The sequence below is a fragment of the Daejeonella sp. AP26 genome (assembly GCF_056680515.1).
In genome coordinates, this window is record NZ_CM155286.1 from 4,784,754 (window position 1) to 4,900,096 (window position 115,343).

Consider the following 115,343-nt stretch of genomic DNA (forward strand, 5'->3'; position numbering starts at 1 on the left):
TGTATATTTCATCATATCCGGTGCCTTAATGGCTTTTTCAGATCATAAAGGAAAAAGGATTACGAGTTACATATCCGTTGAAAAAGAGTTTGTCAGTTCTATCTCCGGTTTGCATGGGATAAGGCCTTCTAAAGAAAGCATTATCGCGATTGAGCAGACCAGCCTGATAGCGGTTCATAATGAAGTCCTCCAGCAGATGTTTGAAAAATATTTTGAACTGAATTATATTTTCAGGGTATTTATGGAGGAATATTACCGGGATGCGCAGGATCGGGCGCATATCATTCGACTAGGAGACGTTAAGGAACGTTATCTGTATCTCACTCAAACAAAGCCAGGATATATAGGACGAATACCGTTGGAGCATATTGCTTCATTTCTTGATATGAAACCCAATACACTCTCCAGGATTATAAAACAATTTAAGGTGCGATCAACTGAAGATGAGCAAACGGAAAGGGAACTTAACGGACTATGTGCCTATATGACGGAGAAGGAAGCATACAAGAATAAAACCATTAGTCTTGGCAGTCTGGCCGCAGCTATCGGTACTTCCCCTCATAAATTATCCTCACTTATCAATAATTACTACAAGCTGAACTTTGTAGATTTCGTCAATTCTTACCGCGTAAACTTTATTAAAGAACAGATGGCTGTTGAAGGTAATTTGCGAAATTATACTATTGAAGCACTGGCTTATAATGCTGGATTTGCTTCCAGAAGCTCGTTTTATAAGGCGTTTAAAAAAAATGTAGGGATGAGCCCGGCTCTTTATCTCCAGGTAGCGGAATAGTTAGAATTTGTATTGATTTATAAATCGGGACAAACTTGGCTTTGTGGGAAGCTACTAAACGTTAAAATTGCATTAATATTGCAGCTTAATTGTAAAAATAATAAGGACTTAGATAGCGCATCCAAATGCTCTCAAGGATGTGTGAGTTGCTAATGAGTCCGCAGATAACATAATGCTTAATGGCGATATGATTCTTATGAACCTTTTTGGAACATTAAGTACTGTTTGTTACGTATAATGAAATCTGTCAAATAACCGATATAATTTTTCCGAATGAGTTTTAACCGACGGTCCTTCATCAGGAGTAATGCCCTGATAGCGGGAGCCTTATTACTTTCCGATACCGCTGATGCCCTTGCATCAGTCACCAGGCAGATCAATACCGTAGGCGCATCCCTTGACGGTGTCCATATTTTTCACACTAATGATATGAGTGGCCAGGTAGCGCGGGGCTTCAATGGCTTTGGCGGACTGGATCTCTTCCAAAAAAATGTTAAGTCACAGGAGTTTCAGGGAATTTTGCTTGATGGTGGCGGCTTTTTAAATAAAGAACATACCGCCGGGCAACACAGGGAATTCGTGGAACTGATGAATCACACCGGCTATCATGCGGCAACGATCGGTCAGGCTGAATTAGGTTTTGGTCAGCAGCATCTTGCTGAACTGGTGACGAGTATGTCATTCGAACTGGTGAACTGTAACTACGAATTCAGCAATCCTGTTCTCAGGCAAAAAGTAAAACCCTATATCGTACTTAAATACGGCAAACGCAGGATAGGGGTGACTGGCGTGGGGCCTGAGGTCAATGCGGTAGGTATTAATTTCAACGACCCGTCAAAGAGCCTTTCCCGGATCACACGCATATTAAAAGAACAGGAGAACTGCAGCATCATCGTATGCCTGGCTCACCTGGGCTTTGAAGGAGAGGATAAGGACAACCTGGCGCTCGCGACAGACTCGGAAGGCGTGGATTTTATCATCGGCGGAAATACTTCTGCTGCGAAAGGTCACGGTACCAGTGTCCTGAAAAACAAAGCCGGATATGATGTTTTTGTAAGTCATACAGCCAGCCGGGCCAGCGTATTTAACCATACCAGCTTTGCGGCCAATAAAGGTGTTCAAGTCCGATCCGCGATTCCCGGCCTCGCCAGCGGTAACGCCGCCGCAAAAGAACTGGCGAAACTTAATCAACCAACTAAAAACCACCTATTAGCATAACAAAAAAATGGATGAACCATTCCTGGGAGAGATCATGATTGTATCCTTTAACTTTCCCCCGAAATTTTGGGCAATGTGTAACGGCCAGTTCTTGCTTATTAATCAGAACCAGGCCCTGTTTTCGCTTTTGGGAACGACCTATGGAGGTGATGGGCAAACCAATTTTGCCTTGCCCAATCTAAGAGGCAGGGCACCGATCCATATGGGCAACGGGCATACTCTGGGCGAGGCGGCCGGACAGACTTCTCACACGATCATTTCTTCAGAGCTTCCTGCTCATGTTCACGAAATGCAGAAGCCAAGCGGCGGCCTGGTTACTGCTAAGGCTAAAACTGGCGCTACAGCTAACCAGACGGCGCCGGAGGGAAACTACTTTGCCGCTAACGTCTCTGAAACAAAGCGATTTAGTAACCGGTCTGATGCCAGTTTGGGCAATGGGGTGCCAATTATCGGAAATGTAGGCGGAAGCCAGCCGCATAATAATATGCAGCCATATCTGGTTTTGAATTATTTAATAGCCCTTCAGGGTATATTCCCTTCCCGAAATTAACAGCACATGGCATTGGATCCTTTTGTAGCAGAGATCGCTCTCTACCCATATAATTTCGCGCCCACCGGGTGGGCGTCCTGTAACGGCCAGCTGCTGCCCATATCGCAGAACACGGCCCTGTTCGCACTGCTCGGAACCTTCTATGGTGGCGATGGTAAAAGTACCTTTGCGTTGCCGGATCTGCAGGGACGTTGCGCCATACATACTGGCCAGGGGCAGGGCTTATCGCAAAGATTTCTTGGGGAGCAGGGAGGATCCGATTACGTCACACTGTTGGTTTCCGAAATTCCGTTGCATGCACATTCAGTACAGGCTGCTTTGAAAACAGGCGGGGCCGGGGTCACAGCAAATCCCATCAATAATTTTCCAACCGTTGCCTCCGCAAACTTGTACAGCAATACTGCCGGGTCTGAGACAATGACGACCCTGAATGTCGACGTTCAAGTTCAGCCGGCCGGCTCTTCTTTGCCGCATAATAATATGCAACCTTACCTGACAATAAATTTTTGCATTGCCCTTCAGGGTGTGTTTCCACAAAGATATTAATAGAATTATGCAACCTTATGTAGGAGAGATTCGCATTTTTGCGGGAAGTTTCCCACCAGCAGGGTGGGAGTTTTGCAACGGGCAATCAGTGCCGATCTCAGAAAATGAAGTTTTATTCCAGCTGATTGGTACAACCTATGGTGGCGATGGAGAGGAAACATTTAATCTGCCTAATCTGCAGGGCAGGGTGCCGATCCACATGGGCACGGGCCCCGACGGAACAACTTACCAGATCGGCGAAATGGCCGGAACAGAACAGGAAACATTATCCATCCAACAGATACCGTCGCACAATCACGCTGCTGCCGGTAAAATCTCGGTTCCTGTCCGCGGCGACAATCCCGGCCACCTTGCCAGTCCGGCAAACGCGGCTATTGCCGTCAGCCCTGGTAAAAAGTTCTTTTCCAAGACCGAATCAACAAACGGCACAATGGCCCCGCTTGATATGCCCGGTGCGATGACAAATGCCGCCGGCGGTTCGCAACCACACGACAATATGCAACCCTATCTTGCAGTGAATTACATTATCTCGTTTTTCGGGATTTTTCCCTCTCAAACGTAAAAATGGTCGCCGGCGTCCTCCTTCCAACTTCCAGCACCCATCCGCTGATCCCGCATGATTTTATGGCGGGAATTCGCGCCGCGTTAAAGCATTCAGGTTCTCCTGTAACACTCGTACCCGGTTATATCGGCTTTGGCGCGCACGCGGAAGAAGTGAAGATGCAAGCTGAAAAACTGATACTGGAGCATGATCCGGATGTGATCATCGCATTTGTAGATCACCCTGTAGCAGATAGCCTCTTCCCGCTGATGGGGCAGCTCAATAAGCTGCTTATCGTGGTTAGTAACGGGGCTAAATACGCCGTTGACTGGAAAGCGCCGGTCAATGTTTATTTTCATACGCTGGAGAATGCTTATTTGAGTTTCCTTACTTCAAATTATACATCCCGGCAGATCAACAGGGCCATCATGGCGACTTCGTATTATGACGGAGGCTATTCGCTAAGTCATGCCCTCACTCAACCTTTCACAAACAAAGGGGGAGAAATTCTGTACAACTTCGCAGGTAGTTTTAAACTGGCTGAGTTCAACACATCCCCAATGGCGGATTTTATCCGCGGAAACAGCGATCTCCGCTCGGTGCTAACCCTGTTAAGCGGCGAATTGCTGTTGCCCTTTTTCCGGCAGCTGTCTGAAGCGCTGCCCGGTACTGAGCTTCGCTTTTACGGCAGTCCGGTAACGGTTGAAGAAACAATTGCGCTTGCCGGTGACTTCCCCTCCGAGTTTATCGTAGAAGGTTTCAACGGTTGGTACAAGGATTCCCCCCTGCCTGAAAACGTTACTTTCTCCGGCAAGATGAGAGAGTCCTCCAGGGAACCCAATTCATTCAGTGCGCTTGGCTGGGATACTGGCCTGGTCCTGAATCAATTTCTTCAGCTGAAGAATGAAGGGGCATTACTTTATGCCCTCGCGGCGGAATCTTTCAAAGAAATTGACGGAGCGAAAGGAACACTTAGGCTGCATGAGGAAAGTCACCATTTTACGGGTGATGCTTACCGGTTGAAGCACGCCTCCGCTTCAGGTACTGCACTGCTTGAGACTATTAATTCGGCTGAGGGCAGGGGCGTATTTAACGAGATGATGACACAGAAAATAGAAGGAATGACATCGGGATGGCTAAACACCTACCTGTGTTCCTGATAACGATATACTATTTGACAAAACTTTACTAATTCATTTTTGATGAAGATTACGTTCCGTTCCATGCCGGTAAAGGCTATGCTTTTGCTGTTCTCAATCCTGCTTACCGCTGCTAATTCCAACGCCCAGTGTGTTTTATCAAAAGGCGATATTGTCTTCACGGGTTACGACCTGATCGACGACCAGGTAAACGGTACCAATTCAGGGAACGGCAGCAATGACCGCTTTTCCTTCGTTATTCTTCGCGACATTACGGCAGGTACCGAGGTATCCTTTACTGACCTCGGCTGGACCAGCATGGGCCAGTTTCAATCTGCTGACAGGGCCCGCACGGATGGCGTTATCAGGTGGAAAACTGCTGTTGCGCTTTCTGCCGGAACGGAAATTACGATTAACACTAAGTTCAATCCTTCTGCCAGCCAGGGAACCGTTACCGGCGTTCTACAAAACTATGAAACAATCGAATTAGGCCTTACAGCAGAATATCTGAGTCTCGCCGAAATCAGCGGAGATCAAATCTTCGCCTTTACAGGTAATTACCTGTCCGGTCCAACTCTACTCGCCGGGATGTCAATCAACGCTGAGTGGTCAACCAGCCTCGAATATTATGAAACCAGCTCGGGCAGGTCTATACTTCCGCCAGCCTTATCAACAGGAGCCCAAAAACTATCTATCAGCCGCATCGATCCGGATGACTCCGAAATGAGGGATGCTTATACTGCACGACTGAAGTCATTAGGTTCTATTTCCGGCACAGCAGCGAACATAATTAGCACGGTCAATAATACAGCGAACTGGGAGATAAGCCCGGTTGCGACACCCTACCTTGAATTCGCCAATTTAACAAACGGTAACACGTATACACTATCGCCGCCGGTGATCACCACACAACCAGTTAATGCGGTCGGCGTTTGCCCGGCAGGAGCCACATTTTTTGAGGTGATCGCCGATGCGACAGCATGCAACTATCAATGGCAGACCTTTAATACAACTAATTCAACCTGGGAAAATATCCCAACCGGCGGCATTTATGGAACGACAAGTACTGCGGCGAAGCTTGTGATAAACAATGTCAGCGGCCTGGACGGTAAAAAATACCGGGTTCGCGTGTATGGTACCAAACCGGTCATCTCTTCAGAGGTATCAATTAGTATTCTGCCGGCTCTGTCAATCACCACAGCCACATTGCCGGATGCTGCGAAGTTCGTGGCCTACAGCCAGCAGCTGACGCATACCGGCGGTAAAGCTGGTTATATTTATGCAGTGAATACCGGCAGCACCCTGCCGGGCGGGATGAGCTTATCGGCAGTTGGTGTGCTTAGCGGAACGCCAACGGTAAGTGGTACCTTTAATTTTACAGTCAAACTGACCGACGGATGCAGCACAGTCGTCCTTAAACCTTTGACTCTGTTTATCACGCCGGAGCCATTGATGGCGTCGCTCGGTGTGCCGGCTAATGGATTGTATAAGGCAGGAGATATTCTGAATTTTTTTGTGAACTTCGATGCTGCGGTGACAGTAACGAATATACCGCAACTCGGCCTGACTGTCGGCAGCACTGCGGGGAACGCAGTTTATACCAGCGGTTCAGGCTCATCATCATTAACCTTCAGCTACACTGTACAGACAGGAGATCTTGACCAAAATGGTATTGCCATCACCGGCATCCTGTTAAACGGAGGTTCGATCAATTCAGCAGGAGGCACCCCTGTGATTACTACTCTCGCCGGTGTTGCGTCTACTGCAGGTATTTATGTTGATGGTGTTGTTCCAATAGCTACGATCACACTCGCTGACGCCGCTTTGCGCATTGGCGAAACATCCCTTGTCACCATTACCTTCAATGAAGCGGTCACCGGGTTTACCAATGCGGATCTCACTGTTGCTAACGGTTCATTGTCATCGGTAAGTTCCATTGATGGCGGGGTCACCTGGACGGCAACATTTACGCCGACAGCCGCTATTAATAGCGCTAGCAACCTCATCACGCTTGATAATACCGGGGTAGCCGATCTGGCCGGCAATGCCGGCAGCGGATCCACCAATTCTAATAATTACTCAATCGATACTGCACGTCCTGCTGCTGCAATCGTAGTAGCCGATGCAGCGTTGCGTATCGGAGAAACTTCCCTGGTGACCATTACCTTCAGCGAAGCGGTCACCGGATTTACCAATGCTGATCTAACGGTTGCCAACGGAACACTATCAGCAGTTAGTTCCAGTGATGGCGGCGTCACCTGGACAGCAACGCTTACTCCAACTACAGGAATCAGTAATGCGGGCAACCTGGTCACCCTGGCCAATACAGGTGTGGCAGACCTTGCCGGCAATGCAGGAACCGGGACGACCACTTCTAATAATTATGCTATCGATACTGCACGTCCAACTGCTACGATTGCTGTAGCTGATGGAAGCCTGACAGCCGGTGAAACATCGCTGGTAACCATTACCTTTAGTGAAGCGGTGACCGGATTTAGCAATGCGGATCTAACGGTTGCCAACGGAACACTTTCAGCAGTCAGTTCCGGCGATGGCGGCATCACCTGGACTGCCACTTTTACCCCAACGGCAGGTATCAGCGATGCCACCAATATGGTCATCCTGGCAAATACGGGCGTGTCAGATGCCGCCGGCAATGCGGGAACCGGTACCACCGATTCTAATAATTATTCAGTTGATACCCTACGTCCGACTGTTGCAATCATAGTCGCTGATGTAGCGTTGAGGGTGGGAGAAACATCCCTGGTGACCATCACCTTCAGCGAACCGGTCACCGGCTTTACCAATGCGGATCTCACAGTCGCCAACGGTTCATTGTCAGCGGTTAGTTCCGGTGATGGCGGCATCTCCTGGACGGCAACGCTTACCCCGGCAGCGGGTATCAGTGATGCCAGCAACCTCATTGCCATGGATAATACCGGTGTGGCAGATCTTTCGGGAAATGCCGGAAGCGGAACGACCAGTTCAAATAACTACGCGATCGATACCGAGCGCCCAACCGCCACGATCGTAGTAGCCGATGCAGGGTTGAGTATCGGAGAAACATCCCTGGTGACCATTACCTTCAGCGAAGCAGTCAGCGGTTTCACACTGGCGGATCTGACGGCGGCAAACGGTACCTTATCGGGACTTAGTTCCAGTGATGGCGGCGTGACCTGGACAGCAACGCTTACCCCGGCAGCGGGTATCAATGATGCCAGCAACCGGATCACCCTGGCAAATACGGGTGTGGCGGATCTGGCCGGCAATACCGGAACCGGTACGACTGATTCTAATAATTATTCCATTGATAGCCAGCGTCCGACTGCCACGATCGTAGTGGCCGATGTGAACCTGATAGCAGGAGAAACATCGCTGGTGACCATTACCTTTAGTGAGGCGGTCAGCGGATTTACCAATGCCGATCTGAACATCGCCAACGGAACGTTATCAGCCGTCAGTTCGGGCGATGGGGGCGTCACCTGGACTGCAACGTTTACCCCAACAGCCAGCATCACTGATGCCACAAACCTGATTACCCTGGCTAATACCGGCGTAGCAGACCCTGCGGGAAATGCCGGCAGCGGAACAACGACATCAAATAATTATGCTATCGATACGGCACTTCCGTCCGCTACCATCGTAGTAGCAGACGCCGCTTTGAGGATCGGCGAAACCTCGTTGGTAACCGTTACCTTCAGCGAAGCGGTAACCGGGTTCACGATTACGGATCTAACTACTTCCAACGGGACTGTGACCGCCCTGAGCTCCAGTGACGGCGGTATTACCTGGACGGCAACGCTTACCCCGGCAGCGGGTATCAGTGATGCCAGCAACCTCATTGCCATGGATAATACCGGTGTGGCAGATCTTTCGGGAAATGCCGGAAGCGGAACGACCAATTCAAATAACTACGCGATCGATACCGAGCGTCCAACTGCCACGATCGTAGTAGCCGATGCAGCGTTGAGTATCGGGGAAACATCCCTGGTGACCATCACCTTCAATGAAGCGGTCAGCGGTTTCACCCTGGCAGACCTGACGGTCGCAAACGGCACCTTATCGGGACTTAGTTCCGGTGATGGCGGCGTGACCTGGACAGCAACCCTTACTCCAACTGCAGGTATCAGTAATGCCAGCAACGTGGTCACCCTGGCCAATACAGGTGTGGCAGACCTTGCCGGTAATATAGGAACCGGTAGCACCACTTCTAATAGTTATGTTATCAATACTGCACCTCCGACTGCTACGATTGTTGTAGCTGACGCCGCTTTGCGCATAGGCGAAACATCCCTGGTAACCATTACCTTCAGTCAAGCGGTCACCGGGTTTACCAATGCAGATCTAACTGTTGCCAATGGAACCTTATCATCAGTGAGTTCCGGTGATGGCGGGGTCACCTGGACGGCAACATTTACGCCGACAGCCGCTATCAATGACGCTAGCAACCTGATCACGCTTGATAATACCGGGGTAGCCGATCTGGCCGGCAATGCCGGAAGCGGAACGACCAATTCAAATAACTACGCGATCGATACCCAGCGTCCAACCGCCACGATCGTAGTAGCTGATGCAGCCTTGAGAATCGGGGAAACATCTTTGGTCACCATTACCTTCAATGAAGCGGTCAGCGGTTTCACCCTGGCAGACCTGACGGCGGCAAACAGTACCTTATCCGGACTTGGTTCCATGGATGGCGGCGTGATCTGGACAGCAACCCTTACTCCAACTGCAGGTATCAGTAATGCCAGCAACCTGGTTATCCTGGATAATACTGGTGTGGCAGACCTGGCCGGCAATGCGGGAACCGGGACGACCACTTCTAATAATTATGCTATCGATACTGCACGTCCAACTGCTACCATTGCAGTTGCGGATGCCGCATTGACAGCCGGCGAAACGTCTTTGGTGACCATTACCTTTAGCGAAGCGGTTAGTGGCTTCACCACTGCGGATCTTACCGCAGTAAACGGTACCTTATCGGGACTAAGTTCCAGTGACGGCGGCGTGACCTGGACGGCTACCTTTACCCCATCAGCAGGTATCAGTGATGCCAGCAACCTGATCATCCTGGCAAACACCGGCATATCCGATGCAGCGGGTAATACCGGAAGCGGCACGACCAGTTCTAATAATTATGCTATCGATACCGCACGCCCAACTGCTACCATCGTTGTAGCTGATGTGAGCCTCATCGCCGGTGAAACATCGATCGTGACCATTACATTCAGCGAAGCGGTCACCGGTTTCACCACTGCGGATCTTACCGCAGTAAACGGCACTTTATCGGGACTAAGTTCCGGTGATGGCGGCATCACCTGGACGGCAACGCTTACCCCGGCAGCAGGTATCAGTGATGCCAGCAACCTGATCATCCTGGCAAACACCGGCGTATCCGATGCAGCGGGTAATACCGGAAGCGGCACGACCAGTTCTAATAATTATGCTATCGATACCGACCGCCCGACCGCTACCATCGTTGTAGCTGATGCGAGCCTCATTGCCGGTGAAACATCGCTCGTGACCATTACCTTTAGCGAAGCGGTCACCGGTTTCACCACCTTGGATCTTACCGCAGTAAACGGCACTTTATCGGGACTAAGTTCCGGTGATGGGGGCATCACCTGGACGGCAACGTTTACGCCGACAGCCGCTATTAAAAGCGCTACAAACCTGATCACGCTTGATAATACCGGGGTAGCCGATCTGGCCGGCAATGCCGGAAGCGGCACGACCAACTCTAATAATTATGCTATCGATACTGCACGTCCAACTGCGACGATTTTTGTAGCTGATGGAAGCCTGATAACCGGTGAAACATCGCTGGTCACCATAACCTTCAGCGAAGCGGTCAGCGGATTTACAAATGCGGATCTAAGCATTGCCAACGGTATCTTAACGACCGTTACTTCCGGTGACGGCGGTGTCACCTGGACGGCAACCTTTACCCCGACGGCGGGAGTTGCCGATGCAAGTAACCTGATCGTCCTGGCAAACACCGGGCTGTCCGATGCAGCCGGTAACACCGGAAGCGGAACCACCAGTTCTAATAATTATACGATTAATACCGTGCTCCCGACCGCTGCGATCGTCGTTGCTGATGCGGCCCTGGCAGCCGGTGAAACGTCTTTAGTCACCATCACCTTCAGTGAAGCAGTTAGCGGCTTTAGCAATGCGGATCTGACCGTCGCCAACGGTACCTTGTCTGCAGTCAGTTCCACAGACGGTGGTATCACGTGGGTTGCCACTTTTACCCCAACGGCTGGAATCAGCAGTCTAAATAACCTGATCACGCTGGCAAACTCCGGCGTATCCAACGCGGCCGGCAATGCCGGAACGGGCACAACAAATTCCAATAATTATGCAATTGATACTGCACGTCCAACTGCTACGATTGTTGTAGCTGATGCAGCTCTGATAGCCGGCGAAACCTCGTTGGTAACCATTACCTTTAGTGAAGCGGTTACTGGATTTAGCAATGCGGATATAACAGTTGCCAACGGAACACTATCAGCAGTCAGTACAAGCGATGGCGGTATCACCTGGACTGCCACTTTTACCCCGACTGCAGATATCAGCGATGCCACCAATAAGGTCATCCTGGCAAACACGGGTGTATCAGATGCCGCCGGCAATACCGGAACGGGCACCACCGATTCTAATAATTATTCAGTGGATACTGTACGTCCGACTGCCACAATTGTAGTCGCAGATGTGAACCTGATTGCAGGCGAAATATCCCTTGTCACCTTTACTTTTAGCGAAGCGGTCAGCGGTTTCACCATTGCCGATTTGCCAGCAGAAAATGGGACCTTATCCGGACTGAGTTCCAGTGATGGCGGGGTCACCTGGACAGCAACGTTTACCCCCGCAGCAGGTATAAGTGATGCCAGCAATCTAATTATATTGTCAAATACCGGTGTGTCAGATCTTGCCGGCAATGCCGGAAGCGGGACGACGGAATCAAATAATTACTCGGTAGACACCAGCCCTCCGGTGATTAATAACGCAGTTATTATATCAAACAACAGCAACCCGGCATTAGCTAAAACGGGTGACGTGATCACAATCAGCCTGACAGCAAGTGAAGCCATCTCAAGCCCGTTGATCACTATTTCCGGACAGACAGCTACCATTGCCGGTTCAGGAAATACCTATACAGCAACTTACACTATGACTGCTGCCAATGCAGAGGGATTGGTTTCTTTCAATATTTCGTATGCAGACCTCGCCGGTAACAATGGTATAGCTGTTTCTGCTACAAGCGACGGAAGCAATGTTACCTTCGACCGTACTGCTCCAATGAGCCCGGTAGATTTGGCAGCAGCCGGAGGCAATAACGAAGTTCTTTTGAACTGGACTGCCAATGCGGAGGCCGACATTAAAACTTATAACATTTTTGCGGGTAACTCGGCGAACCCAACTACTTTGCTTCAATCTGTTGCTTCGACCAGCAGCACTTTCATCCACACCAGCCTGACGAACGGGACAACTTACCATTACCGTATCACTGCCACAGATAATGCAGGTAATGAAAGTACGTTTTCAGCTAATGTGAGTGCTGTGCCAAGAGCCGGACAAACGATAGCTTTCACAGCTCTGCCATCCAAAACCTACGGCGATGCCAGCTTTACGCTGGGTCCGCTTACGAGTTCTGCAGGCCTCACAGTTATTTATACAGCCAGCGATGCTTCAATAGTATCTATCACCGGAAATACGGCGACTATTTTGAAAGCGGGCAGTACAATTATTACAGCGAGCCAGGCCGGGTCCGCCGCTTTCGAAGCAGCCCCGGATGTCCAGCAAGCTCTGAGCATTGCTAAAAGAAACCTCATCGTAGTCAATGCCGACCGTTCGAAAGTCTATGGCGAAGTGTTGACAAATGCGGACTTTACCGGCAGCATCACGGGAATCCAGAACAGCGACAACATTAATTTGACGCGCAGCAGCACCGGTTCAGCCGCAACGGCTGCTACCGGCAGCACGTACCCGATCATCGCTAACTTAGCCGATCCGGATAACAAGCTGGTCAACTATACCGTAACTAATACCGATGCAACCTTAACGGTTACTCAAAAGCCCCTGACCATTACGGCAGCTGACCGCAGTAAAACCTACGGTGAGGCGGTAACTTTTGCCGGAACGGAGTTCACAGCTACCGGCCTGATCAACGGCGACGCAGTGACAAGCATTTCCCTGAACAGTACGGGAGCAGCCGCCACAGCGAGCGTTGCGGGATCACCGTACAGCATTGTGCCTTCGGCAGCCAAGGGCACCAGCCTGGAAAATTATACAATCAGCTATATCAACGGTACCTTAGCGGCCACGAAGAAAGACCTGCTGGTAGTCAATACGGACCGTTCGAAAACCTACGGTGAATTATTGACTGATGCCAGCTTTACCGGCAGCATCACCGGAATCCAGAACAACGACAACATTACTTTAACGCGCAGCAGCACCGGTTCAGCCACAACGGCTACTACCGGCAACACATACCCGATCACCGCCACCTTAGCCGATCCGGATAACAAGCTTTCCAACTATACGGTAACTAATATCGATGGAACCTTAACGGTTACTCAAAAGGCCCTGACTATTACGGCAGCTGATCGCAGTAAAACCTACGGTGAGGCGGTAACTTTTGCCGGAACGGAGTTTACGGCTACCGGCCTGATCAACGGCGACGCAGTAACAGGCATTTCCCTGAACAGTACGGGAGCAGCCGCCACAGCGAGCGTTGTGGGATCACCGTACAGCATTGTGCCTTCGGGAGCTATCGGCAGCATCCTGGCGAACTACAGCATCAGCTATAGCAACGGGGCTTTAACCGTCACCAGGAGAGATCTGGTTGTGGTCAATGCCGATCGTTCGAAAGCTTACGGCCAAGTATTAACGAGTACGGACTTTACAGGCAGCATTACAGGAATCCAGAACAGCGACCACATTACCTTAACGCGCAGCAGCACCGGTTCCGCCGTAACGGCCAATACCGGCACGTACCCGATCACGGCTACTTTAGCCGATCCGGATAACAAGCTGGCCAACTATAGCGTGACCAATACCAATGGAACCTTATCGGTGACTCAAAAAGTGTTAACGATTACGGCAGCTGACCGCAGTAAAACCTACGGTGAGGCGGTAACCTTTGCCGGCACCGAGTTTACGGCTACCGGCCTGGTTAACGGCGACGCGCTAACAAGCATTTCCCTGAACAGTACGGGAGCAGCCGCGACAGCCAGCGTGGCGGGTTCAACCTACAGCATCGTGCCTTCGGCTGCCACCGGCACCGGACTTGATAATTACACCGTCAGCTATGTTAACGGCTTATTAAACGTAAGTAAAAAGGACCTCCTCATAACGGCTGAGGACAAGATCCGCTTTGTGGGAACCGAAAATCCAGCATTTACACTCATTTACAATGGCTTCGTTAACGGTGAAGATCAAAGTATCCTCAGTCCGCTTCCACTAGCCGCAACTGTCGCGAATATAAATTCAGCGATCGGGGAGTACGAGATCACGATAAGCGCAGTAGTGGCTGCCAATTATAATGTGATATCTGACAACGGTATATTAAAAGTAGTTTCCGGAGCGCCAACTTCGGTTAGTCTGGCATCTGCAGAGCTATTCGAGAACCAGCCATCAGCCACCCTCGCCGGAACTCTAAGCTCCACTTCAGATGATCCCGGCGTTACCTTCACTTATTCGCTGGTAAACGGAAGTGGTGACACCGATAATAACTTGTTCAGCATCAGCGGCAGCGAGCTTAAAACAACCGCCAGTCTGGACTATGAACAGAAGAGTACCTACAGTATCCGTGTCAGCTCGAAAACCCAGCACGGCTTTTCATTGGAAAAAGTGTTGACCGTTAGCCTGAGCGATGTCAACGAAGTACCTACCCTCGAGGCCATTGGCAACCAGGTGATCTGTTATACCACCGCTGCTCAGAATATTTCCCTAACAGGAATTTCTGCCGGACCGGAAGGCAGTAAGCAGTCTGTTAATCTAACAGTAAACAGTTCCAATCCGGACCTGTTTGATCAGCTTTCCATCACCAATGATGGTCGGCTAAGTTACAGGGTAAAAACTGGCATGAATGGTCAGGCAACAATTACGGTAAATGTTAAAGATAATGGGGGTACAGCTAACGGTGGAACCGACACGTTCAGCCGAACCTTTACAATCACTGTGAACCCGCTTCCGGTGATTACCCTAACTTCCGACAAAGGCCTTAGGATCTCCAAAGGCGAAACCGTCCGCTTAACGGCGACCGGCGGCAGCAGCTACAGCTGGAATAATCCGGGTGGGGTTATTGGAGGGCAGTCTTCGGCCAGCCTCACTGTGCGTCCGGCAGCTTCGGCCAACTACCGTGTTACCGTTACCACTGCATCGGGTTGTGTCAGCGAACAGGAAATCCGAATCGAAGTAAAAGACGATTACAGCATGGTAAAGGGAACTAATATTCTTTCACCGAATGGCGACGGTGTGAACGACCGGTTCGTGTTGCGCAATATTGATATGTACCCGAATAATACAGTAAAAATATTTGACCGGGCAGGGCGTCTGCTCTACAGCAAAAATCAGTATGCCGACGAATGGGATGGAACGTTCCAGGGCTCGCCGCTGGCTGAAGATACTTACTATTATATCGTCGACTTTGGTACTGGCAATTTAACACTGAAAGGGTTTATTACGATTGTGAGGGAGTAGGAAGAGGGTGAGGGGTGAAGGTTGAAGGGTTATAGGGTTATGGGGTTATAAATAATTGGGGACCCCTATTACAGCCCGGCACCTTTGACCGTAAATTTTACAAAATATAAATTTCGCTGATAGCTCATAGCTGACAGCTGATAGCTAAGAAAGACATGAATAAAATACAAAAAACGACGGTTTGCCTGATCCTGTTGCTGATCGCAACAAGCAGCAAAGTGATGGCTCAGTTGGATCCCATGGGTTCTCAATATTTTTTAAATCAATACCTGGCGAATCCGGCCATGGCAGGGATAGATGAGGGGCTAACCCTAAACGGGGCTGTTCGCAAGCAGTACAGCACCATTCCCGGTGCTCCGTCTACACAAACGCTGACTGCTGGTTACCAGATGAACAGCCGGGTAGGCTGGGGCTTGAATCTATACAACGATGCGGCCGGACTGATCAAGAAAACGCGCGTCGTCGGCTCGTATGCTTATCACCTTCCGCTAAGTAACGAGAACAATCAGTTGCACTTCGGTATTTCACTGGGCTTCATGAACGAGCGCATTGGCTATGAGGATGTAAATGGCGACCAGGGTGATGTGGTTATCGGTCGCTTTAACGAGCGGGATACCTATATCGACGGTGATTTTGGTGCCGCTTACACCAGCAAACACCTGAGTGTTCAGGCGGCGGTTCCGAATATGAAAAGCTTTTTTGGTACCGATGACAACAATACAATCGATCGTTCAACTTTTTTTACATCGTTAAGTTATAAATGGTTTCTGGGCGGTACTATAACAACAACTACTTTGGAACCTAAAGTTGTCTACAGGGGAGTAAAAGGACACGACAACCTGGTAGATGCGGGCGCTAACCTGATTACGGCAAACAATCAGCTGATCTTTACCGGTATGTATCATTCCTCTCAAAGCGCTACTTTTGGCATGGGAGTAAACATCAATAAAGCCCTGACCATTTTAGGAATGTATACTACAGAGACATCCGCTATGCAAGGCTACGCCAACGGAAATTTTGAAGTCGGTTTAAAGTACCAGGTTTTAAAGAATAGAAAGCTGAATTAAGAATTTTTTCCTGTCATCGCAATAAGGTCAATTGATTCATATTAATTGACCTTTTATTTTAGAAATATGCTTACGATTTCTCTAAACCCGCGGGACTGCGCGTGCTGCAACGGAGTTACACCCTCATGATCAGGGATGTTTAAATTAGCTCCGGCGGCTTTCAGGATTTGGACAATTTGCTGATATTTCTCACTTCCATCTCCCAGGACGATAGCTTCCATCAAGGCCGTCCAGCCTAAACGGTTAACATGATCTACCGGGTAACCTTTGGTATTTGCCAATAGCCTGACCGTCTCTACATGCCCGCGCTCACATGAAGGTATAAGTGCCGTTCCGTTGTAACGGTTGAAAACGTCGAACCGCGCCCCGTTTTGCAGGAACAAGTTCACCAGCTCCGTTTGTCCGCTTGCACCCGCATACAGAAAAGGGCTATCCTGGTTGTCGGCTTGCAGGTTCACGTCAGCACCATGCTCTACCAGTAATTTTGCCATTTCGGTTTGCTGTTTGTTAGTGGCAATTAACAATAGAGAACGCTTATAATTATCCACCGTATTTACATCGGCTCCATTTTTTAATGCCGCAGCCAGCCCTTTAATTTCGTTCTGTTGCACCAGTTCTATGACATCCTTGTCCTTCATTTCTCCTGTTTTAATATGACTTTTTGTTGTCGAATGGCACGAAGTGGCGAACACTATAAGTGCCAGTAAAAGAACTGTAACGTTCATGGCAAGATGTTTAGAAGACGATATTACCTTTATATATCAGGGATTTCACAGACGACACTCGCGAAACGGCTTCCGCTGAACAGCTTGCATCAATTAAAACAACATCTGCGTTGTCACCTGCTTTGGGCCACTGTTGAACACCTTTGTCGTCTAAAGGCAACGGACCAGCTGTTGCCAGCTTCAGCATTCTGGACAGGCCAAATTCCGATGACAAGCCGTATAGCTGCGCGGCGAGATTCGCTTTTTGTAATACACTTCCTGTTCCGAATGTGTTCCAGTGATCAATAATGCTGTCGTTGCCTGTCATCACCTTTACTCCATGTTTCATTAGAGCAGGGATCGGCATGACCAATGAGCCGAAAGGTATAGTCGAAACAATGCCTATTTGGGCAGCGGCAAGCTTTTCGGCCATCTCTTCCTGTTTCGTTTGATCTAACTTGCCCAGTACAAAACAATGGCTGAGATACGTTTTACCCTTCAGAACCGGGTTTTCATTTACCTTATCAATCAAATATTCTACTGTTTTTAATCCGGATTCGCCTGATTCGTGCAGGTGTATGTCAATGCCTTTATGGTTGTCCAGCGCTAATTGCACGGTGAAGTCCATTGTTCTTTCAATGGAGCCGTCAATAGTGTACGGATCTAAACCACCGATGAAATCAATATCCATCTTAGCTGCTTCTTTTAGATAAAGCACAGAATCAGCATAGAATACACCATGCTGCGGAAAAGCTACTAACTCGGCGCCAAAACTTTTCTTTTTATGCGCTAAAGCTTTTTCCAGGTTTTTTAGAGATTCGAGCCTGGAAGTCGGTTCAATATTTACATGGCTGCGTGCGAAAGCCGTTCCTTTCGATTGCAACAGTTCAATTATCTTTTCGGCCTTATAGGTGGAAGTTTTCAGCATGTCCGGCAGTATCTCCCGTTCCAGTGCAATCATTCCTTTCACTCCACCGGTCCTTTTTCTTACTGCCTGCCAGGCGCCGCCATAAAAGGTCTTATCCAAATGAATATGCATATCCCTGAACGATGGAAGCATCAGCAATCCTTTCCCATCAATCGCCTTTGCACCGGGTTGGTTGGGGCTTATCTTTTTTATTTTTCCGTTGTCTATTTCGATAGAAAAAAGCCCGGCTTTTGTGGCAATGACTTCATCACCTTCATATTCAAATCCGGTTTCAAGACGAACGTTTTTCAGCCGATAATTATTCGCTGACTTGATTGCTGCGCTATTATCGTTTTGAGCTTTCTCAGGTGATTCGGCTTGCAGGACGCCCGGAATGAGTGTTAATCCTGCCAGGCTTGCTGCAGAATTTTTAAGAAAATTTTTGCGCGATATATGTGACTGTTTCATATTTGGTTCTATGTAATCAGTACTTGCATTGAATTCAAATAAGCGACTATATTAATTGAAGCTCTTAAAGCAAGACGGTAAAACCAAAATTACATTCTCGAATTACTTAAACCATTGAAGGATTTCTATCATTACTTGTAAAATTTATCTTTTTTCGCGAAACTTCGTTGGCGTCATTCCTGTCTGGTCTTTAAAAAAATTAGAGAAATATGCGTGATCTGAAAAACCAAGTTCAAAGGCAATTTCTTTGACAGAAATGCTGGTGCCCTGTAGCAGTCGCTTAGCTTCTGTACACACCCTTTGTTGTATAAGCTGGGTAGCCGATATTTTTAAATATTTGCGGCATAGAATGTTCAGATAATTAGCTGATATATGCAGTTTCTCAGCATAGAAAGCCACGAACTTCTGGTCTTTGAAAAATTCATCTATCATCATATTGAACTTTGCAAGCCTTGCATCGGATTGATAAACTTTAAATTCCGTAAAAACATTCTCTGCTTCTTTGCTCACAATTGCGGCGATTACAGCTGCACGGGCACTAATCAGGTACATAAGGGAATTGTCTCTTTCCAACTCATTTTTTATCGCATCAAATTCATAATTCAGCAGGTTGAAGGCTGTGTCGCTTAACTGTATTACGGGATGATTTTGATAGTTAGTGAAAGAAAATCTGAAGTAAGGCGCAAACTGTTCAAAAAATGTCCTTTCTACCATGAGCTGATATCCGATTGTACCGGCTTTTATGTTCCATTTATGCATCTGCCCCGGAAAGAGTACATGTATCTGGTGGTTTCCAATGGGATAGTCGACGGAATCGATGTTGTGTGTGCCCTGTGCCTGCTCAAAGAGGTTGATGATAAAAAAATCATGTTTATGGGGTTTTTCAATAATTCTTTCGCCGTGCAGTTCATTAAATAATATTTCTTCACTGCCGGCCAGCTGTCCTGCCCGAAATCCCTGAATACCTATAACGGATATCAAGTTGTTTTCTTTCATATCGATGGGTAATGACGTTTAATGAACATTACAGATAAAATGCAGATTGTTTAAGCCTGGCCCTTCAGTCCAACATTAATAGCTCCAGATACAAACTCGAAATCTGTAAATTCTTGTGAAATTTATAAAAGATAGTCTAATCATGCTACTTGATCTGCCAATTTTTCCTGTGAGAATCACTTATTTGATCACTTACTGAGTAATTACTTAATCACTTACTTGGTCTCTAGCTAAATTGTGATACGCAAGAATGCTACCTAAACCAAAAAAACCGTATTGACCCCAAAGAATCCAGAAAATTATTACTATAAAGTTGATAAGTTTGACAGACTCTTCTGGCAATGGATCTGGTCTCTATTACAAGTGCTCGAAAAAGATTTTTTGGCGCCAGCACACTACAAACCCTTAACCGTTATGATCCTTGTAAATCGAAACCCAAGACCACAATGGAATACAAAGAAATAAAACCCTGCCTTGAATTAGAACCCTTTATTCATTCATATTGGGAACTGAAAGGAGGGGAGCACGACAATCAATGGGAGCGAAATTTTCCAGATGGATGTCCGGGGATAGTTTTTAATCGAGGTGATACCTGCATCACCGACAATGGTTCAATTTCTATCGAATTTGCTAAAACCTATGCCGTTGGTACAATGACTTCATATAAAGATAGTTTCATTCATAGCAATACCCATTTAATGGGCGTATGCTTTAAACCAACAACGTTCTCCAATTTTTACCAGTACGCGCCGCAAGATGAATTGACAAACAATACCATTGAGTTTGAAATATCAAATTCATTTGATATTGACAAAATCCTTAAAGTTCCATTTAATTATCTCAACCAGTTTTTTACAGACAGAATTAGAAGTAAAAACACCCAATTACAGTCCGTCATACAAGATATACATAATTCAAAAGGGCAATTAAGTGTTTACGAGCTTTCAAAAAGAAATTACAAGTGTTTTTATAAAATATTTGTGCAGGGTTAAACATTAGGAGTTTCAAAAAACAGAAAGGCAAAATGAAAGTTACTATAAAAACGCTATTTAGAACACTTATCTCTATAACAGCTGGAGGTTGTAGTGCTCAAAAACAAGACACCTTCAGACCTAAAGAAGTACACAGATCTAAAAATTTAATTGTAACCCAAATCACCCAAAACTCTTTTAAGCATACCTCATTTCTGATTTAGCCATGCAGATTTTCCAAATGAATGTATTTGGTTAGCCAAAAGTTGCAAAAGCGTTGCAGAGCTTGGGAGAAGGATATATGGAAACAGGGAATAAAGAATTAGCATTGCAATTCTTTAAGAAGAGTTTAACCATTAATCCTGACAATCCTTATGCAAATGAGATGATAAAAAAACTTGAAGGATAAAAAAACTACACTAAGAGCACCTACCCAAAATTGGCGGTTCAGTGATTAAGTCAAGCTTTGTGCTTCTATCAAAGTTTCTGCTTGGTTGGCTGAAAACCTACTTCGCAAAGCCGAGAGCCGTTACCGGCAAGACTCCGTTGCAAAACCCCCTTAGTTGGTATAATACTTTAACCAGGAATTTTAAATCATAGCCCATCATTCAACCATTCCAATCACAGTTCAAACAATTTTACCGTTCCCTCAATAATCTACCGTTCACCTTTTTTTACGAATGAATGCCCCATTTAACTATTCTGGGAATTTTCCGCCCTCGCACCTTATGCATAATCGTATGGAAGACGGAAGGGCGAGGTACTCTGCGAGAGACTTGTTGCAATATCAGCACGATATAATTGCAGTGATCAAGAATCCTTGTTGCAAACGAGTGTCTTAATTAAAGAGGGCTTTAAAAAGAACTAAACGTAAGAAATTCTTCTTAGGTTTAGTTTCGTTTATGTTCAATCTAAAGCAGATAGTTAGCGTATAATGTTTAGACTTGTAGTCCTCATTTTATTTATTTCACTTACTTCTTACGGTCAGCCGAAATCACAGAAAGTATTAAAATCGGATAAGCTTGCTTCCGTTAAAGATTGGAAGACACTGAAAGGTGTGGATTATTCAATTATATATCCCCCTGACTGGACATTAGAACAATTTGAGGAAATATTGGAAGAACCTGGACTGGCATATTTAAAGTTTTTTTTATACGCACCCACATCGGGTCATGACATCTTCAGGGAAAATGTAAACCTGATGACGCAGGATATAAAGGGGATAGCCTCAGATTTTAACGACTATATTAGCAAGAATGAAGCGCAAATAAAAGCACAGGGAGCGACGTCTGCTTTTATTGAAAGCAAAAGAATAAAGCATGGTACACTTAGAATTTCATCGGATGATCTACCTGACAGCCGGCATAAGCAGGCCTACCCTCTGGCAGATCGAAAAAGGTGAGCCATCCGTTGCAATGGGCGCATACTTCCACGGCTATGCTTTTTCTTCGCCAAAACAAATTTAAAGGACTAATCACTTAAAAAACCAAGGCAAATGTATTATAGTGCACGTTACTAATTGGTAGATGTGCCCATCAATGCTATAATCATTCCCTCTTTACCTTCTACATTCATCCTTTCACCTAAACGTGTTTGCCGGACTTCGCCTGGTGTTAGCACCTTAAACATTGCAAAAGATGCTCTCATAGAGACTAGTTCTGATTGATTAGCATTACTGGCGCGAGGAACGATAAATGCGAACAGACCGGCACCGGCCGCCAACGTCACTCGAGCTGCGCGTATCGAGGCGGCCAGCGACTCGACAGCTGCAGATGGAGATAATATGGCTCTCGAGGCGGTCACGGATACAAATTCTACCACCAGCCCTGCCCCCACGGAAAACCCTGCGCCTATTCCAATTCCCAGGCCAACAAGCCCTTGGCCGCCTGCCCCCATTGCAGTGACAGCGAGCAGTGCCTTACGATAAAGGTCGACGGTCGGGTCGGTTTTAACTTGAAGCCGGCTAATGGTCTGCGCAACTTTGGCAGCGCCGACAATGAAATCTGCTATATCCGGCTCCATCGCGACCGCGATTGCGCCTCCTTCCGGTATTTCTTGGTACATCGAGCTTATCGCCTTTATGATCGAAGTAGTCAAACGGTCCGCACCAGGTACTGCCAATTGATTGAACAAGCCTTGTGCCCAGACTGGGGGTCTCCAGATGATGGGTGGGAGATCAAAAGGCTCCGGTTTCGCATTAGCGAGACGCTTTATTGGTCTGCCGAAATATTTTTCGATAATATCTTTTCGAAATTTCATTATAAATGAGATTTCAGGTGTTCGAACCCGCTCACCGTTGATTTTCCATTGATAAAGAATCGCGCCGGGAAGACCCTGCCAAGCGTGCAGTTCAGCCGAGATACCAGTCCCCTTGTATTTAAATACAATCCCATCGTTATCTTTGGTTGTATAGCTGTTGCCGGCTTTCCATCCTGGCCCGCACGATAGCCTTGCGTGGGTCACATACCCATAGGCATCCCAATAAGCTTCCTTCTCTTGATTATGAGGCTTTATTTCCCAAATTTCCTGGCTCGCTACCGAAACGATATCTGCAAAACCGGTTCGGCCACCGCCACTTTTGCCCGCACCTGGTATGGAAAACTCAGCGCGAGCAAGGCGAGTCGGCTGGACAAGAAAATCAAACTGAACGACTAAGTGTTCAGCGTTTCCATATCGATACAACAATGCTATATAATCCAGATACTCATCACCTTTCCATCCCCACCATTTTTGTGTTCCACAGCTCATATTCTCTTTAAAATTGTTATTTAGCTTCGCTAGTCATGTTAATTAATAGAAGCTCTTAAGAAACAGATATGGTGTTTTCTTCGGTCGCTGTTTTCGTCTTCTCAGGCTTCACCAGCATCGAATACTCTTATGTCGATTTTCGCGGAGCTCAATGATCTACCTATACGATCGTTGCTAGGTTGGATGTGACCGCAATGTCGATTCCCGATGATGGAGTATATTCGTTCCATTCTCCGATGAGAGTCCCCTTCTCACCGGGCTGTAACATGGGGAAAGGTGATGTTGTCCCATCGTGTGTATGCGTCAATCTTTCAACGACGACATGGGTCGCGTCAGGAACGTCAGTAATAGTAACTGATTCCTGAATGTGTCTCTGGTCCTCTACGTCGACCACCACTTGCAATCCGGTGATAAAGCCCGTGCTATCCGCCACCTCGATACTCACGGAACCACTGCTTAAAACCGCCTTCACCGACGAAGTTGTATAGATCGCATCATGCAAGCGTACTGCCGCTTTCGCTGGATTAGCCGGAGGAATGCCGGGATAATTGCGATCGTCATATGCTGCGATTTCTTGCGCTATCGAAAGATATGGCCCGGTAGAAGGTTTGCCGACCTGGGCGTCAATAGCTCCAGTCTCTGTGAACAGTAGCCACTTCTGCTCCCAGCCCTTTCTTACAGTAAGCACTACTCGCGCACATCCGGCACGCAGAAACGCCTGTCTGGTCGAGTCAGGATGCCTCAGGTTACGGATAAATTCCCAACTCTGAGGTATATCCCAAAAATACGAATACATAAACGTCACAACATTCTCCCATTCAATAGCTTGGTTGATAAAACGAACCATATCTTCGTGCTGTCGAAGGACTGTCCATTGAGTCGCGTTCAAGCCGCTTAGACTCTGGTCATTGAAAGCGATGCCGTGAGCAAGGTCTGTGCCCTCGGCCGCGAAGGTAGCTTGGACATTGGGCGGCATAAGATCGAAACCCGTCCCAAGAACAAATTTTAGAACGCACTTCATAATTTCATCGCTTTCCTCCCGCCTTAATGTGAGCGTGTCAACATTAGTGAGCTGTTGCTCAATCGCACCGATCCGCGCCAGGATATCCTGTTGCTGCGCGAAGTAGCGTATTTGTGCGGCGTTATATAGAGCGTTCCAAGTGTCAACTTGCCATTGATCAAGCACCTGTTGGGTATTTTTGAGTTCAATGGTAAATTGGATGATGATCCTCTCTCCGTCGTTCACCAAGAAGTAAACTTTTTGATGTCCTGAACGTCTTGCAAGAAATGGAGTAGAGCTTCCCGGACCATCGACTAAAGGAAAATGGTGCTTAAGAATTACCTTGGTGCCCTCATCAGTAAGTTGCGCTGGCCAGAACTGCGTACCAAGGATGTGCAGTATCATTCCGCCTCCATTTGGATCCCAGTTAATATTGCAATCCATGAAAATCTGCTTTATTTCCGCGCCTTGCGGAACATCGAATTCTAGTTGAAATGTAACCCACTCCTGGTTTCCATCGTTATAGACGGCGGCGTTTATTGGGCTAGGATCAACCGGATAAGACGGGACAGAGGCCTGGAATTTATCGGCGTACCATTGATACTTTGGAATCGTTTGTTCACCCCCTGCTGGAGGCGCGCCTGTGTCTTTGTTCACGGCATCTGTGGTTAGGTCGCTGTGCTTGACGTTGAACTCGAAGGGACCTATCTGATTTCTTAGCGCCTCGAGCTCCTTATAAGCGAGTCGCATCGATGCACCAGGCTCTGGGACTACCATATCATAGGTTAGGCGCAAACCATACCGGTATAGGCGAACTCTCCATTTTCGCATTAGGCTGAAGTAGTCGATCCGAATTGGGTCGGTTGTGCTAATATTCTTTAGGATACGGGTAGATGTTTCAGAGGTGCCTGTAACTGTTGTAGTCGAGATTGTTGTCTTATGCTCCTGCCTGGACCGTGATGAGGCCTTCTGAGTGACGGAAGTCGCGTGTTTTATGCTGTCCGTAGCAGACTGAGAACCCGAATCCTGAGCTGTCACTCCAGCGGAGCTCGACCCGCTAATCATCGGTATTCCGCCCTGTACTGTTCCGGTGATATTAAACTGAGTCGCATGCTGATTCTGTGAGGTTGTTGAGGTTGAAAGGTCTGTGTTGTCCGTAACGCCGTTTTCGCTGATATTTTCAAGCGAGTCCGTTACGATTGTCGTGAATTCCTTCGATGTAACAGACCACTCCTTATGCGTGACGGCAGTTTCCTCCCCTGGCGCAAGTGGAATTGTAGCCACCAATTCACCACGCTGGAGACCTGCGGGAGCCATTTCTATCCGCTCGAGATTGAGCATTCCAATCGGTTGATAGGAAAAGCCAATTAATATAGTTTGCAAGGCAGACTTTGCTGTATTCAGAGACATTATACTCTTTCCGACATCCTCTTGATAAAGCTTAAATTCTTGAGTCGCTTCCACTCGCTTAGCTCGCACCCGGACTAGCGATTCCGCGAAGGTTACAAGGTCTTCCTCAAGGATCTCTGCAATAGCTTTGATGTTCGGAGCGAGCGCCGGAACAATTGGCGTTTCAAATGAACGCAATAATCGGAATGTGGAGTCAGGTATGTTTGTAGCTCGGGATTTTTCCTGCATGCAATATTGCTCTAAATGTTGCCGCACCGCGTCCGTCTCGCCAGGCGCCAATGCAAGAGCGCGAACGCCCACATATTTAGTGAGTCCACGGGATGGGGCTTTCACTCTTGTACTTTGGATGTTTAAGGGAACAAGTGTTCCCTTGAACACAAACCGTGCTGCTGGATCGAGCACCGCTACCGGAGTTATTGGGTCGGGCATAATTTCCTTTAAATTTTAACCACTGCTTTTCATTATGTTAGCAATAAGCAGCCGAGTAAGCATAAAACTGTTGAAGTAGCAGAAAATGATTGTTGATTGATAAAAGTAAAAAATCAACAATTCATTTGTAACCTGTAGATGAAGACGCTTTCACTTGAGGCTAAAGGAAGATTCGTAAATTTTTTTTTCAGATATACATAAATATACAGCTTAGAATTTAAAAATTTATAAATCAATTTTTTAACTAGAATAAAAAATTTATAGCGTAATTCTGGGACAGCTGGTCATAAGTAGCAACGTTGTTGCAACGTTTATTAAATACGAATGGCGATTACAATGTTATTTACAAAGCATCGGTGCCTGTACGTAGAATTCAAGTCCGTCGGTTCCGGCCAGAACAACAGTAAGGGCATAGCATGTCAAAAGCATTTTGTCCTTACCAATGAAAATATGCTCGTCATTGCTCTGCCCCGGGAAAGTTTCAAGTTACTCGAAAATGTCTCAGCAATGGTCGTTTATGAAAGTGGTGAATGCTTTACCTACTATCGATATGGAAACCCAATCTGATCTTTCTCATGAACTAGTTTTGGCCAAATTCACAGAATTTCTGAATCTTATTCTGTAAAAGTTGGAATGTCAAAATATCTATTTGTTGGTGACAGCAACAGTAGAGGTTTTCTTAATGAATTACTTCTTCTCCAACCTCGCCACCGCCTTCAAAAGCTCGTCTCCGTAATTATAGATCTCATCAACAGACGTAATTTCATACTTAACCTCTTTCTTAGCGTCATCCAGAATAACCAGACATTTTTTAACAGCACCGAAGTAAAAACGGCAAATGGTTTTACGGTTATTATCATCCAGCAGAATAGCGAAGTAAGATTGCGCGTCCCGTGAAGTGATCCGTTTCACATCAATGTTTTGCCTGAGCAGCGACTTAACAATATAGAATTTTTCCAATTCTTCTTCCGTAGTTACCACAGTTGAGGCGGGCTCAGACGCGGCTACTTCAACCTTAACAGTTTCTGCCACTTCCAGTTGTTTCTCCTGGTTAAGTGCTGACTTCAGTCTTTCATTAATAGCATCGCTGATTAGTAAGTTAAATGAACGTTTTACAATAGGGGTGAGCTGCTCTTTAACCTTTGCGGTCATTACACCGGAGTAAACCTGTTTGGTGAAAAAGGTAACGAAGCTTTCTGAAGGCAGGATCATTTCCCTGTTCAACAAGTTTTTTAACTCGTTTAAATACTTAAGTTCACTTGCGGTGTTGGTAATGTTTTCGATATCGAAATAGGACTTATGGAATTTTTTAAGCTCGATAATCTCCGCTTCTTTTATTCTGTGATATTAAATTCAAAGAACGGGATGTTATCCATTTTATTCTTTTCTTCCAGGTCTGTATAAAAGCGATATATCTCTCTAAGCGATGAGAAGAAAAAGTTAGCACTGTCTTTTCTTAGGCTTAACTGAAAAGATGGCAGACATGGAAGCTAATGCAAGCGATTTGGCGAAGAAAGCAGAGCTTGAAAAAATGATCCGGAATTTTAATTTCAGAGGGGTATAGGCTCAGAAATGGACGCCCCTCGTAAAAAATAAATAGGAGGATACAAGTCCCGACAAAAGGGAGAGACACACCTTAATATCCCTTTTGTAATTTTAACTACCAGGTGAATTTCTAAAAAACATACTCCTATATAAAAATAAGATGATTAATAATCAGCGTTTTATAATTTATTTATAACCAAGTTTTGGTAATAACCAAAACTTGGTTATATTTGCAGTGAATCAAACACAATTACTCACTCACAAACCCCCAAAGTCATGAAAAAAAATTTTTAATTAAATAAAGATGCAGGTAAAAATTAAGGACCACTTTCTAGGAGAAGTGGCCAACGGAACGCATGGGAAATTACCTTTCCCATTTGAAGTAGCAAAAGGCTTTATAAAAAGACTAGGCCAGATCCAAAATGCTAAAGACACAAAGGATCTTAGAGAAATAAAAAGCTTGCACTTTGAAAAGTTAAAAGAGAAAAGGTACGCAGGGAAATATTCTATAAGGATAGATAAGTCCTACCGGATCATTTTCAGTATAGATAAAGACATGTCGATAGAGATACTGGTGATAGAAGAAATCACAAATCACTATTCGACCTAATTAACACGGGAAGTGTTATAGATATATGAACCAAATTGTAGATGGAAACGGTAATCCGCTGATTATCGAAGCATTTCACCCAGGAGAATTTCTTCTTGAAGAAATAGAAGAACGTGGGATGCTGAAAAAGGATGTTGCTAAAGAGTTGGAAATTTTACCCCATCACTTAAGCGACATCTTCGCCGGAAAGCGAAACATTTCAGCGAAGCTTGCAATAAAGCTTGAAAAGCTTTTAAATGTGAGTGCCGATTATTGGGCTGGATTACAGGTCTCATACGACCTATACAAAGCACGACAATTGGAACACGCATAAAGACAGATTGTAATTAAGAGGCGCTAATTTTAGCGCCTTTTTTTTGCTCTGAGAAGTTATCTAATTGCTTTTTTAAGAATCTAGTTTAGAGCTTGTCTAGCATCAAGAATAACCCTAAGACCCAAATACATAAACCCGAACATTATCAGAGTTAAAGCGCTAATGGGAAACTAGGGGGAAAAGAAAAAGCTTATAAATTTTACCGTTCCCTCAATAACCCCTGCCGTTCACTCTTTTAATCAAGTATTACCCTCGATAGCTTTATATTGAAGAATTATTCCACCCTCGCATCATAAGATGATATCTGCAAAATCGTTTGGAATAATGAGGCGAGGGCAGGTGGAATTAATTAAAACTACAGCAGGGTCCTATGCGAGAGACTGCTGCGACAAAATGCAATATTGTGTAACGGCTATTATCTTTACTGTACTTTGCCGTTGGTTTCAAAGATCTACGACGCGGTGCTGTGAGTGACGCGAAGAAAGATTTCCTACGCAGTGGCTATCTAAGCCGGATCGATGAAAAAAGTCAAAATTGGAAAAGAATATATGCTCTCGTACGCAGCGTTGTGGCCTGGTAACGAGCCGCCTTCTGATCTGCTATTCGATGTTCCATTGATTCCGGCGGTCGAGCAGGTCGCTTACCTACTATATCGGCTGGTGACGCGAAAGCAGGCAAATGATGCATTCCATGCCCACGAGTATGGTATGTGGGTGGTGAATTTCCCTCAATAATTCCTACCGTTCACCCTTTTAATCAAGTAATTAAGCTGTATAGTTTTATATTGAAGAATTATTTCACCCTCGCATCATTAGATGATATCTGCAAAATTGTTTCGAAAGAGGAGGGAGAGCAAGTGGGAATTAGTGAAAACTGCAACAAGGTCCTCTGCGAGAGACCCTGCTGCAACAAAAATATACTCCTGAAATTTAGGATAGATGGGGTAGCAAAATTAACTTACAGATTCTAGACCTAAGCTTTTGATTGTATCCCAGGGGTTTTTCTTTCTCTTTTAATATTGAGGAATAGTCGTTCAGATTAACGGTCGTTTGTCCTTGTGTTCAGCTTTAAGATAAAATTGTCAGCAGGAAATCGATTAGTCTTATGAGCATTGTGGGTTTTATTTAATTGCCGGTAACGATTCAGCGCTTGGCGAAGTGCGGGTAGCTACTAAGTTTCAAAATTTGCGATGAAAAAATGAAGATGATAAATTTAATTTAGGTTGCCAATTAGACAAATTTCTTTTAGCTTTATGTTATCATTTTGAATGTTGATTCACTTGTAGTTCTATAGTTTTTTAACTTATAAAATTAAAGGATATGAATCACGATTGCAATTTTGGCTGTAGCGACCGCGTCATATATGTTTGTTGTCCTCAGGGTAATCAATTACCGCAGCCGCAGCCGCAGCCACAACCTCAGCCACAACCTCAGCCACAACCTCAGCCACAACCACAACCGCAGCCACAACCACAGCCACAATGTAGTAGAGTTTTGGTGCGTATAGATTCTATTCAAGTTGGTAGAAGTGGAACGGAGGATGATCCCGGTGCATCCGCCGAATGGTTTCTTACTATTGTTGTTAACGGTCAATCCAGAACTTGGATAAACCAAGATGTGCGTGATAATAACACTTATCCTATAGGGTTCGATTTTGCCGTAGATCTGGTTAATCAAAGTGCAACACTTCAAATAGCAACGTCCGGATATGAAGATGATAACTTGAGTGCGAATGATGATCTTCCTTCCGCTCAACAAACGCACGGATCTTCTGACAGTTGGGGAATTGGTGCCACAAGATCATTGGCTGGAGCCAACAACGAATTCACATATAGTATATACTATACAGTTACTTGCCTCCAGCAAGCATTTAGATCTGTTATTTCCAGTAGTGAAGCAATTAATTTCGTACAAAGAAGACTCGAGGCTGGAGGTATTAAAAATGCTCGCGGCGCAGATGAGATGCTTACACTATTCATAAGAAAATTGTCTGCTAAAGGATTAGAACTAAAACAGATAGATTCCGGTCTGATGATTTGGGAAGGGCCCACATCAGTCCAAAAATTGGTCCCTTTAGTTTTTTCCACCTCAAATCGCAAAAATCAGGAGCCTAAGAGAAATGACTAAGATGAAGTTCGTTGTCCCAGGTTAGACAACTGTAAAAAAATTATAGTCTCCCAGTGAATATGGGTGTATATCTGTTTGTCGAAGCACAGCATATATCAAGTCTGCATCAAAAGGCAATGCATTCCCGACTTTCCGGTTTCACCAATTTCCCTCATTTGCACATTACTCATCTGCACATCGTTTTACCGTTCCCTCAATAATTCCTACCGTTCACCCTTTTTATCAGATGATTACCATCTTTTATCAGATGATTACCATCGATAACTTTATGTTGAAGAATTATTATACCGTCGCCGTCAGAAGATTATATCGGTAAAATCCTTTCTAGCCGGACATTCGTGTCGACGAGCAGCCGCAGCGAATGCTCTGTCACTTCAGCTATTTCGCTTCGCCATTGGTCGATGTTCAATATTCCACTCGCGCTTGTTGTTCGGCATCGTAGCGAGCACCTATCACTTCGATATTCTTCCGCGTCTTCCTCCATTAGCACATTTACTCATCTGCATATTTGCACATTTCCCTACCGTTCCACCTACCTTCATCTGCACATTTCCTCATTTGAATATTTGCACATTTGCTTACCGCTCCCACTTCCTTCCATTTGCACATTTACTCATCTGCACATTTGCTCATTTGTTTTACCGTTTCCTCAATAATACCTACCGTTCACCCTTTTTATCAAGTGATTACGCTGGAAAGCTTTATATTCAGGAATTATTCCACCGTGCATTATAAGATGATACCTGCAAAATCGTTTGGAAAGATGAGGGAGGGCAGGTGGGATTAGTGAAAACTTTTGCAGGGTACTCTGTGAGAGACCCTGCTGGGAGAAAGGCTGTACTAAGTGGGAGAGAATCTTGTCTAGCTACAGCATATAGCCACTAGTTGGCAGCATTATTCGTAAAACGTTTCTCCAAAACCCTTGTACCTCGAGTATCAAACATGAAAAACACAATCACGTTAGGTTCTGACACCTTTAAATATCCAACAAGAGAAGAGAGAAAAGAAGTTGGTGAAATCACTCCAAAAATTAATCGCTTAAATATTGAATACAAATCAGCAGCTATTGAAATACTGCAGGATTCCACTTATAGAAATGCTATTAGAAACGAAGATGTATATTGGTGGAACAATTGTTTAGATAATCGGCTTGGAAAGCTGACAGAAACTCGTGTTTATGTACAAACTCATTTTCTACGTATTCAAAGAGATGCATTAAATGAGTCGATAAACGAACAAACTGACAGAATACTACTCGACTACTATATTGAAATCTTTTATTATTATTTCTTCTCCACAAGAGATGTACTGGGACAATTGTTAAATATAGTTTGCGATTTAGAAATTGAAGAACATAAAATATTTCTCAATGAATCTTTTGTTAAAAAGATTAAATCAACAAAAATTGCAGGTGCATTATCTGACTTTTTAAAAAACACCAAAGACTCTTATAATATAAGAAATTCTTTCAACCACCGATTTACCCCAACTCACCAAGACTTTAGAGCAAAAAGGAACACAATTAAAATAGAAAACCAGATTAGTTTTTATTCAGCTGAAGAAGTAAAGATTGAGACATTCATACTCGACATTGAAAACTTGATGAAGCATTTGAGTAAATTAATGGATGAACTTAAGGAAGAAATTAAATAAATACTGTTGTCAAAACTAGGTTTGAATTATGCCGAGGAGACATGGTAATTATTCTGCTGTGCTTGTTAAATACATTAATACGTGGGCGATAGTGAAGTACTGCTATTCGGGCACAATAAACGTCTAACCGTTACCTGCAAATGAAATGATCAAACTTAATATTTCATTATTAATTATATGTTTTATTGCTTGCAAACCATCAAAACCACCAGAAGTTGCCTTTGATATCCCGGAACTTATTGGGAAAAGCATTGATGAAGTTCGTTGGGTTTTAGGGCCGCCAAATCTTAAAGATACTGGACCATTTAGTATACCAGCGAGTTACTATTACACTGATTTCTATAAAAAAGACGGTTTCACTTTAGCAGTAGATTTTAATAAAAATTCGAGGAAAATATCTCAGTTTATGATTGTTTCTGAGGTGGAAGAATTTGGTAGACTTGAAGATATTTTAAAAATAGGTAATCTGAATTCTGTAAGCGATAATTATAGAATCGATGCTCAGTCTTCGTGGGTATCTTCAGATGGATTTGATAATGTAACTGTCTACCCTGATTATTGATTTAGTAATGTGACATTTACATTATTCAACATATAACCGCCAGTCAGGTGCAAATGTAGAAAGCCGCAATTAGCTTTAAACTTGCGGCTACTAACCTGATTGGATTTGCTTTATTGGTGCAGCATTAGTAATAGAATGAGGACTTCACTAAAATTAACCAAATGACCAGAACAGAGGAGAACATGAAAATTACTTCGACTTCTGAAGCTTTGACTTTTTTATACAGCTTGTCTTTGGATCAGTCGAGTTTTCGGTTCCGTGGACAGGCTGATTTTTCATGGACTTTACAGCCGTTCATTTACCGTTTTAATAATTTCAAGCGGTACCAAACTGTTCAATATGAAAGTTTTATTCTTCAGGACAAACCAAAACGATCGCCACCCTTAACGCACACAAATTTTGATCTGGAATGGCTCATGATTTGCCAACATTATGGCATTCCTACCAGGTTGCTTGATTGGACCCACGACATATTGATTGCATTGTTCTTTGCATGCCATGGAGAAAAGGACCTGAAGTCTAATGGGGCACTTTTTATTACCAATTTGGATAATTATAACAGGTTTTCCGCCTACCATGAACACGCCATGAAAACCCAGAAGCTAGCATTTGTTAGCACAAAAGTCGTCAATCCCCGTATGCGTATGCAATCAGGGTGCTTTATGATGTGGGGACACGCACCACTTAATGATCAGGAGTCTAAAGAGAGTTATGATTTGTGGCAGTATCATGAAAAGCAGCATAATTTGCACTACCTTAAAAAGGTATGTATACCACAATACGCAAAAAGTAATATTTTGGAAGAGTTGGATGACATCTATTCAATAAGCAGCAATAGTATTTATTTGAGAAATGGGTATCTAGAACGTACTTATGGTTGTCAGTTCACGAAGCTTAAAGAGAATGCTCGCTTGAAGACACTATACACAACCCATGCTGACAGCTTGAGCGAGACAGAAGAAAAAACAGCCAGATCCATGTTCAGAGTGGATTGCAGAAATATGTTTGGATCTTGCGACAGTCTTAGCGAAATAATATAATTTGGAGCCTTCGATTGTCAGTTTTCACTGACGTAGGCATGTTTGAGCAAAAGACGCAATGCCGTTTGCCTAATGGATTTTCCCATCCTTAACAATTTCAACCCTTCAATCGTGTAGTTTTAGATGCAAAAAAAACATGCATTTGTTTTTACATCTTTGAACATTATGATCGATGATTTAATTGAAAAGCTAATGCTAAATGGGTTTGTGCGTCTTCCCTTCGGCGCTGGCTGGTACTTTAGACGAGGAAGTGTTGATCTAATCGATAATACACATCTCCGAAATGGTGGATATTTAACACCAATAATCCGCTGTAGTAGCTTTCGGGAGGAAAAACAGTTTAAAAATGTTACATCTTGGGATCAGTTGAATAATGAAATCTCTAAAGCTCAGCAAATGTATTAAGGAAGAAGGGTGGAAATCCAGTTATTCAGGTAAACATCTTATCTCTACCGGATTATTCGTCTGCTTTTAATGTTCCTGTTACTAGAGACCTGGTCTAACCATAATTGGCCATTTCGATGGTTAAAAAAGCGGGTATGCTTTAGCCATCAGAGCCATTAAGATTTAAGCGGCAAGTGATCACCGTTTCACTTTAGGGATAAAAAGGATGATGTAAATGGGCTTCAACTTGCAGACCTAATGGCTTATCCTGTTGCCCGGTTCACAATTGACACGGAACGGGCAAACCCTGCATTTGATCTTATAGATGATAAGTTTTATAGAAAAGGAAATAGAAGGTACGGTTTGAAAATATTTCCTTAAGCAAAAAGTCCGGTAAAACTACCAGACTTTTTTGCCGACCGGGGACACCCCAATCCGAAATTCTTTACACAAAGATATAGTTTCATTATTAGAAAAGCTAATAAAAAAAAAGTAGCCCAAAGCTGTTCATCGTGAAAATCAGTCGACGTCGCCGGTTAAAGAAGGCCCCTTCATCTAATCATATCAATCAAAGTCCAGACATTTTTACCGTTCCCTCAATAATTCCTACCGTTCACCCTTTTATACGCCCCTGCAAATTTAATTAGGAATTTAATTGATTAATTTTCGAGGCGATACAACCATGTTATCGTAGATATTAATGTGTAGCCTTCGAAATTCAATAATGTCTATGTTGGGATAAAGCATAATGACCTGCAGATACTTTGAGGACTAATTAAAAAAGTAATAAACACAATAATAAATACAGAACATAAAAGTTTTACACTATTCTGTTCGGATTCAATCCGAACTTTTATATATTTGATACAAGCTAGATGAGAGTAATTGGCAAGAAGAAGTTGATCAAACTAAAATTAAAGAATAAAGGAAACCTCAAGTTATGCAATGAGATAGACTCGTTGATACAAAATCTCGAACAGCCAAACTTAACAGAAGCAGCACTAAGAGAACTAGGAGAAGACCTGGATTGTGTACATAATGATGGCTTCTACTTCTTTAATATAAACATTCATAGAACTCTTATATTACTCGAATTTGATGAAGGAGAGGCGACAATTGTCTGGGTCGGCTCACATCAAGACTATACTTTAACATTTAAAAATAATAAGCCATCAATAGAAAAATGGCTCAGAAGACATAACCATATTGAGTAATGAAAAATTTCGATATAGAGAATCTACTTACTAAAAAGCAATTAGATAACGAGCTGGATCTGGAGAGAGCAATAATTGCCGATAGAAAATTAAGAATTCTATCTAAAGAGGATGTTCATTTTAAGAATCTTAGAAGAAAATTACGGGATCTAATTGAAGAGTACGAAAACCGCAAGTGGTCGAACATCGATCATGTCAGTGAAGAGCAAATTGCAGAAAGTGACGTTTCGGAATTTATTGCTGAACAAGAGAGGCTTTTTATGACCTTCAGGACTGGTGTTATCAAAGCGAAACTTAAAGAGTTCAATCTTACTCAGGAGAATTTAGCGTTACTGTTAGGCCACAGAAGCAAGACACATATGTCCGAGCTAATTAATGGCATAAGACCATTTAAACTAACGGATTTGGTAGTTATTCACAGGCTATTGAAAATTGAAATGCAAAGTCTAATTCCAATATTCTTATCTAATGAAGAGAAGGAACGAATTAATGATGCTGCAAGACAGATACAGAATCCGAATATCAAACTTTCTAAAGAAGACTTAATGGAGTGTGCTAGTCAAATGTAAATGCGGGTAAAGAAGCTTAAATGAAAGATATTACGCTATCTCGCAGGCCTATAATAACACCCCATCATCCAATCATTCCAATCAAAATTCCAGACAAGTTACCGTTCCCCCTTTCCTTCATTTGCACATTTCCTCATTTGCATATTTGCCTACCTTTCCCTCAATAATCCCTACCGTTCACCCTTTTTACAAGTGAGAGGATCCAATGGATCTTAATACATTTATAGATTAATTATGCTTGACGACCTACATGATCAGATGCCCTTTTCCATTGAGGTAGAATGGGAGAGTCGTAACATCGAATTGTTGATCATGCCTGAGTGGTGTCCTTTGAGATCAGAAATGAGGTTTATAGTTTATAACCTGCGAAGCAAGTTAGGCGTTCTTGTTCATGACCAGAGGTTAACCGATGGCTGGATTTGGCTCGAGGGCGATCTCGACCAGTTGAGACCTGATCTGGTGGGGGACCGAATAGATAGTCATTACCAGTGATAAATCAATATTTAACCTGGCAAACCGGGCAGTGGTAAGTTGTTCGTTTGTTGGTTCCCAACTTGGGTTTTTTTATGGGAGTCTTATCCCTTGGGCACGTGTCCTTCCAATGCACCTTAAAGTTCTCGTCCTGTACCTCCGTGCGTTTCCAACCCAGGTATTTGTGACTGAAGGAGGCAGCTTCTTCGGCCAATTCTTTCTTCTTAGCTAAAGGGACGTCTTCAACTTTGCTTTCCGGATGTATTTTGGTGTTGAACAGTATCTCATCTTTGATTTTGTTGCCCACTCCGGCAAAAATGTCCTGGTCAAGCAGGGCGTCGCAGATAATGATCTTATGAAGGTCATTTAATTTTTCCACTGCTGCAGTCGGGTTCCACTTTGGGCTCAGAACATCGACACTCCAGTCATATACATCTTCTAGTTTTCCTTCCACAAATTTAACGTTGGAAGCATAGAAGTTTAATTCCCCGTTATCGAATTCAAGGCCAAGGCGGAGTTTTCCGTTTTCTTTCCTTTCGTCAATTAAACAGTAGCCAAATAGCATCAGGTGAACACTGACATTGATCTTCTCGAACGAGATCAGGAATTGCTTACCGTATGTTTGTATTTTGAGTACTTTCTGTCCCTCAAGTTGAGGCAGGTTCAGGGAGTTGTCGATTGCAGAAGCTTTCAAAACTTTCTTCCCGACAAATTTCTGAGACCGCTCAGTTAGAAATCGAATTACTGGTCCCTCTGGCATAGAGTGGATAACAGGAAACTGCAGTATTGGTTTTTAAGTTACTATGGATTAACCGCTGATTAACGCCCTAATAGAAGCTTCGATCACAACAAAGGATTAAATTCCCAAAATTCTCTCAAGGTTGCATCGACGGAAAAACCAGAGCCGATGTACCCTTTTTTTCCGATAGCAAAAGCAACGCCTCCGCTTGAGCCCGATGGCAGGCTAGTCCTTTGCTTCCATTCATTAGCCGCAGGATTAAACTCAAAGAATTTAGTTCCAGCTCCAGGTCCGGTTCCCAAATATCCTCGTTGAAGTTCTTGTATGCCAAAACCAATTGCATCAGACACTGGTCCTCCGGGATAGTCGGCTTTTCTACTCCAACTATCGGCATTCGGATCGTATTCCCAAAAATCGGCTTTCCTTTCACCAAAAAGCTCACCTGTTCCTAAGTAGCCTTTTTTTCCGACTGAAAATGACACGACGTTGAATCTTGCTCCTCCTTCAAATGGCGCTTTTTCATCCCAGTCATCTGTCGCAGGGTTATATTGCCAAAAGTCGTTTAATATCTTTAAGGAGTCCACCGGACAATTATTGACCATTGCTTTGAAGTAAGTGTAGCCAAGCCCAATGTACCCATGTTCGCCAATACTTAAACCCGCTGGGTGGGAGCGGGGTGGCCCTGGCAGATCAGCTTTCCTTTCCCATGTATTTGATTCAGGATTAAACTCCCATAAATCTTTTAAAACAACATCGGCTCCTCGTTCATTCACCCCTCCAAATACATATCCTCTATCACCGATGCTAAATGCCGCTGCATCTGCTCGTTTTCCACCGCCAAAAGCTGCTTTCTGTTCCCAGGACCCGGTAGCTAAATCGTACTCCCAAAAGTCCGACAGTGGCGTCCAGCTATAGCCTGTACCGATATAGCCTTTACTCCCAATACTGAAACCAACAGCATGTGTTCTGCCTAAGAAATCAGGTAATCTAGTCCAAACACCGTCAGTTGAAATTTCAATAAGCTGTACATCTTTTTGGGAAGGCAAGCTGTCATTAGGTTCTTTTTGACAGCTCGCAAAAAGCACCAGTAGTAACAGGTAAAAGCGAAAATTTTTCATAAGATTATCTTTTGGTCGTACACACGATGTAATAATTATATTAAAACTTTTAGTTTTCGTAATTCTACAGCGGTAATCGAAGGGGGAAATTGCTTCTTGAGGATTTTTGAAATTGCTAATTGGGCCACTTTTTCAGCATCTTTTCTATCTTTAAAACCTTTAATTCCAGGGATGCCAGGTACCGTACTTTGCCGAATTATAACTTTTTCATCAATGAGAATTTCATATCCGAATGATTGATTCAGTGCAGGAATGATTTTATAAGTGACCTTTTCAAAAACATTAGATTTTAATGAATGAGTTGCACCTGTCGAATGAATATGACTTTGTTGATGTGGTGACTGCTGCGCGGGTTGTAAAATAATCCAAATGATAATTAAGATAATTTTACCGTAAATCAGATAGATTCCCATAACCAACTTACCTAGTGTGATTTATGCTCTAATAAAAATACTTAAAAACTACAAGGCAAGATCTTAGATCTAAATTTTTTTTAAAATTGTGTACTGGTAGTGCACACAATGACGTGCTTGGTTCTCTGCCGGATGTTTGTTATTGCCGTTGAACCGGATGTATGCTGGTTTGTTTGGTAGGATCATGTGCAGTGCATCCCGACGCTCGTTCGTTTCACTGATCACAGCCCGATTTGATTCCGTTTGAAAAGATCAGTTAAAGACTCAAGAGCGCCCTTTTCAAATCAGCCGGGAGGTCTAAGCTCTAGGTCTGTGAGGCTGCTGCGACCGAGATGCATCGGATATAATTAGATTATTATATTTGATTATCAAAATCTGAAACAGCACCGCAATTAATTAATAATTATTAAAGAATAAACTATCTATGTGCGGAAGAGTAGCAACACCAGCAACAGATGACATTTTAGGAGCTTTTGATTTGAAGTCAAAAGGGGGCGAATGGACCAGGGATATAAATGTGCCTCCTACGGGTAAAGTCCCTGTGATAGATAGTCGTCATCCAAACGAACTGGATTATAAAAACTGGGCGCTAATTCCCTGGTTTGCTAAGCCTGATCCGAAGACGGGGAAGCCGATTAACAAGCTTTCAACCTTCAACGCCCGGTACGATAAACTTCAGGAGTCTAGTATATGGAAACCGCTGTTAGGTAAAAAGCACTGTGTAGTTATCGTCAATGTTATTACGAATGGGAAGAGCTTGACGAATGGGCAGACGAAAAAAAGGAGAAGAAGAAAAAACAGCCGCACTTCATCAAGCAAAAAGGGGAGGATTTCACTTTGCTTGCCGGGCTTTGGGAAGATTGGACCAACAGGCAAACCGGTGAAGTTTTTACCAGTTGCACCGTAATAACGCATGAAGCCGTGGAAGCTTGGGGAAAGATTCATAACCGGATGCCCGCTTTTTTGACGAAGGAGGGTTCTGATATTTGGTTGGATAACTCGCAACCCTTAGAAAAAAGGTTAGAAGTGATAAAGCCCGTTGGGGAAGATTTTTTAGAATCGGTTAAGATAAACGTGGTGGGAGATGTGGAGGAGTTTGAGCATGTGGTTTTTAAGTAATCATGGCGTTCGATAAAATACAGATACCAGGAGACATACTTGACGAGCACCTGCAAAATACCAACGACTTAGAAAAATACGTGCCGTTTAAAACATTTAAAAAACAATTAGGCTTCTAATGCGACCACTTTATAGCGACCACTTTGACGCGGACAATATAGACTTTTCATTACCGGATGTAGAAAGCGGGCTGCCCGGGGTTCCGGCCAAAACCTTTCGGTTCTATTTGGGAGCTCCACGATTTGGGCATCCGGACTGGTATGGTGCCTTATACCCTGCCCAAACAAAGAAAGACAACCATCTTCATCAATATGCAAAGCATTTTAATTTTATAGAATTAAATGCGACATTTTATAAATCAGCAACAGAACAGCAAGTCTAAAATTGGGTTGAAGCAGTTGATCAATATCCTAACTTTAAATTTTGCCCCAAATTCCCTCCGAAAATTTCACACATAAAACGATTAAAAGGTGCACTAGAGCCAACAAAGCAATTCGTTGAAGTCTGCGACTTGTTCGGCTCGCGTTTAGGCCCATCGTTTTTACAGCTGAGTGCTAATTTCAGTGCAAAGAACATTGGTACTGTCGAAAGCTACCTTGAATTACTGCCCCCTACCTTTTTAACTCACGTTGAGCTTATACATCAAAGCTGGTTTATTGAAGATCAGCTAGAAGCCGTTGTTAACCTTTTCAAAAAGTTTGGCATAGGTACGATATACCACGATTTAACTAACCGACGGGATTTGTTACAGGTACCTCTGACCACAAAAACCGCATTTATACGATTTCTGGGTAATAACAATCATTCTACTGATAAGCTAAGATTAAAAAGCTGGTTAGATAGAATTATTGAATGGAGGGGTGAAGGTCTGGAATAGGCTTATTTGACAATTGATCAGCCCTCCGATAAAGAGTTTCCTAAGCTAGTTGATGACGCTAAAGAGATATTTAAGGACTTAATCGTATAATATCAAATTCCTATCACAGATGGGGTAGGTCTACCGGCTTTCATCATAATTTTGTGCCAAAAAGTATAATGTGGGGGAAGACTTTGCTATGTGAGACGAATGTGAGAAAATCCACTCTTTAGATCAATATTGTGTATTCAATAAAGAATTAACTTTTAGAAAGAATTTATTTTTTTATATTCAAAAGAAAATAAATTCTTTTCGTAACAGTATGGATATAATCACGCTCGGTGCTCGGATTCGCCTTTTGAGGCAGCAAAAAAGCTGGAATCAGGGAGAAGTAGCTGATCGTCTTCACATGTCTATTCCAGCGTATTCAAAAATTGAGACTGGAATAACTGATATTAACCTTTCCCGTTTGGAACAAATCTCTGCAATCTACCAATTGACCGCGATTCAGTTGCTGACCTTTAATGAACCTGAACAACAAACGCTGGGAGAGACCGATCTCCAAATATTAACTAAAAAACTGCGCGACCGCGAGGCTGAAGTACTTGAACTGCAAAAAAAAGTGATCCTGCTTTACGAAAAGGTGCTGGAAGTGAATTGTTAAAGATATGAAGACTTGCTTATCCTTTTTTAAACCAGTGAAGCAGCGATATCTATCTTCCTTCTAATATTTCAAGCTGCTCCGCTATTTGAATCATAAACTTGTCCGGCAATACGGTGCCATGAATTAGATTCCATCCATTTTCATCCCTTCTAACCAATATTCTCTGCCCTTACTGGTCATAATGTACCAACCCTTATAATTCCTTGTTACCTCCCTGGTATGAATTTTCCCTTGATACCTAATGCGGATAACTGTCATGCAAGCAAAGGTAATGCATGCTAAGATTTTTAGCAAATCAGTCTTTGATAATAAATGAATAGTTAATGACGCGACAACAACAAGCCTCCCGGGAATTCGAAGAAGGCGTTAAAACTATCATGTTTATTAAATCGGCTGAGGAGTATATCAAGAGCACTGGAAAAAATATTGAAGGCTTTTACTATTAATTATGAGCGGAAGAATAGGAATATCAGGAACAGGCGAGATCCTTGAGCCTTTGACCTGGCGCCTATAACGGGCCGGCAACAAACGACAATATTAACGTGGCAATTACTAACCAGGTGCCCGTGATTGATAACTAGGTGTTAGCGGTATAATATTTTTCTATTTGGTAGCCGATGATCTGTAGATCCTCAGTATCCCAGGCGGTTTCGTCAATGTATGACCAAATTGAATCTTCACCCTTGAAAATAGTGCCAGCCTCGGCCCCGTCAAGTACAAGTGAAAAAGCAGTCGGTATTCTACCTTTCTGCTGTACAAAAGGCATTATATAAATACTGGTCGTACCGGTGGTTAGATCAGCTTCTATTTCAAAGGCTTCCATGTACTTAAATATATTATTTTTCCGGGATCGTTTGTTAATTGGTTTTCAACACGGCATTGTCGAGACAAGTTACATTCCTCTAATTTCGGCTTAACAAATAAGTGTAGGTTCACTTCGGGGGAGTGTAATATAGAGTGCCAGAATTATCGGCAAGTTTCTTATCGTTAAAAGTTTTCGATTCTAAGTCAAGATTACATTAACATTTCGCCAAAGTATTACCTGAAAACTTAAAGCCACATAACCTGCCACTATTACTGCCCATTTACCACTTAAATGCTCATTTGCCATGATATTAAGTTTACTATTAATTTACGATTTTAACAAGTAATTTTACTCTGCGGTAATCTTAAATTTTAATTCGGGCTGGATGAAAGGGATAAGTTTAATAGTAAGATAACGGCAAGACGTCGGTTTTTAGTAAGATCGCCAAAACTGCAAAAATCTGGAAGTTCACTGGTTTAAATCATAGTCCATCATTCCATCATTTCAATCAACGTTCAGACAATTTAACCGTTCCCTCAATAATTACTACCGTTCACCCTTTTTATCTGCTTAGTAATTTTAATTAAAGGTTTAATTGCTTAGTTTCAAACGCTTTAGATTATTTCGCGTTTGGTGAACCCTTATTTATTTCAAAGATTCAGTCATGACCTGGATTCCCGTTTCAGAGACAAAGCCTCCAGATCTTGAGAAGATATTGATTTTCGACGAGGTAAATGAGTATGTTATCTGTTACTTCTATGAAGCAGGCGGATTCTTCATAGGCTGCGTGGACGGTGCCCGGATTAATAACCCCCGTTTTTGGAAAGTTTTGCCTCCACTGCCAATGAAAAGCGCACAAACTATCATCGAACTACAGAATGCAGGCCAGGTAATCGGCGATATTGTTGAGAAGGTTTAGAGATTACCCGACCTATTACAACCAAATAGTATGAAAACAAAAAATGTTATACCGCTCGTCGTCTTCATCATGTTTTTTGTCTTGCTGGTCACGATTAATAGGGCCACTGCACAGTTTGCGTTAAAGGCCACTGAAATCGGAATCGCAAAAACTAAAAAAACACTAGAATGATCGTTAAAAACTTCTTCTCGTTGCTTTTCTATTTTTCAGCATAAACTCTTTCTCAAACGCGAAGACTTGTTGCTCGGCAACCTGCTCGCCAAGCGGAACCTGCAACGCTTGTTCCAGCTGTAAACATTGTAAGAACTGCACCTCCGGTGGATCATGCAGCGTATGTTCCTCTCCAGGAAAGAAAACGGTTAAAACAACCCCCGCTAAATCAGGTCAATGTGCCGCTAAAACTAAAAAGGGGCCACGATGCTCCAGGAATGCGAGTAATGGAAGCTTTTGCTGGCAGCATGCCAAGTAATTAGCTGCAGAAGCTTCTTGAAGGGATTCAAAAATCAAGAAAATATCAAGCTTCTAACGTTCCGAAGTCTTGCGATTTTCCAGAAGATACTTATCAATAATATACTTAGTCAGTGGTTTCAATTGCCGATCTTCATTTACCGGATGAAATCCGTCTGAGGTAAAAAATTCTAACCTGTTATCTATTTTCGAGTACCAGACATGTCCCAAAGAGTTGGGGGTAATGGTGTCAGTGCGAGCAATCTTTTTGAAACTCTTCACTTTTATAGCGTCCAAGGCAAGAATAGGAGTGGCCTCAATCTGTTCATTACAAGAAATGGGTTTATATTCTTCACCCGTCCAGTACATGCATTCCTGAGGGGCTAAAAAGCTGGTTAGCACCGGGTAGGTCCGGGCTCCTGTGAGGGCCAGAATAATCAATAAAATAAGCGACCCTTTCTTCTTCGATATCAATAGTTTTCTCCCTTGCGAGGATACTCCGGTGGTGCCTCCTTTTCCTGGAGAGATTAAAGTGACTGTTTCTTCCGCCGAAGGTTTCTTTTCCGTTTCCTCAAATAACTTTTCTTTACCAGTCGCTGCCCCGGCAGATATCACCTCTTCCTCCGGTTTTTTAAATATTAAATGGTACGGCCTCGGTTGAAAATCAATCAGCCAGGCCAGTAATTCAATGTTTTTCTCGTCGGTGCGAATCTCATTATTTGACAGCAATTTGTTCAGGGGCCTGAACTTGTCTATATCAATCTTTCGTATAGCCTGCTCATATTCTGCTGCACTTTCCCTGGCGCCAAAAAATAATCGGAGGGTCTTTTCATCTTTTGCCAGGTAGCGAGCACTTAGTACCGCCAGGCATTCATTCCGAAGTTTCGCTGGGGTAGGCAGGGTAAGGTTCAGAGAAAGTTCGTTGCGTTCCTTCTTTTTCCGGTAATCTTCTAAAACCTGAGCTCTATAATCAGCAAACATTTTTCAAATATATTAAGGTAAATCTAAAGGAATTTCCGGAATCACATACCCCTTTCCGGAATTCGACCGGAATCATCGGAAATGCCGGAATCAATTGCTGTAAAGGACTTTATGCGCTTATACATTTGTCTTCGTAATCAGTTACGGCCTTGTTTGCAAGCAGGGTTGACGTACGAACTAATTACAAAAGAGTAAAGAAAGCGGCGGCTCATATCAGGTTTGGGAAGCAGATAAAAGGCTTCCGCAATCAATGCTCACAATCCCAAAAAAAGGTAAGAAGCGCTTCTTACACGCATTGCAGTATGCCCCGGGGGAAATTTCCCCGGGCACCTGCTCAATACTCACCTTTTAAATTTTTTGGAAATGTTAGAACTATTGATTGCCATTCTATTGGGCCTTGCAAACCCTGCCTATACAAATACAACAAGTAGCGACGGTACAGTCGTAACCAGCTCGACTGAAACAGACCCTGTAGATGACACCGGTGGTGACACCGGACACATTCCACCAAAGCCACCTAAACCTTAGGGAGCTCCCCAGTAAGGCAAGAACAACTTGCCTTACTTTTTTCTGCTATATCTCGTATCGCGTGATTAACACTCCGCTGTATAGTGTCAGATAATCTCTTTTTTCTATTTTTAGAAAAAAACAGGATTTGCAAAGGCTACTATTTCTCTTCTCAGGTTTGATTTTCATCTTTTGCTCCTGTCAAAAGAACGATTCTCCAATTGTCGTTGAAGGGAAGGATTATCAAAAAGGTGAATCTTTTCTACACAGCCTAAATGATTCCGCCTTTTACTATTTCAATAAGGTTGTTGCCAATTCGAAAGACAGTCTGGAAGTGGCGATGGCCTACAACAATATGGCCGTTATCCAGTCGGATGCCGGTGACTATTTCGGCAGCCAGGAAAGCTTGCTCACATCTCTGGATTTCTTAAATGAAACTAAGGAAGACCACAGGTGGTGTCTTGCCTCCAACTATAATGTATTGGGAATTACCAGTTTAAACCTGTTGAACTATGATAAGGCAATTACTTATTTCAATCAGGCCATCAAATTTTCTGACGATAAGGGATTTCAGCTTACTATACTCAACAACAAAGCACTCGTTTACCAGAAGAAAAAGAACTACCCGGAAGCATTGAAACTGTACCAGGAAATTCTTGCAGAGGTAGGGAAGGAGCCATTATCGTACGCAAGGGTATTGACCAATACGGCAAAAACAAGGTGGCTTCAGAATCCGTATTACAACGCCGCACCCGAGCTCTTGAAAGCCCTGCAGATCCGGAAAAAAGAAAACGATCTCTGGGGACAAAATTCAAGCTACTTCCATCTCTCTGATTATTATACCCAATCACGCACCGATTCAGCGCTGCTCTATGCCAAAAGCATGTATGAGGTTGCCAAAGAACTCAAAAGCCCTGGAGATCAACTTGAAGCCCTGCAGAAACTGATCAGCCTGAGTCCGCCCCAGTCTGTAAAGCGTTACTTTACTGTGTACCACCACTTGAGCGATAGTGTCCTTAATTCCCGTAATGCCGCCACAAATCAGTTCGCCCTGATCCGCTACGAAGCCGAAAAGCTTGAAGCGAATAACCTCAAACTCCAAAAAGCCAACGCTGAGAAAGAATACCAAGTGATAATTGCCATTGCTTTGCTGGTGGCAGTATGTCTAAGCTTTATCTTCTGGTACCGGAAAAGAAAGCAGCGCCTGCATCTCGAGGCTCAAAATGCAATCAAGGAAAATCAACTCAGAATATCCAAAAAAGTGCACGATGTGGTTGCCAATGGCCTGTATAGAATGATGTCCGAAATTGAGAACGGCGGCGAGGTCAACAAAGATCATCTGTTGGATAAAATTGAGGATATGTATGAGCGGTCGCGTGATCTTTCTTATGAAAAAGCGGAGTTTGCAACCGACGACTTCCAGGAGACCATTGCCCGGCTGGTAAAAACGTTTGCTAATGAAACCACCAAAGTACTGCTGCAGGGAAACAGCAAAGATTTGTGGCAGAACATCGGTGAAAACACCCGGCAGGAAGTTGGCCACATCCTTCAGGAGCTGATGGTCAACATGAAAAAGCATAGCCAGGCAAGCAACGTGCTGGTCAAATTTGGTCAAACTGACAGTCGCATTAACATTAACTACTCAGACGATGGCATTGGCTTCCCCGAAGATATTAAGTATGGCAACGGGCTTACAAATACGGGAAACCGTATTCAAGGTATTGGAGGTACAATTACTTTTGACAGGCACACCGGCCGTGGAATCACAATCACCATTTCCTTTCCGGTGTCCTTAAAGGATCAATCATGTTCAAAAGCGTACTGATAGCAGAAGACCACGAAAGCACCAGCATCTCCCTGCGGAAAACTCTCGATGACCTGGGCATTAAACATACCTATGTCTATTACTGCGATGATGCGTTGAGCCGGGTAAAGAAAGCATTGCGAGATGGAGATCCCTATGACCTATTGATCACTGATCTTTCTTTCGAGGAGGATGATCGCGCACAGAAACTTGACGGCGGTGAGGCGCTCGTGGCCGCAGTCCGCCAGGTTCAGGCCGATCTGAAGATCCTGGTGTTTTCTGCTGAACACCGACCGGCCGTTATTGAAGCATTATTCCGCGACCATAACATTAATGGCTATGTTCGTAAAGCACGACGCGACGCCCTGGAACTTAAAGAGGCTGTAGAAACCTTGTTCATGGGCAACCGCCACTTGCCCGGAAATTTTCGCAAAGCGATCAAGCTTAAGAATACCCATGAGTTCACCGACTTCGATGTCACAATCATTAGCCTCCTATCCCAAGGGAAGCTTCAGAAAGATATTCCGAATTATCTCCAACAAAACCAGATCCGTCCATCTGGCCTGAGCAGCATCGAAAAACGTCTTAGCCTGATGAAAGAAGCACTCGGCTTTTCAAAGAATGAGCAGCTCGTTGCCTATTGTAAGGACATGGGTATAATTTAGTTCGGCTGACTGCTAAAGTAGAAATGGCATTACAACACAGCCATTAGGCAATCCGATAAATTCCTTCCTCAAATTGATCATCTACGGTTTCCCGTAAAGAAAGCATTTTTTCATAGAATACATTTGGATTGCCCCCTGACAGCTGAATGTGCAGGCGGGTTTATTCATTAATTACCTAAACCAATCAAATTTTATTGACATGAAAAAAACATTACTAATCGCTGCTGCGATATTTATGACCGCAAGCACAACATTCGCAAAGGATGTTGTTTACTTGAAAGGTGGTAGTAAAATTAAAGGTAACATCACTCAAATAACAGATGGCCAATTAACCCTGGCTATGAAACGTACTAGCATTGTACTTACTGGCAACCAGGTAGCCTGGATAAAGCCAGATGCTGAAAACGAAATTCTTATAAACGCTTTGAGAGCTTCAGATCCGGCGAAATATGAGCAAGGCAGACTCGATGCCTCTAAATATCATCAAAGAGCATTTGGTAATGCCGCGCTAGGTTTCCTCTTTGGTCCATTCGGATTCCTCGGTGTTGCCGTTGGTGGTGCTAAAGCTCCGGACATAATGAATGTGAAAGACGATGCTCTTATGAAAAACGAAGATTACCGCGAAGGATATAAGAGAAAAGCTAAAGGTAAGAATATTGGTAATGCCGCCCTCGGCTGGGGTTCCTGGGTTGTACTGGCAGTTTTAGCAGCATCATTATAGCCTCCCTATCTAGAAACCTTTTTTAAGCGTATAAATCAAAAGCCCCGGTGAAAAACCGGGGCTTTTTTATCCAAAAAAGTAACCAGGGTTACACAGGGTTTTCATTAAAGGTTTTCGGAAAAAAATTGCCCGTTACGGTTTCCCGTAAAATGGGCTGGTTGTACCTTCTTAGCTTTGATTATCAATTCCAGACAAATGAAGAAGTATTACGTAAACCATCAAGCGCAACCTAATGGGGATCATGAAGTTCACGATGAATCATGTCACTATTTACCAACCGTTCAGAATCGATTTTACATGGGCGAATTTCCCTCCTGTGCCGGGGCAGTTCTAAGGGCGAAAAATCACTTTGATCAGGTTAACGGATGTAAATTCTGTTCGCCAGCCTGTCATACAAGTTAACGAGCAAATGAAAAATTGTTAGAAAAGCTAATATAAGGAGTAGAACTAAGATATAAATCATGGAAAAAATTCAAGCTATTAAACCTGGGCCAAAGCCGAAAAAAGACAACGGAGAAGATGATAAAAGGAGAAGAGTTACGCCTGAAACCAAGCCTAAACATCCTTCTCTAAAACCTCACAAGCATAAGCCGAAAGACTAAAATTGTCAATGGAAAAATCTCATTTATTGCCATTATTGACTTCAGTAGAAAAATCGTTTAATTTCTCATTCGCTTTTTTAACAAATAATTTACCGTTCACACATTAAAACCTACCGTTCACCCTTTTTTTTCCGAAACTAAAATTTGATTATATATCTTAATTCGAAATTTATCCACCCCGTTTATATAAATCTCTATCCTTAAAAATTTTCAAATGGAACAATTCAATGAACTGGAACAAGAAGTTCTTCATAACAACAAGGATATCTTTGCAAGAATAATTAAGGAACTAGAAGGGGCGGACTTTGAGATTGTAATCGCAAGCGCTTGGTTTACGGATGATCAGCTGTTTGACTTGATTTTAAGGCGAGCTCAGCAAAATGTAAATGTTCAACTAATTATAGCTGATAACCAGGAGAACGAAAGACTTGATTTCAAACTATTAGAAGAATCCGGGGCAACGGTTATTAAAGTCAAAAACGTTGGCTACGGGATGATGCATCAGAAATTTTGCGTTATCGATAAACGAATTGCCCTCCATGGTTCATATAACTGGTCGTTGAATGCCCGTAAAAATAATCATGAGAGTATAATCGTTACCAACCATAAACCAACCGTTGATTCATTACTAAAGAACTTCTTCGATATTAAAGATCGAGCGTTGAATGGTGCACCGGTTGGTGATACAACCAATGTTTCCGCACCAGCACTGACTGATTCAGAGTTAGAAAAAGTTCCGGAGTCAGATTATAAGTCAGAATTCACCAAACTTTTAGATTCGATGATTGCGGCTGAAGTCAGCAACTTTGACCGCCCATTTTTGAGGAAGCAGGGATTCGACCGGTCGAAGTCAAACAATGGCGATCATCAGATTCTATATAAAGGACTTGATACTGTCTATTCCGTTTTTATAAATGATATAAATGTCGTAGAAGACAAAAAGAAGCGCTTAATTTCTAAAATTGGCGAAGAAAAAGTGAAGAGTATCGATTCGCTTAAGAATACTAGTGAGCTTCAGGTTACTCGAATAGAAATTGATTCCGCAACTAATCAAAAAAACTTAGAAACAAAGCATACTAATTCAAAAGCGAAGGTTCAAATATTGGAAAATGATATCAAGTCAATTGAAGTAAACTCCGTTCCATTCATAATCGAGCAGAACGAAATTCTTGATCGGGAGATAAAGGATGCACAAGTTCAATTTGTAAAACCGGCATTCAAGTGGTTTGAATTTATTCCAGCATTAATCGGCTCAATCACTTTGCTCTCTTACTTAATACTTTTTTATTCCTCCGCAATTTATATTTCCCTTTATAGTGTCTTGGATGCTACTACTGCTCAGAAGAATGGTGCTGAAGATCACATTACCCCTGAAGTCTTCGATCCAAAGGCTATTGAGAATGCCATTGACAAAGGCGGTGTTGCGATTTTTTTCATCCTCTTATTTGTCTCAGTGCCTATAATTTTCGCAATATTAGGAAAGTTTATAGACAGGAAGTGGCTTGCAAATTTGATGAGTTTTGGGTTCGGGATCATCCTGGTCGATGGATTTATAGCTTACAAGGTAACCAGTTCAATATATGACGCAAAATACGCAATCGGGGATCAGACAAAACCATGGGAGTGGACTATGGTCTTCGAGGAAAGCAACTTTTACCTGGTCTTCATCATGGGCGCATTCGGGTTACTACTATTTAAGTTTGTTTTCGATAAACTGATTTCAATTTTCGAGGAACGCAATCCGGATATCGCGGCGATCAAGAATAAGCTAATTATTAAGCACAAAGTAGACGAAATAGCTCTGAATAGGACTCGCATTGCTGATCTAAAGCTGGAGATCTCTAATATTGAAAGTGAAATAATTCAGACTAAGGCGGATATCTTGCTTCTTGAATCTGAAATTGCTTTAATACCTATCAAGCTACAAAACGATCTAGAGAAGAAAAAAACAGAGTTAATACTAAAGGTTCAAACTTTGGAGCGCATTAGTGAAATTTATATTAGCCACGTTGAAAATGACAATCTCCCAATCTCAATTGATTCGCTAAAAGACAGGATCAATATTTTCCTGGAAGGTTGGATGGACTACCTGCACGACCATTACTCTCGCCCAATTGCAATTGAAATGACACGGTTAGCAAACGAGATTTCAACATTGTGGCAAGAGGAGAAACTCAAACTAGACCGAGTTGATAAACGTGTTAAGCTATAATTTTCTGATGATTCGACCATACCTCTTATTACAACTAGTATTTCTCCTTTACTCAGTTGACCTACAAGCCCAAAGCAAACGTGATATTGTACATTTCAACATAACAATTGCACCAGATCTTTCTAATAGGATCAATTCTAAACTTTATAAAAGACCGTTGAATGATTTTGATATCGTCTCAATAATAGGAGGTGAATTATATCCAAACATTCTACGATACCGGCGGTCTGAAAATCAAAAGGATAAATTCGGAGTCGATTTTATAAATAAAGGTTTGATCAGCGAGTACAAAGTGCGAACGGACTACCTGAAAATTGATTTTGAACGTTTTAAATTTCAGAAGGACCGGATAGGTTATATTCTTGCGAGACCTGGTCATAAAACCACTTTGAAAACAGACCTGGCCCGACTCAACGGTGAACTAATAAAAATTAATGATGTCGCCTCCCGAGCAAATTTCGGTGCAGATATTTGGACCTATTTCAACGAGGGAATTAATAATACTGTCGTCCTGCCTCCGCAACCAGCGAAGAAATTTAATAATATTTCATACACTAATAAATACCGTAACGTGCTTGTCCTCCTGACTGATGGTTATATAGAGGCTGGTATTTATAACAAAGGGTATGACTTGAGCAAGAATACTGTTGATCGGTTTCGGGCTGCGTTCCTTAAATCTGGAGAGAGCGATTTAAAAAAGTTTTTTGATAAGCACAAAGGGTTCAGGATAAAGCCGGTTGACAACCCAAGACTGGCTAATTTGGAGGTTCTTGTGTTGGAAATGTTTGATCGATCAAAGGGGAAGGGTGGTGAGGCAACTGTCCATCCTACAGATATGGAGATATTGAGATTATATTGGACCGAGTGGCTTCGAACATCCAAGGTGAAGAGATTTCAAATCAATCCTTATTTCAATTCTAAGGATGAAGCTTTGAAAGGCTTTAATAGCTTTCTAGGAATTTAATCGCTAATTGTATTTTCAATTGGTTGATGTGATGGTAAAATCTCTTACAGGGAACTGAGAATTTCTTGAAGCTTTATCTACGGCCATCAGAAGGAGTTTTAGTTGTCTGCTAGCTATAGAAATGCCATTTTTTCGGTAACAACGAATAGATAGTAAGCAAAACCAATAAACAACAATCATATGAAAAAGCTATTTACATTAATTATTTTCTTCGCCTTCCTCAGCTCAAGCTGTTCAAAAAGTGATACGGCGGAAGTTGATGGTGGTACTACTCGAACTTGTGGTAAATACAAGTCTGGTCAACAATTGTATACCGGGCCCGAGGGTGGCTGCTACTATCTCAATTCAAACGGCAATAAAACATATGTTGAGCGGTCGGCCTGTAATTGTTAGGTCGTAGGGACGGAAGAAAGCAAAACTGATTTGTGATTACCTTCCGATCTACTATAAGTGCTACTTAATATATATGAATCATCATTACTTTAAATATGATCACTAAACTGAAAAGCATCTTAGGTATCAGTTCAAATTACGATAAGCTTGTTGCTGATATAAAAGAGAGTAACTGTGAAAACTGGAAGGGAAAATTCGACAATTTTATTGAGGCTAACCCCAAACCCATTTCAGATAAGAAACTTTCTAAGATGGGTCTTTACATCTACGATGCAATTTTTACTAAGGTAATTTCTGATCTGAAAATTACGAGTGCAGAAAAACGATCGTTGAATGAAATAGTCGATTATTTTGGACTTTCAAGCAATGACGTTAATGCAATCAAGAGTAATTATTCAAAAGATGCGGTCAAAAAGCTCTCCTTAGAAAAATATATCGACAGCGACTTGAGTGATGACGAGAGGATTGAGATTGAATTATTCGCCAGTGAATTAAATATAACACAGGCGGAGGTTGAGAAGATAAATAATTTAGTAGCAAAGAATATCTATAAAGAGGCTGTCCAAAAAGCAATATCTGATAATGCAGTCACCTTAGATGAACAAAGTACACTAGAGCAACTTGCAGATAAACTTAAATTAAATATTGATGAGTTAGGATTAGATAGAACTACGGAAGAAACATATAATTACCTTGTTCTTTTAAATGCCTTAGATAACGGATATCTGCCAACTAGCTCAACTTCTGCAATTGTTCTTCAAAAAAATGAAGTCACCCATTGGGAGGTGCCTGCTAGTCTACTAACTTCGAAAGTTGTGACTACCGGCTATACAGGTGGAAGTCGAGGGGTTAGTATTAGGGTGATGAAGGGTATGTCATATAGAGTAGGATCAAGCAGAAGTACCCCTATCAAAGAACAAGTGTCCATTAAGCATCCAGGTGTCTTAGTTATTACTAGCAAGAGAGTTGTATTTAGTTCCCGAACTAAATCTTTTTCAATACCTTTTACCCAGCTAATTTCTTTTGAACCTTATTCAGACGGCTTAGGTTTGCAAAAAGGGAATAGTTCCTATTTGCTTAGCCTCGCCAATAACAGAACATCCGAGATTGCCTTTAAAATGCTTACCAATTCTATAAACAATTCATATTGACTGCTATGCTCTAATGCTTGACGCAACGCAAATAGCGGGAATCCTTGATGGTTGCACACCCATATGAAAGAATTAGAACTTAAAGAAGCATTCGGCTCCATTTTATCCCAGGGAAAGTTCAGTGCACACATCTGCGCAATTGCAGACTTGATCCATACCGATGAAATGGATACAACAGGACTGGAACGCATACTCCGAGAATTTAAGATAAACGGAGTGGGATCAATCAAGCTGGAGATCTTGGACCTCCTCCTATTGTATGTTTCCCTGGTTTTGAAGGACTTCAATATTTCCGATGCGGAACAAAAGAATATGGCTTTGCTTAAGAGATTTTTCAAGATCAAAGAAGGAGACTTCATTCAGTACCGGAGAAAAGAGATAAAAGAGATCATCATGCAGCAACTGGAAAGTATGTATGCTGATGGAATTGTAGATCCGGCGGAAGCGCTTAATAAAGCGAATCTTCAAGGCTTATTTGACCTGAGTTATGACCAATTCCTGCAGTTTACAGAAGAGGGTATTAGACAAGCTTTAAAACTGGGTGCTGATATAACCAATCTTGACACGGTGAAATTCCCTAAAGGCTAATGAAAACAGCTTTCTCTGCCCAAATCATAGCCATCATAAAATCATGCCAATCACAGTTCAGACAATTTCCCGTTCCCTAAATAATTGCTACCGTTCACTCGTTTTAAACTAATAGATTTTAATTATAGGTTTAATTGATTAGTTTCAAAGGCTATATAACTTTTCCCGCGTTTTAATCTTTGGAAGGAGACAGAGGCTAAAAATTGGTGATACCATTAAATTAAGCTTTAATGCTAAAACTTTTATGAGATCAGAATTATACTACGAGATACCCCTAAAGAAAAGATTTATTACGTTATCAAAGTTATTACTGCCATTTGCGGTTACTTGTTGATGTGTAGCCTGGTTAAACTCATGTTTACAACTGGAAATATAGCTGGCTTTTTACCTATGCTTTTTTACGTAGTGTTGATCCTGCTTTATCTGTTTTTCCGGTGGGAATACTTACCGGCTATCTAAAAGGAAATGCGTTGTGAGCAAGTTTAACAAACTACTTATCTCATAAAACAACTTACCGAGAATGACATATCAAAAATTAATATTCCTTTTTTAATGACTTTGACCTATACTTCATATGCTCAAAGCGACACTATTCCTGGAGAGAAAGAATATCTTAAACACTACGACTGTCAATACCGACCTGGCAACATTTTGATTGTTCAGAAGAGAGGCAAGGCTATAACTAATTATTTGCCAGGTAAACCAACGAATGCTGGCTTCGTAATCAGAATGGAGGCTATCTACGACCTTGAGTTTGCCGACAATAAGCGTTATAAATCAGGGATTATCAAATCGATAACTAATGACAGTATCACTATTACCTCGACCTTCAACGAAAGGTGTGCAGAATATGAAGGACGAAAATTTGAGCTAATAACATACCCTATTAACGCAATCAAAATCGCTCGTTTCATAAATGACCGTTCGTTAGGGTTATTCCAAAAAAAGAAGATTGAAGGGGAATACGACCTCATTGTAAAAGCTGTAGATAAAGCTAAATTTTGTCCAGCGGTGTTGACATTCCCGAAACGGAATAAGGAAATCAAAGTTTGTCATTACTATTTGACGAGCCAAGGTTATGACATCTTGTTTGAGACAAACGGATATTTAGATTACATGCAATATCCTCTCGAATGGAAATAGAAGAAAACCTGCGTGCAACACCACCTTTGCAAAAATGGCGGGTGACGCGATTCTCGAACTTTTTTTTACATTTAACTAAGTTTTGCGTAGAGCGACAGGATAGCGCTCTCTATCCGCGATCTTCGCAAAGCCCTAACCGTTACCTGCAATTCCTTCATGCTATATACTCCTGATTATTAAACAGAATGAGAGATTAGATAAAGCTATAACTGCCTACTATAAATCATAGCCAATCATCCAATCATTTCAATCAAAGTTCAGACAATTTTACCGTTCCCTTAATAATTCCTACCGTTCACCCTTTTTATAACTTTGATAATACCGATAGTTCTATCTTGGGCAATTACTCTGGATTATTTTCCGGTTCCCATATTTTGTGTGTGTTGGTTTGATATTGTGTTGTTATCGTCAAAAATTTAATTGTTTGTGATAAATTACGCCGTTTAGCTGAAAAAGGAAATTAAACCTATATTATATAATGACTATGAATGAACTTTATACATTGAAGGAAAAGCTCGAAACTAAAGATTTCATTCAAGGTTTTTTAAAAGTCTTAGCCACATTATCTATAGTGATAGGTGTGATTATAACCTACTACTTTATAGTTGATTCTCCTCCGATTGATGATTACACCACAGATAAAATAATCAACTTCACATCAGATAGCACTAATCAAGTCGCTAACGAATATAATAATCCAATAAAGGACTATTATTCGGTCAAAGGAACCTTTGGTGATTATGTTGGAGGAGTTGTAGGGACATTTTTTTCTCTAGCAGGTTTCTTTTTATTATATCTCACTTTTACCAGCCAAAAACATTCATTCGAAAGACAACAAATAGAAAACAGATTTTTTGAGCTTATAAAACTACATCGTGATAATGTTTCTGAAATTTCATATAAAGCACCTTACTTGAATGAAGATGAGGAGAAGGGTAGGCGTGTTTTCAAGACAATCTATTATCAAATACAATTGTCTATCACGTTAGTAGATTTTTTTATTAGAGCAGTTGGCCGAAAGGAAACAATGGTTTATGATGAATCAACATTGTCGGATATATATCTTAATAAAAATATAACCGAACGAGGTGTAGATATTATAGAACTCGCAAAAATTGATATCGCTTATGTATTGGTGTTTATTGGTGTTTCGAGTGAAAGTGAAACGGCGCTTAGGCGGCAGCTATCAAAATTTTATAACGATGGGCTTATAAATTCAATTATATCATTTTATAAAATATTGCCTGCTGTAGGTTCTAATTTCTTTGATGGCTTTAATGATATATTAAAAAGCGAAAAACTCTTATTACCTCTAATAACCGAATTGACAAAAAACCATGAGTTAAGCACAATTTGTAAAAGAATGGAAACTGCATTTCCACAATGTGCAAATTATAAACATTTGGATAAGATAATAGAAAATTTAGGCGACTTTACTAAATATTTTGGAGGGCATCAGTCTAAATTAGGTCACTACTTTCGCCACTATTATCAAACTGTAACTTATATAGATAAGCAGGTATTATCATACGATGATAAATACCAATACATAAAAACTCTAAGAGCTCAATTTTCAACGTATGAGCAATATATATTTTTTTATAACAGCTTATCTTTTATGGGTAGAGTGTGGGAATATAATTACCAAAAAGGAAATAATGATGTTAATAAGCATTTAATTACCAAATATAATTTGATTAAAAATATCGACGATATTTTCTTGTTTGACTCTTTTAATATCACCAGATACTATCCAAACGTATATTTTGAATTTGAAAACGAACCAACGGGAAGAGAGAAACTTAAAGAACAATATTATTAAGCTATAACAATAGCCACACTTCCAATATTTCCGAGCTACGAACTTATACTCTCCTTTGCGGCTTAGCCGGCAGATTGTCAATAATAATGGTAAATGAACACAAGTGTTAATTTTTGGCTATCAGATTACTTCCACCTGCATATTCCGCTCTATAGTTTACCACTGTTCCGCTGCATAGTTTACCACCCATTCCGCTACAAAGTTTACCATTGTTCCGGGGGAAACCTTACCAGGTATTCCGCTTCAAACCTTACCAGGTTTTCCGGGGTAAAGTTTACCAATTAACTTCTTTAGCAATGACTCAATCACCCAGGGACTTAAGATCCGGGAACTTGCTGCTTGGATCTTGCTTCATTTATAGAAATGAGTTATAAAGCAGGTTCGTTCGTTGACCGTCTGTGCAGTGAATTACCCTTTCTCAAACAGTTACATAATGAGGTATCTGAAATGAACGACCTCGATGAGCCGCTTTCACTTCATCTAATTCGCAAAGAGCTGTTACCTAAAAACGAAAAGGCTATCGTAACGCTGACCAAGAGTCGGAACTAGCTGTCGCAGTGAACAATGACAACGATGCATAATTTTGTATAAGAGAAACAATTCCGTTCCTAAAGCAGAAACCGCGGCTTGTTTGAAGAATTACAAAGATAAAGTGCTTAAAACTCAAATCCGAATAAAGTTCCTTTTGGCCCTTGGTCGTCTAACTTCAAGACAATCTCATTTTCAGGAAAGAAAATGAGCTGATCATGTCCATCAATTGGTAGATCTGATTTGATAACAGATAAAATATATTGTAGGTCAAATTTCGCAGTAAGGTCCCTAACAAGCGAGAGCAAACGGTGTTTGACACCGGGATCTTGCTGTGAAAGAACATCATCATGGTAAACAAACCGATAGTAAGACTGATCGCTATAGCTAGTTAGTACGGCAAGGTCGAAGGCAACGCACAAGAGCTTTTTATAAGTGTTACCTTCATCTTTTGCGGTTGCCCGTTGGTCACCCGCCTTTTCGTGAACTTTTGGCGTTGGAAAATCAACGTTGTCATTAGTGTTGATATTCCACGAGATGCGCGCATCCTCATCCATAATCCGCTTATAATAATTGGCGAATTTTGCCCGAATGTCGGAGTATCGCTTGTTATTTTGCGTATTTTGGTACAATACCTTCAACTGATCGACTGTTTCCTGTATTTCTTCCAACAAATCCTGACTTTCTTTTTCTTTTGCAATGATTGTGTCAATATGTTTAATTTTTTCCTTAAGGGTAAAGAGCCTTGTCTCAATTTTGACCAAATCTTTTTGGTATTGCTTGAAACGCCGGAAAGTATCAGTATCCTGAATAAAGCTGAGCAACGACTCTTTCCTCGAATTTTCTTCTTGCAACCTGACGTTAACCGAGTCGAGTTCTGCTTTCTTTTTCTTGATAGTGTCGCTAATTAATTTGTTTCTTTCTATGGTCAATTTTTGGTTGAAATCCATTAATGAATCATAATCATTTTTGAGTTGATCCGGAAAATAGATTACTGCCTCCTTAAATACTTTTTCAACTTTTCCGAGATTAAATGCAAATTTATTGGAGATGGATAGCTCCAGGCGGCTGATCTCGTAATTGAGCGTGTAAGAAATGGTGTTGAATTCACTGATCGCAGTTTCAATTTCTTCGATACCCTTTTCCATCAGCTCTTTATCCTGGAGATAAAAGTTAAATTTGTCAATCCTTCCTTCAATATCGGCAGCGTTCGTCTCGATCAATTGCATCTGAGCGACCAGGTCGTCACGGTCTTCCACCTTAATAGCGTATTCGGCTTTCAGAGTTTCTATGAATTTGGCAATTTCTTCACGCTGTTCATCATTCCCATATTTTTTGGCCAGTAAATGACCCTCGAAACCCAACAGGTCAAAAATAAACGGCTTCCAGTAGGCATGTTTGCCATTAGAAAATTTATTTAGCTGATAAACATCTTTATAATCATCTGGAGGTGTTCGCAGGCTATAATTGAGCGCTTTCCGGTAATCATATTCTTTTTTATAAAAGAACTCGAAGTTTAGGAGGTCAGCAACAATGTTTTTTGCCTTTTCGAACGGCACTTCTTCATAGTCCCATTCATCCAGTTCTAGAAAAGCTACTGATCGCTGTAGATTGACCGCCAGGCTGATCTTTGAATTGTTATTGACTGGCCGCCTGATGGTTAAAAAACGGCCGTCGTTTAATTGGATCTCTAGGTAAAATATAAAGGATTGAAAGATCGAGTTCCCTTGCTCATCCTTAATTTTAAATAAGAAATTTCTTTTCTGGTCAACTGTTTTCAACAACAAAAAATCGATAAGCTCGGCTAGTTTAGTCTTGCCCAGATCATGGGAATTTTTATGATCATCTAGTTCGGTCCGGACGTCAGCATAGATGACACTCAATCCGCTCAGGTTGAATGTGATATTTTTAAAGGATTCATGATTACTATATAATTTACTAAGCTTCATTATATGTAAATGTGTCTGTAGCTTCCTTGTAGTTTATTTTTCCTAGGAGGTATAAAAAATTGAGTGCATAGGGATAATTTTCACGGGCCCTTTCACCCATTCCCTTTACTACTTTTTCTAAAAGTTGATCATAGCTCACGCTATATTGCGCCTTAAACTGTCGCAGTAAGAACGCGCTAATATTAATCACCGAAAAATCTGGATTAGTATGACGATCGGGCTTGATCATGCTTTGATTCCAATTAAACACTCCATGTAAATGTAATGCAAAAATGTCAATACGTGCCTTTTTCCACCTTTCAAATCTACACTCCCGTCGCAAACACGCTGGTAGATAAAGACAAAAATTTCCTCAAAATTTGCGAAATTATCCCGTTGCAGCGTGATAATCTGATTCAATTCGGCAGCGATGTCAAAATAATAGTCCTTAAGTTCATTGTTCTGGTCGGAGTCCAGAAAATGCTGGATTTTATCAAACTCCATGAGTGAACCCGCTAATATGACATTTTCATAATAATCCTGTCCTAACTTATTCTTCTTGTTTTTCTCGTCCTTCTCCAAATGTTCGAAATCGTAACGAACCTGCTCAACCTTTTTTGAAAGGTCGTCCTCGATCTTACTCAGTTGTGATTTAAAGGACAAAATGATTTCTTTTATTTCTTCATCAGAAAAATCAAAGGGGATATGATGTTTGTCAAGCCCAAACTGCTTGATGAGCTCCCGGTTGTTATTGATATAAATATTGTTCAAGACCTCTTTGCCAATAATGGCTACATTCTTTAAACCAGTTTCTTTTTGTATATATTTTAATAACGCTTCCCCAGAAACACCCGAATATTTGCGGTTGGTAAAAAGGATGTAATTGTCCACATCACCTTGCGCCTTCAGTTTCTTGATTTTCGGGACTTCAGTTTTTTCTATCAGCCTTTCAAAATCGCTATCTGCACAGGAAGCAATGGGACTGAGCGCATGTTTCGCCTGGATAATAAACTTGCCATTCCAGGGTGCTGCTGCAGAAGGATAACTGGAGGCAGTTCCGGTAAACTTCCCATCGCGTCCGCCATCTTTGCCCGGTGCAAAAGAAACTGTGCCAACCCCGAGCTGACGTACACAGATCGCGATGGCAAGTTCTTCAAAACTGGCTTCATCAAGAAGCTCTAGTCTATAATCCATGTACTTGATTTTCGCCAAATATATCAAGAAAGTTAATAGTTATCATCGAAACTGTGCCTTCTTCATTCACCTTTAATGAGTCCAAGCGATTGCGCGCACAAATCATTAATTATCAACAATCTAAAAAGAGTGTTGATAAGAATATTAGCAATGAAATACTAATATTCTTAGATTTGATTAAATATATTATATCATGGCAAAAAATGAACAAACGTCGCCTAAGATGGCGAAAGTAGCGTCTAAGGTTTTAGCGAATCCTAATTCTTCCAAAGTTTCAAAATCTTTAGCAGGTGCATTGTTAACTCAGGCACCAAACAAAAAGAAGTAGGTTATCTAAACTTTGAGGTTTTATGAAAAATTTTTGACTGCCCCATTTGAAAAAGTGGGGCTTTTTTTATTTAGTTATTTCGAAAGGGCCTCGTTTCGAAACAGGATTGCCTTTAGAACAAATGACATCTGTCCAATATTGGGTACCTATGTCATCTTCGTAAAAAGCTTTGAACGTAAACAGAATTGCGTGTTCATTGACTTTGCTAGCATCAAAATAGCCACCGATTGGCCAGTTTTTAATAAGATCAAATTTCTCATGATTTGGATCAAACAAAGCAGACTGGAAAACAAGATTTTCAGAAACAAAATCAAGCTTGAATTGAAAGTTTCTGGCATTATTATTAAAGGTTTCAATTCTTAAACAGTTTTCTTCAATTCGAAAATCTATGTTAGGCTTTATCTCGCGTATAAATCTCCGTTGCTCGATTTTGGTAATTTCCTGCTGTTCCTTGAAAGTCCGGTTTTGTAGAGTAAAAGTTCGAACTACTAATATAACAGTTGCAATTGAAAGCAGTAATTGAAGGAGTGAAATTAAGGCTTCAAATGTTGTTGGAGTTAGGAAAGAAAGTATTAGTGCATGCATATCCGAAATTAGATGTTTCCCCGGTTCTTTGAGGTTTACTTTCCGTGACGACAATAAACTCTTTTCATCCTCATTTACTTCTACTAGTCATTACCATTCCTCTTCCGGCCTTAACTTTAAATCTTTACACACAAAGTCAATAATTTCAGAATAATTAACGTCCAGGGCCAAGGCTATCAGATAAACTTCCTCAACGGTGGGCCTAGCTTTAAGGTCTATGTGTAGTTTACTCATCCTGTCTTTAGCTATACCTGTTCGCCTTGCTAGTTTTGCTTGGCTTAAAGGTTTTCTTGATAAATACAGTCCAAGATTTGTTAAGGTCTCTTTCAAACAAGTAGTAGTTATACTTAAAAGTACTCCGGTAGAAAAAAGATTGAGAATTGGCTTGCATATGAATGTTATTTCTCTATATTTGTTGATAAATACACTACAAAATACAAAAATATAATAAAACAGACATATAAAAATATAAGCGCCTAATGGTGTAATTGGATTTTTCAAAGAGTCTTGTCAACGAAAACTAGCACTTTTAACGACGCAAGGCAATAGGAGAAGAACCCAGTTCCGTAATTGTGTATATTTACGCGATTTCGGGGACGGGTTCCTATTGAATACTGCGTCTCGGTTCTAGTGCTAGTACCTCGTTGTCAGTTGAAGATAGGGGCTCGCCCCGTTATTGTTTTCTGCCAAGACTCGTATAACCATACGAGCAATGAATAAGCAAAACTCAGTTGTTTTTAAACCTGCTTTCCTTTCTCCAAATGGAAAGATCAATCTGCAAAGCTGGGATGGATCAATTCTCCTTTCTAGTCAACCTGACTTTTCATTTACGTCAACAGCTTCGTATAAATACAATTGGAGATTTAACCTTTATAAAATACAGTTTTCTTTAATTAAGTGGCCCCCAATATGACCCTTTGGCCGTTGGTGGCAGGGTTCCGGTTTAGTTGATTGATTATTTCCCTGCCTGCCTTCGGCCTTTCTTAACTCTTAGGTGCTTGCCTAAAAGATCTTACTAACCAATTTCTAACCAAACCAACCAAAAAATGAAAGCAAAAAATAGCTTAAGGGGCATGTTATGGCCTTTGATAAGCGCAATATTCAAACTCAAATACCGGCTTTTTAGTAGCAGGAAGCCACAAAAGATTAACAGGAATCCTTTCAATATGGATTTCCAAAAAGTAGCCGCCGATAGTAAACGCATCGCCGAAAAGATGCAGGCCACGCAACTGCTGGCAGAGGAAAGTAAGCTTCAAAATAAATCACCATCAGACAGTGCTCACGGAGTGCAAAACAATAATGATCCGGAAAACGGCCGGGTGCTCGGTGGCTGGCGGGAAGATGAGGATGATCGCTTTGCTGTAGGCGACTATGTATTTACCTCGTACCGGCAGAATCCCTACTGTGATCAGCATCCGGAAGTGATGAAGGCAATTATGAAAGCCCTCTTCCTGGCCGATCATGATGCCGCACAGTTGGAGCAATATGAGCTGGAGAATGGGAGAGTGCAGCAACTTGCTATTCAGAAACCAGGGATGACCTTAAAACAGGCTCTTTACCGCGGTTTAAGAGCTGGGCTGGTGCTGATCCTCATTATGGGCGGACAATCAAGCAGCGTGAAAGCGCAGACGGAGATTAAGGCACTTAAGATAGGGGATAAGGTGCCGGATATTAGCATTGAGAACATCATTAATTATACGTCTACGTCAGCGAAGATCTCTGATTTTAAGGGGAAGCTGCTGATCCTGGATTTTTGGGCAAGCTGGTGCGGGGCATGTTTGAACACCTTTCCTTTGACGGATAGTTTGCAAAAACAGTTTACAGGTAAAGTTCAGTTCTTTCCTGTCACCTACCAAACCGAACAGGAGATACGGCCATTTATGCAAAAAATGGAGCAGAACAGAGGGATAAAGTTCTTCACTTCAGTTGGCAATAAACACCTTAGAAAGTTCTTCCCTCATCATACTTTTCCCCATTACGTGTGGATCGGCTGGGATGGTATTATAAAAGCGATTACAGGCTCTGAAGCCCTAAATGCTTCAAACATTTTAACAGCACTTGGTACGGAAAGTCTTTACTTAAGGGAGAAGAAGGATCTAGTTATTCCATACGACGAGACAGAACCTTTGTTCTCCAATAAAAATGGCGGTGATGGGAGTGGGGTTTTGTACCGTTCATTAATGAGTTCATATGTTGAAGGACTGGGCTCGGGCACCAATTCCAACGTAAATAAGACCGGAGACACCTTCCGGTTTACTGCGCGCAACCAACCGGTTATCAATCTCTTTAAGTTAGCCTATAGCGATAAAGGACTAATTCCATTTAACCGCATCCTGGTTGATGTTGCAGATTCAACCTTAGTCAATTCCAGGAAATCAGGACCGGAATACCTTGACTGGTTAAAAGATAGGGGATACTGCTATGAACTAACCATTCCTGTCAAGTTGCAGGATCAGGCTTATGAGATCATGCAACAGGATCTGAAAAGGATTTTTCCGCAATATTCAGCCGGAATGGAAACGCGGAATACCCGCTGCCTGGTCCTTGTCAGAACCTCGGCAATAGATAAGCTAAAAAGCAAGGGCGCCGAATCCCGGACTGAATTCAGCCCATTTGGCTGTACACTTCAGAATTTTCCTATTCAGCGTCTGATCGATCAGCTGAATATTAATTATATGCAGGGGTCGCCGATGCCTGTGGTCGATCAAACCGGGTACAAGAACTGGGTTGACCTGGTTATTGAGGCACGTCTCGGCTCGGTCACCGATCTTAACAGAGAGCTCCAAAAATATGATCTGCAGCTTGTTGAGAAAATACTGCCGGTGGATAAACTGGTAATCCGGGATCAGCTGCCTGCTAAAGTCACCCAAATCCAAAAGTAAGAGAAAAAATATAGCTGGCTTTACTTCAGCAAACCCATGAAATTTTGAATGACCATTTAATTCATTGTAATGAAAATCAATTTAATCATCCTATTTATGCTATGCGGCAGTATGGCGGCCATGGCTCAAACCCGCCTGAGCGGCAGGGTTGTCTCGCAAGACGGGAACCCGCTGCCTGGTGCTACCATTAAAATTACAGGCCAGCAATCCGGTGTTTCTGCCGATTCAAACGGCCGGTTCTTCTTACCCGTAACGGGCCGGGAGGTAAGCTTAACTATATCTTCTGTCGGTTATAAGTCCAGCCAGATTATATTGAAGCTCCCATATTTTGATGAGCTGCTTGTTAGCTTGATTGAAGAAAACGGCCTGCTGCAGGAAGTAGTTGTGTCGACCGGATTCCAGACTATTGCCCGTGAGCGTGCATCCGGATCATTTGTGCAGGTAGATAATGAATTGCTTAACCGCAGGGTAAGCACCGATATACTAAGCCGGCTGGAGGATATTGTTCCCGGCTTAACAATGAACAGAACAGGGGCCAGCAGGATCAGTATCCGGGGTCAAAGCACATTATATTCAAATGCGGAACCTCTCATAGTGATCGATAATTTCCCTTATGAAGGCGAACTCAGCAATATTAATCCGAATGATGTAGAAAGCATTACCGTATTGAAAGATGCTGCTGCCGCTTCCATTTGGGGTGCCAGGGCTGGTAATGGAGTTATTGTAATCACAACAAAAAAAGGAAGGTACGGTCAGGGCGCTCATATTTCCTGGAATTCCAGTTTAACAACGGGCGATAAACCAAATCTCTTTTATAAACCAAGGATGAGCTCAGCTGATTTTATAGAGGTTGAGCAGATGCTATTCAATAAAGGATATTATGGCGCTGCAGAAACCTCTCAGGAAAAGCTGCCTCTGACACCGGTAGTCGAACTGTTAATTTCCAGAAGGGACGGCCTTATCTCTGCTGCCGAAGCAGATTCCCGGCTTGAAGCGCTAAAGAACGTGGATGTTCGCAACGACTTTAGCCAATACCTATACCGCAACCCTGTTAATCAGCAGCATTTCTTGAATGTTAGTGGAGGATCTGAAAATCAATCCTATTTTCTTTCTGGCGGTTTTGATGATAATCTCCAGGAACTGGTAGAAAACAGCTATAGCAGGGTTTCATTGAATGCATCAAATACCTATCGTTTTCTAGACCAAAAGTTACAGGTTACTACTGCTTTCAATTACATACAAGGCAAACAGAGCCTGAATAACGGAGGTGTGAACGACATAAAGATGGCTTTAACCAGTCCTCTTTACCCTTATGCAAGACTTAAAGACGAACTGGGCAATAATCTGTCGGTAACGAAAGATTATCGTAGTACCTACCTCGAGACTGCGGGCTCGCAGTTTCCCGCGCTTCTGGATTGGACTTACCGTCCCCTGGATGAGATCAGTTTAGCGGATCATCATACCAACAGCACCGACTACCGTCTAAATGGAAGCGTAGCTTACAAGCTTCCGGCGGGATTCTATGCCAATGTGCTTTACCAGTACGGGCGCACAGTCAATAGCATCAGGAAACTGCAGAGTTTAGATACTTACTATACCCGTAACCAGATTAACTCTTTAACAGCCGCAGATCCCGGCGGCAACCTGGTTCGGCCCGTACCGTTGGGAGGAATTTTGGATCTGAGCTCCATGAATGCGGTGAGTCATAATCTCCGCGGGCAGCTCAATTACGACCGAAGCTGGGAGGATCAGCATCGTATAACAGCCCTAGCCGGAGCTGAATTCCAGGAAAGAAGTACATTTTCTAACACCACAAGGCGTTATGGCTATGATGATCTCCATGCAACGTCTCTGCCGGTAGACCAAATTACGTCTTTTAGCACCTTTCACAATCCGTTCAGCACGGCAACCATACTAACCGGAGAGGCAATGGGGGAACTTAATGACCGGTATATTTCCATGTTTTTAAACGGAGCCTACACATTCAGGAGCCGCTATATCATTACAGTAAGTGGCCGCCTTGACCGGTCTAATCTATTTGGAGTAGAAACAAACCAGAAAGGAGTTCCTCTTTGGTCAGCCGGAATCGGTTATACAATCAGTGATGAGCCATTTTACAAACTCTCTTTTTTACCTTTCCTAAAGGCCCGTCTAAGTTATGGACATAGCGGAAATGTTAATAAATCTCTTTCTGCTTATACTACTGCCTGGTACTCTCCGGTAGCTTTCCTCACCAACATTCCCTATGCTTCGGTTGCAAACCCTCCTAATCCTGAGCTGCGCTGGGAACGGATCAGCATTGCCAACGCAGGTATTGATTTTTCTTCCAGCGGGAATACGATTAGCGGCAGTATCGATTTCTTTAATAAAAAAGGCGAAGACCTGATCGGTGAAACGCCTTTTCCATCATCCTCGGGGATTTCCATTTTCAGAGGTAATACGGCCAGTATTTCCGGGCAGGGAATAGACCTGGCTTTAAACAGCAGGAATCTGGACAAAGATTTTAAATGGTTAAGCAATCTGGTTCTCAGCTATGCTACTGATAAGGTAACGGATTATAAGTATACTTCATCTTCGGTTAATTATGCGCAGAGTACCGGTGGACTTCCATTGAGCGGCAACCCGATCTATAGTATTTATAGTTATCCCTGGGCGGGCCTTTCTGCTTCGGGCGATCCTCAGAGCTATCTTGAAGGGGGGATAAGTACAGACTATTCAAGTATCATTTCAACGACGGCTCCTGCTGATCTGGTTTTACATGGTGCCTCCAGACCTCAGGTTTCCGGTGCCTTAAGGAACACGCTGGAGTGGAAAGGTTTTGGTTTATCCGCGAACATCAGCTACCGCCTGGGATACTATTTCAGGAGGCCTTCTGTAAACTATACTACTTTGCTAAGTGGGAATTTCACGCATGGAGATTATGCCGCCAGGTGGCAGCAAGCCGGGGATGAATTGCATTCATCGGTACCATCTGTTCCTGCAGCTCCTAACAGCTACCGGGACCAACTATACCTGTTATCAGAGGCCCTGGTTGAAAAAGGTGACCATATACGGCTTCAGGATATCAATATCAGTTACGATTTCAATAAAGCCCGCATACCTAAACTACCTTTTTCTAACGCCAGATTGTATTTGTATGCCAATAACCTTGGTATGCTGTGGCAGGCAAATAAATCAGGGGTTGATCCGGATTTTATTAACGGCCCGCTTCCAAGGACTATAGCGGCCGGTTTGAAAGTTGATTTTTAAGACAAATTTAAATTACACCTCGATTCTGCCTCTGAGTAAAGGGTAGAGATGAGTTAAAAGCCATTCATTATGAAGATAAAACTCAATAGTTTCACCGGGACATTAATTGTCCTGTTTTGCTGCATGTTACTTTCCTGTGAAAAGGGGTATCTGGATAAGATACCGGATAAATCCTTGCTGGTACCCTCCACTATTGCGGATTTTCAGGCGTTACTGGACGATAATAATAATGTGATGAACCTAAGCCCCTTTATGGGAGAGATCAGCTCGGATAATTACTTCACTACAGACGCCGGCTACCTTGCCTGGAGAACTAATCAGGAACGGGACGCTTTTACCTGGTCAACGGTGCCGAATGCAACCGGATTTGTTACCGACTGGGATAACGCCTACCGGCAGATATTTTATTCGAACATCGTATTAGATGGACTAGAGAATGTCAAGGGACCAGCCACCGAAATCGAGATTAAGAATTTAAGAGGGAGTGCACTATTTTACCGTGCCTATGCTTTATATAACCTGGTCCAGATATTTGCTGCACCTTACGATCCGGCAACGGCCGGAATAAGTCCCGGAATTCCCATTCGGCTGACTGCGGATATTAACCTCCGGCCGGGACGCGGTACCGTAGCAGAGACATATGAACGGATACTTTCTGATGTTAAGGAAGCATCCGGGCTCTTGCCTGAATCAGTCAGCTTTAAGAGCAGGCCGTCGCAGGCAGCTGCTTTGGCCTTGCTGGCAAGGATAAATCTGAACATGGAAAATTATACCGAAGCCCTCAGTTATTCAACTAAATGCCTTCAGACCCATAATACCTTGATAGATTATAATACACTTAACCCGGTCGTGGCAAGGCCTTTTCCGCTTATTCTTCCAAATGGAAACGATGAGGTAATATATTATTCAAGGATGCCGGCATTGTCGTTCTTCTCCTCCGCACTTACTTATATTGATCCGGAACTTTATAAAAGCTATTCACCGGATGATTTGCGAAGAAGCTTGTTTTTCCTGAACAGGGCCGGAGGTAACGTTGGATTCAGAGGCAGTTATTCAGGAAGGCCCGAGCTTTTTTCAGGCCTGGCCACTGATGAAATATTACTGATCAGGGCTGAATGCCTTGCACGGCAGGGCGATATCTCAGGAGCTTTGGCAGACTTGAATTCACTTTTGATAAAAAGATGGAAAACAGGGACTTTTTTTCCGGTAACAGCATCGACAGCAGACGAAGCACTGGCAACAGTTATTACTGAAAGAAGGAAAGAATTGTTAATCAGGGGCCTCAGGTGGGGTGATTTGCGAAGATTGAATAATGAACCACAGTTTGCAAAACAGTTAACTAGAAATATTAATTCAAAGACGTTTACTCTGCCTCCCGGAGATAAGAGGTACGTTCTTCTGATACCCCAGGAAGAAATTGCTGCTACCGGAATAGCACAAAACCCCCGGTAGAAAATCAAAGCAACTCTGCATGTCCGGAGTTGCTTTGATTGTTTAGAAGAACTTATTGAAGTTCGTAAACACCATTGTTGGAAGTGACCTGCATGCCGTTCGTACTCTGGTTAGGGTCCTGGGGAAACCTTGCTTTACAAACCTGGCTTGATGTTTCACAAGCATAGTCTGCTTCTGTTTGCGGTGTGATCAAGATCCAGGATCCATCGCTTAGATGGCCGTATTCCGGGTTCAGATTGTTACTGGCGGCCTCTTGTGTACCAAAGGCAAACACTATTCCTATTATTGCGGCTATTATGCCGGCATTGAACTTTTTCATAATCATTCAAAGTGAAATTTCTGCCTACTCTCAAGGTTTTCGGCTTCTCCTTATGATTTATATCACTATGTAATAGATGATCGCACTATCCATAAAGCAATCATCGCAACTAAGCCACCTTCCCCATAGCCCTCCTTTCTTCTGATGTTTGTATCAATGCAATAAGGGTTAGCACAATAAAGAAGACGTTGAAGAGCAGATGTTCCGTCCAGCTCATATTCTCCAGTATTCCGCCACAGGAGCAGGGAATTCGTCCAAAAAAGTTCAGCAAGACAATGATGATGTAGACGCTAAAACTAAACAGTAGTAGCAGAGAGATATAGAAGCCTATCGTTCTGGTCTTTGCAAAGATCAATAAGGTGGCTGCAACCAATTCAGTCAGGGGCACAGCCCATACCAGGAACTCGGAAAATACAGACGGGAATACTTGCCCGAGCATTTCTGTACGGGATTGATCAAAATCCAGCAACTTACTTGTGGCGGCGTACACCCAAAGTATGACGAGTGCTGCCTGAATCCAGGTTAGGATTGCATTGTTTATTGAACTTAATTTTGCTGTTAACATGATAGGTTGTTTTACAGCATTAAAGTTCGAAGTAGTTCGAAGCTACAGGTGTTACTTTTCTCCCAAAGTGATGTTACATTTCTCCCGCGCGATTGCCTGAAATCTCACATTGCTTGTAAGAAATTTTCTGTATATACAATCAATGTTGGGGAAATTCATTGATTATGGTTTCGACCTGATTACGGTAATGGTCTTCCTGGAGAGGCCCAGATAGGAAGCTGCATCAGTAATTGAGATCCGCCACCAGGGAAAGGTTTTGCAGAATTGCTTGTTGCTTTCCATCGCACTCAGAACAAGGAGTTCGCTGCGCTCGGTATCTTTCCTTTTTGCTGCCGAAAGAATAGAATACGCCAGCGACTGAGCTTCTGGATAAAGGATTTTTAATTCATGCGCCTGCCTGCTATTCAATGTCAGCAGCGTGCAGTCTTCGATTAGTTGTATGTATCTCTCTGAGCGTATCTTGCCAAAAAAGCTTTCGGCATCTACCATTAGTTCATTCTCCTTCCAGAATGCGCTGATCACCAGTTTTCCGGCTTCGTCATAGTAATATTCTTTAGCCAGTCCTGAGGCAAGGTACCAAATCGCGCGGGCTCTGAGTGCGGGGCTGGAGAGGGTATGACCTTTCCGGAAATGTTCCTTAATAACTCTTCGCCGGATATCCGCATCGAAAGAAGAAGATATGGGAGAGAGGGTATTCAAAAAGGCTAACAACCGTTCTATCATCATGGTTACGGAAGTTTGAACTTTTTTGCTTTTTCCCGGTCCACTTCCTCAAATGTGTTTTCAATCATCACAAGCATTGATTGTACCATCTGATCCCGGCGTTCCTTTGTAACCGGATTAAAAGGCCCGTCAGACGTAAACTCTGGTTGTACAAACAGTAAATCAACCCAATGCATCAGCATTCCACCGATAATGCGGAAGTTTAAAGATGAGCCCCTGAAATGTTCGTCGGTTAACTCAAAAGAAGAAGAATCTAATTTCCTTTTTGCCCGAAAGACATTTTTCATTAAAGGAACTTCATCGTTTAATTCTAAGATGATTAACTCCTGCATCTCTATATGCTTGTCAAAAAACCGGTAGTGGAATTCAAAAACTGCTTTTACCGTACTAAGTAGATTCCCACGATTAGCTTCCTTCAATTCCGATATTCCGTTTTCATACCCGATCCAGTAGTCCTGATTTATAAAATACTCCTCAACAAGCTTTTCCGGAGTTTCGAAATATTCGCCGATCAGATGCTGCCCCAGTCCGGCCTGTCGGGCAATCTCAGTCTCACTAAGACTGCTGTAGCCGCTGTTCCGGATGATCTCCCCGACAGCTTCCAGTAGTAGTGATTTGATCTGCTCAGTTGTTTTATTCAAAAGAGGGTTAGTGGGTGTATTTTCGTTTATTTTTGAAGATTGAAATGATAGTAGTTTTGCTATAGTCTTGAAAGTTGGATGGTTTAACATTCCTGCCCCCTTTCTTTCTCCCTGAATATCATGTCAATGCTGTGGCGGATGGTCCGTTTAAGCTCTTCCCTTTGATGACTCATATTCAGATCAATACCGCAAAATTCTTCAACATCTTTATGCAGCGTCATGTAGTAGATTCCCGCCGACAGCAGTGCACTTAACATTCTGAAGTTTATGCCACTTCCCTTGAAATGGTCGTCCGCTGCATTTAAAAGATCTACCGCCTGCGATTCCCGGACCAGCGCTATCTCTTTCATCAGCTCGCTTTTTCCGGCAATCTCCCAGAGGATGAGCTGCTGCATTTCGTCTTCCTGGTAAAAAAAATCAAACTGGTTTTCCAGGATGCCGGTCACAATCTCTTGCAGATCACCCTTTTCTTCAGCCGCGTGGTTTCTGATTTTTTCAGAAAATACAAGCCAGTAATCTTTCTCGCGGACGTAAGTTTCGATCAGGTTTTCTGGTGTCGTGAAGTAACGATAGATCAGGATCTTGTCCACGTCGGCTTTCAAGGCAATGTTATTCACGCCCAGGCCCGTGTATCCCTCTGTCCGGATAATTTCGCCAACAGCATTGATCAGTATGCGTTTAGTGGCCTCTTTGTTTTTGGGCCGTTTACCATAGCGGCGTATTTTTTCGGGAAATTCCATTAGATGACAGGGTTGAAATGGGTTAATTTGGAGATATTAAGTTTCTGGTCTACATACTCAAAGGCTTCCAGCACCTTGTCGAGCTGCCCAAAAGTATGGGTAGCCATCACGCTCATCCGGATGCGGGCGTTCTTTTTGGATACCGCCGGGTAGATGATCGGGTTGGTGTAGATGCCTGCTTTTAACAAGAGTTCTCCTGCTTTGGCGGTGGTGGCCGCGTCGCCGATCTTAACCGGGATAATGGCAGATGCGGTAGTGCCGATATCCAAGTTCAGTGAAAGCAAACCGTTTTTCAGATAATTCACGTTTTCCCAGAGTTTATCTTTCCACTGCGGTTCTTCATCCACTAGGTCGATGGCTTTCAGTATTCCAGCTGCGGCAGGGCTGGCGGTTGAAGAGAACAAATGCTGGCGACTCTGGTATTTTAAAAAGTCGATCAGGTTCGGATCGGCAACCACATAGCCGCCAATGTTAGCGAAGGCTTTGCTGAAAGTCCCGGTAATAATGTCGACCTCCTGCATTACTCCATATTTTTCCATCGCTCCGCGGCCCGTGTCGCCGATCACACCCACGCCATGCGCGTCATCCACGGCCAGGTAAGCCCCATATTGTCTGCACAGGTTCAAAATCTCGCGCAGCGGAGCCATATCGCCGTCCTGGGAATATACCCCGTCAACGATCACCATTTTCGTACGGTATTTATCTTTTGATTCTTTCAACGCTCTTTCCAGAACATCCAGACGGTTATGGAGAAAAACTTTAAGATTGGTTAACTGGCAGCCTTCATATACACTGGCGTGCACGGCCATATCTACAATAGCGATATCTTCCTTCTGCAAAAGGCTCATTAGCGTGGCGCTGTTGGCAGTGTAACCAGTAGTGTATATTATAGCTGCCTCACGTTTGAAGAATGCGGCGATCTTCTTCTCCAGCATTTCATGGTAGCTGAACTGTCCGCCGATGGCAGGGGAGGCTCCAGCGCCCGAGCCGAATTGCATGATACCTTCGATAACCGCCATCTTGACCTTAGGATGCTGGGTAAAACCCAGGTAATCGTTCGATACCAGGCTGACGTAGCGTGCCGGGTTTGCCGGATCGCGGGTGATCAAATCTACTTCCGGTCCGCAACCGCTGGTCGATACCATCCGGTAGTTCAGGCCGCCAGACGCTTGCAGATGATCCAGGTAATCTTTGAAAACGTCTGCCCGCTGCCAGGCATCCAGGCCCGGTACGTTTTCGAAGTCTTTGAAACTGGCGTTGTGGTAATTGATTTTTTCCATGATAAGGTTAGGTTGGTTAGAACTTTAAGTTTGTTTCTCCGCACTATTCCGCTTGCTTCACGTCTTTAAATACCAGCTCGATCACCTTGGTGATTGATTTAATAATCTCCTCTCTTCCTTCGTCCGTTTTGAGATTTAAACCGCAAAAGGTGCTGGTGTTGGTTTTGGAGTGTAATACCAGGTAATAGATCCCGGCCACCATCAGTGCGCTGATACCTCTGAAGTTGATATCTGAATCCTTGAAATGCTTGTCCGTTAATTTCAAAAAATCACTTCCCATTACTTCCCTGGCTTTTGATACACCATCCATCAGGGTGGTACGTTCTGTAATTTCCCAAAGGATAAAGCGTTGCATTTCCCCGGCATCCTGGAAAAAACGGTATTGATTCTGAAGGATAGATTTGACAAGGTTTTGCAGATTCTCACCGCTATCGTCTTCCGATACTTCCCGCAATTGTTGCGAAAACGTAGTCCAGAAGTCCTTTTCAAGGATATATTGTTCGATCAGTTTTTCGGCTGTATCGAAATACCGGTAAATCAGTTGTTTGTCTACACCAGCTTTTCTGGCAATTTTATTTACCCCCAAACCACTATAACCTTCCGCTTCTATAATCGCTCCTACGGCCTGAATCAGACTGCGTTTGGTTAATTCCTTGTTCCTCTGGTGCGGAGGCTTTTCGACTTGTTTTTTCTTAAGTTTTTTCGCCATACTGGTTTAAAATAGACGTTTGATGAAACTGATCATTCAGATTGAAGGTAAGTCTCCGTTTTTGGAAAACTGGTGACATAGCACTATACTCTACTACTTTTTAAAAATTTAAATATAAAGTTAACACTTAACTGCAACGAAACAAAAGTTTCTGCGTATATGTGTATTATTATTAAATACTTTCTATTTGAAAATGCTTTTAGGTGGTGACTCGCGAAATGCTTCATGGTAGTGGTAAGGCACTGCCGGGTTATTTACGTGTTAAGAAACCGGAAACAGCCCATTGCCCTGTTTTTCTATCTTTTTAATATCGTATGTCACCACTTTTTCTATGTTTGAACATCAGTTTTCATGATTTTCTCTGCCTCATGAAAGCGCTACCTTTTTATACATCTGCTTAAAAAAAATTGGAGGCAGGTTCTGTACTATTAAAGGATTGCTATGAATGGAATCTCAGTTCTCGTCCGGATATTTTTGCGGATTGAAAAAAAGCTTAGTCAAATATTTGATGTACTTCAATTAATTGCTTCCTTCCAGTGCGACCGGGAAACCATCGGTCCGGCAATCTGGCTGGACAACCAGGATGTTATGTTGATTTTGAAGATCTCAGAAAGAACATTGCGTCGTCATCGCCTGGAAGGCAGAATTCCTTTCTCACAGATAAAGGGAAAGTTTTACTACAAGCAAACTGATATCGATGTCATGCTTGGAGTTAAAGAGAAACGTATCGAATGACTCGAATTTTAGGATTTGAAAATTTGAAGATGAACAATTCTCACGACGCTACTCCTTACCCTATCTGGTAAAAACATAAATATTCAGCACAAAAAAGGCCTTTTGTTTGGGTCTCGGTAGGCTTTTGTTCGGCTCCACCCGCCTCCAGACCACCGCCAGCCTGATAGTAGCCGAACAAGGCCCTACCAGGAACCCCACAATGTGGGTGTTAGCTTTCAGGCGTCAGTAATCGGCCCTCAGCTTTCATCCTAACAGCCTGTACATGCTAATTGTGTTGTATAAGCTTTATAGCTGAGACCAGATATCTGCTAGCTTAATGTACTACTTCATACCTTCTACCTCCCACTTCTTTCCAACTTCCTGTAGCTAAACACCTCATACTTCGAAACGCAGCCACGGACAAATGCGGCCAAATTCTGGACAACCGCGGCCAAAGCCGGCCACCAGCCTTGTGGATACATCTTATTGAATATTAGTCACATACTTTTGATTCAAGGAAGCGCTTCCGACAGTGAAATCATGTTTAACAATTAGAATTTTAGAAATATGGGAACATATCGAAAAGGAATATTAGGCTCATTTTCCGGCAAGGTTGGAACGGTCGTGGGCAGCAGCTGGAACGGCATCGACTACATGCGTAGTTTACCCCGTCCCTCCAGCAAGGCACCCACCGATCTGCAATTGATTCAGCGAGTCAAATTGACTCTGGCCACAGGATTTCTGCAGCCAATCAGTGCGTTGGTGAATGTGGGCTACAAGAGCCTGGCGGTCAAAAAAACCGGCTTTAATGTCGCTACCGCCCAGCTAATCACTGAAGCTATTATCGGTGTCTATCCGGATCTGCTGATCGATTACTCGAAAGTCCTGATCAGCAAGGGTAACTTAACCAGCCCCTGGAATCCGGTGGCTAGTTCTCTCAACGGCGCCTTGACAGTTAATTGGGAGGATAATTCCAGCTCAGGGACCGCTAAGCCGTCAGATAAGGCGGTGCTGCTGGTTTATAATCCGGTACAGTCACAATATGTATTCGCCCTGGACGGCGATGCCCGCAGTTTAGGCAGTGATACCCTGCAGTTGCCTTCAAACTTTGTGGATGATATGGTACATGTGTGGATGGCCTTTTACGCGGCCGATAAAAAGACGATCTCGACCAGTCTTTATGTGGGCGAGGTTGTAGTAGCCTAATTCGATGGAAGCCGGGAAAATCCCGGCTTCTTATTTAAACCTTAAAACTCAAAAAATGGCAATAATTAAAAAAGGCATTTTCACCGAATTTAGCGGAAAAGTTGGAAACATCGTGGGGTACAAAACCAAATCAGGCTACTGTATCCGAAGGCTGCCGGCGAAATCCTCAAAACCGCCAACCATCAAACAACTGGCTCAACGAATGAAGTTCAAACTTTCGCAGTCGTTCTTAAGCGGCTTACGCGAGCTATATAAAACGTTGCCGCTTACCGGGGAGAAAAAGACCTTCGCGTACTTAGCCGCGATAGGTCAGGTGGCCAAAGAAGCGATTGGCGTGAATTATCCGGATCAGGCTATTAATTATGAACTTGTGAAGCTCACCTCTGGCTCTCTGTACAAGGGCTGCGATCATAAAGTGACAGCAGACAACAGTACCCTTCATTTTTCTTGGTGTGATGAAAAACACGACTGCATTTACCAGGACCTGGCCGTGTTGCTAGCCTACGATCCACCTGCAAATAAATGGATCTACCAGATTGTAACCGTAGGTGCCGGATGCCGCAGTGCCGCACTGACCCTGGCACCGGATTTTACCGGCCGGCAGATCGAAACCTGGATCTACTTCTTTTCATACAACGGCCAGGCCGTTTCAGAGGGAGTTTATACCGGAAGGCACTTTGTTTAATGTGCAAGTAAATGTGCAAATGTGCAGATCTGGAACTGAATATAGCATTATCACATGGCCATATTATCACATTAGCAACTATCACATTCCCATATTATCATATTGCCATATTACTTAATCGACAAATTAACCAATTGACAAATTAATTCAAACATCATGGCAACAATCAATCACGGTATCCTGGGTGGTTTCAGCGGTAGAGTTGGAAACATTGTGGGTTACCGCTATAAAAATCGCTTTTGTGTCCGGCAGCGGCCGGCAAAGTCACTTAAGCCGCCGACTGTTAAGCAATTGTCGCAAAGAACCAGGTTTAGTCTGACTACTTCTTTTCTCTCGCAGCTGCGTCCTGCCTTAAAGCCGTTGCCGGAAAAGGGCAAAAGGCAGATTTCCGCTTTCAACAACTGCTTCAGCAAAGTAATTAAAGGAGCGATTGCCGGGTCTTATCCCGATTTTGGAATCCATTATGCTGCTGTAAGGCTTACATCCGGAAACCTTTACCCGGGCTGTAACAGTTTCGTCAGCGAAGCGGGTTTGACATTGATCTTTAACTGGTGCCCCGGAACGCACAATTGCCTGTTCGACGGCAGGGTCGTGATGCTGGCCTATAATCCCGCAAAGGAACAGTGGATCTACCATACTGCCGATGCCGGTGGTGCCGACCGGCTGGCCATGCTGGAGTTGCCCTGCAGCTTCCGCGGTGACCAGGTAGAAACCTATCTGTATTTTATTTCAGCTAACGGTAAAGACGTTTCCAACAGTGTTTACCTCGGCCCGGTTCAGATATCGGGTAATTTTCTGTGCGGGGGAGAAGTGAGATTAAATTAGGTATCAGGTCTTAGCTTTCAGCTTGCAGCTATCAGGAATAAACACTAGTCTCAAATCTCATATCTCATATCTCAAATCTCATATCTAAATACTAAGTACTAACTACTTAAAAATGGACCTTATTCAAAAATTCTACTTCCCCTGGCATTTTCCTTTCAGAAAGGAACTGGCCGGCATTATCATCATTATCCTGATCTTTCTCATCTTCCCACGACTCGTGCGTCAGGTGGATTACACTTCAGCACCCATTGATCCGGGAGCCTTCAGCGCGGTGATCCTGGCGGTGTTGGCGATGCTCATCTTCAAGGCGGTTACCTGGTGGCTCCTGAAGACCATCTGGCCGGTGTTTACTGACTACTCAACACATCATTTTGAGCGAAACTTCAAGTCGCTGCTTTCATTGCACAAGGTGATTATTTACCTGGTGTTTTATTTGGCGCTGCTGTACGCGTTTGTCTTCGTTTTGATCGCCATTATTTAAGATCGTGATGATGCGTAAAAATCACCTGCGGAGTGCTGCGGTCTGCCCCATAGGGGCACAACGTCGGTAGCAACGTAATTTTTAATAGGGCCGGCGTGCCGTCAGGTACGTAACAATTAAATGCGGTGTATCGTACCTAACGGCACGAAAAGCGATATGATTGTTATTTGCTACCGACGTTTAACCCCTAACGGGGTTAGATTACGCCCCTCGAACAGGATATTCTATTTCCAGCACAGTAACACAGTTGATCCCGATCCCGTAACTACCTTTTTGCAAATGAAAACCATCATTATAGTATTCATTACTTATGCTCTGATCGGCGGATTCGGAGATGAAACAAATACAAGCCGGTCGCTGCCAGCATCGGAAAACTTCAAAAGAAACCAGGTGCAGCAGATCTATACCGCTGAACTCGGTGTAAGAGAAAAAACTGGTAAAAACGACGGCCAAAGGATCGAAGAATACCTTCGTTATGTCGGCCTGAAAAAAGGGTATCCCTGGTGTGCAGCATTTGTGTGCTGGGTGTTTGATCAGGCCGGGGAGGCTAATCCGCGGACGGGCTGGTCGCCGGGATTATTTCCGAAGTCGAAAGTGATTTGGGAGAGGAGTAGGGTAGTGGCAGGTAGGGAAGTGGCAGGAAAGAGAGTTGCAGTGGCAGGAAGGAGAGTTGCAGGAGGGCAAGTTGCTGGAAGAAGGGTGGCAGGAGCAGTCAACAGCCAGCCTCAAAAGGGCGATGTGTTTGGAATCTGGTTTCCCGATAAAGGCCGTATTGCCCATGTTGGTTTTGTCGATAGTTGGAGCGAAAAATGGATAATCACCGTGGAAGGCAATACCAATGAAGCAGGCAGCAGGGAAGGGGATGGGGTTTGGAGAAAGCGGCGGCTGGTGGCGACGGTTTACCAGGTTTCGGATTTTGTTACACAATGAGAATGTGCCCCTACATACAGCGTCATTGCGATGCCTCCTGATAAAGAGATAATCCTCTGATCCGCAATCCACCGTCATTGCGGGGCGCCCTGATAATGAATCAGGGGGTAATCCTCAGGTTATTTCGTTTTGATCCGAGGTAATAGAGCCGTGGCAATCTTCAACCGATGAGCACATGTTCAAGTGGGATCTTGGCCAATAAGTATTCATTGGAACGGTTATGCACGAAGATAGCTTAATTCAACACTTTAATTTAAGTCAGTCCGCCTCATAGCCGGCGGAAGGCCTAGTGCTTTTTTTCTTGAAAAAAACAGAACCAAAAAATTCAGGGCCGCACAGCCTGGAACTAAAAGTTCTCAAAACAGCTGTCTGCAATTTGAAGCCGTGGGAATGGAAGAAGAAGTGCTAAAGTTTTTGCACCACTTCGCCAAATTGCTTTTGCAGTAGGGGAATTGAAAGTTTCTACATGCTGTTTTCAGAACTTTCTTAACGCTCCATTCTGTGATGCCGATATATAGGCTTGCTTTATTGGGCTCAAAAGTGTTCATAGGAACGGTTATGCAGGAAGAAAAACTAATTCAATGTTTTGATTTAGGTTAGTCGGGCTCATAGCCGCCCGATGGCCTAGTTCTTTTTACTTGAAAAAAAAAGAACCAAAAAATTCAAGGCCGCACAGCCTGGAGCTAAAAGTTCTGCAAACAGCTATCTGCAATTTGAAGCCGTGGGAATGGAAGAAGAAGTTTTAGTGTTTCTGCACCACTTCGCCAAATTGCTTTTTGCAGTAGTGGAATTGAAAGTTTCTACATGCTGTTTTCAGAACTTTCTTAACGCTCCATTCTGTGATGCCGGATGCGGACAGTTAAAGCGAGTGGTTCTTCTCATAGTTAATGGAAGTACTTAGGTATTGCTTTTCGGTTCGAGATTCCTATTAGAAAGACCTAAGTTGATCCCTATACAACATTAACAAACGAGAGAACTAAAACGATGAAACACGGAACCCTAACTGCTATGTAAGGCCTACAGAAAACCTCTCCGTTCCGCTCTCTTCCGCATTGTTTGTTGCGGTTGGCACAGACAAAGCCTAACTGCTGACTTTAAAAGCAACAAACGCAGCGGCGGCTCTTTTTGGTTACTTTTTCCAGCTGCTGGGAAAAAGTAACACCCGCGGTGGCGACGACAGAAAATAAATCACTGAATCAAGTCTTTTTCATTCACTAAAGAACAGAAAGCAGAAGCGTTAGGAGATAAATAGGCAGCATTTCATCGGCTCATATTACCATAACCCTATAACCCCATAACCTTATAACCACCTAACCCCTAACCAAAAACAAACCATCATGAAAACCCAAATATCCCTACTACCCTCATTTTACATCACAACCCAACACACCCCTCATTTCCTCTGGATCCTCCTAATCTTCATCACCGCCTGCTCAATTTTCAAAGAAAAGAGCTTTTTTCAGGCCGACAGCCTGCGGCGGCAGGACATCCGGAGGGAAGTGAAAACCGAATCAGCAATCCAAGCTCAGAGTTTGCGTATGTATAACCTGCAGGATTCAGCTGACAGGCAATTTTACACAGAGATCTTTCCGGAAGGCTTTTTCCGGTACTCTACCGACGAGGGTTTCCTGGGAACTGCGAAAAAGATTATGATAAATGAGCGCCTGAAAGAAGGCCGGCAAGTGCAGAGTTCTGCCCAAGCAACGCATACTGAAAAGAACCAATCCGAAAGCAGGGAAAACGAAAAATTGCTTACCAGGTCACGTTTGAAAGAGAAAGCCGTCAATACCAGCAATAATACCTTATTGTACCTGGCCGGCCTGGCGCTGTTATTTGCAGGGATATATTGCTTCAGAAGCGTTTTTCGGGATAGATAATTTAGTACGCTGCTAAGAATTATGTAATAAGGCTATCTCGCATATAGGGTATCACATAGTAACTACCCAATGCCAACTTCCACGAATTAAGCTGATAGCTGATACCTGACAGCTGATACCTAAACCCTGACAGCTGATACCTATTTTACCCACATTTGTTAATAACTTTTTATTTCTTCAAAGTTTATAAATAATAGCTTTCGATTATAAAATGTACCTCCTGTTATATAACAATTTTCTGACTGTTTATTTAAATTTCAGTAATGAACGTATTTAAAGCAATTAACAAACAACGCGACTACATTGAAGCTATTAGCCGAACCCTTGAATTGTATAATGCGAAACCCGGAACCATTGAATACCTCGAGTTGGAGTTTTTGCTTGCACTTATACAGGATTATGAAAATAAACTAGCTACAAGGGCGAGGTATCAGTTTTTAAATTAACAAGCTGCTGCGGTGTTTCTCCGTACAGAAAATCCATGATTATTCTATTGGTAACAGCTACCTCAAGTCCCGGTGGAAAGAATTCTGGGCTGTCAGCTGACCGTTGGTTAGCACCGGTTAGAACGATTGATGATCATGACATGAGGAGTCAGTAGAAGTATCATTTAATACTCCCGCGAGCAGGAGCTATTTGAAGTGTAAACATGGCGGATCACGGCATCCGGGAGAATAACAATAGAAAACAACTCTTTGCAGTTCAGCTCAACGAATAAAAGATGTTGATAAAACCTGGGTGTTATAGATGGTGTACAACCTGTTTCTTAATCAGTGGCGGTTGTTCTTTGATATATGCAATCTCAGTTTTTAAGTCTTTAGACTCACGAAGTGGATGCGGAATGCCGACCGGGAATAGCATTGTTTTTAGTTTTTTGGTGGCCGGTACTTCTATCACATAGGTAATGAATGTCGCTATCCCTATACATATGATGAATGCAATAAGAGCAGCCGGCCAGAATCCCAGATTTAGTTTGTCGTAAAAAAGAGGAAAAATAAACTTGTATGAGACATACTGGTGGGTTAAGTACAATGCAAATGAGATCCTGCCCAAAAACAGGGTACCCGGGTTAACAATAAATGCTAATTTTTGGTTAACGAACAGCGTGAATACCATGAAATATAATAGTAACATACCTACATACTCGAATGTGTTGATATACTCAAACGAGTGGCCCGCAATATTGAATAATGAAATTTGACTGATCAGGCATAAGATGATGATCAGATAGTTTTGGAGCAGATCAGTTTTACCTAAATGGATCTTATAAAAAATGGTCCCTGCAAAAAACAGGGGAATGTACTGAAGAAGGGGAACCCCGGAAAGTGTGTCTTTAACCAGTTCATGATGAAAGAAAAACTGAACAGATACGGCCGTAGCAACACATAGAAGTATCCCAATCTTATTTACGTGATGGAGTAATTTGAAATGAAACAGGAACCAGATCCCCGCATAAAAAATCATTTCAATGATCATGGTCCAGTACGAACCGTCAAGATTCTGAATATCCAGGTAAAACTGGAACATCGACATATTTCCCAAATAGCCGGCGATGGTTATCCGCTCAGGTGCGTTCACATATAGAGAAGCAATTACAAATAAGATGAAGGTGAAAGTAACCGAAGCCCAATAGGTCGGGTATAACCTGACGAGCCTGTTAAGAAGAAAATCGGTGCTTTTTGTCGTTTTTAGTAAACTCATGAAAATGACAAATCCGCTGATCATAAAGAACAAGTCAACGCCAGTTGTTCCCAGTTTGAAACCCAGCTCTGCCTCAGGTCGTCTGATGGTAAAATGAAATAGCATAACCATCAGTGCTGCAATTCCCCGTAAAGCATCTAATTCCTGGAAACGGGTATTCTTAGAAGGTGAACTCATTCGTATATATATATTCTCTTAGATAGGTTTTAAAGATATTACTTTCCATTAAACTAAGATTGTAAAATCCAGAGTCAATACCTTTTCTATTAATGTAATTCACAAATAACGTTGCGACAATTGCTTTAACGGGCGGGGGGCGAGATTATTTTGACCGCCAGGTGGAGTCGTTCATCTTTAGGCAATTAAAAAGGTTGATAGCCCTTATCAAGTTAACATAATTACTCAATAACAATAAACCCTAACATTTCAAAGAGTGATTGATGATTGGCTTATGAAGCCAGATGAGTTCAGATTGCTTAACAACTCATGTAAACTGGGAGTAAGCATCGAAAACCAGCGAAATAATTGCTTACCTGATCCACTTTAGAAGAGAATGCTGATAGCACGTGATAGATCTCGAGCTGGAGTCTTGCTCGATTTGATCAGGATTATGAGGATTAATTAGCAGCCAGGGCGAGGTGTTAGTTTTTTAATTGAATGTTCAAGGAAGGCGTCTGTATCTGTGCAGGTTGCACAGTTGTAAATCCGTGTTTGATTTGATCGGAACTGTGTATATAAGGATGCCCGCTTATAGACAAAACGCGGGTTTGATTACTACTAATGAATATTGAGTTCGGAATACTTCTTTAGGGTGAAGGATAGAAGATACCACTTTCAGAATAGGTCAAGGAGACCTGGCTATTTTCCACCTTTTATTTCTTTCAGTAAATCTACTTTTTCTCTTTCACTTTGGAGAAGGCGCTCATAAAGCTCAATGATTTTATCAAGAGGATTGATAGTACAGATATAATTATTATTATTAGAGCTACTATCTGAGAAGTTATTTGAAATGATATTAAAAACAGCTTCATCGCTGAAATTCTTAATTGCTTCAGCAGGCACCTTCAGAATATTAGCAACTTTTTCCAATACTTCTTCTTCGACATCATTACTTTGCTCCATCTTAGAAACCGCCTGCTGACTGATACCCAGTTCCACAGCCAGAGCCTCCTGCTTCATGCCACGAAGCTCACGGATGCGGCCAATTTTTCTTCCAATGTGAGTTGCGGTTTCAGACATAGCTTTAAAGTTTGATGCGTCAAATATATATTATAAATATACAAGTTCAGATCCGTTGTTTTATAACAGCGAGGAGCCTAATAATTGCAGTTCTGATGTAAAATCAGGACAACCTGCAATTAACGAAGTGTTCTGTAAACGGTCTTATGAATTGCAATGGTATCCAACCCGTGTTTAGTGCCGATCCTATAGCCATATTTATATAAAATCATAAGAGCTTGCCTGTAATCGTTATTTGATAAGTGTTTATGCTCAAACATGATAACATCAACTTTCAACTCAGCCAGTGGAACCATTTTTATTATTTCATAATCATAACCCTCGGTATCAATGTGGAGCACATTCAACTGCCTGATTGAATATTTATCCAATAAATCCTGAAAGGTCATCGTATTTACTAATTCATCAGTAATCAGGTCATCAAAAAATGGTATTGATCCCCGGTGATTATAGATGATGTTTTTATTAAATGAACCTAACTGATCATACCAGACTGGAAGCCCGGGAATAGTACTCTTTTTTAAACTGTAGAATTTCTGTTGCCCACTGCTATTTGCAATAGCGACATTTTCGAAAGAAAGGTTAGCCCAAAAGTCGGAATAGTTATTTTTCAATTCCTCGAAAATATAAGGGACAGGTTCCACCAAAATTCCCTTCCATTCAAAACGCTTAATATAGTCGTGTAAAGGATCATTGTTTTTACCGTTATTAGATCCTATCTGGAGAAATTGGATGTTCTGATTAGCGTTAGCATATGCGTTCACAATATCATACTCCCAGGGATGCGGGTCCCATCGCATATAATTGTTTAAGAATGCGCATACTAAATCATTTCGAATAAAATTATTCATGAGTTCACAGGCTTGATAAATCACACCGTGGGGAGTAATATTCTTCTTTATAAAAGCTTTCATTTACCCACAGGTATATTTAATGGCCCGAAAAATCCATTTATGTTTAGGATGAAGTAATAGGGATTTACGGTATTGTCGCATGGTCAATCGATATAATTATATTCCTGCTTTAATCATCATCGATTTCCACAGATAAGGCACTCTTCCGCATCCTTTAAAATCAGCTACCCGTAAACCTTCTTCCTCCAATAGCCTGGTTAAAGTTTTCCGTGACCACATTTTGATATGCCCGCCATCCCATTGTGGCGGCATGTGGCTGTCCCATTTACCAGTTATTGAAATGAAAAGATTTTTCAGATATCCGTGATATGGTGTGGAAATGATAAGATCGCCCCCGCCATTTCTTAGGAGCACCGTCTTTGCGAACTGGATAAGCTTTGCCGGGTGATAAAGGTGTTCAATAACTTCTGTGGAGATGATCGTATTGAATTTTATTTCCCTTAATTCAGGTGGAAGCTCATCACTTTCCAGGTTTTGGACAGCGAAGCGATCCGGATAAAATTTCCGGGCAATTTCGATACCTTTTTGAGAGGCATCTGTACCATAGGCATTGTACCCATCTTCTATTAATAAGCGTGTCAGGGAGCCGTTCCCACATCCTAGGTCCAGTATCACTTGTTTCTTATTAGCACCGAGGAGCTTCAACAAGGGTTTTGAAAGATAGGTATGGGAATGAGACCCAGCAGCATTCTCGAATCCAAAATCAATGTACTCAGACATACGCTCCAATCGTTTGATACATTGATAAATATTTGGCTAATAGGTGTTGGTCATTGAAATCTATTGCAATCTGTTGAGGGGCAGTCTTACGAATAGCATTTCTTTTCTCCACGTCATTAAATGCGTCGGTAAGTTCTGTGGTTAAGCGTTCCGCAGTGCTTTCATATTCCCAGCCAAAACGATTTGAACTTACATAATCAGATAAACCAACTTTTTTACTGATCAACACAGGCGTTCCAACAGACAGGCTTTCAATTACTACGTTGGCAAAGCTCTCATCATGTGATGGCAGCACCATTAGGTCATGCTCATTCAGAATTTCGAACTTTTGCTCACCGCCCTGCTGACCGATCCAGTTTATCCTTTCGGTAAGGTTCAGCTTTGCAGCCATGGATTTAAGAAACAAAATATAGTCAGCATCACCGGTTCCTGCAATTGTGAGGTTATATGAAAACCTGATCTGTGTTAAAGCGTTAAACAATATGTCCAGTCCTTTTTTTTCTTCAACCCGGGAAAGAAAAATCAACTCGAAGGGCTCATGATCTACCCTTATTTTTAGAGGTTGGTTCGAAAAGTCAAAGCCCATTTTTACGAAATTGGGGATCACTGTGATCGATCTTGGATTAAGTAACTTGAATAAGTCGAGCTTTTCTTTTTCAGTGGTCACATGGAAATGGCAGCGATTAAGCAGCCGCTTGCCAACGATTTGATGAAATATGTTTTTAAGCAAAATGGTTCTATTACCGAATGAATAGTTACTCAGCGTGCCGCGTGGAGATAAAATAACTGTCCTCGAAAGTAGCAATGCTATAAAACAGGCCCCGACAGACACAAAATTCCACCAGGCATGAATGTGAATAATGGCAGGTGCATTTGAAGATTTAGAGATTTGAAGATTTGAAGATGCTTTTATTTCGGGGCGCTGGCGCTTAAGTTTTTTCCAGAGAGATATTAACAGAGCAGGAGAGAAGTGACTGTTTCCTGTTGTAATTCGCCGGAAGTAAGTAACCGGCACACCTTCTACAACAGTCTTTTTGCCGGCTTGAACATTTAGTTCAGTTTCACCGTTTGCCGTTGTCGTGTACACCTCCACATCTTTCCCTGCTTTAACCAGTTCCTCACTTAACTTCGAAACCGACATGGTTGGCCCGCCATAGATATACGCTGGCTTGTATGACGCATTAATCTGGAGGATATTCAAGTTATTTCTTTAATGATCTTAAAGTACTTCAATGCCCAGAATATAACCAGCATTGAAAAAAAACTCCACATAACCGAGTTCGCAATAAATTCAAAAGCGTTGCCCCGCCACATGATCTGAAAAAGTCCTGAAAACACCATCGCGGTTCCAATGATATATCCTCCGAATAATTTTTCTGCCCTAATGGATATTAACTGCATAAATGAACCATATAGAAAAAGGGTGATGACGATCCCTATGTTTCCGCCCGAGAGATAAGCATCTACAATTAGTGGTGGTTTTGCCGAGACTATTGAACCCCGATAGACTACTCCAGCGTCATAGACCCTCTCCATGATCATATTCTCAGTGACCGGCTTGCCAGGCCAGAAAACTCTTGGAATGATCGCCATCACAGCCTGTTGCGCTATTTGAATGCCGTAATAGTCAACTCTACCAGGCGTGCTGTTAGTATAAATCGTGAACATCCCGATCTCACTCAGACGGTTGGTAAAGAAACCCCAGTTCGAATTATCGGCTTCTTCATCCGACTGATTGAGAACAGCATCTATCGCAAGCTCGGACGCGTCTTCAACGGTTTCTTCGCCAGACCAGGCATTTTCCCGGAACACCCTCGCATAAGTAGGTAATAAAACAAACATGATGAGAATCATGGGTACAAAACTGATCATCACCAGCTTTTTATAAAATGGATAGAGAAATATGCCTAGTACCAGGAAGCTGATAATTATTGGTTCTTTAAAGCCAGTTAATAGTGCCTGGGAAACGTTCGTAACAAAAAGAATCCCACTAAGTACGGTGTTGATCGGTTTTTTTAGAGGAATGGCAAACGCAAATGCCAGGGTGCCCGCGATGAAACTTAAATTTTGAAACTGAATGTAAAACTGCCTGAGGCCCGGAATAAACAAAAACAGGTTGGATAAGGGTAGCAGGACTACTGCGGATAGTAGTATGAAACTAGCAGTATCCTTAATGTCGAGATAGTATTTAGGCTTTTGCAGGTAATTCATATGTGCCAGGACGCCCGTGACAAAAGCAGCGTGTGCAAGGGAGTAGAAGCGCTGGCATTGAGCCACAGCTTCCAATTGGTATTGATCTACAAAATAGTTTGGCGGAGGGGCAATGAAGTTATTATATCCGAGAACATTCATAAAGTAGAATATGGATGTTGAACACATATAACCCGCGAATATGATGTGTGGCAGAAATAGGGGACGCATCAGCTGCTCACTGAATTTGAGATCGGCGGGAATTGGTTTGATGAGCCCGCGCATGCTGATGTAAAAGATAAAGAATGATCCCGACCAGGCCAGTAGGTAAGAGATCACCGGTATAGCTGCAAATAGGAGGCTTAAGATCCAGGGAATTAACAGAAGCAAATACCGTTCGGGCCTCAGGCTCATATTCTATTTTCGGGGATGCAAAAGAGGTTGCCGCTTTTAATGTCTTCGGGTTTATTGATCATTTCGCAGCCCACCGGATAGATCTGGTAGAGCCGGTAATCTAAATCATTTAAAAATTTGTAACATTCAACTATAGACTGATTATTGCGGCTCCAATAATTTCCGTCGTACTCAAAAATAATTCTTGGTCTGAATTGTTGCAGAGTGTTTTCCAAACCCTTTAATACATTAAATTCAAAGCCTTCTACATCGATTTTGATAAGTGCAAGAGTACTCAATGAGCTAATTTCAGTTAATTGATCAGCAATTTTAATCGGCACCATTTGTGTTTTAACTCCCTGGTTACTTGTTGATAAACTGAATGTTCCCTGGTTCCATGAATTTTCGTCGACCGCAAATTCTACGATATCCTCATAATTGGAAAGGGCAAAGGGCAGAAGCGTCACGTTTTTAGCGCGGTTAAGTTCAATGTTCTTACTGAACTTCTGCTGCAGATACTCAATGGGTTCAAACGCTAAAATTTTACCGCCCTCGCCGACATATCGTGACATTCTTAAACTTTGTAATCCAATGTTGGCACCGATGTCCAGTGCATTATCGCCAGCTCTTAGTGAAATGGAGATGAGTTTTTCTATCTCGGCTTCATAGGTGCCGCTGTTAAGGATAACACTCTCGATATAATTATTAGTCGTGGCGTGAATAGCAATGGGCTCTTCATTGAGCCACGTGATCCCGTTTTTGAAATGGTGGTTGAAGCCATCTGATAATTTTAGGAATCTCGAGATCCTTTCCCTTCCGGGCAATTTCCAGTTCCGGCTAAAAACTAACTTGATCTTATCCTTGCGATCCATTATTTACCTGTTCTTCCAAAGCTTCTGCGATATTAAGAAAATTCCAGCCGGAAATCATTTCTTTTGACTTCGCCCCAAACGCAGCGAGTAGCTGTTTGCTAATTGTCAGCTTATCCAATTTTTGTTTCAGATCTTCCAGGTTTCCGCACTTGAAAATAGACCCATTAATGCCCGGTTTCACGAGATCAGCTTTGCAACCGGCACGGTCAGATGCGAGTATTGCTTTTCCGCAGGCCATTGCTTCGCTAATAGCCAACCCCCATGTTTCCGGGCCCACTGATGGTAGGCAGAACAGATCACAGGCCTGGTAAAGCACCGGCATCTGCGTCTGATTTTGAAAATCCATAAAGTGAATTCGCTCCTTTGTTATGCTGAGCAGCCTGTCCCGATCTTTTTTCGGGAGAGTCGAAGTTGTCATGCTGAGCGGAGTCGAAGCACTTACCCTCTTTAGCTCCTCCTCCATTTCCCCGTTTCCGGCAAACAATAAATGAACATTCGGCTTATTTAATGCTGAGAAAGCTTGCAGTAATATTTGCGGATCCTTCTTTTTTCCGAGTTTCCCGGCAAACAACACCAGTATTTCATCGGGTGCGATGCCTAATTTACTTCGCAGGCTTACAGCTTCAGAACTGCGATCTTCCGCAAAACGGTCATTGTCAATAGCATGCGGCGCAAAAACAAGCTGATTTTCCTTAAGGCCATATCTTTTAAAATATTCCTTGTTGGCTGATCCTACATAGAAAGCGAGGTCAACGTGTCTGTACACCCATCTTAAAAACCACGGTTTAACCAGGGATTTGAGACTTGGAGTACGATCGAGCAAGGTGGAATCCCCGCGAAAATAAACCGGTAACTTATTATAGAAATGTCGGATGATCTTTAAGTGACTGATGTAGGCCCAACCAAAAATCAGCACCGCATCGGGTCGCCATGCCGTGATCTCTTGGATCAGCTCCGGGTTTTTGATTCCCGAAAAATGGTGTGATCCGGGTTCTTTCGCGGTGTTCAGTGCCCATTCATAGTTATAATTTTCCAAAAGAGGCAGATCCCACACGATAGTCTTACCAAAGCCCGGATCGTGTTTTTTAGAGCTTCCTTCTCCCCATGTATAAAACACTTTAATTTCGATCTTCCTTCGTTGATTCAGCAACTGGAAGATTGGGGCATAATATTGAATCGGGTGGGTACTGACGATGGCTAGTTTTTTCAAGAGCAGTTCCTTGTATTAAATTAGTCAGTTCGAGCCGGTCACCTTATTAAACAGGCTACATTGTAGTCTGGTCATATTGCCCGCTTTATATGTTTCAAATTCAGACTGTTCAATAAACATCTGAGGAAATTTTTCCGCGCCCCACAATTCAAATAGATGGTACAGGCGCTGTACCAAATTACCTTCCCGATCTGGAAAAGTGAAAACTTCAGCATTAGGACTGCATTTTTGTAAAATTTCTACCGCGTTGCTTTCCTCATGTATGATTGCAACCAGGGGTTTCAGACTCATAATATAAGGATAAAGTTTTGAAGCAGTGTATTTTGGATCATCCGAGGCGGGAATAAAAACGATGTCCGATTGCTCCAGGGTAGCCAGGGTTTCATAAAAGCCTATTCTGTCAGTTGATTCGCTTACATGTGCGCTGATATTGTACTCTTCTGCTAAGGGCAAGATAGTAGGAGTTCCCTTTCCGGCTGCGGCATAGCTGGTCCCTAAAAAATGGAAATGAAATTTTGAAAATAGGGAAGAATTCTTTTTCAACCCCACTGAGAGCATTTCAAATACTGGCTGAATAGCTTTATGCATATCATATCCGCCACGCCCTATATAAAGCACATTTATCTTTCCTGCGACCGCTTGTACCTTCAGATTCATTTCGGCAACATGGGTATTAGCGATTTCCCAATCCTTTTCAAAAGCTCCAAAGGTAATCGTGGCAGAAGGAATGTCTTTAATCGCTTGATAACGGTTCTTAAGGTCGGTAATATATTGATCAGAGACGCTTATAAGACCTCCCGCACTTTTCATAGCCAAAGGTTCCAGCCATTTATTCAAGCGGTATGAGAACCAATATTTAGGGGGCCGCTGGCTTTTAGGTTTATCCCGGTAATATTCCGAATGCCAGGGGTCCTGCATGTCGATTACATAAGGGACCTTAAATTTCTTTTTCCAGTACGTTCCAAGGATACAAAGAGGAAACTGCGTTGTAGAAAAATAGATCAGGTCGTATCTTTTCGCCCTGAGCAGAGCATTTACTTTTTGCCTGTAAAACCACAGGGAACGTAAAGCAAGACTTCCCAGTCCGAATTTGCCGGTCCAGTTTTTTGAAAGTGCCTTTACCTGGTGAATGATGATGCCATCTGGTATGCTTTCCAGCAGAAGGTCATCTTTTAACATTTCAGAGTAAATTGGGTCTACACAAACCACCTCAGCTGCCCAACCATTATCTTCGAAATAAGGCAGGCTCATTCTGACGCGCTGCATATCCGCGGCATTCGAAGGAGGGAAGTAAGGCGAGATAATGAGAACCCGTTTCAAAATTTATTCTACGTTCACTTTTTGGTATTTATTAACCCTGGTCAAAACCTCTTTTCTTAACTTATCCCGGTAGCTCGACCAGGGGTAAGCCCGGGCAGTTTCCAATGCGTTATTGCCGATCTTGGCTAACTCTTTAGGATGATCAAAGCACCATTTTAATTGGGTTACTAAAGATGGAACATCCGCGGCTTCCACCAATAATCCATTCTCACGATGCCTGATAATATCCGGACCGCCCGAGCTTGTCGTGGTTAGCACAGTGAGCCCTTTAGCCATTGCCTCCGAGATCACCATCCCAAAGCCATCGGCGAGGGTTGGAAGTACAAAAACATGAGCATTTCGGTAATGATCATTCAATTTATCCTGGGGAAGATTTCGGATAAATTTCACGGACGATGGCAGGTTTTGCCTGAAGGAGGCGGGAAGGTGATTTTTTCCCACCACAATCAGTTCAGCTTTTACCGGATCAAAATTGCAGATCTTCCAGGCCTCGAATAATAAGTGGACGCCCTTCCTGATGTTCTGGTTCCCGGCAAACAGGAATGTCAGCTTTTGAGCCGGTTCTTTTTCCGGTACCCGCTGTTCAGCCTGCGGAAAGCCAAGCGGGATCATGATCACCTTTGCAGGATCAATCCCTGCCATTTCTAAAGTCTTTTGAGTGAAGCTTGAATTACAAATAATATAGTCACATTCTTTCAACTCCAGATCTTTGCGTCTGTTACATTTTTCAGCCATGCGATCATTCATCAGCTCTGAAACATCTCCTTTTAGTTCCGGGTACTTCATCAGTTCAGCTTCCAGGATCTTGCTAAGGTAGGAGTGATGCTGGCTGGGCTGTTCGTAAAAGGAGGGAATATTGAATTCGTTAGCTTTTCTAATGGTGGCAAGGGCAGCGTGTTCATAGGTATGCACCCATTGGATCCTTTGCTTCAGATCAGCGGCCACCCAGCGGTCGAAATGAACTTCATTACGCTGCCAGATCCTGTTCATGATCCGCGGACTTAAGAACCGCGCGGCAAATACCCGTAATAGTTCAGGTAGCGGATTGCCTTTTAAGTACCGGTACTCAACTTCGTCAATATTACGTCTTTTAAATTCTTGTGCCAGACGTGGAAAAAGCCGGATGAGCGTTTTGCTGAACGGATACTCTTTATGCTGGTAAAAGGAAGTGTAGAAAGTATGCAGCATCCCTTTTTCCTGGTAGGCAAGGATGCTTTGCTTGATATATGGAGCAATGTTAGGATGAGATACGCTACATTTCATAGCTGCTTCAATCAATGGAACCTGGAAAAGAAACGGGGATAAACCCCCATTGTCATATGGATGCCGTAAGTGCTTTTTATCAGTCTTCTGTTTTTATGAAAAGGAATTAAGAGGCTGAAGTAATATCCTATTCTGTAGGATCTTTGGCTTCGCCAGGCATTCCAGCCCTTCCCTTTAATATAAAAATCAATTACCGCCTGGTAATTCCAGCGCCAGTCGAGTTCGAACGCTTTATTATTCCTAAAGACGACGTTGTTTAGCGTACCCTGATCAAAAGGCCCCCATATCCCTTTTTCATCTTCGTCCATACCGTTGTACTTATAAACCCCTTCTTTATAGGCTGCTTCGAGCAGAGGTAAGGCTTCACAATCACAAACTATGAATCCCGTGTTTGCGGTCCACTTTACATGAGGAGCTTTTGTGTTTTCTTGTACCCCATCCCTGCATAAGCCTACAAAACCTTTGGGAACAACCTGCATGGGTGGAGCGTCGCTATTTAATAACAAATCATCATCAACAATAATATACCTGTCAAAACCAGGCATGATCTTATGTACCATGAGTTTTGTAAAATGCGGGCTCCTTTTCAGATCATCAACGAACGGTTTCTTAAGTAATATACTGGAATACCCATGCCTGGATGCCCAGGAAGCTATTCGTGAATAGGTGACATCTGACAGGTGCGTTCGCTCGCCAATGGATACCATGATCACCAAAGTGTGATTTGAATCCGTGGAAGTCTTCACAGGTTCGTTATAATTCTTTTCCACCAGCGGTTACTTTTCAAACTTTCCCTGGCATCCGTCCAGTCACATACATCGTCTACCAGGTCGTAAAAGCCCGCCTGGCTTTCCGGAAGGTCATTAGTTTTTATCATCTCTATAATTTCAGGAAGCCGTGCATAAAAATCAGCATTTCGATAGGGCGGGTGCAAAGACCATAGGCCTGTCCCGGTGCCAAGGAAATCTATTCTATTTAATTGCTGCTGCTGCATAAAGACTGAAATGATATGTTCTGGTAAAGCAGCTCCGTCATTACCTTCAATGAGCGCTTTCAGCCGGTAACGCAATGCCGGTTTTATAGCCACCAGTTTCTGCTTTGCGAATTTACTTTTGTCGATCATGAAGATCCGGGTGCTCATTCCGGCTATTTGGAATGTATAGGGTGCAAGCTTTTTCACCACAGATTGATCAATCAACTTTTCCTCCGGGTGTGGCGGTCCCGGAAGAGGAGATACAGTTAGAAGTCCCTTATATTTCTCAAATAGTTCTTTTGCTTCTTCCAGCCAGGTCTGGCTGCCCCCGCCAAGAAAAATATCTGAGTCGAGATGTAAAACGAGGTCATTGGAAGCTGAGAAAAGGCCGAAAAAGTAGGCGTAGAACGGCCCTCCTCTAAAATCTTTTTCAAAAATTTGGTCCGAGCCGAAGAAATACTGCGCAACCGCCTTTTTGACGATTATAGAATAATCAACAGGTATCACACGCACTGGGAAGTGCGGCAGGATATCCTCACATAGAAAAGAGTTCAGCTCATCCTTGTTTTCTGCCCAGCCGCTAGCAAACCGGCCTTTGGCAGGTTTTGTATCGACGGTTAGAATTATTTCATTTACCTGCCCCGCAAGAATAAGCAATTGCTCTTTCAGAATATGCCTGGCATGAGGCAGATCTCCGGGCGCGAGGTTGATCTGCAAGCTAACGTCCATTATTAATGGCCTTATTAACAATAGCTGATAATTTACTTGATTCAGTTTCCCAATTATAATATTGAGAGGTAAGGTCTGCGTTCTTTTTTGCTTCTGCCAGCTTTTCCGGATCACTTAGCCAGTCTTCAAGAGCAGCAGTTTGTTTAGCATCAGGGTTCTGGGGAAGCTGGAAACCCGGACTAAACCTGGAAAAGACTTCTTTTTGCCCGCAAGTCTCGGTTGATATGATGGGTAATCCAGCCTGGAGGTATTGAAAGAATTTATTTGTAATCGTGTAATTCCGGCTTAAAGGCTCTGTTTTTTCTAAGGCTAAACCAATGTCAAACGAACTGATTTTACCTGGCAGGTTTCGTTCATCAATCAGGTCATGGAAATGAATTGAATGGTTAGCAGATAACAGGTTGCTGATGTCTGATCTATAGTTTTGATGAATACTTCCAAGCAGATGAAGCTCTAATTTAACCTTAAATTTATTGATGATCTGTATAAACTCTTCAATACCCCTGCCCCTTCCTATTGTTTGCGAAAACCAGAATAATTTTAGAGGAATTTTAAATGATAGCGAGGACAAATTAGATCCGGAAGTGGGGAATACGTTGTAAATGACATCAGGCAAAGGAGAATTGTAAAATACTGATAGCTTTTTTGCGAGAGCAAAAGAAGTCGTTACAACGAACGATCCATTTTTTAAGGCATAGCCCTCTGAATTGCGAAGTAGTTTTACGGGACGCTTTTTTCTTGATTCAGGCAAAAGATCCTTTGAATACCAGTCTTCAAAGTCAAATGCAACATTGAAATTTTCTTTCAATAATTCGCACCCAATAATGGTTGGAAGTTCCTGGTGCATAATGTAAAGTGCGGCATTCAGTTTTTTGCACCGTTCTTTTAATCTCTGAACTCCATATCCTAAAGTGTATTTACTTTCAAAGCCAGTGAACTTTTGCCATTGAATAAAAAATTTCATGACAGCTCTATCATAAAATGTTTTCAAACCGTTATTTCTAAGATCTGAATAGACTTGATATTCAATATTTTTTGACAATATTAAAGATAAATCTTCCTGGTATAATTCTTCTGAGTGAACAGCAGTAAGTATGATCACTTTAAAGTTGTCCTTAGCTAGAGCAATCGCCTCCTTTAATACCCTCGGATTTCTGCATAGGTGTGAATGGCTGACAATTGCTATTGTTTTAGGCATCAATAAATAATGACATTTGGAATTTTTATTTGAGATTTTCGCGATGTCTTAAAATGGTATACTTTAGTAGAAAGAGATATACTGATTTTTGAGATTTTAAAAATTTTATTACATAACCTAGGTGGATACTATTTCTTATAAGCCACCTGATAATTATCAGCCAGTCATTGAAATTAAAAAGCTTATAGAAAGATTTATCCTTAATGATTAATAGATTAGCGAGAAAGAAATTGGCTATTGGGCTGGGCTTTTGCTTGCGGTAATAGGATAACGTCTTGCTAAAAATGGTTTTGTCGTTCCCGGCTTGAATGAAACTGGCTAATAACATGATTTGACAACTCGACCACAGTAATCGATTTCCTGAACGGTTGGTTTTTATAGTTTGGGAAAAATTTGCCAATACTTTATTTGATAAGTAAATGGGAAATTCAAATGTCCTTTCCCTAACAGCTTCCATTATACTGAAATTGCAGCTGTCAGGAATTATATAATTCCTGGCAAATTTTCCTCTGTATATCATTGCACCGTTTGAATGCAGGGCGCCCATTGCTTGTCTATAAAAAGGCCATGTGTAGTACGGATTCTTATTATCTTTAGGCCAGGTTGTCTTATTGGCATTTAACCATCCACTATTCTTAGTTTCCCGCCACAGCTGCATATTACTCCATGCAATGTTTACATTTTTGTTATCCTTCAAGATTTTAATCATTTCCGACAGGAAATCCGGTTCCCACCAATTGTCATCCTCTAATAAGCTTACATAATCTTCATTGCAGCCCTCAAAAGCAAGGCTGAAACTTTTTGTCGGTCCCAAATTACTTTCATGATTCTTAATGATGAAACGAGGATCGTTTAAGGATTTTATATAATCTTCGGGGAATTTATTACTAGGACAATCATTATGTACTTCACAGATCCAATCCGTGAAACTTTGATCAATAATACTTTTTATAGCTCTTGGCACTAATTCATTGCGTCTATAAGTAAAGAAATATATTCTGCAAAGGGGCATCTAAATTCTTTGATAAATTCTGTTGTGTCCAACGTTTAAAACATTTTTGAAACCTAATATCTCTATTATGTTGCAAGCATCTGATACTGATTGATGTCCTTTCCAAAAACTGGTACCGGGTATATTGCATGATGCATCGTCCATCACTAACAGACCGCCCTTCTGTAAGAGGCCGCTATAATTTTTCAGGTCTTTACATACGCCATCAAAAGTGTGATCACCATCAATATAGAGCAAAGACAATGAATGCTTTTTTACTTCATTAATAATATTTTGTTCTGTAGAGAATCCTTTAAAAATTTGAATTTGATCAAAATTCAAGTCAAACGAATCATATAACTTTTTAATAATTTCCAGGTAATCTAATTGTTCATAGTGATTACCACTATCAACGTTTTTTCGATATTTTCTAGAGATTTTATATAGAATATTTTTAAGGAGTGTGTGTGTTATTTTTAAGTTCCCTGCCAAGGGTGTTATGCCTAGTATGTTTGAGTCAAAATTAATTTCCTTTGAGATCAATGACCATAGCGAAATAACCTGGCCTTTAAAAACCCCAATTTCTAAAAAATCACCTGTGATCTTTTGATCTTTAATATATTGAAGGATTAATAGCCACATGTAAGCAAAAGCACGATCCCCGAAACCCAGATCCCATTCTTCAATAAAGTCTCTATGCTTTTTAAGATAATCTACTGAGTTGGTTTTCCTGGTAAAATCTTCAAATATTCGATTGTTATTTGTTTCATCATTTAAATATGATCTTGTAAAATCAGATAAACTATATTCCATTTTTCAAAAGATATTTAATTGAACTACTAAATTTCCAACCGAAGAGCTTAATAGAGAGTTTAGTAAAGCCTCCCGCGGGGTATGCCAAATTCGGTTTTTTTTTTCCCAGCAATTCTTGATTAGCGAGAGCGACTAATTGTTTTTCTTGTGGATGGACCAAGTATATAAAGCTTTGCCATATATTATTGCAGGATAATTGGGTAAATTCCGATTTGTAAATTTTTGATACTAAATCAGTTGATAATTTAAGAGATCGGAATAAAGACATATAAGCTATTGAATCATCCTTCGTAGACAATCCGTTTACCCCTGAGCGATAGTAGAAGCAACAGTCGTTGTTAAAAATGATGCTTTTTGCATTAGCAAATATTCGGGTAAAGAATTCCAGGTCATCATTTAAACTCAATTCTTCATTCCATAAACCAGCGGTTTCAATGATCTCTTTCGGGATTAAAATGCGGCCAGGGTTAGTCATTGGATTTGCCTTGTACCAAAACTCTTCAACCCAATTTTGAAGTGTCATATTATTCAGTGGATTAGGTACAAGTTTAAATGTGCTTAAGTCATCATTAATAAATCTCCCCCATGGGGCAACAGCCACCGAATCCTCTTTTTTATTTAACGTTTTCGCCTGAGTATATAGATAATTCTGGTCTACCAGATCGTCGGCATCAAAGAATAAAACCAAAGAACCAATAGAATTTCTGTATGCCAAGTTCCTGGCTGATGCTGCTCCTTTATTCTCTTGCTGCAGGACTTTTACCCGAGAATCTGATATATTTTTAAGATAAGACCATGTGCTATCAGTTGAGGAATCATCTACGATGATTATTTCAATGTTTTGATAAGACTGCTCTAATAAACATTGTACAGTCTCATTGATATATTTAGACGCGTTATAGCAGGGAATACAGATTGAAACTAAAGGATAATTATGCACAGTTAAGGCTCTTATTAATTAACATTCTCGATTTGCTTTCTCCATGCCTCTTTGAAATACACCTCTTTTGACTCATTTACATAGTGATGGAGCGTGCCGTTCTGAGCCCTAACCTGCTCAAAGGTTGGGAGTACGATGTAATCTTCCCGTGACGCTACACATAAGTTATCTGACTGTTCCAAAATGATGGACGTAATGAGTTGTTCCATATAATATTGCGAACCCAGTTTTTCTTCAAAGTTTTTCACAAGATCTTCAATAAAATTAAAATCCATCCTGGCACTATGGATACTATACATTCCCGAATTTATGTTGTTGTTGATAGGAACCGGCCATACCTTATATATGTCTTCATCGGGATATCCGTAACTTCTTTTTACGTCTTGAATACAAAATGCATGATTGCTATCGTCTCCATGTTGATATAGCCAATTCAGAAAGTCCGTTGGTTTCCTCCAAAATAACATGTCGGAATCGAAAAAAGTAGATAATCCTGAGTTGTCTAAATGTGTAAAAATAAGCTTTTTGAAAAGTGGCAGGGTTTCAACCTTCTGGTTTAAATAGGGAAAGCAATGTTTAGGTAGCCTATCATTCAATAAGCTCAGCGTTTCAGCGTAATTCATAATTTTAATCTGGGGAAACCTGTTTTGCAGGATTTTCACAGTTGAATCGGACAGTGTGCCATCGCTGAAGAAATTAATTGAAAAGCCACGCGATTCGTCGTCATCTAAAAATTGCAAAAAACTGTGAACACAGAAGAGTGATTGATGAATGAGCTTATCACCTGTAAGAAAGTTTATTTTATATTTTCCATCCTGATTACAACTGCTATGAATTTCTAACTTTTTTAAGGCGTAATTTTTCATCTCCCTTTCAGCTTCCAGCATCAATTCATAGTTCTTCTTGCCGCCAAATTTGTTAATGGTATTTCTTTTACTTTTGGGCTTGTAAAACACCTTATATATTAATTTTCCAAGAGTTGACATTTAATTGTTATGCTACAATATATTCAGTTGGAAGGATGATCTCGCAATTGTCACCAATCGATTAAGGTAATATTTGTAAGACTTGAACTTTAATTCAATATACTTTTGCCTGCATCTAATATAAAAATATGCAGGTCTGAGTACCGGATAAATTTTAAATCTGCCATCAAAATGGTAGTCGACTATTTCTTTTAACCGTTTTTCGATATTTTCTTTTTTTACCAGTTCATTAACTTCGTCGTTTTTGAAAGCTGGCTCAGAAAGATATTTCATATATAAATCATCGTTATTATCCACTTCTATTACATGGTCAATCACGTCTTTGAAGGAAGAATACTCATGGCAATTGATAAACCGCCTTGTGTTGAAGTCTTGGCCTACCCGGGGATTTCCCCAATAAATAGGAATACAATATTCTAATAAGGGTTCGTAAACTTTCTCTGTCGTATAGCCCGGATATGATGCATTTTCGAATGAGATAACGAATTTATATTCCTTAATATAATCTCTTTTATTTTCAACTAACCCCCCAATATTGTTGAAAACTGAACCGCCAGAATCAATATGCTTATATTTCGATAGTTCTAAAAAGAATCGATTTCTTTCATCGCATTTGTTATTCGAGACTATAAAACAGCAAAATTTAGTTTTGGAGTTCAAAATACTTTTTGGGTTAAGCTTTTTGTTTACTAAGCTATTTACATCTTCCCATAGTGCATATAGAGGTAATCGATAGTTTTTGGGATTTGTGGAATAATCAAAACTGAAAGCAAAGTCGCAAAGAACAAAATCGGGCCTCTGATTTTCTCCAGTAAATAGAATTTTGGTACACCTATACTTAATGTGATTAGAACTATAAACGGAATAGAAAAGCAAGTCCGGATCTTCGGATATTGTTACTTGATATTTCTCAATTAGCAGGTTGTAAAAGAAATTATTTTTCTTGTCAAATCCTGACCAAAAATCGGTAAAGTTTATTTTTATACTTGTTTTGTCACTCATTATTCTGCCGGAATTTGTTTTATAATCTCGAGCGGAACATTACTAAGTCTGGCCGCAATGTCAGAAAATGAACTCCAGTATGAACCTAAAATTTTGCGGGTTTTAGATAGGCAGTACATATCCACTACTGCATCCTGTATTCCTGATATAGTCTGCCTGTCAAGTGATTTATTTTGTGTGATAATTCTCCCTTCGAATAGATCTTTTAACCTAGTTTCTGTTGCCGGATCATCAGTGCACAAGAAAAAGTTAGTTTCACTTTTCAGAAACAATTCGTCTTTCATCCTTTTGATAAATAACTCAGTAGGACTATGTTCAATCGCACTTTTATTATCGGTTCTTCTGATGTGCACTCCAATTGTAAATTCTGAAAAACGTGATGCAATAAGATCTGCCTTCCTGAGCAGGGAATCTATAGGTTTAAAAGTTTGAAACGCAAAAAGGTTATCTCCAAATTCCTGACATGTTTGTATATATGTCACGCGGTTGCTTTTAGTAGTTTCATAAATATCTAATTTATTAGTCCAGATTAAATTGCTAAAATCTGGCTCCTGAATACAATAGTCAATTCCAATTAACTTATTGACCAAACTTTTTCCTAATAAATTCTGTGTTATTTGATTTGTACTTTTGACATATCGATACTTTCTTTGTTTTTTTTTGATAAGAAAAAGGCCGGTTTCTTTAAATAGTAAAGCATACGGACAATTTAGCTCATGATTCTCATTCCAAATGACAATCAATTTAGTCTGTAACTCTTTCGAGAGCCAAATTCCGGAAGCAACGACTCTCATTCTATTAGCCAGGCCGCCTATCGGTTCTATTATGATCAATTAATTATATCAGTAAAGTCAATTAATGCAGGATAATTCATTTATTATCTGATTTCGCTAATCCATCGAACATCCCGCATGCGCCCCGCCACGTTATAAAATTCATTTTGCTTAGCAAGGCTTTGTAAACAAACCAGGCTTTTAATTTTCGCAGTGGCACCGTCCAGGCCGGAATTGTTTTCCAAGGGTTTATTTGGTGGCTTTCCAAAAGCCTAACCCACGATTTGCTTGATTGATTATTCAGGCGGGCAAGGTAGGAGACCGTCATCCTCTCCATCGGAATAATGTGCTCAAGACTTAAAGCAGGGTAATAGCCGGTTTGCCAACCTGCCTTTAAAATTTCGAGTACGATGTCATTGTCACCACCGGAGGCAAGGGATCCGCCCAGTCTGTCTGAGATGATTGATTGGCTTGAACTAATTTTTGCCCGATAGCTGTTCAGTGCTTTTCTACGGATGATCATTCCTGCGCCTAAAGGTGCCTCATGAGGATAAGTACTCTCCCAGGTCTTCAAAATGATCTCTTCACCAAGATCCCGCAAAGCAAGGTTATTATAGAAGTGTTTCAGATATGAAGGCTCTTCGCATTCAAACATCGGCAGGGATTTCCCACCCGCAGCTCCGAGTTTTGGATCTTCTTTCATCAACCGCACGGCTTCCTGCAGGTATGTGGGATGCAAAATATTGTCATCGTCAACCAGTACGATAATTTCCCCTTTTGATTGTTCAAATCCTCTCATCCGGGCATAGGTAAGACCTTGTCGTCTTTCCAGAACGATTGCGGCATTTGAATGCCAGCTCAGATCAGTCTCGATATTGAATTCAGTAAAGGAATTATTATCTACGATGATCAACTCCCAGGACTTGTGGTCGAGAGTTTGCAATCTTAGTCCCTCCAGGGTTTTATTTAGCCTTGCAGCGTTTGGGTTATAGGTTGGGAGAATAACGGAAAGCTGTATCAAGAGTGTTAATTAATGGCTGAAGTTTTTAAGATAAACTTTGGAGCAACAATCTTCCCGTTTTTTTCCAATTTGTCGATTAAACGTTTTCCAATAGCCTGAAATGGAAGTTCAATCAGCCTGTAAGTAAACCTGGCCAGCAGTATGCTTATTGACAACACTATGATGAACCTGGTCAAAACATCCGTTACAGGGTCTGAACTATAATGGTTCAAATTATACTTAACCAACACTTTGGCAATTAACAGGTGCAGGAGGTAGATACTGTAACTCATTTTACCAACCCAAACAGTAAATGGATTTATGACGATCCGGGGCTCAAACTTGCTGAAGGCATAGGCTGCGAACGCGAAAGATAGAGCAAACAAATAGTGCGATTTGAAGATGTTTCCTCCGATTAAGTGCAGGAAAATCAGTATGGCGATTAACAGGTAGCTCAACTGTATTCCGGAATCTTTATCAAGTGATTCTTTATGATTGTATAATGTGAAAAGACAAATCCCTATCAGAAAAACGGGTAGTTGAGAAATGAAATTCTCATATACAAATACCTTCCATAAAACCCCGTCACTACTTAAGGGATATTTCGTTAACAGACTCAAAATAACTTTTGATAGAATTAAGCTAAAAATGGTAAGGTTGATAATACTGCTTGGAGATCTTATCCTTGAAAAAATAAAAGGAAAGATTAGGTAAAACATCATTTCAATTCCTACAGACCAGCCCCCGGGAACAGTAGTATTTACCCAGTATGGGCTAAAACCGTGTATGAAAAGGATATTCGCAATAATCGAGCTCCTTGATGGAGAATTTATATCGATTAAGAGGACCAGAAAAATTATCAGATAGTACAAAGGCACTATCCGGAAAAAGCGCCTTATTATATAATTCCGAATCGGCCTTTGCTCGCTGGATTGTTTGTTGTTCAGCGATAAGCATAAGGTAAATGCACTTATGAGGAAGAATAAGGTAACCCCTTTGTCGCCATTTTGAACAAACGCGTTAAAAAAAGGAGGCAGTTTAACATTGTATATTTCAACGAAATAGGGGTGAGAATGACAAAGGATAACCATCAGTATGGCAACTCCTCGTAAGGAGTCGATATATTTAAACCTATTCAAATTGAGGCCTGTTGATTTAGTAATCCCGGCCAATCAGATCAGGTTGAGCAGTTTATACATTTTTGTCCTGATCCGGTTTAGAAACATGATGCGGTTCCATTCAGGTACCGGCCCATGCGCATCCGGTGCCCATGTCTTTAAATGATCTTCCTGCCATCTGGCCTTCATCTTCAGATCGTGGGTTTTCGCGTTTTCATGCATATAGGCAACCGATAATGGCTCTTTGATCAATGATCTTTTCTTTCCTTTAACTAGTCTCAGCCAAAGCTCATAGTCAATAGCGCATTCCAGTTCCTCCCAGATGGGCTGATGGATCTTTGAACTCCAGAAAGTGGACGGTTGTACCAGTCCCGGAATCTTTATAAAATAATCGAGAAAAGGCAATATTTTGGAAAGCGTCAATTTACTACTGACTGCATGTTTAACATAGCCATAACCATAAATGAATTCACTTTTATGTAGTTCAAATGTATCGGTGACTCTATGAAAAACATTCGGTAGATAATAATCATCACTGTTGATCCACGCATAATATTCACCGCTGCCTAGGCTAAACCCGAGGTTAATGGCCTGGCCCTGTCCGTTATCTTTTTCGCACTGCCAGTAGCTAAGCCATGGGGAATATTTGTTAAGGATTTCCCGGCTTTCATCGCTGCTCCCTCCGTCAATAATAATATATTCGAGGTTCGGATAATTTTGAAGAAGGACCGAGCGGATCGTCTCCTCAAGAAATGCACCCTGGTTAAAGGACGGGCTTACGATGGTTAATTTCGGCCAGGAGCGCCCTAAGTTATAAAGTGCAGGATCTGTCTGTTCCGTCCAGGGCCAGCCAGCCTTACTGACGGGTGCCAGGGGCAGAGATCCTAATAAACCTTGCGGAGCTGCAGGCACTGTTGCTAACGGCTTTTGTATACCTTTCTTTTCGAAAGCTAATGTATAACTTTTGAGATCAGGGAGTGTCAATTGATGTAATGCTGTTTAACCAGGGAAGAGACGGATGCATACACCTGCTCGGGGGATATTTCATTTATATCCAGTTCTGACCAATCTTGCTGGCGGGGTGAAGGGCTGAAGCCGGGAGGAAATACGTACTGAAATCCCACTGTAATATTTTCAGGGTAGGGGATGAACCTTCCATGTAAATCTCCTTTAGCAATACAAATTCCAGGTATACCAAGTGAAACAGCCATATGAATAGCCACCGTATCATTTGATATAAGTAGTCGGGCACCGCCAATCAATTGGTAAAGTTCAATCAGGCTGAGTTTATCAATTTTATTTTCTAAAAGGTCGTCGTCGATATCGCCCTTTATTAATCGCCCGTCTGCAAGATCATTCTTGTCGCCAGCGAGAACGATACTTAATCTCAAATCAGTACAGATCATTTTACAGAGTTGATGGTAATTGATTGCCGACCATCTTTTTGATAGCTCACTACCTCCCGGGAAGACAACCGTACGCGCATGATGTTCGACCTTTAAAAGGTTTTCTTTTACATAAGGCTTTTCGTAATCGCATTGTTCGCCGGTGATCGCCTCGATGATCTGCTTGTTTCTTTCAAATTCATGGGCTGATCCCGCACTTATTTTAAAGATCTCCGTGTAGTATTGATCTCCCTTCTTCTTAAGGTCTGCCGGCTGATTAACAGCATCGCCATTTACGGTAATTTTGTTTGTAGCGTTGAGCCTGCCGACTAGCCAATCAATGGTAAACTTTCTTGAATAATTAGGATAGATAATCGTTTCAAGCCGTAAATTCTGCAAATCAAAAACGAGCTTAACAAGTTTCCATTTCAAAAAGTAGCCATCAGCATACCAAAAGAATCCATCAATAAACTTTCCGTCTAAAAAAATTGCGAGATCTTTATTAGCGGGATTGCTCAACAAATAGATTTTATAATTATCGTATTTCTTTGATTTTCTAAGGAATTCGAGATAGTTTCGAAATAAGATGTAATCACCGATCCCATCGTTCTTTATGATCAAAAGAGTGTTCTTTTTTCTCGGGATTAATTGGAAAAGTGCTTTTAGAAATTGAGGTGCAATAGTTCGAATCGCTAAAAACCTTATTTTACCTAAAAAACGGGGCATGGAATTATTTAAATAATTTTAGATAGACGACTTTTGCCAAGGGCAATCTCTGGCCTATTAAAAACTTTATTCTATTAAACGTTGTATTACCACCTTTGAAAAGTTTATTAAAGGAATGCCTATCAAATTTTCCGGATATTTTGATACTTACTGGGTGGAAAATCTTGTTTATAGGGTTTAAAGGGAGCGCGGCAACCTTCTCATCAAATGATAAAGTATGAGTAGCATGTGATCCAAAACCCAAATTAGAAATCATATTTTTGGTGGGGCTCACACCCATTCCGCCCTGGGCGTAGATGCTGTACACCCACTGAATATCCCAGGTGTCTATATAATGACTGGCCATACCTTTGAAGCTATTGTACCAAAACTCTTTTTCGTTTCGTCGAGAGAATTTTGATTCTACAATATCAAATAATTTTTGATCGCTGCCAGGGATATTGTAAGTGTATCTTTCCCAGGCATTTTTCCAGGTTGCCCAACCCCAAACATGTATGTAGTTAGAAAAATAGTAGCTGAATTTGTTCAGCTCACCAGGTACTTGAAAATTCGATCCCCCAATGTGCATTATACTCGGATTATCCCTATACCTTAATAATAACTCCTGGCAATAGCCGAAAAAGCTTTGATCAGGCAAACAATCATCTTCCAGTATTACCCCCTCTTCTACATGCTCAAAGAACCAGCTTATTGCACCAGACACAGCTTTGCCGCAACCCAGGTTTTCGTTTCTAAACAAAGTTTTCAATTCGCAGTCCCAGTCTATATTTTCAATCACAACATTTCTCGTTGCTTCACATTCATCAATCTCTCCTGGTTTACCAGTTCTTGGACCGTCAGCTGCAATAAATAAATACCTCGGCCTTTGTTTCCGGATCTCGTCAAACACAATTTTTGTGAGCTCGGGGCGGTTGAAGACTAAAAAGAGAATGGGTGTTTGATAACTAGTCATTCTGTACAAATAGCAGTTTCTCTTTATCAGAATTGGGAAGATTTTCGAACAACTTTAGCAGGTGGTGATGATGATGAATGATTCTTTTCCTATTCTTTAACAAAGCAAAAAATGTTCCCAGGGTTGATTGATAAGATAGTCTTAGTTCGTCGGTAAGGTTGAGGGTTAACTTTTGAATTACTAATTCTACAGATTGCCGTAGTACTGCCTTTCCGCTTGAGATGCACCATCTATTGATTACCTTATTAAAAGGTAACTCATATTTGTAGACGATTGAGTAGTAGCTATTTAAAAGTACATTGGTATAGCTAAGCCAGAAAGTCAGGTTTGAAAGGTAACTTTTGCTCTGCCTTTTTAGAGGAACAAAATGCTTAAATGTTAATCTATCATCAGCGATAATTTTAAATCCCAAAAGATATATCATCAGGCAGATCTCCACATCCTCTCCGCAAATCAATTTTAAACCTGATCTGCCAGTTGTTACCTGCATCCAGCCTCTGTTGAATGATAAATCAAGTGCATCTTTGCGGTAGATAGAACCTGCCCCATATACCCAGTGTTCTGATTTAGCCCAAGTTTGGTGTCCGTTGACTGTAATCTTTTTCAAATCTTCCTCATTAAGTCGGGTAGGTTTTTCGGCCTCTATTATTCCGCGACCTCCTAAAGCTCCAATGGTATTATCAGCACTTATTATACTAAAGGCATTTGCGACATAATTTGTGTCTAGCCAGTTGTCATCATCACACGTCAACAAATATTGGTAAAGAGCAGTTTTTAATCCTCTCTTAAAGGCGTTGTTTTTCCCTGGCGTTTTTTCATTTAGAAATTTACATTTAATATTTTTTGCACCATTAATCTCCCAAAATGCTTTTCCTACGGATAAGGTGTCGTCTGTCGATGCGTTATCAATTAAGATTATTTCCCACGGAATATTACCGGGCACCCGTTGAAGAGACAGATGTTTTAGAGTTTCACAGATTCTTTCGGAACCGTTATAAGTGCAAATTATTACAGATATGCCCGGGATCATCTTTGCTTCTTCGTAGTACTAGTGCTATCGATATATCGCATCCATTTTAGACTTGAAAATATTATAGGTAAACAGCTGCTTGTATCTCTTAAAAGAATTCACGCCATATTCCGTTCTTATTGTATCATTATCCAACAAATACAAAATTGCATTGACGTTCTCTTGCAAGCTATGTGGATCTACTAAAATGCCATTTTTAAGATTCTCGATTGATTCAGGTAATCCACCAATATTAGCTACTACGCATGGTAACTGTCTATACATGGCTTCGACGACCGAAATACCATGAGTTTCATATAAACTAGGTTGATAATACAGATCAGCATTTATGAGATAACGGTGCGGATCCGTAACTGTACCCTCAAACTTGATGCGATTATCTTCTTTAGTGGCATCTTGAAAGTGATCAATAAGATTTCCACTACCCAGCCATGTAAAACAAACATTTTTTCGGAGAGCTGTCACTTTTTTCGCGGTTTCCAGCCACACGAAAGGATTTTTATAATCTACAAGATGGCCTAAAGTGACTACCTGTTTTATGTTTGTTCTTTGGGCTCGGGCAATTAAATCCTTTTCGTCACTCTGTATAATACAATTGTAAATCATGTAGATAAACTTGCTCTTTACATTCTGTATTTCCCAGTTTGTACAAATGAGATTTCTATTTGATTCAGAGACTGTTATTATCCGTTTAGTTTTACTAAGCCTTTTATTGCAAGTATATGAACTGAACTGTGTATATTTTTTTGCTGGTGTCGAATGTAGTATGTACGTTACTTTTATAAACGGTAACCATAAAAAGTACAAATGTTTTTCGGGTTCAACCGAAGAAATTGTTAAATCAGCAAATCCGTTTCTTATACTCAACAAAAGAATCTTTATGATAGACCGTAGTATATAAAATACCTCTCTGATGTTTGTGCTTACTAAGTATCTTAAATGAGCATAAGCATGAAGGTTTTTAATAATTCTAATTTTTAGATGAGATCGACTTGATAGTCTAGCCAAATGCACTTTTTGGCCGTCATCCTCTAATATTAGCAGAACGTTCTCTTCACCAAAATACTTCAAGAGAGACTTCAAATGGGTGTTACTTCCTCCCGTTTCAAACAGCTTCGCGATAATGATATGCTTAGGGCGAGATCCTCTTGAGTTTCTAATCATAAATCAGAGTCCATATCTTTAATAACAGGGGATGTCACATTAAATTTCATCAATTTGACCGGTTACCATATCATCCACTCTCTACCACTGACGTCGAAGCAGTCTTTTCCACCTTTTCTCATATTCATGAACATCCCTACATTAGAGTCAAAAGTGCCTATAAAAGATTTGGCGTTATTTAATAATTCCATGTTAACCAGCAAATTAAGAACTAATTCCTTTCTTTTCGTTGCAGAACTTCTGACGAACTTTTGATGGTAATAGCCCTGGTCACCTTTAGAAGCGAATGTAAATACCTTCAATTCGCTAGAGCACTGACGTAAGTCCAAGACTGTATTGTAATTGTCTGTAAATACTAGGATGTTCCTCTCTTTGAAATTTTTCAAGATATAATCACAGTATAGTTTTGCTTCAATAATGTTAGTTTCCTGTAGCTTATCCCCCTGCCGAATATGAATCGCAATATATTCTTCGGGTAGATGTATTCCTGCCATTCTTTTTTTAATTTCCGACTCGGTAAATTGATTGAATACATACAGGTTTTGGATTAAGACTTTACTAACCTGTAAAAGATTTCCATGCAACTCTAATCTAGGCTCATTTATATATACGTTATACATGTCTCTGCCTCGGGCATTTTCAAACACGTCTTGAGTTAGATAATCAATGTTGTAGAGTTTTTTGAGTATACCTGGCACATACTTAAATCCCTTTTCATACATCATATATGGTCTGGTATTATATTTTTTTAAGCCCGGATAGTTTATTTCTTCAAAAAATGGCTGAAAATAATCCTGCCAGCCATCTTTAAAGAAGTTTTTATCTCCTACGCATTGCATTTGAAAGTGTATTTTGTTTGTTAGCGCGTAAATTACTGCCAAAATGAAATTATTGAATTCAGAATAGAAGCCTGATTCTGCACCGAGTCTAAATACTAGTTTTTCTTTAAATGTTTTATTTAAATTGAGGTAACATTCTTTCCATTCTTCTCTCTGCACTATCTGTATGAATTTATTGAGGTAACTGCCAACGTCGGTTAAAAAAAATATTTGGTTTATTTAGATCGATAATCTAGATGCGATATAAATTATGTCCGTCGTTCATTACCTTGCAAATGCATTTTTAAGTGAACAGTAGAACTTATTTTTAATGATAGAGGATATGATTGAATGCAGTCTAGAGTTTTTAATGTTTTGTAACTCGATTTTACAGTCACGATTCATATCATAATCTTTAATGAACATTGAATAATGTTTTTTAAGCACTTCTCTCTTTTCTTTATGATGTAATTGAGCATGATCAGGATTTTGGCTTATTCCCCCTGCTGCAACAACAGAGACAGGATAATTAACATGTTTAAAACTTGAATTAAATTTACACACGCTATGAAGGAGAAACTCCCAGTCTGAGACGATTTTATAATTCTCGTTATACAGGCCTATCGTATCAAAAACAGACCTTTTGATCAAGGTTGCAGGATGGGGGAGATAGCCGGTTAAAAAGAATTGAAAGGAAAGATCTGCAGGGAACTCTATTTTGTTTCGTTGTCCATTATGCTCCATTATAATATCGCCATATATCAGATCGGCATTTTCACCTTCGTCGACCATTCGTTGCAGACTTAGGTCTGAATTGAAAAAGTCGCCGGCATTCAGAAACAATAGATAATTCCCTGACGATTTTAAAATTCCTTTATTCATCGCATGGTATATCCCCTTATCTTTCTCGGTTATATATTTTAACCGTCCTTGATATTTTTCTAAAATAGGCAAGGTGTCATCTATCGATCCACCGTCAATTACCCAGTAATCGATAGGAGAGTAAGATTGGGTTAAAACAGATTGAATAGTTTTTTCAATTTCATAAGCTCGATTTAGGGAAATGGTTATAACTGAGATACGCACGATTCTAAATCTAGGTTGATATTGAACGATATAAGGTGATGTATTTTTCCCGCTGAGCTGAGTGCGAGAAATTAGTTATTGCCATGTCTCTGATTTGTTTCGAGTCATAGGTGTTCTCAGAACTAATAAATTTAAGTATTGCCTCTTTTAACCCGTCTGAGTCAAATGAGTCAGCAAAAAATCCATTGATTCCTGGAATGATCCATTCTTGCATCCCGCCAACTTTAAAGCTAAGAACGGGTGTACCGCATGAAAATGCTTCAAGCATCACGTTAGGTAGATTATCTTCTCTAGAGGGAAGAATAAATAGATCCGCTGCGGAAAAAGCCAGAGCAAGGGACTTATCATTATTTATAACGCCCAGATCAGTTACATTCTCTCTTTTTAATGATGCGTTGATATCACCGACAGTCAGTAGCTGATAGAGTCTAACCGGGATATCCTCGAGAGCAATTTTCAATAGGTCGAAACCTTTTCTCTTATTTTTTAGATCCTGTGCAGATATTAATAAACACGGTAAGTCAGGATCGATATTTAATTTTTGCTTTGCTTCTTTTTTATCTGTCGGTTTAAAAATTTCAATATCTAAACTATAGGGAATACGAGTGAAAGCGGTATCTGCTTTAAAGTGATTGCTTTTTTGTGCTTCCTTCATCAGCCACTTAGAGGGCGTTACCACGCTTAATTTATTGATCTGGTGGATAGCCCTGGCTTTTTGTATTATGAGCCTCTTTTCAAGAGCCTGAAAAAGTGGATTACTTATATAGTCATTTCTATAATGAAAACCACCCATGAACGGATTCATATCATGAAAAGTCCAGACAAATTTTTTGTGCTTCAGGCGATTGAAAAACCTTGGATAATTAACGAAGTTAGCGACCCAATGTAAGTGTATAATATCAGCTTCCATCAGGAGCCTAAGATCTTCGATCCTATAGTCGGTCCTAGGAAAAGAAAAGAATTCATAATCTCCATGCAATCCTTCTAAAATATGATAATTCTCCTGGTCGACCGTTTGTAGCAGTCCGATCTTTGACATAAACCTTTCAAAAATCCCCGTGTCCTTTTTTTTCTCTTTGCAAACTCTAATTTCCCTTGGTGAGTTTGGTATCTTATCATTGTCTCCAGATATGAAGTAAGAAGAAATATCACGACTGCCAAGCATCGCTTCATGTATCCGGAAGGCTGCCCTTCCGGCGCCACCGTTTTTAGATGAGCATACATGTACAACGCTGATCATTTATTTGCTGAACTGGAAATAAATCATGTCCTGTAAGCAAATATGTTAAGCTGTAAATCCATCTCATTATATTTCGTAATTTTTAAAAATGGATTCATTGAGCGTCCCCCAGTTTGCAGAATGTAGTAACGGAAACCAGCTGTTTTCAAAATTTTTAACAAGTCGTCTAACGTTTGAGGTTGACCATTCGTTGAGTGATATTCAACAAATAAATTAATTACATTTCCAAGAAGGTCAGCGCAATCCTCAAGAACAATCGTTTCTGCGCCTTCGATATCTATTTTCAAAAAATCAACAGGTTGATTTATATATTTTCGCAATCGAGTTGTTTTAACACATGTCGATTTAGAATCTGATTGATTGAGGGTCAAATGCCCTGCATCTGCGCCTTCTGAAAAGAACCTTCTCTCTTCGTCCTTATTCCAAAGTGCCATTTCATGCATTTCGACATTTTCTAATTCAAACGAGGAAATATTTTGGGTAAACAGTTTGAAAATCTCTTTATCCGGCTCAAAAGCTATTATTCTGCATTTTGGATAAAGCTTTTTAAAAAATATTATAGATAACCCAATGTTTGATCCACCATCAATAATGAAAGGTTCTGGGTTGTGCGTTTTAAACTTGTAAATTTCATTGTGGAAGATTTCATCAAATGCTGAAAGTAGAGAGGCACTATCAGAAAAATACAGGGATTTACCCAATAAATTCGTGCTTCCTGCAATAAAACGTGGGAGCGCTCTTAACCGCTGAATCTCCATTAGCTGAGCCGTATCATTATCGCCCACAGAAGGCAGAAAAGGCTTCTTAAACTTAATAATTGCTTTCTTTAAGATTGAAAACACTTTATTATTTGATTAAGCTTTTTGAAACTAAACTTCCTCATGAAAGTTTTCAATTATACTCGATGGTGGTATGATAAATCCATTCATATATTGATGTGGATAAGTCCTTCCTGTAATTGGCGACTTTATTACATCAAATGTTAAGATATCTTTCTGCCAATCATAAGTTTCTGTATTGTGAGACCCTATCCATGCAGTAACGTAGTAGGTGTCAGGTATTAATCCATTTAATTCGATTTTGGTGGTATAGTGATGTTCTTTTAAATCAAAGACAATAAACGGTTCCGAATTAGGAATCGCCTGCATTATGTATGTGCCAATTCCATTCTTGATATCGAAAGCTACAAATGCATTTTTGAAACATTTTTTTGAAAAAACGGAGAAATCTACTTCTAGAATCAGCTGCGGTTGCTCTCCAAGAAGTTTAATCGATATTTTTTTAAAATATGGGCCAACGTTTTCTTGCTGATTTAAATATTTACTTGCAATTAGTGTTGTGTTGTTTTTATGATAGTTTCGTATGCAAGATTTGGCGTCATCAAAGTTTTCGATTTTGCCATTCTGTAGTATAATCGCCTGATTGCATAGATTCAAGATTGCAGTCATATTGTGGGTTACAAACAATATGGTCTTTCCGCTTTTCTCACTAACCTCGTTCATTTTTCCAAGGCATTTTTTTTGAAACTCCGCATCGCCAACTGCAAGCACTTCATCAACAATTAGAATATCTGACTCCAGATGCGCTGCCACAGCAAAAGCAAGCCGCACATACATCCCTGAAGAATATCTTTTAACAGGTGTGTCGATATAACGTTCTACCCCCGCGAAATCAACAATCTCATCAAAGCAGCCCTTAATATCGCGTTTGGACATACCAAGTATGGCGCCGTTTAAGAAAATATTATCTCTCCCACTTAATTCGGGATGGAAGCCGGTTCCAACTTCGAGTAAACTTGCTACCTTCCCTTGGATTTTTACAGTTCCGGAGGTAGGGGCGGTGGTGCGCGAAAGAATCTTTAGGAGTGTTGATTTTCCAGCTCCGTTCCTGCCGATGATGCCTACCCGATCACCCTGTTCAATTTCGAAGTTGATGTCTTTTAATGCCCAAACATAAGCTGAGCTTCCTTTCTTTTCCCTGTTGTTTTCTTCCCCGATCTTCAGATAGGGATCTTCTTTCCCTATTGCTTTATGCCAAAGCCGGTTTATGTCATGAGACAAACTTCCTGTGCCAACGTCTCCTAACCTGTATTGTTTAGATAAACTTTCTACCCTGATCACCTTACTCATTTATTTTGCTCTCACTGTATTTTGGCGTTTGACAATTGATTTAACCAGCAATTTTAATGTTGGCCAAAAGGGCGGATTCCAGATCCTGTCTTTGATAAGTTGTTTTAATTTCTGCTCATTCTTAACCTGGATTTGAAATAGCTGGGGATGGACATATGTCATCAAATCCTTATCGGCGAAACTAGAATTTAAGCTATTTGCGGCTTCTGGCTTTGCATATATGAACATATTCTGTTTATACCACCAGTCTACATTTTCATTATTCCAGAATTTATTTCTCAAAATATCAAAAGGCTTATAACCCCGCAGGCTAAATTTCTTCTGCCAGTATTCCGGCCATTGCTCATTTAGGTGGAACTGACCTCCCTGTCCCGGTATGGCAGCCGAAAACAGAATAAGATCACTATGCCCGGTAAGTACGTTGACCAGGTTATCGCTCGCCGTTTCGGGCAAATGCTCTGCAACCTCGAGGCAAATAGCAAGATCGAATTTTTCCGTTAATTCAAGAGGCAGTGACAGATCATGTGTTTTGAATTCATTCATTTCAATCACAAGCTTTTCAATCCCTGCATTTATACCGTCGAGGCCTAGAACTTTAGGGCTACCCAGTTTCTTAGCTACGGCTAACCAGGTACCTGTACCGCAACCTACATCAATTACACTTCTGGGTTTCACGAGACTAAATACATACGGCAATACTTCCTCTGCTGATTTAGTATTGTGAATATGTTCCTCATGCAAATAATTAATATTACCCATTCTGTTAATAATTACATTTTCACCCATTCCTTCAAAAGGATTGAATGCGGCCATTCCTGTTCTTTTTCGCCCAGCCAGGTTTTTGGCGCAATCACTTTTGCTTTCTTTTCATTAAGGTAAGCGCCCCACCAGCTAAAAGTACTATTAGAGAGAATACAACAATCAGCGTGGATCAGATATTGAAAATCAACGATATCGGTATTGTTTGAGATATGCAGGTTTTCAAGATAATGGAATTCAATTGCCTTATACGCTGGATCATCAGAGATAATTACGTATAAATTACCCGGTTCATCCACGGATTGTATAGCACGGTGATAATAGTCAAGTGGTAGGATTACCCCGCCGGTAAGATAATCACCTCTTCTGACGTGTATAGTAATTAATTTCTGATGTTTGGGCAGATTCCTGGAACTATTCAAAAACTTGGAAACATGCTCTTTCCTGATCTGGTAAATTGACTTTATATCGGCCTGGTATCCCGAAAAGTACTTTTCTGACTGGAAATATCCATCATAGGAAACGTTGTTCCTTAGCTTTTTCAGTTCAAGTTC

The 115,343-nt window shown here is 41.8% G+C and carries 104 protein-coding genes and 2 pseudogenes (2 of these 106 cut by a window edge); 50 read left to right on the forward strand and 56 right to left on the reverse strand.

The genetic code is table 11. The annotated features are described in order from the left end of the window. The 8 genes from AC1MCB_RS20405 to AC1MCB_RS20440 all read left to right on the forward strand — a co-directional run. Positions 1 to 793, forward strand: the 3' portion of a protein-coding gene (locus AC1MCB_RS20405) for a helix-turn-helix domain-containing protein (protein ID WP_479966575.1). It extends 215 nt beyond the left edge of the window; 793 of the gene's 1,008 nt are visible here — the last part of the coding sequence; its start codon lies beyond the left edge, outside the window; its stop codon occupies positions 791 to 793. A 273-nt stretch (positions 794 to 1,066) separates the two neighbouring features. Then, entirely contained in the window at positions 1,067 to 2,011 is a 945-nt protein-coding gene (locus tag AC1MCB_RS20410; RefSeq protein ID WP_479966576.1) for a bifunctional UDP-sugar hydrolase/5'-nucleotidase, read from the forward strand. Between the two features lie 7 nt (positions 2,012 to 2,018). Beyond that, complete coding sequence (locus AC1MCB_RS20415) at positions 2,019 to 2,561, forward strand: phage tail protein (RefSeq protein ID WP_479966577.1); 543 nt, start codon at positions 2,019 to 2,021, stop codon at positions 2,559 to 2,561. A 6-nt stretch (positions 2,562 to 2,567) separates the two neighbouring features. Next, positions 2,568 to 3,107 (forward strand): phage tail protein, encoded by a 540-nt coding sequence (locus AC1MCB_RS20420; protein WP_479966578.1) that lies wholly within the window; start codon positions 2,568 to 2,570, stop codon positions 3,105 to 3,107. Between the two features lie 7 nt (positions 3,108 to 3,114). Further along, positions 3,115 to 3,669, forward strand: a complete 555-nt coding sequence (locus AC1MCB_RS20425; protein WP_479966579.1) for a phage tail protein — start codon at positions 3,115 to 3,117, stop codon at positions 3,667 to 3,669. A 2-nt stretch (positions 3,670 to 3,671) separates the two neighbouring features. Next, positions 3,672 to 4,808 (forward strand): ABC transporter substrate-binding protein, encoded by a 1,137-nt coding sequence (locus tag AC1MCB_RS20430; RefSeq protein ID WP_479966580.1) that lies wholly within the window; start codon positions 3,672 to 3,674, stop codon positions 4,806 to 4,808. 42 nt (positions 4,809 to 4,850) lie between these two features. Further along, entirely contained in the window at positions 4,851 to 15,494 is a 10,644-nt protein-coding gene (locus AC1MCB_RS20435; RefSeq protein ID WP_479966581.1) for an Ig-like domain-containing protein, read from the forward strand. Positions 15,495 to 15,649: 155 nt separating this feature from the next. After that, positions 15,650 to 16,561 carry a PorP/SprF family type IX secretion system membrane protein gene (locus tag AC1MCB_RS20440; protein WP_479966582.1) on the forward strand — a complete coding sequence of 304 codons (912 nt, stop codon included), beginning with the start codon at positions 15,650 to 15,652 and terminating at the stop codon, positions 16,559 to 16,561. A gap of 53 nt (positions 16,562 to 16,614) precedes the next feature. Here the strand turns inward: AC1MCB_RS20440 and AC1MCB_RS20445 are convergent, their stop codons facing one another. The 3 genes from AC1MCB_RS20445 to AC1MCB_RS20455 all read right to left on the reverse strand — a co-directional run bounded on the left by AC1MCB_RS20445 (position 16,615) and on the right by AC1MCB_RS20455 (position 19,636). Beyond that, entirely contained in the window at positions 16,615 to 17,286 is a 672-nt protein-coding gene (locus AC1MCB_RS20445; protein WP_479966583.1) for an ankyrin repeat domain-containing protein, read from the reverse strand. Between the two features lie 10 nt (positions 17,287 to 17,296). After that, positions 17,297 to 18,640 carry an amidohydrolase gene (locus AC1MCB_RS20450; protein WP_479966584.1) on the reverse strand — a complete coding sequence of 448 codons (1,344 nt, stop codon included), beginning with the start codon at positions 18,638 to 18,640 and terminating at the stop codon, positions 17,297 to 17,299. 144 nt (positions 18,641 to 18,784) lie between these two features. Continuing rightward, the gene (locus AC1MCB_RS20455) at positions 18,785 to 19,636 is read right to left on the reverse strand and encodes a helix-turn-helix domain-containing protein (RefSeq protein ID WP_479966585.1); all 852 of its coding nucleotides are present in this window, start codon (positions 19,634 to 19,636) and stop codon (positions 18,785 to 18,787) included. A 446-nt stretch (positions 19,637 to 20,082) separates the two neighbouring features. Between AC1MCB_RS20455 and AC1MCB_RS20460 the strand changes: the two genes are divergently transcribed. The 3 genes from AC1MCB_RS20460 to AC1MCB_RS20470 all read left to right on the forward strand — a co-directional run bounded on the left by AC1MCB_RS20460 (position 20,083) and on the right by AC1MCB_RS20470 (position 22,009). Then, complete coding sequence (locus tag AC1MCB_RS20460) at positions 20,083 to 20,628, forward strand: DUF6597 domain-containing transcriptional factor (RefSeq protein ID WP_479966586.1); 546 nt, start codon at positions 20,083 to 20,085, stop codon at positions 20,626 to 20,628. Between the two features lie 256 nt (positions 20,629 to 20,884). Continuing rightward, positions 20,885 to 21,016 carry a tetratricopeptide repeat protein gene (locus AC1MCB_RS20465; RefSeq protein WP_479966587.1) on the forward strand — a complete coding sequence of 44 codons (132 nt, stop codon included), beginning with the start codon at positions 20,885 to 20,887 and terminating at the stop codon, positions 21,014 to 21,016. Between the two features lie 525 nt (positions 21,017 to 21,541). Then, on the forward strand, positions 21,542 to 22,009 hold the full coding sequence (locus AC1MCB_RS20470; RefSeq protein WP_479966588.1) for a hypothetical protein: 468 nt from the start codon (positions 21,542 to 21,544) through the stop codon (positions 22,007 to 22,009). Positions 22,010 to 22,122: 113 nt separating this feature from the next. On the opposite strand, the gene AC1MCB_RS20475 is transcribed toward AC1MCB_RS20470, so the two are convergent. From AC1MCB_RS20475 to AC1MCB_RS20485, 3 genes are all read right to left on the reverse strand, one after another. Next, positions 22,123 to 23,355: a hypothetical protein gene (locus AC1MCB_RS20475; protein WP_479966589.1), complete on the reverse strand. Its 1,233-nt coding sequence runs from the start codon at positions 23,353 to 23,355 to the stop codon at positions 22,123 to 22,125. 160 nt (positions 23,356 to 23,515) lie between these two features. Next, positions 23,516 to 26,194, reverse strand: a complete 2,679-nt coding sequence (locus AC1MCB_RS20480; RefSeq protein ID WP_479966590.1) for a hypothetical protein — start codon at positions 26,192 to 26,194, stop codon at positions 23,516 to 23,518. A 687-nt stretch (positions 26,195 to 26,881) separates the two neighbouring features. Next, complete coding sequence (locus AC1MCB_RS20485) at positions 26,882 to 27,406, reverse strand: hypothetical protein (protein WP_479966591.1); 525 nt, start codon at positions 27,404 to 27,406, stop codon at positions 26,882 to 26,884. A gap of 637 nt (positions 27,407 to 28,043) precedes the next feature. Between AC1MCB_RS20485 and AC1MCB_RS20490 the strand changes: the two genes are divergently transcribed. The 10 genes from AC1MCB_RS20490 to AC1MCB_RS20535 all read left to right on the forward strand — a co-directional run bounded on the left by AC1MCB_RS20490 (position 28,044) and on the right by AC1MCB_RS20535 (position 36,702). After that, the gene (locus AC1MCB_RS20490; RefSeq protein ID WP_479966592.1) at positions 28,044 to 28,349 is read left to right on the forward strand and encodes a type II toxin-antitoxin system RelE/ParE family toxin; all 306 of its coding nucleotides are present in this window, start codon (positions 28,044 to 28,046) and stop codon (positions 28,347 to 28,349) included. 25 nt (positions 28,350 to 28,374) lie between these two features. After that, positions 28,375 to 28,662: a HigA family addiction module antitoxin gene (locus AC1MCB_RS20495; RefSeq protein ID WP_479966593.1), complete on the forward strand. Its 288-nt coding sequence runs from the start codon at positions 28,375 to 28,377 to the stop codon at positions 28,660 to 28,662. 518 nt (positions 28,663 to 29,180) lie between these two features. Further along, positions 29,181 to 29,396, forward strand: a complete 216-nt coding sequence (locus AC1MCB_RS20500; RefSeq protein ID WP_479966594.1) for a hypothetical protein — start codon at positions 29,181 to 29,183, stop codon at positions 29,394 to 29,396. A 585-nt stretch (positions 29,397 to 29,981) separates the two neighbouring features. Further along, positions 29,982 to 30,788 carry a hypothetical protein gene (locus AC1MCB_RS20505; protein ID WP_479966595.1) on the forward strand — a complete coding sequence of 269 codons (807 nt, stop codon included), beginning with the start codon at positions 29,982 to 29,984 and terminating at the stop codon, positions 30,786 to 30,788. A 942-nt stretch (positions 30,789 to 31,730) separates the two neighbouring features. Continuing rightward, complete coding sequence (locus AC1MCB_RS20510; protein WP_479966596.1) at positions 31,731 to 32,441, forward strand: Cthe_2314 family HEPN domain-containing protein; 711 nt, start codon at positions 31,731 to 31,733, stop codon at positions 32,439 to 32,441. 145 nt (positions 32,442 to 32,586) lie between these two features. Next, on the forward strand, positions 32,587 to 33,003 hold the full coding sequence (locus tag AC1MCB_RS20515; RefSeq protein WP_479966597.1) for a hypothetical protein: 417 nt from the start codon (positions 32,587 to 32,589) through the stop codon (positions 33,001 to 33,003). A 161-nt stretch (positions 33,004 to 33,164) separates the two neighbouring features. Then, entirely contained in the window at positions 33,165 to 34,043 is an 879-nt protein-coding gene (locus AC1MCB_RS20520; protein WP_479966598.1) for an FRG domain-containing protein, read from the forward strand. Between the two features lie 1,259 nt (positions 34,044 to 35,302). Then, positions 35,303 to 35,641 carry a type II toxin-antitoxin system HigB family toxin gene (locus tag AC1MCB_RS20525; protein WP_479966599.1) on the forward strand — a complete coding sequence of 113 codons (339 nt, stop codon included), beginning with the start codon at positions 35,303 to 35,305 and terminating at the stop codon, positions 35,639 to 35,641. Then, positions 35,641 to 36,210 (forward strand): hypothetical protein, encoded by a 570-nt coding sequence (locus tag AC1MCB_RS20530; protein WP_479966600.1) that lies wholly within the window; start codon positions 35,641 to 35,643, stop codon positions 36,208 to 36,210. The genes AC1MCB_RS20525 and AC1MCB_RS20530 overlap by 1 nt, the downstream gene beginning before the upstream one ends. 234 nt (positions 36,211 to 36,444) lie before the next feature. Further along, a complete protein-coding gene (locus AC1MCB_RS20535) occupies positions 36,445 to 36,702 on the forward strand; it encodes a hypothetical protein (RefSeq protein WP_479966601.1) in 258 nt (85 codons plus the stop codon). Between the two features lie 4 nt (positions 36,703 to 36,706). On the opposite strand, the gene AC1MCB_RS20540 is transcribed toward AC1MCB_RS20535, so the two are convergent. The 3 genes from AC1MCB_RS20540 to AC1MCB_RS20550 all read right to left on the reverse strand — a co-directional run bounded on the left by AC1MCB_RS20540 (position 36,707) and on the right by AC1MCB_RS20550 (position 38,951). Beyond that, positions 36,707 to 37,441 (reverse strand): DNA-formamidopyrimidine glycosylase family protein, encoded by a 735-nt coding sequence (locus AC1MCB_RS20540; RefSeq protein ID WP_479966602.1) that lies wholly within the window; start codon positions 37,439 to 37,441, stop codon positions 36,707 to 36,709. Positions 37,442 to 37,524: 83 nt separating this feature from the next. Further along, positions 37,525 to 38,538, reverse strand: coding sequence for a Kelch repeat-containing protein (locus AC1MCB_RS20545; RefSeq protein ID WP_479966603.1), 1,014 nt, complete (start codon positions 38,536 to 38,538; stop codon positions 37,525 to 37,527). Positions 38,539 to 38,573: 35 nt separating this feature from the next. Further along, positions 38,574 to 38,951 carry a DUF4907 domain-containing protein gene (locus tag AC1MCB_RS20550; RefSeq protein ID WP_479966604.1) on the reverse strand — a complete coding sequence of 126 codons (378 nt, stop codon included), beginning with the start codon at positions 38,949 to 38,951 and terminating at the stop codon, positions 38,574 to 38,576. A 424-nt stretch (positions 38,952 to 39,375) separates the two neighbouring features. On the opposite strand from AC1MCB_RS20550, the pseudogene AC1MCB_RS20555 reads away from it, so the two are divergent. From AC1MCB_RS20555 to AC1MCB_RS20570, 4 genes and pseudogenes are all read left to right on the forward strand, one after another. After that, positions 39,376 to 40,070: pseudogene (locus tag AC1MCB_RS20555) on the forward strand (SOS response-associated peptidase). Positions 40,071 to 40,188: 118 nt separating this feature from the next. Then, positions 40,189 to 40,947 (forward strand): annotated as a pseudogene (locus AC1MCB_RS20560) (DUF72 domain-containing protein). 301 nt (positions 40,948 to 41,248) lie between these two features. Next, entirely contained in the window at positions 41,249 to 41,590 is a 342-nt protein-coding gene (locus tag AC1MCB_RS20565; protein WP_479966605.1) for a helix-turn-helix domain-containing protein, read from the forward strand. A 323-nt stretch (positions 41,591 to 41,913) separates the two neighbouring features. Continuing rightward, positions 41,914 to 42,036 (forward strand): hypothetical protein, encoded by a 123-nt coding sequence (locus AC1MCB_RS20570; RefSeq protein WP_479966606.1) that lies wholly within the window; start codon positions 41,914 to 41,916, stop codon positions 42,034 to 42,036. A 131-nt stretch (positions 42,037 to 42,167) separates the two neighbouring features. On the opposite strand, the gene AC1MCB_RS20575 is transcribed toward AC1MCB_RS20570, so the two are convergent. Continuing rightward, the gene (locus AC1MCB_RS20575; RefSeq protein ID WP_479966607.1) at positions 42,168 to 42,413 is read right to left on the reverse strand and encodes a hypothetical protein; all 246 of its coding nucleotides are present in this window, start codon (positions 42,411 to 42,413) and stop codon (positions 42,168 to 42,170) included. Positions 42,414 to 43,059: 646 nt separating this feature from the next. Between AC1MCB_RS20575 and AC1MCB_RS20580 the strand changes: the two genes are divergently transcribed. Continuing rightward, entirely contained in the window at positions 43,060 to 43,314 is a 255-nt protein-coding gene (locus AC1MCB_RS20580; RefSeq protein WP_479966608.1) for a hypothetical protein, read from the forward strand. A 522-nt stretch (positions 43,315 to 43,836) separates the two neighbouring features. On the opposite strand, the gene AC1MCB_RS20585 is transcribed toward AC1MCB_RS20580, so the two are convergent. Then, positions 43,837 to 44,742, reverse strand: a complete 906-nt coding sequence (locus AC1MCB_RS20585) for a hypothetical protein (RefSeq protein ID WP_479966609.1) — start codon at positions 44,740 to 44,742, stop codon at positions 43,837 to 43,839. 363 nt (positions 44,743 to 45,105) lie between these two features. Between AC1MCB_RS20585 and AC1MCB_RS20590 the strand changes: the two genes are divergently transcribed. The 12 genes from AC1MCB_RS20590 (at position 45,106) to AC1MCB_RS20645 (ending at position 57,863) form a co-directional block, all read left to right on the forward strand. Continuing rightward, complete coding sequence (locus tag AC1MCB_RS20590; protein WP_479966610.1) at positions 45,106 to 45,270, forward strand: hypothetical protein; 165 nt, start codon at positions 45,106 to 45,108, stop codon at positions 45,268 to 45,270. A gap of 127 nt (positions 45,271 to 45,397) precedes the next feature. Beyond that, positions 45,398 to 47,074 (forward strand): tetratricopeptide repeat-containing sensor histidine kinase, encoded by a 1,677-nt coding sequence (locus AC1MCB_RS20595; RefSeq protein WP_479966611.1) that lies wholly within the window; start codon positions 45,398 to 45,400, stop codon positions 47,072 to 47,074. Further along, positions 47,056 to 47,718, forward strand: a complete 663-nt coding sequence (locus AC1MCB_RS20600) for a response regulator (RefSeq protein ID WP_479966612.1) — start codon at positions 47,056 to 47,058, stop codon at positions 47,716 to 47,718. Before AC1MCB_RS20595 ends, AC1MCB_RS20600 begins: the two co-directional genes overlap by 19 nt. 199 nt (positions 47,719 to 47,917) lie before the next feature. Next, entirely contained in the window at positions 47,918 to 48,439 is a 522-nt protein-coding gene (locus AC1MCB_RS20605; protein ID WP_479966613.1) for a hypothetical protein, read from the forward strand. A gap of 461 nt (positions 48,440 to 48,900) precedes the next feature. Continuing rightward, complete coding sequence (locus AC1MCB_RS20610; RefSeq protein ID WP_479966614.1) at positions 48,901 to 49,041, forward strand: hypothetical protein; 141 nt, start codon at positions 48,901 to 48,903, stop codon at positions 49,039 to 49,041. Positions 49,042 to 49,255: 214 nt separating this feature from the next. Next, entirely contained in the window at positions 49,256 to 51,253 is a 1,998-nt protein-coding gene (locus tag AC1MCB_RS20615) for a phospholipase D-like domain-containing protein (protein ID WP_479966615.1), read from the forward strand. Between the two features lie 157 nt (positions 51,254 to 51,410). Beyond that, entirely contained in the window at positions 51,411 to 52,217 is an 807-nt protein-coding gene (locus AC1MCB_RS20620) for a hypothetical protein (protein WP_479966616.1), read from the forward strand. Positions 52,218 to 52,705: 488 nt separating this feature from the next. Further along, the gene (locus tag AC1MCB_RS20625; RefSeq protein WP_479966617.1) at positions 52,706 to 53,761 is read left to right on the forward strand and encodes a hypothetical protein; all 1,056 of its coding nucleotides are present in this window, start codon (positions 52,706 to 52,708) and stop codon (positions 53,759 to 53,761) included. 63 nt (positions 53,762 to 53,824) lie between these two features. Beyond that, positions 53,825 to 54,349, forward strand: coding sequence for a hypothetical protein (locus AC1MCB_RS20630; RefSeq protein ID WP_479966618.1), 525 nt, complete (start codon positions 53,825 to 53,827; stop codon positions 54,347 to 54,349). A 552-nt stretch (positions 54,350 to 54,901) separates the two neighbouring features. Then, positions 54,902 to 55,492, forward strand: coding sequence for a hypothetical protein (locus AC1MCB_RS20635; protein ID WP_479966619.1), 591 nt, complete (start codon positions 54,902 to 54,904; stop codon positions 55,490 to 55,492). Between the two features lie 484 nt (positions 55,493 to 55,976). Next, on the forward strand, positions 55,977 to 57,314 hold the full coding sequence (locus AC1MCB_RS20640; RefSeq protein ID WP_479966620.1) for a putative phage abortive infection protein: 1,338 nt from the start codon (positions 55,977 to 55,979) through the stop codon (positions 57,312 to 57,314). Positions 57,315 to 57,677: 363 nt separating this feature from the next. Then, complete coding sequence (locus tag AC1MCB_RS20645) at positions 57,678 to 57,863, forward strand: hypothetical protein (protein WP_479966621.1); 186 nt, start codon at positions 57,678 to 57,680, stop codon at positions 57,861 to 57,863. Between the two features lie 107 nt (positions 57,864 to 57,970). Here the strand turns inward: AC1MCB_RS20645 and AC1MCB_RS20650 are convergent, their stop codons facing one another. From AC1MCB_RS20650 to AC1MCB_RS20660, 3 genes are read right to left on the reverse strand one after another with little or no spacing between them, the layout of a single operon-like run. Next, entirely contained in the window at positions 57,971 to 59,791 is a 1,821-nt protein-coding gene (locus AC1MCB_RS20650; protein ID WP_479966622.1) for a DUF2326 domain-containing protein, read from the reverse strand. Continuing rightward, a complete protein-coding gene (locus AC1MCB_RS20655; protein WP_479966623.1) occupies positions 59,781 to 60,020 on the reverse strand; it encodes an ABC-three component system middle component 8 in 240 nt (79 codons plus the stop codon). Before AC1MCB_RS20655 ends, AC1MCB_RS20650 begins: the two co-directional genes overlap by 11 nt. Next, positions 60,017 to 60,964: an ABC-three component system protein gene (locus AC1MCB_RS20660; RefSeq protein WP_479966624.1), complete on the reverse strand. Its 948-nt coding sequence runs from the start codon at positions 60,962 to 60,964 to the stop codon at positions 60,017 to 60,019. The genes AC1MCB_RS20655 and AC1MCB_RS20660 overlap by 4 nt, the downstream gene beginning before the upstream one ends. Positions 60,965 to 61,157: 193 nt before the next feature. Here AC1MCB_RS20660 and AC1MCB_RS20665 point away from each other — a divergent pair, with 193 nt between their 5' ends. Beyond that, positions 61,158 to 61,292, forward strand: coding sequence for a hypothetical protein (locus AC1MCB_RS20665; protein ID WP_479966625.1), 135 nt, complete (start codon positions 61,158 to 61,160; stop codon positions 61,290 to 61,292). 66 nt (positions 61,293 to 61,358) lie between these two features. Here the strand turns inward: AC1MCB_RS20665 and AC1MCB_RS20670 are convergent, their stop codons facing one another. Then, complete coding sequence (locus AC1MCB_RS20670) at positions 61,359 to 61,877, reverse strand: hypothetical protein (RefSeq protein WP_479966626.1); 519 nt, start codon at positions 61,875 to 61,877, stop codon at positions 61,359 to 61,361. 90 nt (positions 61,878 to 61,967) lie between these two features. Continuing rightward, positions 61,968 to 62,207, reverse strand: a complete 240-nt coding sequence (locus AC1MCB_RS20675) for a helix-turn-helix domain-containing protein (RefSeq protein WP_479966627.1) — start codon at positions 62,205 to 62,207, stop codon at positions 61,968 to 61,970. 716 nt (positions 62,208 to 62,923) lie between these two features. Here AC1MCB_RS20675 and AC1MCB_RS20680 point away from each other — a divergent pair. From AC1MCB_RS20680 to AC1MCB_RS20690, 3 genes are all read left to right on the forward strand, one after another. Continuing rightward, complete coding sequence (locus AC1MCB_RS20680) at positions 62,924 to 64,759, forward strand: TlpA family protein disulfide reductase (RefSeq protein ID WP_479966628.1); 1,836 nt, start codon at positions 62,924 to 62,926, stop codon at positions 64,757 to 64,759. 69 nt (positions 64,760 to 64,828) lie between these two features. Continuing rightward, a complete protein-coding gene (locus AC1MCB_RS20685; protein ID WP_479966629.1) occupies positions 64,829 to 68,008 on the forward strand; it encodes a SusC/RagA family TonB-linked outer membrane protein in 3,180 nt (1,059 codons plus the stop codon). Between the two features lie 69 nt (positions 68,009 to 68,077). Beyond that, positions 68,078 to 69,460, forward strand: coding sequence for a RagB/SusD family nutrient uptake outer membrane protein (locus AC1MCB_RS20690; RefSeq protein WP_479966630.1), 1,383 nt, complete (start codon positions 68,078 to 68,080; stop codon positions 69,458 to 69,460). Positions 69,461 to 69,512: 52 nt separating this feature from the next. Here AC1MCB_RS20690 and AC1MCB_RS20695 read toward each other — a convergent pair whose 3' ends face one another. From AC1MCB_RS20695 to AC1MCB_RS20725, 7 genes are all read right to left on the reverse strand, one after another. Beyond that, positions 69,513 to 69,779, reverse strand: coding sequence for a DUF6520 family protein (locus AC1MCB_RS20695; RefSeq protein WP_479966631.1), 267 nt, complete (start codon positions 69,777 to 69,779; stop codon positions 69,513 to 69,515). Between the two features lie 109 nt (positions 69,780 to 69,888). Beyond that, positions 69,889 to 70,344: a MauE/DoxX family redox-associated membrane protein gene (locus AC1MCB_RS20700; RefSeq protein WP_479966632.1), complete on the reverse strand. Its 456-nt coding sequence runs from the start codon at positions 70,342 to 70,344 to the stop codon at positions 69,889 to 69,891. A gap of 162 nt (positions 70,345 to 70,506) precedes the next feature. Next, complete coding sequence (locus AC1MCB_RS20705) at positions 70,507 to 71,070, reverse strand: Crp/Fnr family transcriptional regulator (protein WP_479966633.1); 564 nt, start codon at positions 71,068 to 71,070, stop codon at positions 70,507 to 70,509. Between the two features lie 2 nt (positions 71,071 to 71,072). Next, positions 71,073 to 71,708, reverse strand: coding sequence for a TetR/AcrR family transcriptional regulator (locus AC1MCB_RS20710; protein WP_479966634.1), 636 nt, complete (start codon positions 71,706 to 71,708; stop codon positions 71,073 to 71,075). Positions 71,709 to 71,791: 83 nt separating this feature from the next. Continuing rightward, the gene (locus tag AC1MCB_RS20715) at positions 71,792 to 72,448 is read right to left on the reverse strand and encodes a TetR/AcrR family transcriptional regulator (protein WP_479966635.1); all 657 of its coding nucleotides are present in this window, start codon (positions 72,446 to 72,448) and stop codon (positions 71,792 to 71,794) included. Beyond that, complete coding sequence (locus AC1MCB_RS20720; RefSeq protein ID WP_479966636.1) at positions 72,448 to 73,593, reverse strand: aminotransferase class I/II-fold pyridoxal phosphate-dependent enzyme; 1,146 nt, start codon at positions 73,591 to 73,593, stop codon at positions 72,448 to 72,450. Before AC1MCB_RS20720 ends, AC1MCB_RS20715 begins: the two co-directional genes overlap by 1 nt. Before the next feature lie 178 nt (positions 73,594 to 73,771). Continuing rightward, positions 73,772 to 74,437 carry a TetR/AcrR family transcriptional regulator gene (locus AC1MCB_RS20725; protein WP_479966637.1) on the reverse strand — a complete coding sequence of 222 codons (666 nt, stop codon included), beginning with the start codon at positions 74,435 to 74,437 and terminating at the stop codon, positions 73,772 to 73,774. Positions 74,438 to 74,878: 441 nt separating this feature from the next. Here AC1MCB_RS20725 and AC1MCB_RS20730 point away from each other — a divergent pair, with 441 nt between their 5' ends. From AC1MCB_RS20730 to AC1MCB_RS20765, 8 genes are all read left to right on the forward strand, one after another. After that, positions 74,879 to 75,172 carry a helix-turn-helix domain-containing protein gene (locus tag AC1MCB_RS20730; protein ID WP_479966638.1) on the forward strand — a complete coding sequence of 98 codons (294 nt, stop codon included), beginning with the start codon at positions 74,879 to 74,881 and terminating at the stop codon, positions 75,170 to 75,172. A gap of 546 nt (positions 75,173 to 75,718) precedes the next feature. Further along, entirely contained in the window at positions 75,719 to 76,357 is a 639-nt protein-coding gene (locus AC1MCB_RS20735) for a DUF6266 family protein (RefSeq protein WP_479966639.1), read from the forward strand. 55 nt (positions 76,358 to 76,412) lie between these two features. Continuing rightward, the gene (locus tag AC1MCB_RS20740) at positions 76,413 to 77,042 is read left to right on the forward strand and encodes a DUF6266 family protein (protein ID WP_479966640.1); all 630 of its coding nucleotides are present in this window, start codon (positions 76,413 to 76,415) and stop codon (positions 77,040 to 77,042) included. A 156-nt stretch (positions 77,043 to 77,198) separates the two neighbouring features. Beyond that, entirely contained in the window at positions 77,199 to 77,867 is a 669-nt protein-coding gene (locus AC1MCB_RS20745) for a DUF6266 family protein (protein ID WP_479966641.1), read from the forward strand. A 112-nt stretch (positions 77,868 to 77,979) separates the two neighbouring features. Continuing rightward, positions 77,980 to 78,348, forward strand: coding sequence for a hypothetical protein (locus AC1MCB_RS20750; protein WP_479966642.1), 369 nt, complete (start codon positions 77,980 to 77,982; stop codon positions 78,346 to 78,348). A 279-nt stretch (positions 78,349 to 78,627) separates the two neighbouring features. Next, entirely contained in the window at positions 78,628 to 79,278 is a 651-nt protein-coding gene (locus AC1MCB_RS20755; protein WP_479966643.1) for a CHAP domain-containing protein, read from the forward strand. Between the two features lie 1,337 nt (positions 79,279 to 80,615). Then, a complete protein-coding gene (locus AC1MCB_RS20760; RefSeq protein WP_479966644.1) occupies positions 80,616 to 81,155 on the forward strand; it encodes a hypothetical protein in 540 nt (179 codons plus the stop codon). Positions 81,156 to 81,418: 263 nt separating this feature from the next. Continuing rightward, on the forward strand, positions 81,419 to 81,601 hold the full coding sequence (locus tag AC1MCB_RS20765) for a hypothetical protein (protein ID WP_479966645.1): 183 nt from the start codon (positions 81,419 to 81,421) through the stop codon (positions 81,599 to 81,601). A gap of 295 nt (positions 81,602 to 81,896) precedes the next feature. Here AC1MCB_RS20765 and AC1MCB_RS20770 read toward each other — a convergent pair whose 3' ends face one another. The 33 genes from AC1MCB_RS20770 to AC1MCB_RS20930 form a co-directional block, all read right to left on the reverse strand. Further along, complete coding sequence (locus AC1MCB_RS20770) at positions 81,897 to 83,033, reverse strand: acyltransferase family protein (protein WP_479966646.1); 1,137 nt, start codon at positions 83,031 to 83,033, stop codon at positions 81,897 to 81,899. Between the two features lie 681 nt (positions 83,034 to 83,714). Further along, entirely contained in the window at positions 83,715 to 84,095 is a 381-nt protein-coding gene (locus tag AC1MCB_RS20775) for a helix-turn-helix domain-containing protein (RefSeq protein ID WP_479966647.1), read from the reverse strand. Between the two features lie 119 nt (positions 84,096 to 84,214). Then, positions 84,215 to 85,009, reverse strand: coding sequence for an FkbM family methyltransferase (locus AC1MCB_RS20780; protein ID WP_479966648.1), 795 nt, complete (start codon positions 85,007 to 85,009; stop codon positions 84,215 to 84,217). Positions 85,010 to 85,105: 96 nt separating this feature from the next. Next, on the reverse strand, positions 85,106 to 85,729 hold the full coding sequence (locus AC1MCB_RS20785; protein ID WP_479966649.1) for a class I SAM-dependent methyltransferase: 624 nt from the start codon (positions 85,727 to 85,729) through the stop codon (positions 85,106 to 85,108). Continuing rightward, positions 85,722 to 86,930: an XrtY-associated glycosyltransferase XYAG1 gene (locus tag AC1MCB_RS20790; protein ID WP_479966650.1), complete on the reverse strand. Its 1,209-nt coding sequence runs from the start codon at positions 86,928 to 86,930 to the stop codon at positions 85,722 to 85,724. The genes AC1MCB_RS20785 and AC1MCB_RS20790 overlap by 8 nt, the downstream gene beginning before the upstream one ends. After that, the gene (locus tag AC1MCB_RS20795; RefSeq protein WP_479966651.1) at positions 86,927 to 88,333 is read right to left on the reverse strand and encodes an exosortase Y-associated Wzy-like protein; all 1,407 of its coding nucleotides are present in this window, start codon (positions 88,331 to 88,333) and stop codon (positions 86,927 to 86,929) included. Before AC1MCB_RS20795 ends, AC1MCB_RS20790 begins: the two co-directional genes overlap by 4 nt. Beyond that, a complete protein-coding gene (locus AC1MCB_RS20800) occupies positions 88,330 to 89,184 on the reverse strand; it encodes an FkbM family methyltransferase (protein ID WP_479966652.1) in 855 nt (284 codons plus the stop codon). Before AC1MCB_RS20800 ends, AC1MCB_RS20795 begins: the two co-directional genes overlap by 4 nt. Then, positions 89,168 to 90,394: a glycosyltransferase family 4 protein gene (locus tag AC1MCB_RS20805; RefSeq protein ID WP_479966653.1), complete on the reverse strand. Its 1,227-nt coding sequence runs from the start codon at positions 90,392 to 90,394 to the stop codon at positions 89,168 to 89,170. The genes AC1MCB_RS20800 and AC1MCB_RS20805 overlap by 17 nt, the downstream gene beginning before the upstream one ends. Positions 90,395 to 90,418: 24 nt before the next feature. Continuing rightward, positions 90,419 to 91,714: a glycosyltransferase family protein gene (locus AC1MCB_RS20810; protein ID WP_479966654.1), complete on the reverse strand. Its 1,296-nt coding sequence runs from the start codon at positions 91,712 to 91,714 to the stop codon at positions 90,419 to 90,421. A 3-nt stretch (positions 91,715 to 91,717) separates the two neighbouring features. Then, positions 91,718 to 92,977, reverse strand: coding sequence for a glycosyltransferase family 4 protein (locus AC1MCB_RS20815; protein WP_479966655.1), 1,260 nt, complete (start codon positions 92,975 to 92,977; stop codon positions 91,718 to 91,720). 11 nt (positions 92,978 to 92,988) lie between these two features. After that, positions 92,989 to 93,747: a glycosyltransferase family protein gene (locus AC1MCB_RS20820; RefSeq protein WP_479966656.1), complete on the reverse strand. Its 759-nt coding sequence runs from the start codon at positions 93,745 to 93,747 to the stop codon at positions 92,989 to 92,991. Continuing rightward, a complete protein-coding gene (locus AC1MCB_RS20825; protein WP_479966657.1) occupies positions 93,720 to 94,679 on the reverse strand; it encodes a hypothetical protein in 960 nt (319 codons plus the stop codon). Before AC1MCB_RS20825 ends, AC1MCB_RS20820 begins: the two co-directional genes overlap by 28 nt. Beyond that, positions 94,669 to 95,877, reverse strand: coding sequence for a glycosyltransferase (locus AC1MCB_RS20830; RefSeq protein WP_479966658.1), 1,209 nt, complete (start codon positions 95,875 to 95,877; stop codon positions 94,669 to 94,671). The genes AC1MCB_RS20825 and AC1MCB_RS20830 overlap by 11 nt, the downstream gene beginning before the upstream one ends. Before the next feature lie 25 nt (positions 95,878 to 95,902). Next, positions 95,903 to 96,889: a glycosyltransferase gene (locus tag AC1MCB_RS20835; RefSeq protein ID WP_479966659.1), complete on the reverse strand. Its 987-nt coding sequence runs from the start codon at positions 96,887 to 96,889 to the stop codon at positions 95,903 to 95,905. Continuing rightward, positions 96,890 to 97,681 (reverse strand): CmcI family methyltransferase, encoded by a 792-nt coding sequence (locus tag AC1MCB_RS20840; protein ID WP_479966660.1) that lies wholly within the window; start codon positions 97,679 to 97,681, stop codon positions 96,890 to 96,892. Further along, the gene (locus tag AC1MCB_RS20845) at positions 97,671 to 98,621 is read right to left on the reverse strand and encodes a glycosyltransferase family 2 protein (protein WP_479966661.1); all 951 of its coding nucleotides are present in this window, start codon (positions 98,619 to 98,621) and stop codon (positions 97,671 to 97,673) included. The genes AC1MCB_RS20840 and AC1MCB_RS20845 overlap by 11 nt, the downstream gene beginning before the upstream one ends. 14 nt (positions 98,622 to 98,635) lie before the next feature. After that, entirely contained in the window at positions 98,636 to 99,607 is a 972-nt protein-coding gene (locus AC1MCB_RS20850) for a hypothetical protein (RefSeq protein WP_479966662.1), read from the reverse strand. 12 nt (positions 99,608 to 99,619) lie between these two features. Beyond that, entirely contained in the window at positions 99,620 to 100,609 is a 990-nt protein-coding gene (locus AC1MCB_RS20855) for a glycosyltransferase family 10 domain-containing protein (RefSeq protein ID WP_479966663.1), read from the reverse strand. Continuing rightward, on the reverse strand, positions 100,609 to 101,442 hold the full coding sequence (locus AC1MCB_RS20860) for an O-fucosyltransferase family protein (protein ID WP_479966664.1): 834 nt from the start codon (positions 101,440 to 101,442) through the stop codon (positions 100,609 to 100,611). The genes AC1MCB_RS20855 and AC1MCB_RS20860 overlap by 1 nt, the downstream gene beginning before the upstream one ends. A 37-nt stretch (positions 101,443 to 101,479) precedes the next feature. Further along, positions 101,480 to 102,403, reverse strand: coding sequence for a glycosyltransferase (locus AC1MCB_RS20865; RefSeq protein ID WP_479966665.1), 924 nt, complete (start codon positions 102,401 to 102,403; stop codon positions 101,480 to 101,482). 5 nt (positions 102,404 to 102,408) lie between these two features. Further along, positions 102,409 to 103,473, reverse strand: a complete 1,065-nt coding sequence (locus AC1MCB_RS20870; protein ID WP_479968765.1) for an acyltransferase family protein — start codon at positions 103,471 to 103,473, stop codon at positions 102,409 to 102,411. Positions 103,474 to 103,554: 81 nt separating this feature from the next. Further along, entirely contained in the window at positions 103,555 to 104,484 is a 930-nt protein-coding gene (locus tag AC1MCB_RS20875; RefSeq protein WP_479966666.1) for a glycosyltransferase family 2 protein, read from the reverse strand. Further along, entirely contained in the window at positions 104,481 to 105,611 is a 1,131-nt protein-coding gene (locus AC1MCB_RS20880) for a glycosyltransferase family 9 protein (RefSeq protein ID WP_479966667.1), read from the reverse strand. The genes AC1MCB_RS20875 and AC1MCB_RS20880 overlap by 4 nt, the downstream gene beginning before the upstream one ends. A gap of 4 nt (positions 105,612 to 105,615) precedes the next feature. After that, positions 105,616 to 106,500 carry a nucleotide-diphospho-sugar transferase gene (locus tag AC1MCB_RS20885; protein WP_479966668.1) on the reverse strand — a complete coding sequence of 295 codons (885 nt, stop codon included), beginning with the start codon at positions 106,498 to 106,500 and terminating at the stop codon, positions 105,616 to 105,618. Positions 106,501 to 106,555: 55 nt separating this feature from the next. After that, positions 106,556 to 107,593 (reverse strand): glycosyltransferase family 2 protein, encoded by a 1,038-nt coding sequence (locus tag AC1MCB_RS20890; protein ID WP_479966669.1) that lies wholly within the window; start codon positions 107,591 to 107,593, stop codon positions 106,556 to 106,558. Positions 107,594 to 107,617: 24 nt separating this feature from the next. After that, positions 107,618 to 108,082, reverse strand: a complete 465-nt coding sequence (locus tag AC1MCB_RS20895) for a glycosyltransferase (RefSeq protein ID WP_479966670.1) — start codon at positions 108,080 to 108,082, stop codon at positions 107,618 to 107,620. A gap of 737 nt (positions 108,083 to 108,819) precedes the next feature. Beyond that, positions 108,820 to 109,755 (reverse strand): hypothetical protein, encoded by a 936-nt coding sequence (locus AC1MCB_RS20900; RefSeq protein ID WP_479966671.1) that lies wholly within the window; start codon positions 109,753 to 109,755, stop codon positions 108,820 to 108,822. 105 nt (positions 109,756 to 109,860) lie between these two features. Next, positions 109,861 to 110,661, reverse strand: a complete 801-nt coding sequence (locus AC1MCB_RS20905) for a glycosyltransferase family 2 protein (RefSeq protein ID WP_479966672.1) — start codon at positions 110,659 to 110,661, stop codon at positions 109,861 to 109,863. A gap of 10 nt (positions 110,662 to 110,671) precedes the next feature. Then, the gene (locus AC1MCB_RS20910) at positions 110,672 to 111,901 is read right to left on the reverse strand and encodes a glycosyltransferase (RefSeq protein WP_479966673.1); all 1,230 of its coding nucleotides are present in this window, start codon (positions 111,899 to 111,901) and stop codon (positions 110,672 to 110,674) included. Between the two features lie 23 nt (positions 111,902 to 111,924). Then, positions 111,925 to 112,743: an FkbM family methyltransferase gene (locus AC1MCB_RS20915; RefSeq protein WP_479966674.1), complete on the reverse strand. Its 819-nt coding sequence runs from the start codon at positions 112,741 to 112,743 to the stop codon at positions 111,925 to 111,927. A gap of 27 nt (positions 112,744 to 112,770) precedes the next feature. Beyond that, positions 112,771 to 114,030 (reverse strand): ABC transporter ATP-binding protein, encoded by a 1,260-nt coding sequence (locus AC1MCB_RS20920; protein WP_479966675.1) that lies wholly within the window; start codon positions 114,028 to 114,030, stop codon positions 112,771 to 112,773. Continuing rightward, positions 114,031 to 114,843 carry a class I SAM-dependent methyltransferase gene (locus AC1MCB_RS20925; RefSeq protein ID WP_479966676.1) on the reverse strand — a complete coding sequence of 271 codons (813 nt, stop codon included), beginning with the start codon at positions 114,841 to 114,843 and terminating at the stop codon, positions 114,031 to 114,033. Further along, positions 114,801 to 115,343: the 3' portion of an alpha-1,2-fucosyltransferase gene (locus AC1MCB_RS20930; RefSeq protein WP_479966677.1), read on the reverse strand. 297 nt of this gene lie beyond the right edge of the window; only the last 543 of its 840 coding nucleotides appear in the window; its start codon lies beyond the right edge, outside the window — the gene reads right to left on this strand; its stop codon occupies positions 114,801 to 114,803. Before AC1MCB_RS20930 ends, AC1MCB_RS20925 begins: the two co-directional genes overlap by 43 nt.

Bases quoted from the DNA above. Each gene is read 5' to 3' on its own strand.
- AC1MCB_RS20480 (WP_479966590.1), bottom strand. From the start codon at position 26,194: ATGCCCGACCCAATAACTCCGGTAGCGGTGCTCGATCCAGCAGCACGG.
- AC1MCB_RS20835 (WP_479966659.1), bottom strand. From the start codon at position 96,889: ATGCCCCTTTGCAGAATATATTTCTTTACTTATAGACGCAATGAATTA.
- AC1MCB_RS20490 (WP_479966592.1), top strand. From the start codon at position 28,044: ATGCAGGTAAAAATTAAGGACCACTTTCTAGGAGAAGTGGCCAACGGA.
- AC1MCB_RS20415 (WP_479966577.1), top strand. From the start codon at position 2,019: ATGGATGAACCATTCCTGGGAGAGATCATGATTGTATCCTTTAACTTT.
- AC1MCB_RS20520 (WP_479966598.1), top strand. From the start codon at position 33,165: ATGACCAGAACAGAGGAGAACATGAAAATTACTTCGACTTCTGAAGCT.
- AC1MCB_RS20755 (WP_479966643.1), top strand. From the start codon at position 78,628: ATGAAAACCATCATTATAGTATTCATTACTTATGCTCTGATCGGCGGA.
- AC1MCB_RS20625 (WP_479966617.1), top strand. From the start codon at position 52,706: ATGATCACTAAACTGAAAAGCATCTTAGGTATCAGTTCAAATTACGAT.
- AC1MCB_RS20550 (WP_479966604.1), bottom strand. From the start codon at position 38,951: ATGGGAATCTATCTGATTTACGGTAAAATTATCTTAATTATCATTTGG.
- AC1MCB_RS20735 (WP_479966639.1), top strand. From the start codon at position 75,719: ATGGGAACATATCGAAAAGGAATATTAGGCTCATTTTCCGGCAAGGTT.
- AC1MCB_RS20705 (WP_479966633.1), bottom strand. From the start codon at position 71,070: ATGATGATAGAACGGTTGTTAGCCTTTTTGAATACCCTCTCTCCCATA.
- AC1MCB_RS20725 (WP_479966637.1), bottom strand. From the start codon at position 74,437: ATGGCGAAAAAACTTAAGAAAAAACAAGTCGAAAAGCCTCCGCACCAG.
- AC1MCB_RS20645 (WP_479966621.1), top strand. From the start codon at position 57,678: ATGAGTTATAAAGCAGGTTCGTTCGTTGACCGTCTGTGCAGTGAATTA.
- AC1MCB_RS20530 (WP_479966600.1), top strand. From the start codon at position 35,641: ATGAAAAATTTCGATATAGAGAATCTACTTACTAAAAAGCAATTAGAT.
- AC1MCB_RS20580 (WP_479966608.1), top strand. From the start codon at position 43,060: ATGACCTGGATTCCCGTTTCAGAGACAAAGCCTCCAGATCTTGAGAAG.
- AC1MCB_RS20785 (WP_479966649.1), bottom strand. From the start codon at position 85,729: ATGTCTGAGTACATTGATTTTGGATTCGAGAATGCTGCTGGGTCTCAT.
- AC1MCB_RS20655 (WP_479966623.1), bottom strand. From the start codon at position 60,020: ATGATCAAGCCCGATCGTCATACTAATCCAGATTTTTCGGTGATTAAT.
- AC1MCB_RS20690 (WP_479966630.1), top strand. From the start codon at position 68,078: ATGAAGATAAAACTCAATAGTTTCACCGGGACATTAATTGTCCTGTTT.
- AC1MCB_RS20460 (WP_479966586.1), top strand. From the start codon at position 20,083: ATGGAATACAAAGAAATAAAACCCTGCCTTGAATTAGAACCCTTTATT.
- AC1MCB_RS20665 (WP_479966625.1), top strand. From the start codon at position 61,158: ATGGCAAAAAATGAACAAACGTCGCCTAAGATGGCGAAAGTAGCGTCT.
- AC1MCB_RS20430 (WP_479966580.1), top strand. From the start codon at position 3,672: ATGGTCGCCGGCGTCCTCCTTCCAACTTCCAGCACCCATCCGCTGATC.
- AC1MCB_RS20510 (WP_479966596.1), top strand. From the start codon at position 31,731: ATGAAAAACACAATCACGTTAGGTTCTGACACCTTTAAATATCCAACA.
- AC1MCB_RS20545 (WP_479966603.1), bottom strand. From the start codon at position 38,538: ATGAAAAATTTTCGCTTTTACCTGTTACTACTGGTGCTTTTTGCGAGC.
- AC1MCB_RS20425 (WP_479966579.1), top strand. From the start codon at position 3,115: ATGCAACCTTATGTAGGAGAGATTCGCATTTTTGCGGGAAGTTTCCCA.
- AC1MCB_RS20840 (WP_479966660.1), bottom strand. From the start codon at position 97,681: ATGGAATATAGTTTATCTGATTTTACAAGATCATATTTAAATGATGAA.
- AC1MCB_RS20650 (WP_479966622.1), bottom strand. From the start codon at position 59,791: ATGAAGCTTAGTAAATTATATAGTAATCATGAATCCTTTAAAAATATC.
- AC1MCB_RS20775 (WP_479966647.1), bottom strand. From the start codon at position 84,095: ATGTCTGAAACCGCAACTCACATTGGAAGAAAAATTGGCCGCATCCGT.
- AC1MCB_RS20765 (WP_479966645.1), top strand. From the start codon at position 81,419: ATGAACGTATTTAAAGCAATTAACAAACAACGCGACTACATTGAAGCT.
- AC1MCB_RS20730 (WP_479966638.1), top strand. From the start codon at position 74,879: ATGAATGGAATCTCAGTTCTCGTCCGGATATTTTTGCGGATTGAAAAA.
- AC1MCB_RS20540 (WP_479966602.1), bottom strand. From the start codon at position 37,441: ATGCCAGAGGGACCAGTAATTCGATTTCTAACTGAGCGGTCTCAGAAA.
- AC1MCB_RS20575 (WP_479966607.1), bottom strand. From the start codon at position 42,413: ATGGAAGCCTTTGAAATAGAAGCTGATCTAACCACCGGTACGACCAGT.
- AC1MCB_RS20565 (WP_479966605.1), top strand. From the start codon at position 41,249: ATGGATATAATCACGCTCGGTGCTCGGATTCGCCTTTTGAGGCAGCAA.
- AC1MCB_RS20780 (WP_479966648.1), bottom strand. From the start codon at position 85,009: ATGAAAGCTTTTATAAAGAAGAATATTACTCCCCACGGTGTGATTTAT.
- AC1MCB_RS20445 (WP_479966583.1), bottom strand. From the start codon at position 17,286: ATGAACGTTACAGTTCTTTTACTGGCACTTATAGTGTTCGCCACTTCG.
- AC1MCB_RS20475 (WP_479966589.1), bottom strand. From the start codon at position 23,355: ATGAGCTGTGGAACACAAAAATGGTGGGGATGGAAAGGTGATGAGTAT.
- AC1MCB_RS20455 (WP_479966585.1), bottom strand. From the start codon at position 19,636: ATGAAAGAAAACAACTTGATATCCGTTATAGGTATTCAGGGATTTCGG.
- AC1MCB_RS20680 (WP_479966628.1), top strand. From the start codon at position 62,924: ATGAAAGCAAAAAATAGCTTAAGGGGCATGTTATGGCCTTTGATAAGC.
- AC1MCB_RS20660 (WP_479966624.1), bottom strand. From the start codon at position 60,964: ATGGATTATAGACTAGAGCTTCTTGATGAAGCCAGTTTTGAAGAACTT.
- AC1MCB_RS20635 (WP_479966619.1), top strand. From the start codon at position 54,902: ATGACTTTGACCTATACTTCATATGCTCAAAGCGACACTATTCCTGGA.
- AC1MCB_RS20615 (WP_479966615.1), top strand. From the start codon at position 49,256: ATGGAACAATTCAATGAACTGGAACAAGAAGTTCTTCATAACAACAAG.
- AC1MCB_RS20740 (WP_479966640.1), top strand. From the start codon at position 76,413: ATGGCAATAATTAAAAAAGGCATTTTCACCGAATTTAGCGGAAAAGTT.
- AC1MCB_RS20815 (WP_479966655.1), bottom strand. From the start codon at position 92,977: ATGAAATGTAGCGTATCTCATCCTAACATTGCTCCATATATCAAGCAA.
- AC1MCB_RS20590 (WP_479966610.1), top strand. From the start codon at position 45,106: ATGTTAGAACTATTGATTGCCATTCTATTGGGCCTTGCAAACCCTGCC.
- AC1MCB_RS20670 (WP_479966626.1), bottom strand. From the start codon at position 61,877: ATGCATGCACTAATACTTTCTTTCCTAACTCCAACAACATTTGAAGCC.
- AC1MCB_RS20500 (WP_479966594.1), top strand. From the start codon at position 29,181: ATGAAAAAAGTCAAAATTGGAAAAGAATATATGCTCTCGTACGCAGCG.
- AC1MCB_RS20745 (WP_479966641.1), top strand. From the start codon at position 77,199: ATGGCAACAATCAATCACGGTATCCTGGGTGGTTTCAGCGGTAGAGTT.
- AC1MCB_RS20890 (WP_479966669.1), bottom strand. From the start codon at position 107,593: ATGATCCCGGGCATATCTGTAATAATTTGCACTTATAACGGTTCCGAA.
- AC1MCB_RS20420 (WP_479966578.1), top strand. From the start codon at position 2,568: ATGGCATTGGATCCTTTTGTAGCAGAGATCGCTCTCTACCCATATAAT.
- AC1MCB_RS20770 (WP_479966646.1), bottom strand. From the start codon at position 83,033: ATGAGTTCACCTTCTAAGAATACCCGTTTCCAGGAATTAGATGCTTTA.
- AC1MCB_RS20855 (WP_479966663.1), bottom strand. From the start codon at position 100,609: ATGAGTGACAAAACAAGTATAAAAATAAACTTTACCGATTTTTGGTCA.
- AC1MCB_RS20410 (WP_479966576.1), top strand. From the start codon at position 1,067: ATGAGTTTTAACCGACGGTCCTTCATCAGGAGTAATGCCCTGATAGCG.
- AC1MCB_RS20610 (WP_479966614.1), top strand. From the start codon at position 48,901: ATGGAAAAAATTCAAGCTATTAAACCTGGGCCAAAGCCGAAAAAAGAC.
- AC1MCB_RS20830 (WP_479966658.1), bottom strand. From the start codon at position 95,877: ATGCCTAAAACAATAGCAATTGTCAGCCATTCACACCTATGCAGAAAT.
- AC1MCB_RS20800 (WP_479966652.1), bottom strand. From the start codon at position 89,184: ATGGATCGCAAGGATAAGATCAAGTTAGTTTTTAGCCGGAACTGGAAA.
- AC1MCB_RS20440 (WP_479966582.1), top strand. From the start codon at position 15,650: ATGAATAAAATACAAAAAACGACGGTTTGCCTGATCCTGTTGCTGATC.
- AC1MCB_RS20570 (WP_479966606.1), top strand. From the start codon at position 41,914: ATGACGCGACAACAACAAGCCTCCCGGGAATTCGAAGAAGGCGTTAAA.
- AC1MCB_RS20605 (WP_479966613.1), top strand. From the start codon at position 47,918: ATGAAAAAAACATTACTAATCGCTGCTGCGATATTTATGACCGCAAGC.
- AC1MCB_RS20695 (WP_479966631.1), bottom strand. From the start codon at position 69,779: ATGAAAAAGTTCAATGCCGGCATAATAGCCGCAATAATAGGAATAGTG.
- AC1MCB_RS20880 (WP_479966667.1), bottom strand. From the start codon at position 105,611: ATGCCCCGTTTTTTAGGTAAAATAAGGTTTTTAGCGATTCGAACTATT.
- AC1MCB_RS20470 (WP_479966588.1), top strand. From the start codon at position 21,542: ATGTTTAGACTTGTAGTCCTCATTTTATTTATTTCACTTACTTCTTAC.
- AC1MCB_RS20640 (WP_479966620.1), top strand. From the start codon at position 55,977: ATGAATGAACTTTATACATTGAAGGAAAAGCTCGAAACTAAAGATTTC.
- AC1MCB_RS20715 (WP_479966635.1), bottom strand. From the start codon at position 72,448: ATGGAATTTCCCGAAAAAATACGCCGCTATGGTAAACGGCCCAAAAAC.
- AC1MCB_RS20760 (WP_479966644.1), top strand. From the start codon at position 80,616: ATGAAAACCCAAATATCCCTACTACCCTCATTTTACATCACAACCCAA.
- AC1MCB_RS20870 (WP_479968765.1), bottom strand. From the start codon at position 103,473: ATGGTTATCCTTTGTCATTCTCACCCCTATTTCGTTGAAATATACAAT.
- AC1MCB_RS20485 (WP_479966591.1), bottom strand. From the start codon at position 27,406: ATGATCCTGCCTTCAGAAAGCTTCGTTACCTTTTTCACCAAACAGGTT.
- AC1MCB_RS20450 (WP_479966584.1), bottom strand. From the start codon at position 18,640: ATGAAACAGTCACATATATCGCGCAAAAATTTTCTTAAAAATTCTGCA.
- AC1MCB_RS20585 (WP_479966609.1), bottom strand. From the start codon at position 44,742: ATGTTTGCTGATTATAGAGCTCAGGTTTTAGAAGATTACCGGAAAAAG.
- AC1MCB_RS20750 (WP_479966642.1), top strand. From the start codon at position 77,980: ATGGACCTTATTCAAAAATTCTACTTCCCCTGGCATTTTCCTTTCAGA.
- AC1MCB_RS20495 (WP_479966593.1), top strand. From the start codon at position 28,375: ATGAACCAAATTGTAGATGGAAACGGTAATCCGCTGATTATCGAAGCA.
- AC1MCB_RS20700 (WP_479966632.1), bottom strand. From the start codon at position 70,344: ATGTTAACAGCAAAATTAAGTTCAATAAACAATGCAATCCTAACCTGG.
- AC1MCB_RS20910 (WP_479966673.1), bottom strand. From the start codon at position 111,901: ATGATCAGCGTTGTACATGTATGCTCATCTAAAAACGGTGGCGCCGGA.
- AC1MCB_RS20795 (WP_479966651.1), bottom strand. From the start codon at position 88,333: ATGAGCCTGAGGCCCGAACGGTATTTGCTTCTGTTAATTCCCTGGATC.
- AC1MCB_RS20435 (WP_479966581.1), top strand. From the start codon at position 4,851: ATGAAGATTACGTTCCGTTCCATGCCGGTAAAGGCTATGCTTTTGCTG.
- AC1MCB_RS20925 (WP_479966676.1), bottom strand. From the start codon at position 114,843: ATGGCCGCATTCAATCCTTTTGAAGGAATGGGTGAAAATGTAATTATT.
- AC1MCB_RS20535 (WP_479966601.1), top strand. From the start codon at position 36,445: ATGCTTGACGACCTACATGATCAGATGCCCTTTTCCATTGAGGTAGAA.
- AC1MCB_RS20515 (WP_479966597.1), top strand. From the start codon at position 32,587: ATGATCAAACTTAATATTTCATTATTAATTATATGTTTTATTGCTTGC.
- AC1MCB_RS20825 (WP_479966657.1), bottom strand. From the start codon at position 94,679: ATGGACGTTAGCTTGCAGATCAACCTCGCGCCCGGAGATCTGCCTCAT.
- AC1MCB_RS20920 (WP_479966675.1), bottom strand. From the start codon at position 114,030: ATGAGTAAGGTGATCAGGGTAGAAAGTTTATCTAAACAATACAGGTTA.
- AC1MCB_RS20720 (WP_479966636.1), bottom strand. From the start codon at position 73,593: ATGGTATCGACCAGCGGTTGCGGACCGGAAGTAGATTTGATCACCCGC.
- AC1MCB_RS20630 (WP_479966618.1), top strand. From the start codon at position 53,825: ATGAAAGAATTAGAACTTAAAGAAGCATTCGGCTCCATTTTATCCCAG.
- AC1MCB_RS20505 (WP_479966595.1), top strand. From the start codon at position 29,982: ATGAATCACGATTGCAATTTTGGCTGTAGCGACCGCGTCATATATGTT.
- AC1MCB_RS20525 (WP_479966599.1), top strand. From the start codon at position 35,303: ATGAGAGTAATTGGCAAGAAGAAGTTGATCAAACTAAAATTAAAGAAT.
- AC1MCB_RS20850 (WP_479966662.1), bottom strand. From the start codon at position 99,607: ATGTCAACTCTTGGAAAATTAATATATAAGGTGTTTTACAAGCCCAAA.
- AC1MCB_RS20600 (WP_479966612.1), top strand. From the start codon at position 47,056: ATGTTCAAAAGCGTACTGATAGCAGAAGACCACGAAAGCACCAGCATC.
- AC1MCB_RS20685 (WP_479966629.1), top strand. From the start codon at position 64,829: ATGAAAATCAATTTAATCATCCTATTTATGCTATGCGGCAGTATGGCG.